Source organism: Cryobacterium tagatosivorans, assembly GCF_004402215.1.
In the GTDB taxonomy this organism is placed as follows: Bacteria; Actinomycetota; Actinomycetes; order Actinomycetales; family Microbacteriaceae; genus Cryobacterium; species Cryobacterium tagatosivorans.
This window is the reverse complement of sequence record NZ_SOEZ01000036.1, coordinates 1-96,850: the sequence shown is the minus strand read 5'-3', so window position 1 is coordinate 96,850 and position 96,850 is coordinate 1. Positions and strand designations below refer to the sequence as shown.

The following is a 96,850-nucleotide window of genomic DNA, read 5'->3' as shown; positions in this document are numbered from 1 at the left end:
CCGCCGCGGCGGGCGCGGCGGCCGGGGCCGGCGAGGACCCGCGCGTGGCGGACAGGGGTGCGGTCGCCCACGACTCCGCCGATCGCGCCGTGGAGGCGGCCCCTGCGTTTTTCGTCATATACCCATTAATACCGCAGGTGGGTCACATCGCCGGCGGCGACAGCCTGCAGCTCCCCATTCGCCTGGTCCTCGACGATCAGCCGCCCGTGCGGGTCGAGGCCGACCGCGGTGCCGATCAGGTCGGACCCGCCGGGCAGCTCCACCCGCACCGCGGAGCCGACGGTTCCGCACAGCTCGGTGACCTGTTCGAGCAGCCCGCTGGCCACGGCATCCCCGCCGGCCGCGGTGAACGCGTCGGCGAGGCCCCGCAGTTCGGTGAGGTAGCGGGCGAGCACGGCGTCCGGGCTCGGGCTGATGCCCGTGACGAGAAGCAGCGAGGTCGAGGTGAGGGTGGGCAGGTCATGTTCGTCGAGGCTCAGGTTCAGGCCGGTGCCAATGATCAGGCCGCGGGCATCCGGGAGGAGTTCGGAGAGGACGCCGGACACCTTGTAGCCGTCGATGAGCACGTCGTTGGGCCACTTGAGGGTGACCTCGTGGCGGGGCGCGTCCTCGTCCGGCGCCGCGTCCGGCCGGGGCCGGGCCGCTGCGGCCTCGACGACGTCCCGCACCACCCGGGTCATCGCCGCGCCGGCCAGCAGGGGGAACCAGCCGAGCTGGTCGGGCGGCAGGGGCGCGCCGCCCGGGGTCGTCGGGCGGAGGAGCACCGAGATGGCGAGCGACTTGCCGGTGGGGGCGAGCCAGACCCGGCCGAGCCGGCCGCGGCCGCGGGTCTGGTTGTCGGTGACGACGACCGACAGGTCGGGCCAGGCGGCGGCATCCGGCCCGGCCGCGTGCTCGGCTAAGACGTCGTTGGTCGAGCCGACCTCGGCCAGGTACTCCAGCCGTGAGGCGACCCTGCTGCTCTGCGGAAACTCCATGCGCACCTCTTCCCGTGGCTGACTCAGGCTATTCTGCCGAATCGGGGCCGAAACGCCGAGTTTCGGGCCTGATTTCCCGGATTCTCCTGAGTTGGCCGCACGAGAACGGGGAACCGACCAGCGAAATGGCCGTTCTTTGTGGAGATTCGTCAACGGGTGCCGCCGAGGGCTGGCCGGTAGAGTGAACCGGTGACTGAGAACTCGCCCGATTCGGGCCCCGACATGTACACGACCGCCGGCAAGCTCGCCGACCTCAAGGTGCGCTACCACGAGGCCGTGACCGCCAGCGGCGAGGCGGCCATCGAGAAGCAGCACGCCAAGGGCAAGATGACCGCCCGCGAGCGCGTCGACATGCTGCTCGACCCCGGCTCCTTCGTCGAGATCGACGAATTCGTGCGCCACCGCACCGTCGCCTTCGGCATGGAGAAAAAGAGGCCATACGGTGACGCCGTCGTCACCGGAACCGGCACCATCCACGGCCGCCAGGTCTGCGTCTACTCGCAGGACTTCACCATCTTCGGCGGCTCGCTCGGCGAGGTCGCCGGCGAGAAGATCATCAAGGTGATGGACCTGGCGCTGAAGACCGGCGTGCCGATCATCGGCATCCTCGACTCGGGCGGAGCGCGCATCCAGGAGGGCGTCGTCGCCCTGGGCAAGTACGGCGAGATCTTCCGCCGCAACACGGCGGCATCCGGCGTCATCCCGCAGATCTCGATCATCTGCGGCCCGGCGGCGGGCGGCGCGGTGTACTCCCCCGCCCTGACCGACTTCGTGATCATGGTCGACAAGACCAGCCAGATGTTCGTCACCGGCCCCGACGTGATCAAGACCGTCACCGGAGAGGATGTCGGCATGGAGGAGCTCGGCGGGGCGCTCACCCACAACACGGTGTCCGGCGTCTCGCACTACCTCGCCAGCGACGAACCCGACGCCCTCGACTACGCGCGCACCCTGCTCAGCTTCCTGCCGGACAACAACCTGGCCGAGCTGCCGGTGTTCGACACGGAGGCCGAGCTCGAGGTCACCGACGCCGACCACAAGCTCAACACGATCATCCCGGACTCGCCCAACCAGCCGTACGACGTGAAGACGGTGATCGAGAGCCTCGTCGACCACGGCGACTTCCTCGAGACCCAGCCGTTGTTCGCGCCGAACATCGTCGTCGGCTTCGCCCGCATCGACGGGCGCTCGGTCGGCATCGTCGCCAACCAGCCGCTCGCCATGGCCGGGACCCTCAACATCGAGGCCGGCGAGAAGTCGGCCAGGTTCGTGCGGTTCTGCGACGCCTTCTCGATCCCGATCCTCACCCTCGTCGACGTGCCCGGTTTCCTGCCCGGCACCGACCAGGAGTGGACCGGCGTCATCCGCCGCGGCGCGAAACTGCTCTACGCCTACGCGGAAGCGACCGTGCCGCTGGTCACCGTCATCCTGCGCAAGGCCTACGGCGGCGCGTACATCGTGATGGGTTCCAAGCAGCTCGGCGCGGACATCAACCTCGCCTGGCCGACCGCGGAGATCGCGGTGATGGGCGGCCAGGGCGCCGTCAACATCCTCTATCGCGCGGAGATCAAGAAGGCGGAGGCCGGGGGCGAGGATGTCGCCGCCGTGCGCACGCGCCTGGCCAACGAGTACACCTACAACGTGGCCAGCCCGTTCCTGGCGGCCGAGCGCGGCGAGCTGGACGGCGTCATCGAACCGGCCGCGACCCGGGTCGCGATCACGAAGGCCCTGCGCGCGCTGCGCACCAAGCGGGCCAGCCTGCCGCCGAAGAAGCACGGGAACATCCCGCTGTAGCGGCGCCATGACAGCCTCGACAGATCCAGCTGACTTCGACCCGTCCGAACTCGCCTTCGTGACCCGCGGGGTCACCACCGCGGAGGTCTCCGCGGTGACCGCGGTGCTCCGCGGCGTGCTGCAGGAGGAGTCCGACAGCCTCCGCCTGGCGCCCGTGCGCGGGCAGAGCGCCTGGCAGGTCAGCCAGCGCGGCGTGCGCCTGCCGCTGACGCCCGGCCACGGCCGGTGGCGCGGCTTCTCCGCCTGATCGCCCGGTAGACGCGGGGAATGTCCCCCAAAGAGCCGACTTTTCCGGGACATCCCGCTCCTGCAGGATGGGTATTGCCCGGTGCGCCTCTCGCAGGCACACCACCCCCGACTCGGCGACTAGGGTAAGTAGCCGGTTCGGCGGGGGCTCGTCAGGGTGGCATTCGGGTTGTCGCTCTGGCCCAGAATGCGAAAGGGGATCAACCTCACAGTTGGCCCCCTTTCGCATTCCCAAGGGTGTTCCGCAGGCTAGTGGACGGCCCGGGAGCGAGGGTCGCGCGGGATTTCGAGCCACAGGTCGACTTCCTCGCCGGGCGTGTCCTGGCCGAGCGCGCTGACGCTCGGATCCGCGCTGCTCAGGCCGACGACGGTGATCGCGGTGTCCGAGCCGTTCGCCGAGGTGCGCGCGATGATCTTGTCGGCAGTGGTTCCGCCGATCGCGGCCGCGAGCCGGCCCAGCACCTCGTCCAGTTCCCGGCCGCCGAGGTCGTCGATCGTGCCCTCGTCGAGGAGGGTGACGATCGCGCCGCGGCGCCTGGCCGCCATGACCTCCTGGCGCACGGCGTCATTGAGCAGCTTGCGGCCGCGGATCTCGTCGCGGACGGCCGCCTCGAGGTAACGGCACTCCAGGCGTTCCGCGTCGCTCAGGGCGCCGCCGCGCTCGACGATCCGGCGCAGCATCGGCGCCGCCAGCCGGATGGTGTGCGCGAGCCGGACCTGCCGTTCGTCCAGGTGCGCCTCCTGCGCCGCCTGCCATTCGGTCGCCTCGCGCTCCGCGAGGGCGTACTGCCGGGCGTCCCGGCCGGCCTTGGCGAGCGCCTGCGAGGTGAGGACGGCGACGACCACCCAGACCACGCTTCCGATGACGCCCATCGACGCGAGCGCGCCGGGACCGGCCCAGACGATGGTGTGCAGCATCAGGAAGATCACCCCGACGAGCGACACCCCCTGCTGCTTCCGGGTGGCGGTGATCGTCATCAGCGTGCCGACGGCGGCCACGTACCAGGTCGCGTACCCGTTCGTCGATGACGAGCCGTCCAGCTGGCTGCCCACGAGCAGCGGCACGGTGGCGCAGACGGCGACGTTGAAGAGCGCCAGCGAGAGCGGCATCCGCACCGGACCGTTCGGCCACAGGCTCAATGCGGTGGCGACCGAGTACAGCACGATCGCGACGATGGCCGGGGCGGGGTGGGTCGGCACGCCCAGCGAATAGATGCCGAGCACGACGTGGTAGGCCGAGAAGAGGGCGGCCAGGCCCAGGACGAGTCCGCGGGGGACGGTGATCACGAGGGTGCCCCCGCTTCGACCGGCGCGGGGTCCCCGCCGAGCCCGAGCACGGGCAGCTGCTCTGGCGTGAAGAGCCCGCCCAGGTGGTCGGCCTCGCCGGCTGGCCGTGGCCAGTCGATGACGATCCTGGTGCCCAGGCCGATGCCGGTGTGCACGGCCACCGAGCCCCCGGCGCTGGTGACGCGTTCCTGGATCGACACGCGCAGGCCCAGGCGCTCGCCGGGCACGAGCGCGGGGTCGAATCCGACACCCGTATCGGCGACCTCGATCGTGCATCCGCCCTGGAGGTTGGGGCTGATCGTGAGGGTCCGGGAGACGGCGGACCCCGCCGGCCCCGCGTGTTCGAGGCTGTTGACCATCGCCTGGACGCTCGCCGAGTAGAGGGCCTCGCTCGCATGCACGGGCAAAGCCAGCGCGCCGAGGTCCCGCTGGACGACGACGAACGAGCTCGCAATCGCGGCTGCCGCCTCCCGGATGCGCCGGCTCAGGCTGTCGAAGGGGATCACCGTCTCGTCGCTGACGGAGGCCGACCCGGCGTCCTCGAGGCGGTCGAGTGCCTTCCGCGCCATCACCGAGGCCAGGCGCGCCGCCGTAGCGCTGCGGGCCCCGGCCGCGGACAACAGGGTTGCGAGCACGGTGTCGTGCACGATCGAGTCGACCTCGACCCGCTCGGTTTCGGTGGCGTGCTGGCGCACGGCGAGCGCGTAGCGATCCAGCGCGTTCAGCTGGGCGGCGTCCACCGCCGCGGCGGCCTGGCGCAGCATGAAGATGATGATCAGCACGACCTGGCCGAGCAGCATCGCGTACACGGCGTCGAGGGAGGCGAGCAGGACATCGGCCCCGCCGCCGGAGGGCGTGACCCGCAGGACGCCGTAGACGGCCGGGACGAGCACCGTGTAGCCGGCCGCCCAGGCCAGCGGGAAGGCGATCGCCGCGCACGAGGTCGCGACGGTGCAGAGGAACCACAGCCACGGCACCCCGTCGAGGACCCGCTCCGGGTCGCGCATCAGGAACGGCCAGGCCACGAGCGCCAGCAGGTAGACCATCGCAACGGCGCCGGTGGCGGTCCTGATCCCGGCCTTGAAGATCGTGGCGAGCACGACGAAGGCCAGGGTCACGGCGAGGGTCACGGGTCCGATGACGCCCGCCGCCGGCAGCCGGAGCGGAAGCTGTTCGAACATGATGGGTGCCGCCTGCAGGGCGAAAACCACACCCACGCCGGCCACCGAGCGGGAGACGACCGTCTCGATCTGCGCGCGGCTGATCGGCTTGCGCGGCTGCCTGGCCTTCCCGAGGAGTTCCGCCTCGAGCGGGTCCGCGCCGAAGTCCCGTGACCGGGCCGGGCCGCTGCCGCGCCGGGGCGGCGCGGGCCTAGGCGCGCGCATCCCCGCCATCCGGGTCGAGCCCGGGGAGGATGCCGTCTTCCACGGCGCGGCGGAGCAGGTCCACCTTGGTGGGGGCCGGCCGGCCGACCTCGATGTACTTCACGCGGATGCGGTCGAGGTACTCGCGGGCGGTCGAATGCGCGATGCCGAGCTGCATGGCGACCATCTTGAGCGGGAGGCCGGAGGCGTACAGGTGCAGGACATCCCGTTCGCGGCGGCCGAGTTGCGCCTTGGCGAAGTCGCTGTCGGCGTCGATCGCCGTGGCCCATTCGAGGTTGTTGAGCACGTCGCCGCGCGCGACGGTGGCGATGGCGGCCATGACGGTCGCGGTCGCCGACGATTTCGGGATGACCCCGGCCGCGCCGGCCGCGAGGGCCTCACGCACGAGGGCGACCCGGTCGGCGATGCTGTGCACGAGCACCGACGAACCGGTGCCCTGGGCGAGCCGCACGTTCTCGGTCACCACCGAACCGTCGCCGAGGGAGAGGTCGAGCACGACCACGTCGCAGCTGCGATCCCCCAGGCCCTCGACGAATTCGCGGGCGGAGGCGGCCGTGTGGATGACCTCGTAGCCGACGTTCTCACAGGCCGCCTTGAGCCCCAACCGAACGGATTCGTGATCGTCGATGATCCCGACCCGGACCGCCGTGCTTCCCTGGGCCGGGGCCGTGGCTTCTGGAGTTATCTGGGTCACTGTGTGGTGTCCTTTGTTTCGGTGTCCGGGCTAAGGATATCTACCTGGACAGCACGGCGACGGCTTCAACATGGTGGGTGTTGGGAAACAGGTCGAATGCGCGCAGCCCGCGCAGCTCGTATCCGTGCCCGGCGAAGAGGGCGACATCCCGGGCCAGGGCCACCGGATCGCAGGCCACATAGACGACCTGGCGAGGCCCGAGCGCGCCGAGCCGGTCGACGACGGCCTTGCCCGCGCCGGCCCGGGGCGGGTCGAGAATGACGGTGGCCGCCTGCTGCCGGCCGCGTTCCAGCGCCCCGGCATCCCGGAGGATGCCCTGCAGGTACCGGTCGACCCGGTCGGTTTCCGCGCGGGCGCCGATCCAGTCGCTGAGGTTCTCGGCGGCGAAATCCGTGGCCTGCGCGTCGCTCTCGACGGAGGTGATACGCACCTCGAAGCCGAAACGGTCCCCGACGGCCGCCGCGAGCAGCCCGACGCCGCCGTACAGGTCGAGGTTCGACGCGCGCGGGTCGAAATCCGCCTCGTCGATGCTGTCCTGCACCGCCCGGTACAGGGTCTCGGCGGCGCTGGAGTGGACCTGCCAGAAGCCCGCGGCGTCGAGGCGGAATTCGCGGTCGCCGACGACCTCGCGAATGAGGTTGCGCGGGGTGGGCACGCGCTTGCCCCGCGCGTCCTTCTCGGCGACGAGCACCTGCACATCCCCGATGCTCGGGGCGAGCACGTCGACCGAGGCCGCACCGGGGAAGCGGGTGTCCAGCGGCGCGGCCGCTTCCACGAGACGTTCGGCCAGGGGAAGGTCGCCGACCGCGATCACCCGGTGCGACCTAGCCGCGTACGGGCCGATCGACCCGTCGTCGGCGACGTGCAGCCGGATGCGCGTGCGCCAGCCGGTACCGTCCATCGCGTCGCCCGGCGACGCGTTGCGGCCGACGGGGACGGCCTCGACGGCGACATCCGTCTCGACGCCCGCCATCCGCTGGAGCGCGTCGGCGAGCACCTGCCGCTTGAGTTCGCGCTGGAAGCCGAGCTCGATGTGACCGAATTCGGCGCCCCCGGCGCGGTCCTCGGGGGCGCGTTCGAGGGCGGCGGCCGACCACACGTGCGGCTGGCGCTCCGGGGCGGCGGTGAGCACCTCGACGGTCTCCGCGCGCCAGAAGCTCTTCTTGTTGGCGTCGGTCAGCCGGGCCCGAACCCGCTCGCCGGGCAGGGTGTCGCTCACGAAGACCACGCGGCCCTCATGCCGGGCGACGAAGATACCGCCGTGGGCTACGTTGGTGACGTCGAGTTCGAGCTCGGTGCCCGCCTCGGGTGCCTGACCGCTCGGATCCGCCTGATTGTTATTGCTCGAGACCATTCATTGAGCATCCCACACCGTCCCGATCCACGCACGAAGGGCCCCATGCGCCTCTACCTCGCCTCGACCTCGCCGGCGCGCCTGACCCTCCTGCGTTCGGCGGGGATCGAACCGGTGACGCTGGCCCCCGATGTCGACGAGAATGCCGTCGCGGCGGAGGCCGCCCGGGTGCAGGGCGCGCCGCTGACGCCGCACCACGTGGTGGAGCTGCTGGCCAGGGCCAAGGCGGAGGCCGTGTCGCGCTCGGGGAACGGGGCGGACCCCATCGACGGCCTGGTCCTCGGTGGCGACTCCGTCTTCGTGATCGACGGCGTCGTCTACGGCAAACCGCACACGCCGGCCAAGGCCCGCGAACGCTGGCACAACCAGCGCGGCCGGACCGGGCAGCTCTACTCGGGCCACTGGCTGATCGAGCAGGTGAACGGCGTCCCCGGGCGCGCGGTCGGCGCCGTCGCCGTCGCCGACGTCACCTTCGCCGATGACATCGACGACGAGGAGCTCGACGCGTACATCGCGACCGGCGAGCCGCTCTTCGTGGCCGGCGCGTTCACGATCGACAGCCTCGGGGCGCCGTTCATCACCCGGATCTCCGGCGACCCGTCCACCGTCGTCGGCCTGTCCCTGCCGACGCTGCGCCGGCTCGTGTCCGGGCTCGGATACTCGTGGCCGAGCCTCTGGAACCGGGGCGGCGCCCTCTGAGTCCTCGGAGGGTCGAGTCCTCGGCGGCTCGTTGTAGGGATCAGCACTCGCTTTCGGCCCCTTTTTGTATGTCGGAACCAAATCCCGGCGCGCGCCGCCCCATAAGCTAGGTCACTGTGTCGCTTATAACGAAGGTCCTCATCGCCAACCGGGGCGAGATCGCCGTCCGGGTGATCCGCGCCGCGAAAGACAGCGGCATCCTCTCCGTCGCCGTCTACGCCGACCAGGATCGCGACGCCATGCATGCGCGGCTGGCCGACGAGGCCTACGGCCTCGAGGGCACCAGCAGCGGCGAAACGTACCTCGTGATCGACAAGATCCTCTCCATCGCCCGCCGCTCCGGCGCCGACGCGGTGCACCCCGGCTACGGCTTCCTCGCCGAGAACGCCGACTTCGCCCGCGCCGTGATCGGCGCCGGGCTCATCTGGATCGGCCCGTCGCCGAGCGCGATCGAGAAGCTCGGCGACAAGGTTTCCGCCCGGCACGTGGCCGAGAAGGTGCACGCGCCGATGGCGCCCGGCACCCTCAATCCGGTCGAGGACGCCTCCGAGGTGCTCGATTTCGTCGACCTGCACGGCCTGCCCGTCGCGATCAAGGCCGCCTTCGGTGGCGGCGGTCGCGGCCTGAAGGTCGCCCGCACGCGCGAGGAGATCCCCGAGTTGTTCGACTCGGCCACCCGCGAAGCCGTGGCCGCGTTCGGCCGCGGCGAGTGCTTCGTCGAGAAGTACCTGGACAAGCCCCGCCACGTCGAGACGCAGTGCCTCGCCGACGTGCACGGCAACGTCGTCGTCGTCTCCACGCGTGACTGCTCCCTGCAGCGCCGGCACCAGAAGCTGGTCGAAGAAGCTCCGGCCCCGTTCCTCACCGAGGCGCAGACGACCGAGATGTACCGTGCGTCGAAGGCCATCCTGCGCGAGGTCGGCTACGTGGGCGCCGGCACCTGCGAGTTCCTGATCGGCCAGGACGGCACCGTCTCCTTCCTCGAGGTGAACACCCGCCTGCAGGTCGAGCACCCGGTCTCCGAGGAGGTCACCGGCATCGACCTCGTGCGGGAGCAGTTCCGGCTCGCCGAGGGCGGCGAGCTCACCTACGGTGACCCGGTCGCCGTCGGGCACTCCTTCGAGTTCCGGATCAACGGCGAAGACGCCGGCCGCGGCTTCATGCCGGCACCGGGACCGGTGCACGTCTTCAGGCCGGCCGGCGGACCCGGCGTGCGCGTCGACAGCGGCGTGCAGGCCGGCGACGAGATCTCCGGGTCGTTCGACTCCCTGCTCGCCAAGCTCATCGTCACCGGCGCGACCCGCGAGGAGGCCCTCGAACGGTCCCGGCGCGCCCTGGACGAGTTCGAGGTGGCCGGGCTTCCCACCGTGCTCCCCTTCCACCGCGCGATCGTGCGCGACCCCGCGTTCGCCCCGGCGGATGGCGCACCCTTCTCGATCTACACCCGCTGGATCGAAACGGAGTTTGAGAACACCATCGAGCCGTGGAGCGGCACCCACGAGGAGACCGCCGGGCCGCAGCAGCGGCACAGCGTCGTCGTCGAGGTCGAGGGCCGGCGCATCGAAGTCACGCTCCCGATCCGCCTGCTCCCCGGGGGCAAGTCGCAGGTCACCGGCGGCCCGGCTCCCCGGCGTCGCGTCAGCGGCCACGTGGCCGGCACGGCGATGGGCGATGCCGTCAAGTCGCCCATGCAGGCGACCATCGTGAAGATGCTCGTCGCCGTCGGCGACGTCGTCGTCAAGGGCGACCTGCTGCTCGTCCTCGAGGCGATGAAGATGGAGCAGCCGCTCACCGCGCACAAGGACGGCGTGATCGGCAGCGTCGGCGCCGAGGTCGGGACGACCGTGTCATCGGGCCACCTGCTCCTCACCGTCCTCGACGCTGCTTAACCTTCCGCGAAACCGCAGTCGTGCACGTTATGAACGGGTTTTAACGCGCACAACTGCGGTTTCGCGGGGTGTGGGCGGGTTTTAGAGGACGACGTGCATAGCGCGGGCGGCATCCGTGATGGAGCCGGTGAGTGACGGGTAGACCGGGAACGCCTGGGCGACGTCGTCGACGGTGAGCCGGTGCTCGACCGCGAGGGCCAGCGGGAAGATCAGTTCGCTCGCCTTGGGCGCCACGATCACGCCGCCGATCACGGTGCCGCTGCCGGTGCGGGCGAACAGCTTCACGAAGCCGTCCTTGATCCCCATCATCTTGGCGCGGGGGTTCGAGGCCAGCGGCAGCTTGTAGATGTCGCCCTGCATGAGCCCCTCCTCGATCTGCTTCTGCGACCAGCCGACGGTCGCGATCTCGGGCTGGGTGAAGATGTTCGCGGCCACGTTGCGGATCTCGATCGGGTTGACCGCGTCGCCCATCGCGTGGAAGACGGCCGTGCGGCCCATCATCGAGGCGACGGATGCCAGCGGCAGCTCGGTCGTGCAGTCGCCGGCCGCGTAGACGTTCGGCATCGACGTGCGGGCGACCCGGTTGACCCGGATGTGCCCGGACTCGTTCAGCTGCACGCCCGCCTCCGCGAGGCCGATCCCGGCGGTGTTCGGCACGGAGCCGACCGCGATGAGGCAGTGGCTGCCCTCGACGGTGCGGCCGTCGGACAGGGTGGCGACGACGCCGTCGCCGACGCGCTCGACCGAGGACGCGCGTGACTTGGACAGCACGACCATCCCGTTGCGCTTGAACACGTTCTCGATCACGTGCGCGGCGTCGGCGTCCTCGCCGGGCAGCACCTGGTCGCGGCTGGAGATGAGCGTGACCTTCGCGCCGAGGGCGCGGTAGGCGGAGGCGAACTCGGCGCCGGTCACGCCGGACCCGACCACGATCAGGTGTTCGGGCACCGCGCGCAGGTTGTACAGCTGCGTCCAGGTGAGGATGCGCTCGCCGTCCGGGAGCGCCGACGGCAGGATGCGCGGGCTCGCGCCGACCGACACGACGATCGTGTCCGCGTCGACCCGGTCGAAATCGGTGCCCGATTCGCCGTCGGCGGTGGAGACGATGACCCCGCTGGTCCCGTCGAGCCGGCCGTGGCCCTGCACCAGGCGCACGCCGGCGCGCATCAGGGTGGCCTTCATGTCCTCGGACTGCTGCCGGGCCATGGCGAGGAGGCGCTTGTTGACCGCGGTCAGGTTGATCGCCACCTCCGGGCGGGCCGGTTTGCCGGAGTCCGTGCGCATGAAGAACTGCACGCCGAGGTCGGTGGCTTCGCCGATGGAGTTGGAGGCCTCGGCCGTGGCGATGAGGGACTTGGACGGTACGACATCCGTCAGGACCGCCGATCCGCCGACGCCGACGCGTTCGACCAGGGTGACATCCGCGCCCTGTTGGGCGCCCGCGAGGGCCGCCTCGTAACCGCCGGGCCCTCCGCCGAGTACTGCAATGCGCTGCTTGCGTTCAAACTCGTAGGCCATTGCTCTATTCTCTCGCTCCAGCGCTCCCCCCGCCAAACTCTGCCCGCGCCGGGGCCTCGCGAATTCGACGGAGATTGTCGCCCCGCGCGTCCCCGGACCGCCCCAGCGGCTACATGTGAGCAGAATGCCCGTCGAATGGGGCAGGTCATTAGAGTGGTTGGATGCTCACGACCGAGACCAACCCGCTGGACCTGCCCGAGACCGATCCCTTCGAGATCGCCCGGGTCGCCGCCCAGGAAATCGCCCGTATCACCGGGGTCGACCGCCACGACGTCGCCCTCACCCTGGGCAGCGGCTGGGGCAGCGCCGCCGGCCTGATCGGCGAGACCACCCACACGATTCCCGCGCAGGAAATCGCCGGCTTCGGCGCCCCCGCCCTGGAAGGCCACGGCGGCATGCTGCGCTCGGTGCTGCTGCCCGGCGGCAAGCGCGCGCTCGTCATCGGCGCGCGCACCCATTACTACGAAGGCCACGGGGTGCGCCGGGTCGTGCACAGCGTGCGCACCGCCGCCGCGACCGGCGCGAAGACGATGATCCTGACCAACGGGGCCGGCGGCATCCGGGAGACCTGGACGCCCGGCACGCCCGTGCTGATCAGCGACCACATCAACCTCACCGCCGATTCGCCGCTCGAGGGCGCGACCTTCGTCGACCTCACCGACCTGTACTCGAGCCGGCTGCGCGCCCTGGCCCGCACCATCGACCCGACGCTCGACGAGGGCGTCTATTGCCAGTTCCGCGGTCCGCACTACGAGACGCCGGCGGAGGTGCAGATGGCGAAGGTCATCGGCGGCCACATCGTCGGGATGTCCACCGCGCTCGAGGCCATCGCCGCCCGGCAGTCCGGCATGGAGATCCTCGGCATGTCCCTGATCACCAACCTCGCCGCGGGCATCCAGCAGGAGCCGCTCAGCCACGGGGAGGTCCTCGAGGCCGGCCGCGCCGCCGAGCCCGTGATCAGCGCCCTCCTGGCCCGGATCGTGGCCGCACTGTGAGCCTGGCGAACGGCGCAGACCCCGGCACCCGCGGGCGGCACGCCGGCCCGGATGACCCCACCGAGCCGACCCGGAACGCCACCGCGCCGACCCCGGAGGCCGGCGACGACTCGGCCTTCCCGGCCACGGCCGTGCTGGACACGATCGCCGACGCGCCCGCCGCACCCGCCCCGCCCGCTCCGGATGCTGACGCGGCTGACCCGGTCATCGCCGCGGCCAGGGCCTGGCTCGGCCAGGACCCCGACCCGGAGACCCAGGCGGAACTGCGCCTGCTCGTCTCCGCCGCCGTCGACGGGGACGCCGCCGCCCTCGCCGACCTGCACTCCCGCTTCGACGAACGGCTCGCCTTCGGGACCGCGGGGCTGCGCGGCGCGATCGCGGCCGGCTCGAACCGGATGAACCGGGTGCTCGTCTCCCAGGCCGCGGCCGGCCTCGCCGCGTTCCTGGTCGCCCGCGCCCCGGCCGGCTCCGTCCCCTCGGTCGTCGTCGGCTTCGACGGCCGCAAGAACTCCTCCGTCTTCGCCACCGACACGGCGGCCCTGATGGCCGGCGCCGGCGTGCGCGCAATCCTGCTCCCCCGGCTGCTGCCCACCCCGGTGCTCGCGTTCGCCGTGCGGCACCTCGGCGCCAGCGCCGGCGTGATGGTGACCGCCTCGCACAACCCGCCCAACGACAACGGCTACAAGGTCTACCTCGGCGGGGAGAACGAGGGCTCGCAGATCGTGTCCCCCGACGACGCGGCCATCGCCGCCGAAATCCTGCGCGTCGCCGCCGAGCGGCTCGTCCCTGAGCTGCCGCGGGCCGCCTACGAGACCGCCCCCGAGTCGGTCGTGCAGGCCTACATCGAGGCGACCGCCGGCGTCGCGCTCCCGCCGCGGGTCCAGGTCAACACCGTCTACACGGCCCTGCACGGCGTCGGCTGGGACACCACCCGCCGCACGCTCGAGGCCGCCGGCTTCGACCTGCCCACGCTCGTCGACGCGCAGATCGCCCCGGATGCCGCCTTCCCCACCGTTGCCTTCCCGAACCCGGAGGAGCCGGGCGCGATGGACCTCTCCTACGCCACCGCCCGGGAGGCCGGGGCCGAGTTGATCATCGCCAACGACCCCGACGCGGACCGGCTCGCCGTCGCCATCCCCGACGCGGGCTCCCCCGACGGTTACCGTCGCCTGAGCGGCAACGAGGTGGGCGCGATCCTCGGCTGGCGCGCCGCCGAGATCGCCGCGAACTCGCCGGACGGCCCCACCGGGACCCTGGCCTGCTCGATCGTGTCGTCGCCGGCGATGGCCTCCGTCGCCTCGGCCTACGGGCTCGATTTCGTCGAGACCCTCACCGGCTTCAAGTGGGTCTCCCGCGCGCCCGGCTTGATCTTCGGCTACGAAGAGGCCCTCGGCTACCTCGTGAATCCCGCCGTGGTGCGCGACAAGGACGGCATTTCCGCCGCGCTCGCCTTCCTCTCCCTGGCCAGCGAGCTCAAGGCGGACGGTCTCACGATCGCCGAGCACCTCGACCGGTTCAGCGAGCGGTTCGGGCACTTCGCCTCCGGCCAGATCTCGGTGCGGGTCACCGACCTCGCGGAGATCGACCGCGTGATGGCCCGGCTGCGCGCGAATCCGCCCGAGCGCGTGGGCAGCATCCGGGTCGACTCCATCGACGACCTCAGCCAGGGCGTCGGGGGTCTGCCGCCGAGCGACGTGCTGCGGATCCGGCTGGCCGACGGGTCCCGGGTGATGGTGCGCCCGAGCGGCACCGAACCCAAGCTCAAGGTCTACCTCGACACCCGCGCCGCCATCGGCACGGTGCCCGAGCGCAAGGCCGCGGCCGCCGCCACGCTCGACGACCTCGACCGCGGAATGCGCGTCCTGATCGCCTGATTAACGGGCAACTGTGGCCCGTTCGGACGACTGTTCCCGGTACGCCGGCAACAGTTGTCCGACTGGGCCACAGTCGCTTTCTGTGGGAGCTAGCCCAGCGCCGCTTCCAGCTTGGCCGTGAGCTCGTCCAGGTCGAAGTAGTTGTCGATCACGATGACGTCCGCATTGGTCTTGCCGATCGCGTGCACGAGCTCCGAGGAGGTCAGGATGACCTGCGCGTCCGAGCCGGCCGCCTGCACGCCGGCCACGTCCGTGGCCGTCACCTCGGCGTCGATGTCGAGCCGCTCCAGCGCACGTTCGGTGTTGACCTTGAGGATGGCGGATGTCCCGATTCCGACACCGCACATGACGACGATTTTCATTCCGGTTCCTTCGCGGGGTCGGTCATTCCCATCAGCGAACGGATGGCCTCGGCATCCGTCGCCGCGGCGATCGCGGGAATCACCTCCGGGTCGTTGAACACGTTGGCGAGTTCGGCGACGAAGTGCAGGTGTTCGTCGCCGCTCCGGACGGCCAGGCCGACGATGACGCCGACCGGGTCGTTGTGCGGATGCCCGAACGCGACCGGTTCGGCCAGGGTGACGATGCTCAGGCCCTCGGTGAGCACGTCGGGCCCAGGCCGGGCGTGGGCCAGGGCCAGCCCGGGCGCGATCACGACGTAGGCGCCGAATTCGTCGATGACGCCGATCATCCGTTCGGTGTAGCCGGCCTCGGTCGAACCGGAGCGCTGCAGGGCGTCACCGGCGGCGGTCACCGCGGCACGCCAGGTTTCGGCATGGACGCCGATCTCGATCGCGTCGAGGGGAAGGGGCAGGAGCGTCATCGTGTCACGGTTCGCGCGGGTTCGACCGGAGGGGCCGGAGGGGCCGCCGGCTAGTCGTTCTCGAATCCGGCGACGATGGCATCCGCCAGTTCCTCGCGTTCCTCGAGCGGGAGGAACGCGGCCGCGGCCGCGTTGAGCTGGAACACCTCGAGGTCGTCGATGTCGTAGCCGAACGCGTCGCTGAGCAGGGCCAGTTCCCGGGTCAGGCTGGTGTTGCTCATCAGGCGGTTGTCGGTGTTGACGGTGACCCGGAAGCCGAGCTGGTAGAGCAGGTCGAACGGGTGGTCGAGCAGTTCCTTGCCCCAGGCGGCGATCGCGCCGGTCTGCAGGTTCGACGAGGGGCTGAGCTCGAGGGCGATCTCGCGGTCGCGCACCCACTGGGCGAGCGGGCCGAGCGTGACGAAGGTGTTGTCTCCGTCGGCGCGGCCGATCTTCACGTCTTCGGCCAGGCGCACGCCATGGCCGAGGCGCAGCGCGCGGCCGTCGAACAGGGCCCCGCGGATGCTCTCCAGCCCGTCGGCCTCGCCGGCATGCACGGTGACCGGCAGGAACTCGTGCGCGAGGTAGTCGAACGCGGCCAGGTGGTTGCGCGCCGGGAAGCCCAGCTCCGCACCGGCGATGTCGAAGCCGACGACGCCGTTCTTACGGTGGCGCACGGCCAGCTCGGCGATCTCGAGGCTGCGGTTCGCGTGGCGCATGGCCGTGACCAGCTGGCCGATGCGGATGCTGTGACCGGACTGCGCGACGTGGTCGACGCCGGCGTCGAGGCCGTCCTGCACTGCCTCGACCGTCTCGTCGAGGGTGAGGCCGCGGGCCAGGTGCTGTTCGGGGGCCCAGCGGACCTCCCCGTAGATGACGCCGTCGCGGGCCAGGTCTTCCACGAATTCGCGGGCGACGCGCACGAGTCCCTCGCGGGTCTGCATGACGGCGCAGGTCACGTCGAAGGTCTTGAGGTACTCCACGAGGGAGCCGGAGTTTGCCTGCTTGGCGAACCAGGAGCCCAGCCGCGCGGCATCCGTCGTCGGCAGGTCGTACCCGATCGCGTCGGCCAGCTCGATGATGGTCGCCGGTCGCAGGCCGCCGTCGAGGTGGTCGTGCAGGGAGATCTTGGGCAGCGAGTTGATGCTCGTTCCGCCGCCGGGCAGCAGGTATTCGTCTGGGCTCGTGTTCACCCCCCTAATCTACCGGCGCGGCGGCCCGTGAGCCTCCCTGTTTCCTGAACGCTCGCTGGGTGCCACGGTGAGTCGCGGACAAAGTACCTTCACGGTCACGACGAAGGTACTTTCTCCGCAACTCAGCCGGCCGCCCGCCCGGGGCGGGCCACTAGCGACGCGCGGATAGATTGGGCTGATGCCGACCAAAATCATCCTCGACTGCGATCCGGGCCACGACGACGCGATCGCGCTGCTGCTCGCGCACGGCAATCCCGACATCGACCTCGTCGCTGTCACCACGGTGATGGGCAACCAGACCATCGACAAGGTGACCCGCAACGCGCTGTCCGTCGCGCGCGTGGCCGGCATCACCGCCGTGCCGTTCGCGGCCGGGTGCGCCCGTCCGCTCGTGCGCCACATCGAAACGGCGCCGACGATCCACGGCGAGTCCGGCCTCGACGGCCCGGTGCTCCCCGAGCCCACCCTCCGGCTCGACCCACGGCACGCCGTCGACCTCATCATCGACACGATCATGGCGCACCCGCCCGGCGAGATCACCCTCGTGCCCACCGGCGCGCTGACCAACATCGCCCTCGCCGTGCGCAAGGAGCCGCGGATCGCCGAGCGGGTCAGGGAGGTCGTGCTGATGGGCGGCGGCTACCACGTGGGCAACTGGTCGGCGACGGCCGAGTTCAACATCGTCATCGACCCGGAGGCCGCGCACATCGTGTTCAACGAGAAGTGGCCGCTCACCATGATCGGCCTCGACCTCACCCACCAGGCGCTCGCGACGCCCGCCGTGGCGGCGCGGATCGCCGCGGTCGGCACCGGGCCGGCGCGGTTCGTCGGCGAGCTCCTCGAGTTCTTCGCCGAGTCGTACAAGGAGGCGCAGGGCTTCGAGCATCCGCCGGTGCACGACCCGTGCGCGGTGGCCTACGTGATCGATCCCAGCGTGATCGCGGTGCGCCGCACGCCCCTCGACGTGGAGCTCACCGGCACCCTCACCCTGGGCATGACCGTCGCGGACTTCCGCGCCCCCGCCCCGGCCGGCTGCACCACGCAGGTCGCCGTCGACCTGGATCACGAGAAGTTCTGGTCGTTGATCGTCGACGCGCTCGAGCGGATCGGCGACCCCGAGTAGAGGGCTGCCGGGGCCGGCAGGTCAGTCGGCGGCGCTGATGCGTTCGGCGATCAGCGGTCCGCCGGTCAGCACCGGCTCGCCGGGATCCCCGATCCGCCAGGCGCCCTCGACCGATTCGAGCGCACGCGGGAACCGGGCCGGCTCGTCGGCGCTCAGCGTGAACAGCGGCTGGCCCTTCGCGACGCGGTCCCCCGGCTTGGCGTGCAGGTCGACGCCGGCCGAGTGCTGCACCGGGTCGCCCTTGCGGGCGCGGCCGGCGCCGAGCCGCCAGGCCGCGATGCCGAACGGCAGGGCGTCCTGCTGCACGAGGATGCCGTCTTGTGCGGCGTACACGGTGTGGGTGTCCGTCGCGACCGGCAGCGCCGCATCCGGGTCGCCGCCCTGGGCGCGGATGGCCTGGCGCCACTTGTCCATCGCCCGGCCGTCCGTGAGCGCGGCCTCCACGTCGACGTCGGTCTTGCCGGCGAGGGCGAGCATCTCGCGGGCCAGCGTGATCGTGAGTTCCACGATGTCGGCGGGCCCGCCGCCGGCGAGCACCTCGACCGACTCGCGCACCTCGTTGGCGTTGCCGATGGCGAGGCCGAGCGGGACGTTCATGTTGGTGAGCAGCGCGGAGGTCGCGACCCCCGCGTCCTGGCCGAGCGCGACCATGGTGCGGGCGAGTTCCCGGGACTGCTCGATGTTCTTGAGGAAGGCGCCGGAGCCGAACTTGACGTCGAGCACGAGCGCCTTGGTGCCCTCGGCGATCTTCTTCGACATGATCGAGGACGCGATCAGCGGGATCGACTCGACGGTGCCGGTGATGTCCCGGAGGGCGTAGAGCTTGCCGTCGGCCGGAGCGAGGCCGCTGCCCGCGGCGCAGATCACGCCGCCGACGTCGCGAAGCTGGGCGATCATCTCCTCGTTGGTGAGGTTGGCGCGCCAGCCCGGGATGGATTCGAGCTTGTCGAGCGTGCCGCCGGTGTGCCCGAGGCCGCGGCCGGAGAGCTGGGGCACGGCCACGCCGAACACCGCGACGAGCGGCATCAGCGGCAGGGTGATCTTGTCGCCGACCCCGCCGGTGGAGTGCTTGTCGGTGGTCGGCTTGCCGAGGCCCTCGAAGCTCATCCGCTCGCCGCTGTCGATCATCGCCATCGTCAGGTCGCGGATCTCCCGGCGGGTCATGCCGTTGAGGAAGATGGCCATGGTCATCGCGGCCATCTGCTCGTCGCCGACGTAGCCGCGGGTGTACGCGTCGATCAGCCAGTCGATCTGCGGGGTGCTGAGTTCGCCGCGGTCGCGCTTGGCGTGGATGAGGTCGACGGCGTCGAAGGCCTCGATGCGGCCGGCCGACCCGGCGTTGGTGCTGGCGGTGGCGCTGGAGTTCATGGTCATTCTCCCTGGTAGTCGGCGAGCTGCCTCGGCCCGAAGGCATCCGGCAGCACCTCATCGATGGTGCGCACGCCCGAAACGGTTTCCAGCAGCATCCCGGGAGCGGAGTGTTCGTACAGCAGCTGGCGGCAGCGACCGCACGGCATCAGCGTCCGCCCGCGACCGTCGACGCAGGTGAACGCGACCAGCCGGCCGCCCCCGGTCAGGTGCAACGCCGAGACGAGACCGCATTCGGCGCAGAGAGTGAGCCCGTAGGACGCGTTCTCCACGTTGCAGCCGCTGATCACCCGGCCGTCGGTGACGAGGGCCGCCACCCCGACCGGGAACTTCGAGTAGGGCACGTAGGCCCTGGCCATCGCCGCCATCGCGGCCTCGCGCAGCACACCCCAGTCGATGTCGCCCACGGGGGTCACGTCGTCCGTTCCGCGGGCCATCACTTGATGTACGGCTTGCCGTCCGCGGCCGGCGGCCGGGACCGTCCGACCAGGCCGGCGACGGCGAAGATCGTCACGACGTACGGCAGCATGAGCATGAACTCGCTCGGCACCGGTGAACCGATGATGCTGAGCACGTTCTGCAGGTTGCTGGCGAAACCGAACAGCAACGCCGCGAGGGTCGCCTTCAGCGGGTCCCACTGGCCGAAGATGACGGCGGCGAGGGCGATGAAGCCGAGGCCGGCGGTCATTTCCTTGTTGAACGCGCCGACCGAGCCGAGGGTGAAGAACGCACCGCCGAAGCCGACGATGGCACCGGCCAGGGACACGTTCCAGAACCGGGTGCCGTTGACGTTGATGCCCACGGTGTCGGCGGCCTTGGGGTGCTCGCCGACGGAGCGCAGCCGCAGGCCCCACTTGGTGTGGAACAGCCCGAAGTAGACCACGGCGACGGCCACGTACATGAAGTAGACGATGAATGTCTGCCGGAAAAGCGCCGGGCCGAGGATCGGGATCTCGCTCAGCAGCGGGATGTTGATCCGGGGGAAGCGATCGGGCGTGTTCAGCAGCGCGGCGTTGGGCGAGAGCAGCTGGGAGAAGAAGAAGCTGGTCAGGCCGATCACCAGGACGTTGAGCACGACACCGACGATGACCTGGTCGACGAGGTACTTGATCGAGAACGCGGCGAGCACGAACGACACGAGCACGCCGGCGATCGCGGCGGCGACGAGCCCGAGGTAGGGGTTGCCGGTGATCGAGGCGACCACGGCCGAGCTGAAGGCCCCGGCGAGGAGCTGCCCCTCGATGGCCACGTTCACGACCCCGGCGCGTTCGGAGATCACGCCGCCGAGGGCGCCGAAGATCAGCGGGACGCTGAGGGTGACCGTGCCCACGAAGAGCCCCGGGACCGGGATCGTCGATCCGGCCGCCGCCCAGGTGAGGAATCCGACCATGAAGACGACCGCGAAGGCCACGATGAGCCACAGCGGAACCCTGGCCGAGCGCGCGGTGATCCAGACGGACCAGGCGGCCATGGCGACGAGCAGGATGGCGCAGACGAGCGTGGTGGCAAAGGTCGGCAGCACCAGGTCCGGGAGCTGGATGATGTCGCGGCTCTGGGAGAGCTGGAAGGTGCTGACCGCGCCCGGCGCGCCCTGGCGGAGCCCGATGAAAATGAACAGGGCGGCGACGGCGAAGATGCTGAGGGCGATCGCCGCTTTCCAGCTGCGAAGCACGACCGAGGGCAGGGCCGGGTGGCCCTGGCTCGGCTGGACGGCCTGGGTGATCGTACTCATCGAGCCGCCACCTCCTTCGTGACGTTCAGTCGGGATTTGGACTTGGTTCCCGGCGTCGGAAGCCGGAAGATCGCCCGCACCAGCGGCGGAGCCGCGATGAAGAGCACGATGAGGGACTGGACGACGAGGACGATGTCGATCGGAACGCCCTCGGCCGCCTGCATCGAGAAGCCCCCGGCCTTGAACGCGCCGAAGAGAACGCCGGCGAAGAAGATCCCCCACGGGCGGGACCGGCCGAGCAGCGCCACCGTGATCGCGTCGAAGCCGATGTTCGCGTCGATCCCGGCGCCGAAGCCCGTGGTCACGGTGCCGAGGACCTGGTTGATCCCGGCCAGCCCGACGAGCCCGCCGGAGATGAGCATCGCGCTCACGTAGACGCTCTTCACGTTGATCCCGGCAACCTGCGCGGCATTGGGGTTCTCGCCGACGGCCCGGAACTGGAAGCCGAGGTTCGAGCGGCTGAGCAGCCACCAGACGAAGATCGTTGCGGCGACGACCGTGAGGAACCCGGCGTGCAGGTTGTAGGTCGGCCCGAGGAGGTCCGGGAAGACGGCGGTGGGCTTCATCGGCGGTGTCTGCGGGTTGCTCGAACCGGGTTCCTGCAGCAGCCCGGGGGTGCGCAGCAGGTACGAGACGAGGTAGAGCGCGACGAAGTTCAGCATGATCGTCACGATGACCTCGTGGGCGCCGGTGCGCGCCTTGAGGAGGCCGACGATCCCGCCCCACAGCGCTCCGCCGACCAGGCCGGCGAGCACGGCGACGATGAGGTGGATGCCGGCGGGCAGGTCGAGCGCGAAGGCCACCCACCCGGCGGATGCGGCGGCGATGAGCATCTGTCCGCGGCCACCGATGTTGAACATCCCGACCCGGAAGGCCAGGCCGACGCCGAGGCCGGCCGCGATCAGCGGCGTGGCGAAGGTGAGGGTCTCGGTCAGCGGCCTGATCCCGGCGGCGAAGCCCGGTCGGCGGAAGTTGTAGATCGACCCCTGGAACAGCGCCGAGTAGGCGCCGGAGACCGAATCCCAGACGGCGGCGAACATGTCGGCCGGCCGTGCGAAGAGGTAGACGGAGGCCTTCTGAACGTTCTCATCGGTGAAGGCGATCAGGATGGCGCCGACGACGAGGGCGAGGAACACCGCGAGGACGGAGATGGCGGCGCTTCCGCCGACGATGTCGCGCAGCGTCTGGGACCAGCGGTCCGAGTCGCCCTCCGCCGGCTTCGGGGCGCCGGGGTTCGCCGCCGGCTCGGTGTGGGCGTCCGGAGTCGTCACGGCGTCAGCGGGCTCGGCCGGAGCCGCGGGCCGCTGGGTGTCCTCGCTCATGCCGCGACCTCCGCTCCGGGCGCGGGTTCGCCCGTCATCATGAGTCCAAGGACGCTGCGCGGGGTGGTTCCGGGCACGATACCTACGATTCCTCCGCGGTACATGACCGCGATTCGATCCGCGAGGCCGACGACCTCGTCGAGCTCGGTGGAGACGACGATGACGGGGATGCCCGCGTCCCGTGTGGCGATGATGCGTTTGTGGACGAATTCGATCGACCCGACGTCGAGGCCGCGGGTCGGCTGCGTCGCGACGAGCAGCTTGAGGTCCCGGCTGAGTTCGCGCGCGAGCACGACCTTCTGCTGGTTGCCGCCGGAGAGCTGGCCCGCGAGGGAGTCGATGCCCTGGGTGCGGATGTCGAACTCGGTCACCTTCTCCCGGGCGAAGTCCGCGAGGTAGCCGCGCTGCAGGGTGCCCGCCTTGACGAACGGCGCGCCTGTGCTGCGGTCGAGCATGAGGTTCTCGGCGACGGTGAACGCGGCGACCAGGCCGTCCTCGGTGCGGTCCTCTGGGACGAAACCGACGCCGGCGTCGAGGATCTTGCGCACGCTGAGGCCGTGCAGGGACACGCCGTTGAGTTCGATGGCGCCCGTGACCCGCGGTTGCAGGCCCATCAGGGCCTCGATCAGTTCGGTCTGGCCGTTGCCCTGCACTCCGGCGATGACAAGGACCTCCCCGGCCTTGACCTCGAAGCTGACGTGGTTGACGACGAGCTGGTGACGCGCGTCGATGACGGCGAGGTCCCGGACGACCAGCGCTTCCCCGCCGAGTTTCGGTTCGCCCTTGTGCACGGTGAGCTCGACGGCCCGGCCGACCATGAGCGAGGCCAGTTCGGTGTTGGTGGCCGTCGGCGACGCCTCGCCGACAACCTTGCCGCGCCGGATCACCGTGATCCGGTCCGCGACCTCGCGCACCTCACGGAGCTTGTGCGTGATGAAGACGATGGACGTGCCGGCTTCCTTGAGCTGGCGCATGATGGCCATCAGCTCGTCGGTCTCCTGCGGGGTCAGCACGGCGGTCGGCTCGTCGAAGACGAGCACGCGCGCCTCCCGTGACAACGCCTTGATGATCTCGACCCGCTGCTGCACGCCGACGGGGAGATCTTCGATGAGCGCATCCGGGTCGATGTCGAAGCCGAATCGGTCGGAGATCTCCCGGACCTTCTTGCGCGCCGCACCGAGGTTGAGCCGCCCGGCGAAGTTCGTCTCTTCGTGGCCGAGCATGACGTTCTCGGCGACGGTGAAGACGGGGATGAGCATGAAGTGCTGGTGCACCATGCCGATGCCGGCGTTCATCGCGTCGCCGGGACCGGCGAACTTCTGCACCACCCCGTCGAGCAGGATCTCGCCCCCGTCGGCCTGGTACAGGCCGTAGAGGACGTTCATCAGGGTCGACTTGCCGGCGCCGTTTTCACCGAGCAGGGCGTGGATCTCACCCGCCTCGACCGTGAGGTCGATGTGGTCGTTCGCGACCAGGGCACCGAAGGTCTTTGTGATGCCGCGCAGTTCGAGCTTCATGTTCCTGATCCTAGGGTGGTTACGTTGTTGTGGGGAGGCCGGCCGGAGCCAGCCTCCCCACCATTCATTTGTGGCAGTTACTTCGCGAGGTAGGACGTGACCTTCACGTCGCCGCTGATGATGTCTGCCTTCAGCTTGTCGAGTTCATCCTGCAGCTCGGCCGGGACCCGGTCGGCCCAGTCGTGGAACTCGGCCAGGCCGACGCCCTCGTTCTCGAGCGTTCCGACGAACGGGGTGACATCGAACTCGTCCTTGCCCGCTGCGAGAACGGCTTCCTCAACGCCGACGTCGATGCCCTTGCGGATCGAGGTGAGCAGCAGGTCGGCGACGGACGGGTCGGTGACGAACACGTCGGCGTCAACACCGAGCAGTGCGATCTCCTTGCCGGAGTCGCGGATGGCTGCCGCGGCGCTCTGGTAGATCGGGCCACCGACGGGCAGGAGCACGTCGACACCCTGGTCGATCAGGTTCTGCGCGTCGGTGAGGGGCTGGGTGCCGGCGTTGAACGTTCCGGAGAAGACACCCTTCTGCGTGGCGGTGTCCCAGCCGACAACGGCGACCTTCTTGCCCTTTTCGGTGTTGTAGTGGGCGACGCCCTGGGCGAAACCGTCCATGAAGATGGTGACGGTCGGGAACTGCATGCCGCCGTAGGTGCCGACCTTGCCGGTCTTGGAGACGCCCGCCGAGAGGTAGCCGGCGAGGAACGCCGCCTGGGCGGTGTCGAAGACGATGGGCTTGACGTTCGGAACGTCGGTCTTGCCGTCGAAGTCGAGGTCGATCGTGTCGTCGATGCTGACGTACTCGATATCCGGGTTGGCCTTGGCGGATTCCGCGGTGGCCTCGGCGAGCGCGAAGCCGACGGTGATGATCAGGTTGCAGCCCTGGTCGACCAGGCTGGTCAGGTTGGGCTTGAAGTCGGTGGCCGTGGCGGACTCGACGTGCTTTTCCTTGACGCCGAGTTCGTCGGCGGCCTTGACCAGGCCTTCGTAGCCCAGCTGGTTGAACGACTTGTCGTCGAATCCGCCGGCGTCGGAAACCATGCACGGCAGGAAGTCACTGACGACGGGAGCCTTCGTGTCCCCGCCTTCCTCCGGCGCCGGAGCACACCCGGCGAAGAGAGCGACGACACCCAGCGCGGCAAGGCCGCTCAGTGCGGACTTACGGGATGTGATTCTCAAAGCGACCTCCAAGATGCGGCCCTGCGGTGGGCAGGGGCTATGTGGGACCAACTTAGCGAACAATTGCCTGCTCAGATGAGCAAACAGGAGTCGTGACCGAACAGTTACATACCCCGGGAAATCTTGCTCAGATGAGCAGCGCGGCGACCCCGAACGGGGGTCAGCCGGGGGTGTTCGGGCTGGTCACTTCGAGGATTCCGGCGACGATCGCCGCGCGCAGTTCGTCGATGCCGGCGGCGAGCTCGGCCCCGACGAGCGCGGCCCGATCGTGGAACGGGGCGATCTCGACGCCGCCGTTCTTGAGGGTGCCCACGTAGGGCTCGTTGGAGAAGTCACCCTTGAGGTCCGCCCCGATGATCTCAACGACGGCATCCTGCGTGTTCTTCAGCACGCTGGTGAGCAGGATCGGGCGGAACTGGGCCGGCAGGGACTCGTAGCCGTCATTGTCGACCCAGATGAGGGAGGAGTCGCCATGCTCGAGGATGGCCGCCGCCGCGCCCTCGCCAACCTGCCCCGCCACGGGCATGATCACGTCGGCGCCCTGGTCGAGGAACCGTTCGGTGGTCGTCTTTCCCTTGACGGTGTCCTCGAAGTCGCCGGTGAACACGCCGTCCTGCGTGGCCTTGTCCCAGCCGAGCACCCGCACCGCGGTTCCGCGCAGTTCGTTGTACTTGGCAACCCCGTCGACGAAGCCGTCCATGAAGAGGGTCACCGGCGGCTGGTTGCCGCCGCCGAAGGTCGCGACGATCCCGGTGCGGCTGACCCCGGCGGCGAGGTACCCAGCCAGGAAGGCGGCCTGCGCCGTGTCGAAAACGATCGGTTTGATGTTCTCCCCGGCGACCTGCTCGTCGACGATCGAGAAGTGCAGCTCCGGGTTCGCCGTCGCCGCGGCCGCCGTCGCGTCGGCGAGCTCGTACCCGACGGTCAGGATGAAGTCGCAGTCGGTGGCCACGGCCTGCTCGACGTTGGGTGCCAGGTCGGTCTCCGATGTCGACACGATCGCGTCGACGCCGATGTCATAGTCGGCGGCGGCCTGCTGGAGTCCCTCCCAGCTCGACTGGTTGAAGGAACGGTCCTCGAGGCCGCCGGAGTTGGTCACCATGCGCGCGCAATAGTCGGGCGCGGCGGTGCCGCTGGGCCGCGCGTCCTGCTCCGGCGCCGGCGCGCAGCCGGCGAGCAGCAGGGCGGAAACCGCGACGGCCGGGAGGATGAAACCACGACGAGTCATCTGACGCTCCTTCACAGGGTGGACCGAGTCTAGAGAACGTCGCTCGAACCCGACAGCTTCAGCGCGTCGACGACGGCCTTGACCTTCTGGGCGTTGGCGCTGGTGGTGACGAGCAGGGCGTCCGGGGTGTCGACGACGACGATGTCCTCGACGCCGACGAGGGCGATCATCCGTTTGGTGTGGCTGACCACGATGCCGCTGCTGGAGTCGGCGAGCACCCGGGCGCCTTCACCGAGGATGGCGAGATCGTGCTTGCGTCCGCCGGAGTGGATCTTGGCGATCGAGGCGAAGTCGCCCACGTCGTCCCAGTCGAATTGGCCGGGGATCACGGCGAGCTTGCCGGTGGCGGCGACCGGTTCGGCGACCGAGTAGTCGATGGCGATCTTCTTCAGGCGCGGCCAGACCTGGTCGACCACGGCGCCTCTGCGCGGGGTGTCCCACGCCTCGGCGAGCTCCAGCAGGCCGGCGAGCAGCTCCGGTTCGGACCGTCCGATCTCCTCGAGCAGGCGGTCGGCCCTGGCGATGAACATCCCGGCGTTCCAGAGGTACTGGCCGTCGGCGAGGTATTCCTCCGCGGTCTGGAGGTCCGGCTTTTCGACGAACCGCTCAACCGCGAGGGCGCTCGGCGCCTCCGGGATGGCGAGCGGACCCGCGCACTTGATGTAGCCGAACCCGACGGCCGGCTCGGTCGGGCGGATGCCGATGGTCACGATGTAGCCGGCGTCCGCGGCCACCACGGCCTCGGTCACGGCGTCGCGGAACTGTGCGGAGCCCTTGATCACGTGGTCGGCGGCGAAGGAACCGATGATGACGCCCGGTTCCCGCTTCTCCAGGATCGCGGCGGCCAGTCCGATCGCGGCGGAGGATTCGCGCGGCTCGCTCTCCAGCACCACGTTGTGGTCGGCCAGCTCCGGGAGCTGCTCCTCGACCGCGGCACGGTGGGCCCGGCCGGTCACGACCATGACGCGCTGCTCGCCGCTGAGCGGGGCCAGGCGCTCCCAGGTGTCGCGGAGCAGTGTCTGGCCGGACCCGGTCAGGTCGTGCAGGAACTTGGGGGCGTCCGCGCGGGACAGCGGCCAGAGCCGCGAGCCGATCCCGCCGGCCGGGATGACACTGTAGAACCGCTCGATGGGCGCGCTGGGCTGAGGCATCTGGCCAGACTACCGCCGCCACCGGGCGATACACCCGCCATTCACCCGGCCGCCACGTCGGCTCCCTACGCTCGCCTCATGCGGGTCGCGGTCATCACAGAGAGCTTCCTCCCCACCATCAGCGGGGTCACCACGAGCGTCTGCCGGGTGCTCGACCACCTCGCGCGGCACGGGCACGACGCCATCGTGATCGCGCCGGCCGGGGCGCCGTCCGACTACGCGGGGTTCCCGGTGCACACCGTGCCGGCCGTGGCCTACCGGCAATTCCCCGTGGGCCTGCCGAGCCCCTTCGTCTCTCGGCTGCTGCACGACTTCCGCCCGGACGTACTGCACGCGGCCTCGCCCTTCCTCCTCGGCGCGCAGGGGATCGCGGCGGCCAACCGCCTGGACATCCCCTCCGTGGCGATCTACCAGACGGATGTCGCCGGCTACGCCGGCCGAAACAACCTCGGCCGGGCCACCGGTCTGGCCTGGCGCCTCGTCAAGTGGGTACACGAGGGCGCCGACCTCACCCTGGTCCCGTCGACGGCGTCGATGGCCGACCTGCGCCGCATCGGCCTGCGCCGACTCGAGCCGTGGGCCCGCGGCGTGGACCTCGTCGGCTTCCACCCCAATCAGCGGAGCGATCCGGCAGCGCGGCGGCTCCGGGCGAGGCTCTCCCCCGGCGGGGAGGTCGTCGTCGGCTACGTTGGCCGGATAGCCCCGGAGAAGCAGGTGGAACGGTTCCGGGCGCTGCGCGGGCTGGACGGCATCCGCCTGGCCCTGGTCGGCGACGGGCCGTCCTCCGACCTCGTTCGGCGCGAACTGGCCGGGATGCCCGTCACCTGGCTCGGCCGCCTGGCCGGCGCCGACCTCTCGGCCGCGTACGCGAGCTTCGACCTGTTCCTGCACGCCGGAACGGAGGAAACCTTCGGGCAGACCATCCAGGAGGCCCACGCGGCGGGCCTGCCGGTCGTGGCCCCGCGGGCCGGGGGCCCGATCGACCTCGTGGCGCACGGCGAGGACGGTTACCTGTTCGCGCCGAACGACGAGCGGGATCTGCGACGTTTTGTAACGCGGCTGGCCGAGGACGGGGCGCTGCGCCGACGGATGGGCGAGGCCGGGCGCCGCAGCGTGCTCGGCCGGTCGTGGGAGGGCGTCTGCGGGGCCCTCCTGGAGTACTACGAACGGGCCATCGACGAGCGCGCCGCGGTCTGGGCGAGCACCCTCGTGCCGCCCTCGATGCGACGCTAGGCGTGCCCGGCCGCAAAAAACCTGCGCGCCGACACCTAGACTGGGAACACGCGCTCTTGGGCGCGACTGCCTCGTCTCATCGCGGCCACATCTCAACCAGGGAGGGTTATTCATGCCACAGCAAACGGCAGGAACCCCGACATATCAGCAAAAGACGACCTCGCGTCGCCCCGCCGGCACCCTTTACCGGGGCCGGGAAGGCATGTGGTCGTGGGTCCTGCACCGCATCACGGGCGTGGCAATCTTCTTCTTCCTGCTGGTCCACATCCTCGACACCGCGCTCGTGCGCGTGAGCCCAGAGGCCTACAACGCGGTGATCGGGCAGTACCAGACGCCCATCATGGGTCTCGGTGAGACCGCCCTCGTCGCGGCGATCGTGTTCCACGCCTTCAACGGCCTGCGGATCATCCTGATCGACTTCTGGAACGCGAAGTACCAGAAGGTGATGTTCTACGTCGTCATCGGCCTCTGGGTTGTCACGATGCTCGCCTTCGTGCCCCGCCACCTGACCAACGTGTTCAACCACTAGGAGGGGACGACATGTCAACCACCATCGAAGCCCCCCGCAGTCCCTACGCCCGCGCGCCCCGTAAGCGCGGCGTCAACTGGGAGAAGTGGGGCTGGATCTACATGCGCGTCTCCGGCGTCGTGCTGGTCGTGCTCATCTTCGGCCACCTGTTCGTCAACCTGTGGCTGGGCGAGGGCGTCAGCGCCCTCAACTTCGCCTTCGTCGCCGGCAAACTGACCAACCCGTTCTGGATGGTCTGGGACGTGCTGATGCTCTGGCTCGCCCTGATCCACGGCGGCAACGGCATGCGCACGCTGGTCAACGACTACGCCACCCAGCCGCTCACCCGCGGCATCCTCAAGTGGGCCATCTTCGCCAGCGTCGCGGTCCTCATCATTCTCGGCACCCTGGTCGTCTTCACCTTCGACCCCTGCCCGGCCGGCGCGCCCGCCGACCTTCTCCCCTCGTTCTGCTCGGCCCTCTAGGAGCTGCACACACCCATCATGACAACGCCTGCCTCTTCCACAGCGCCCACGGAGTCCACCGTCGTTGACGGCGTGCACTACCACCAGTTCGACATCGTCATCGTGGGAGCGGGTGGAGCGGGCATGCGTGCCGCCATCGAAGCCGGCCCCGGCGCCAGCACGGCCGTCATCTCCAAGCTGTACCCGACCCGCTCGCACACCGGTGCGGCCCAGGGCGGCATGGCAGCGGCCCTCGCCAACGTCGAGGAAGACAACTGGGAGTGGCACACCTTCGACACCGTCAAGGGCGGCGACTACCTCGTCGACCAGGACGCGGCCGAGATCCTCGCCAAGGAAGCCATCGACGCGGTCATCGACCTCGAGAACATGGGCCTGCCGTTCAACCGCACGCCCGAGGGCAAGATCGACCAGCGCCGCTTCGGCGGCCACACCAGCGACCACGGCAAGGCCCCGGTGCGCCGCGCCTGCTACGCCGCCGACCGCACCGGCCACATGATCCTGCAGACGCTCTACCAGAACTGCGTCAAACGCGGCATCAACTTCTTCAACGAGTACTACGTGCTCGACCTGATCATGACCGAGGTCGACGGCGTCGAGCAGCCGTCCGGCGTCGTGGCCTACGACCTGTCCAGCGGCGAGCTGCACGTCTTCCAGGCCAAGGCCTTCATCTTCGCCACCGGCGGATTCGGCAAGATCTACAAGACCACCTCGAACGCGCACACCCTGACCGGCGACGGCGTCGGGATCATCTGGCGCAAGGGCCTCCCGCTCGAGGACATGGAGTTCTTCCAGTTCCACCCGACCGGCCTGGCCGGGCTCGGCATCCTCCTCACCGAGGGCGCCCGCGGCGAGGGCGCGATCCTGCGCAACGCCAGCGGCGAACGGTTCATGGAGAAGTACGCCCCGACCATCAAGGACCTCGCGCCGCGCGACATCATCGCCCGCTGCATGGTCAAGGAGGTCGCCGAGGGTCGCGGCGCCGGACCGAACAAGGACTACCTCTACCTCGACTGCACCCACCTGGGCGCCGAGGTCCTCGAGACCAAGCTCCCCGACATCACCGAGTTCGCCCGCACCTACCTCGGCGTCGACCCGGTCACCGAGCCGGTGCCGGTCATGCCGACGGCGCACTACGCGATGGGCGGCATCCCGACCAACGTGAACGCCGAGGTGCTGCGCAACAACACCACCGTCGTGCCCGGCCTCTACGCGGCCGGCGAATGCGCCTGCGTGTCCGTGCACGGCTCCAACCGCCTCGGCACCAACTCGCTGCTCGACATCAACGTCTTCGGCAAGCGCGCCGGCAACAACGCCGTCGCGTACGTCAAGACCGTCGACTTCGTCCCGCTACCCGAAGACCCGTCGAAGTTCGTCCGCGGACTGATCGAGGGCATCCGCAGCTCGACCGGCACCGAACGCATCGCCGTGCTCCGCAAGGAACTGCAGGAGACGATGGATGCCAAGGCCCAGGTGTTCCGCACCGACGAGTCCCTCAAGGACGTGACCGACACCATCCACTCGCTGCGCGAGCGCTACCGGAACATCGGTGTGCAGGACAAGGGACGCCGCTTCAACACCGACCTGCTCGAGGCCGTCGAACTCGGCTTCCTGCTCGACCTCGCCGAGGTCGTCGTCTTCTCCGCCCGCAACCGCAAGGAAAGCCGCGGCGGCCACATGCGCGACGACTTCCCCCTGCGCGACGACGAGAACTACCTGGTCCACACCATGGCCTACCTGACCGGGGACCCGCACTCCGCCGATGCGGCCGACCACATTGCGCTCGACTGGAAGCCGGTCACGATCACGCGCTACCAGCCGATGGAAAGGAAGTACTGACGGTGACTACCGCAACCATTACGCCCCCCGCCGTCCCAGAGGCGACCCCGTCGTTCACCGTCACGCTGATGATCCGCCGGTTCAACCCGGAGGTCGACGCCGAGCCGCACTGGCAGGACTTCGACGTCGAACTGTACGCGACCGACCGCGTGCTCGACGCCCTGCACAAGATCAAGTGGGAGCAGGACGGGACCCTGAGCTTCCGCCGCTCCTGCGCCCACGGCATCTGCGGTTCGGATGCGATGCGCATCAACGGCCGCAACCGCCTCGCCTGCAAGACGCTGATCAAGGACCTCGACATCACGAAGCCCGTCTACGTGGAGGCCATCAAGGGCCTGCCGCTGGAGAAGGACCTCATCGTCGACATGGAGCCCTTCTTCGAGTCGTTCAAGGCCGTGCAGCCCTTCCTCGTCGCGTCGACCGCGCCCAAGGACGGCAAGGAGCGCATCCAGACCGTCGCCCAGCGCGAGCGTTTCGACGACACCACCAAGTGCATCCTCTGCGCCGCGTGCACCTCGAGCTGCCCGGTGTTCTGGACCGACGGCCAGTACTTCGGTCCCGCCGCGATCGTCAACGCGCACCGGTTCATCTTCGACTCGCGCGACGACAACGCGGCTGTCCGCCTGGACATCCTCAACGACCAGGAGGGCGTGTGGCGCTGCCGCACCACCTTCAACTGCACCGAGGCGTGCCCCCGCGGCATCCAGGTCACCCAGGCCATCGCCGAGGTCAAGCAGGCCATCATGCGGGGCAAGCCGTAGCGTTCGTTTGACCGGTGTCGCCTGGGCCGAGCCGCCCTGGTGGTAGCGGGCTAGTCCAAATCGTCGTGGCGGTTCCGCCGGCTCAGCACCCAGCCGGCGCCGAGCACGGCCAGCCCGCCGGCCAGGGGCAGCAGCCAGACGAAGGCGCCGGCGCCGGCCGGAGTGGCCGTGGCCGGAGCGGGTTCGGCCGGAACAGGTTTGGCCGGAGCCGGTGGGGCCGCTTCGGGTTGCGGCGCCACCGGCCGGCCGACGCTTGTCGCGTCTGCCTCCACCACCGCCGGCTGCCGGGGCGGCCCGTCGACGGCGTACGCCGCCGGGGGGCCGACAATCAACAGGAACGCGGCGGCCACCGCGGCAACCAGGGCACCGCGCATCCATCGACTCGGCTGCCCGGAACCGGGTGTCCGATGGTGATGGAGCGTCGGAGTCATGATCACCCTCCACGTTCGGGGTATGGAGTGGCGGCTCGAGTGGTTCAGCATTGGCATGCTCGCAGGGGTGGGCAGGCACCGCAAGAGGTGAGGTGTCCTCACTTATCGTTTGCACCCCGAACTGGGGGTGCGACGCCGGGCTCCCCCGGGCGGGACGCGGCTCGCTAGGCTGGTGCGGTGAAGCTATCAGACATCGCCAGCCGGGTCATGGCCTGGCGACCGATGCGCGTCATCACGCATTATTCGAACAGCGGCGGCGGCATCCTGGCCGGCGGCATGTCGTACCAGTCGATCTTCGCCGTCTTCGCCGCGATCTGGGTCGGGTTCTCCATCGCCGGGCTGTGGCTGAACTCCAACCCCGCGCTGACCAGGGAGCTGTTCGACCTGATCAACCAGTCGATCCCGGGGCTGATCGGCAGCGACGGCATCATCGATCCGTCGGAACTCGCCACAGCGGGCGTGCTGAGCTGGACGGGAGCCATCGCCCTGGTCGGGCTGCTCGCGACCGCGCTCGGCTGGCTGTCGACGACCGCCACGGCCGTGCGAATCATCTTCGGGATGGAACGCGACACGACCTTCTTCGTGCTGGTCAAGGCGCGGGAACTCGGCCTCGGCCTGCTCTTCGGGCTCGCCCTTGTCGTGTCGGCCCTCGTCTCGCTTGCGAGCACCTGGGCGCTGGGCGCGATCTTCGGGCTGGCCGGGATGTCGCAGGATTCGTTCTGGTTCAACGCGTCGGCGCGCACGGTCGGCCTGCTCCTCGTGCTCGTCATCGACACGGCCACGCTCGCCGTGCTGTTCCGGGTGCTCTCCCGGGTGCGCATCCCGCTCCGCCGCCTCCTCTCGGGCTCGCTGCTGGGCGCCGCGGCACTCGGCGGGCTCAAGGTGCTCGGCGGGGCCCTCCTCGGCGGCGCCGGGCGGAACCCCCTGTTGGCCACCTTCGCGGTGATCATCGGGCTGCTGATCTGGTTCAACCTGATGAGCACCGTCACGCTGCTTGCGGCCGCCTGGATCGCCGTCGGCATGGAAGACGCGGGGATCGACCCGCGCCGGCTCGGCACCGCGGCCGCCGCCGACGCCGAGGTCGAACGCGCCCGACGCGAGGCGGAGGCCGTCCGGGTGGGCGTGCTCACCGAGCTGCGGGAAGCGAGCCGCGCCCACAAGGACGCCGCCTGGCACCAGAAGCTGGGGACCTCCCGCCGGCTCCGCGCCGCCGTCGACCGCGCGGCGCGGGAAGGCGCAGCCGGTCCGGACTCGACCGCCAAACGGTAACCGGCCACGCCCAAACTAGAATTGGCCCATGCCGTCTTCCACGCCCGTCACGCCCGCCCAGCCCCTCCGTATCGCCAGCATCAACGTGAACGGCGTGCGCGCCGCCTACCGCAAGGGAATGGGCGACTGGCTCGCCGGCCGCGACGTCGACATCCTCGCCATCCAGGAGGTGCGGGCATCCACCGACGACCTCGAAGGGCTGCTCGGCCCGGACTGGAGCATCGTGCACGACGCGGCGACCGCGAAGGGTCGCGCCGGCGTCGCCATCGCCAGCCGATCGACCGCCACGATCCACCGGGTGCAGCTCGGCGCCGACGAGTTCGACAGCGCCGGCCGCTGGCTCGAGGCCGACTACGAGGTCAACGGCACCATCGTCACCGTCGTGAGCACCTACGTGCACTCCGGCGAGGCCGACACCCCCAAGCAGGTCGAGAAGTACACCTTCCTCGACGCCATGCTCTCCCGCCTGCCCGAGCTGGCGGCGCACAGCGACCGGGTGGTCGTGCTCGGCGACCTCAACGTCGGCCATCGCAAGTTCGACATCAAGAACTGGAAGGGCAACGTGAAGCGGGCCGGCTTCCTGCCCGAGGAGCGCGCGTACTTCGACCGGATCGTCGGCGCCGAGGAGGACCCCGCGTACAACGCCGGGGCCGGCCTCGGCTGGGTGGATGTCGGCCGCAAGTGGGCGGGCGAGGTCGACGGGCCGTACACCTGGTGGTCCTGGCGCGGGCAGGCCTTCGACAACGACACCGGCTGGCGGATCGACTACCAGCTCGCGACCCCCGCGCTGGCGGCATCCGTCACCAACTACGCCGTCGACCGCGCCGCCGCGTATGACCAGCGCTGGTCGGACCACACCCCCGTCGTCGTCGACTACGCCATCTGACCTTCTTCCTGCCGCCCGGCGGCACACGCACACGAGAGACTGACCCCATGGACAAGCCCCGCCTCTATTCCGGCATGCAGCCGTCCGCCGAATCGCTGCAGATCGGCAACTACATCGGCGCCCTGCTGAATTGGAAGGCGCTGCAGCAGACCCACGACGCGTTCTTCTCGATCGTCGACCTGCACGCCATCACGGTCGCGCAGGACCCCGCCGCCCTGCGCGAGAACACCCGGCGCACCGCGGCGCAGTACATCGCCGCGGGCATCGACCCGTCGGCGTCGACGCTGTACGTGCAGTCGCATGTCGCAGCGCACGCGCAGCTGGCCTGGGTGCTGAACACGATCACCGGTTTCGGTGAGGCCAGCCGGATGACCCAGTTCAAGGACAAGTCGGCGCGGCACGGCCAGGATGCGACGACGGTCGGCCTGTTCGCTTACCCGACGCTGATGGCCGCGGACATCCTGCTGTACCAGACCGAGATCGTGCCGGTCGGCGAGGACCAGCGGCAGCATGTCGAGCTCACCCGGGACCTTGCCGCGCGCTTCAACTCGCGTTTCGGCTCGACCTTCACGGTGCCGGAGGTGGCCATCGTCAAGGAGACCGCGAAGATCTACGACCTGCAGAACCCGACCTCGAAGATGTCGAAGTCGGCGGAGTCGCACGCCGGTGTCATCTGGCTGCTCGACGAGCCGTCCGTCACGAAGAAAAAGATCATGCGTGCGGTCACCGACGCCGAGGGCGGCGTCGTCTTCGACCGGGAGAACAAGCCCGGCGTGGCCAACCTGCTGACGATCTATTCGGTGCTCGCGTCGCGGAGCATCCAGTCGCTCGAGGACGAGTACGCGGGCCGCGGCTACGGGGACCTGAAGAAGGGGCTCGTCGACGTCGTCGAGGGCACCTTCGGGCCGATCCGTTCGCGCGTGGTCGAGCTGCTCGACGACCCGGCCGAGCTGGACCGCCTGCTCGCGCACAACGCCGACCGGGCCGCGGCCGTGGCCGACGTGACGCTCGCCCGCGCGTACGAGGCCGTCGGCCTGTTGCCGAGGCGCTGACGGTGGAGCCCGTCACCCTGTCCTCGCCGCTCGTGCGGCTGGACCAGCTGCTCCCGGCCGATGCCGAGCGCGTCTACGAGTACTGCCAGGACCCGATTTTCGAGCGCTACCTGCACGTCCCGTGGCCGTACCGGCGCTCCGACGCCGACTCATTCATCTCCGGGTATATACCGGCCGCGTGGGCGTCGGACTCGGAGTACATCTGGGCGGTCCGCGACCCGGACACCGCCGAATTGCTGGGAGTCATCGGCCTGCGGCTGCCCAGCGCCTCGATCGGCTACTGGCTCGGTGCGCCGCATCGCGGTCACGGTTACATCCCCGAGGCGCAGCTGCTGGTGATCGAATGGGCGTTCGCGAACCGGCTGGTCGACACCATCAGCTGGCAATGCCTCGAGGGGAATATGGCGTCGGCGCGGACCGCGCGGAAGGCAGGGTTCAGCTTCACCGGAGTCGGGCCGGCGATCCAGGCACACCGCGACGGCAGCTATCCCCCGTCCTGGCACGCCGTGCTCCGCGCCACCGACACGCGGGAGCCGAAGGACGGCTGGCCGATCGAGGAACCGGTCGGATGATCCCCCGCCTGGCCCTCTTCGACCTGGACGACACGCTCTTCGCGCACAGCGACGCGGTCGCCTGGGGAATCGAACGGCACCTCGTGTCGGAGGGAGGCGCGTTCGCCGGCGCCGACGCGACGGCATCCGTCACCCTCTGGCGCTCCCTCGAGGAGGAGCACTACCACTCCTACCTCGCCGGGGTGCTGGACTACCGCGGGCAGCGTCGGGCACGGGCCCAGGGCTTCGCCGCCGCGCACGGCGTCACCCTCGACGACGGCGCGGCCCTGGCCTGGTTCGAGGGCTACCTCGTGCACTACCGGGCGGGCTGGCGACTGCACGAGGACGCGCTCCCCTGCCTGGACACCCTGGCCCTCCGATTCCCGGGCATCCGGTTCGGCCTGATCACCAACGGCGAGCTCGCATTCCAGGGCGAGAAGCTGCGCGAGACGGGCCTGGACGAGCGGATTGAGCACGTGATCGCGTCGGGTTCGCTGGGCATCACGAAGCCGGATCCGCGCATCTTCCTGCACGCCTGTTCCGTCTTCGGCGTCAGGCCCGCCGACGCCGTCTACGTCGGCGACCGCTTACGGACGGACGCGATCGGCGCCGCCGCCGCGGGCCTGACCGGCGTCTGGCTCGCCCGCCCCGGGACCGCCCCCGACCCTGCAGCTGCTGCTGCTGCTGCTGCTGCTGCCGAGGCTAGCCGACTCGGCGTCATCCGCATCCCCGGCCTGGCTGCCCTCCCCGACGCCCTCGCCGCCCACCTCTGAGCACCCCGGTTGCCTCGTGGTGCGTAACTCCTCCACTTCGATCGCGTGCGATTGTTCAGGCCCGTTTTTCCGGGGCCGCTTCGGCGTCGCGCTCCGAACTGAAGGAGTTATGCACGGATGCTGCCGGTTCGGCAGATTCGGACGAGTTCCTCGATCGCCCTGATCACCCCGTCCGGGTCGAAGAAGATGTCCTGGTAGAGCACCCGCAGCGACGGATAGCCGCGTTCGGCCAGCAGTCGATCCCGAGTGCGGTCCCGGACGTGTTGGGCCCAGGTCTTGTGGTGGGCGCCACTGTCGGCCTCCACGACGACGCAGCCCTCGACGACGAGGTCGACGCGTCCGACGCCGTCGATGGCCACCTGGATCTGACACCGAAGGCCGGCATCCCGAACGAGCTGCCGGAGCACGCTCTCCTGACCGGCGTCAGCCCGCGCGTCGATCAGCGTGCGCAATTCCCAGTGCTTGTCGGGAACGTGCCCGAATATGTCGGCCAGGTCGCTCGATCGGATGGCCTTTTCGTGCAGCGCTGTGTCGAGCGCGGCCAGCGCGAAGTTCCGAGGCTGGCAGCGGATGATCTGTGCCAGCGCGTCGCGCGCCCCGACGGCGTACTCCGTACCATCGCCCGGTCCGATGAACGGCCACCAGTGCAGCTCGACGCCGTTCCTCGGTATCGCCGACAGCGCAACGTGTCGAAAACGCGGGCTGCGCAGTCGGGACGCCCCTCGAGGCACGTGCAGGTGAGTGAAGTCCGAGTCGAAGGAGAAGATGCCGAGCTCCTCCGCCGCGGAAACGCACGCCAGCCGGCCGCCCACGCGCACGGCTTCGAGCGTGTGCCGGTCCGTTTCGGGAAGGGCGTAGTTGTCGCGGCGGACTCGGAGGAGCGAGCTCGAGCGCACGGCTTCGGTGATCTCGCGCCCCGTCATCCCCCCGGCCAGCAGGTCGTGACGTTGCAGGATGCGACGGGCGCCGAAGCCCTCGCTGATTGCATGCGGATTCGGGTCTAAGCCGTCGTATTGATTCATGCGCCGAGCGTGACCGACGCCGCCCTCCGCCCTCCACGGACGGCCGAATCTGGGGAGAATCTCCGCAAGCCAGGGCTGTGGAAACCTCGAGCTCACTACGACGATCCGACGCTGCCGTTCGCAACTCCTCCAGAACGTGCCGACCGCGCTGGCGCCGCCGTGTCATTCCGCGGGTCTGCTCGCCGGCCGCTGCGAATTGGAGGAGTTACGCACCGGGGGCGTGGGACAGGGCGAGGGCGGGCCGGGCGGCGGCAGCGAGGGCAGCCGGGCGGATGCCGAAACCCGGCGGTCGAGGGACGGCCGCCGGGTTTCGGGGGTGGGGTGGTGCGCTCGGCTGGCCTGCTAGCGGACGTCCTCGTCGACCCAGTCGAGGGTCTTGGTGACGGCCTTCTTCCAATTGCGGAGGAGGCGGTCGCTTTCGGCCTGGTCCATCGCCGGGGTCCAGCGCGAGTCTTCCTGCCAGTTCGCGCGCAGGTCGTCCAGGCTGCTCCAGAAGCCGACCGCGAGGCCGGCGGCGTAGGCGGCGCCGAGCGCCGTCGTCTCCGCGACCACGGGCCGGATCACCGGGACTCCGAGGATGTCGGCCTGGAACTGCATCAGCAGGTTGTTGGCGATCATCCCGCCGTCGACCTTGAGCTCGGTCAGCGGAACGCCGGAGTCGGCGTTGACGGCGTCGATGACCTCGCGGGTCTGGAACGCGGTTGCCTCGAGGGCTGCCCGGGCGATGTGGCCCTTATTCACGAACCGGGTCAGGCCCACCAGCGCGCCGCGGGCATCCGAGCGCCAGTACGGCGCGAACAGCCCGGAGAACGCCGGCACGAAGTACGCCCCGCCGTTGTCGTCGACCGTCTTCGCCAGCGCCTCGATCTCGTCGGCCGAGCCGATCAGGCCGAGGTTGTCGCGCAGCCACTGCACGAGCGACCCGGTCACGGCGATGGCGCCCTCGAGCGCATAGTGCGGCGGCTGGTCTCCGATCTTGTATCCGAGGGTGGTGAGCAGCCCGTTCTTGGAGTGCACGATCTCGGTGCCGGTGTTGAAGATGATGAAGTTGCCGGTGCCGTACGTGTTCTTCGCCTCGCCCTGGTCGAACGCGGCCTGGCCGAACGTGGCGGCCTGCTGGTCGCCGAGGATGCCCGCGATCGGCACCTCGCGGAGCAGGCTGGACGTGTGGGCGGTGCCGTAGACCTCGCTGGACGACTTGATGGCGGGCAGCATCGACTTCGGGACCCCGAAGATGCCGAGGATCTCGTCGTCCCACTGCAGGGTCTCGAGGTCCATGAACATCGTGCGGCTGGCGTTGGTGACGTCGGTCGCGTGCACGCCGCCGTCGATGCCGCCGGTCAGGTTCCAGAGCACCCAGGAGTCGGTCGTGCCGAAGAGGAGGTCGCCGGCCTCCGCCTTCTCCCGGGCGCCGTCGACGTTTTCCAGGATCCAGACGATCTTCGTGCCGGAGAAGTAGGTCGCCAGCGGGAGGCCGACCTTCTGCTTGAACCGCTCGACCCCGCCGTCGGCGGCGAGCCGGTCGACGATCGGCTGGGTGCGGGTGTCCTGCCAGACGATCGCGTTGTAGACCGGGACGCCGGTGGTCTTGTCCCAGACCACCGCGGTCTCGCGCTGGTTGGTGATCCCGACCGCCTCGATGTCGTGGCGGGTGATGTTCGCCTTGGAGAGCGCCTGCCCGATCACCTCGCGGGTGTTGTCCCAGATCTCCTTCGGGTCGTGCTCGACCCAGCCGGCCTGCGGCAGGATCTGCTCGTGCTCTTTCTGTCCGCTCGACACGATCGACCCGGATTTGTCGAAGATGATCGTGCGGGTGCTTGTCGTTCCCTGGTCGATGGCGAGGATGTACTTGGCCATTCTTAACTCCTTTGTTGAGACTGATGCGCGGGTGTGACGGTGTAACTGTGACGGATGAAGCTGGGGTGCGGCTCAGCCGAGGATGGGCAGCAGCACGATCGACGCCCAGCCGGCCAGGACCCCGCCGATGACCGGTCCGACGACCGGCACCCAGGAGTAGGCCCAGTCCGAGGAGCCCTTGCCCTTGATCGGCAGCAGGAAATGCGCGATCCTCGGGCCGAGGTCACGGGCCGGGTTGATCGCGTACCCGGTCGGGCCGCCGAGCGAGGTGCCGATCACGACCACCAGCAGGGCCACCGGCAGCGCGCCGAGGGCCGCGAGGCCGCCCGCCTCGCCCTGGCGCCCGAAGGCGATGACCACGAAGACGAGCACGAAGGTGCCGATGATCTCCGTGACCAGGTTCCAGCCGTAGGAACGGATCGCCGGCCCGGTCGAGAACACGGCAAGCTTGCTGCCCGCGTCCGGTTCGGCGTCGAAGTGCTGCTTGTAGGCCAGCCAGACGACCACGGCGCCGAGGATCGCGCCGAGCATCTCGCCGGCGATGTAGACGAGCACCGAGAGGACGGTGACCGGGACGCCGGAGCCGAACTCCGTGGCGCCGGAGGCCACGAGGCCCAGCGTCACCGCCGGGTTCAGGTGCGCGCCCGAGTTGTAGGCGACGATCACACCGCAGAAGACCGCGAGGCCCCAGCCGATGGTGACCATCAGGAAACCGCCGCCGAAACCCTTGTTCCTGGCGAGGGCGACGTTGGCGACCACGCCGCAGCCGAGGAGCACGAGGATGGCAGTTCCCACTACCTCCGAGAGGAATACAACACCGAGATTGTCCACATTGACCTTTCTGATGGGGTGAAGAGAGGATCCGATTCGCCAGGGGCGAATCAGCAATCCTGTGAAAACCTATCGGTCACCAGGTACCGCCCTGGGAGATTTGACCTGCACGTTCGTGCAGATCCGGATCCGCGGCACTACGCGGTCGCGTGGGCTTCCTGTCCGATCGGGGCCAGGTCGACTCCGTGGACCTCGCGCAGGATGCTCGCCGCGAGCCCGACTTCGGCGGCGCGGCGGGCGCCGTCCCAGCCGAGCACAGGGGCGACCACGTCGGCCAGTTCCTCGAGCAGGGCGGAGCTCGCCCCACCGACGAAGGCAATGCTCGTGCGCCGCAACAGCACGTCGATGAGCCGCACGACCGACTCCGTGGCGGCGAGGTACTCGATCTCGCGGCGGGTGTAGTCCGGGGCGTACTCCAGCGGGGCATCCGGGCCGGCCGTGAGGTGCTCGATGACCTGCACCGCCCGAGTGCCGTACCGGGCCAGGAGCCGCGCGGCGCGGGGCCGGCCCACCTCGTCGCCGTTCGCGGCCAGCCAGACCTGCAGCGCGTCATCCGTCACCGGGAAGTCCCGCCCGCCGCCGATCGGGAGCCCGACCGTCGAGACGCTTCTCGGCATTCCGAGCAGGGTCAGGATGTCGCCGCCCAGGTTCTCGGCGAGGGCGCGGAAGGTCGTCCACTTGCCGCCGACCAGGCTGAGCAGGGTGCCGGGCCGGGCGCCGAGCGGTCGGGATTCGATCCGGTAGTCGCGGGAGACGAAGCCGGGCTGCTCGTCGTCGTGGCGGGGCAGCGGCCGCACCCCGGCGAAGCGGAAGACGATGTCGGAACGGTCGACCGTGATGTCTGGGAAAACGTGCGAGACGAGGTCGAAGAAATAGTCGATCTCGGCCTCGGTGCAGCGGATCGGCTGGGTCATGTCGTGTTCGAGGTCGGTCGTGCCGATCAGCACGCGGTCCTTGAGCGGGTAGATCAGCACGATGCGTCCGTCGCTGTGCTCGAAGAAGATCTCGCGCCCGCCGGTGGCGGCGAGCAGTTCGGGATGGTCCACGACGATGTGCGAGCCCTTGGTGCCGCCCATGAACTCGCTGGCCTGGCCGAGCGCCGCATTGGTCAGGTCGGTCCAGGGCCCGGACGTGTTGACCACGACATCGGCCGCCACGCTGAATTCCTCGCCGGTGACGACGTCCCGCAGGCGCACCCCGTCGGCATCCATCCCGATGGCCTCGGTGTAGTTGGCGCTGCGGGCGTGCGGCCCGGCGTCCAGTCCGTCGCGCAGCACGTCGAGCGCGAGGCGCTCCGGGTCGTGCATCGCCGCGTCGTAGTAGGTGGCGGTGTACTTGAGTCCCGGGTTCAGCCGGGGAAGCTGGGCCAGCGACTCGCGGGCGCCGCGGAACTCGTGCCGGGGCACGCTGCCGCCGTCGCGGGAGAAGGAGTCGTAGAGCGAGAGGCCGACCTTGATCAGCAGGGCACCGCGCTCCTGGTGCTTGCCCTGCTTGTGGGTGAGGAACCGCAGCGGCGCGGCGAGCACGCCGGAGAAGGTCGAGAAGATCGGCACCGTCGTCTTCAGCGGCTTGACGTAGTGCGGTGCGATTTTGAGCAGCCCGTTGCGCTCCTCGACGGACTCCTTGACCAGCCGGAACTCGCCGTTTTCGAGGTAGCGGACCCCGCCGTGGATCATGTGCGAGGAGGCGGCCGAGGCGCCGGAGACGTAGTCACCCTTGTCGACGATGACCACGTCGACGCCCTGCAGGGCCAGGTCGCGGAAGGTCGCGATGCCGTTGATGCCGGCTCCGATGATGAGCACCTGCGCCGACGGGCGGGTGCGGATGGCTGACTGAGCTGGCTGAGACTGGGTGGACGTCACTGTTCGCTGGCCTCTCTCGGGTGGGGCTTGCACGATCGGCAAGTCATGTGAATGAATACAGCGTGACAGTTCGACACAAACATTCAGTCGGATTGCACATACGTGCAAGGAGTGAGAATGCTGCTCAACGACGACCCGGCGCAGTCGGACCGCACCCGCGACGCGCTCACCGCCTCGCAGCTCTACTACCTGCAGGACCTCACGATGGAGGCCATCGCCCAGGAACTGCACACCTCCAGATCCTCGGTTTCCCGGCTGCTCAGCCATGCCAGGGCGACCGGGCTCGTCGACATCCAGGTCCGGTCGCCGCTGGATGCCCCGAGCCGGCTCGAGCAGGAAATCCAGGCACGCTTCGAGGTCACGGCGCACGTCGTGCCGGTGCCCGATCGCGCCAATGACGTCGACCGGCTCGAGCGCGTGGCCCTCTCGGTTGCACGGATTCTCGGCCAGTATTTCGACTCGAACATGATCATGGGCATCGCCTGGGGCTCCACGATGAGCGCGATCAGCCGCCACATCACCCCGAAACCAACCCACAATTCCCAGATCGTGCAGCTCAACGGCGCCGGGAACCTGCGCACGACGGGACTCGGTTACGCCAGCGAGATCCTCGGCCGGTTCGGCAACGCGTTCGGGGCGCACGTGCAGCAGTTCCCGGTGCCCGCGTTCTTCGACGACCCCGCGACGAAGCAGGCGCTCTGGCGCGAACGCAGCATGGCCCGGCTGATCGAGATGCAGGCGATGATGGACGTCGCCCTGTTCGGCCTGGGGTCCCCCTTCTCCGAGGTCCCGAGCCACGTCTACGCAGGCGGGTATCTCGACCCGGACGACTTCGACTCGCTCAGCCGCGCCGGGGTGGTCGGCGACGTGGCGACGGTGTTCTTCCGCGCGGACGGCTCGACCGACGGCATCCCGCTGAACGCCCGCGGCACCGGGCCGGACTTCGCCGTGCTGCAGAAGACACCTCGCCGCATTTGCGTCGTCTCGGGCAGCTCCAAGCTGCCGAGCCTGCGCGGTGCGCTCCGCGCCAACCTGATCACCGACCTGTTCCTCGACGAGGGCACGGCGCGGGCCCTCGTCTCGGTGGCCTGACCGGGCTGCGCGCCGGGCTCGGCCGGGCGCCCGGGCGAGTGACGCTGCGAGCAGCGAGGCGCGGCATCCGCCCCGCCTGTTCATAACTCCGCCAGATCGCCCGGACGGTCGCGCGACCGCCCCGGAATCACGAGCCGGACCGCCGGACGCGGCGCGAATTGGAGGAGTTGTGCGCGGGGAGGGCAGGATGCCCGGCACTGACGCGGGGAGGGCAGGATGCCCGGCACTGACGCGCCCGCAATGCGACGGATGTCGGCGGGAATTATCCGGAGCCGCCTGCGTTGGGCTATAACTAGAAGTAAGAAACGTGCTCCGGGGTCGGTGAAAATCCGAGCCGGCGGTTAAAGTCCGCGACCCGTGACGCTCCCTGGAGCGAAGCGGTTGAGCTGGTGAAACTCCAGCACCGACGGTTAAAGTCCGGATGGGAGGCGCACGAGTCGGTTGATCTTTCGAGATCGACCGACGGGTTTCGCGTATCCGCGACGCCGACATCCCCGGAGTTCGTGTAGACCACGAACGAGGACGGGAATGACACAGGACGCGGCATACGAACGCTCCATGCGGCGCGCCCTCGACCTCGCCGGCAACGGCCCGGCGACCGGCGTCAACCCGCGCGTGGGATGCGTCATCCTGGGCGCCGACGGCGAGACCCTGGCCGAAGGCTGGCACCGCGGCGCCGGCACCTCGCACGCCGAGGTCGATGCCCTCGCCAAACTTCCGGCCGGCGCCGCCCGCGGCGCGACCGCCGTCGTCACCCTCGAACCCTGCAACCACACCGGCCGCACCGGCCCGTGCTCGGTCGCCCTCCTCGACGCGGGCATCGGCCGCGTCGTCTACGCGGTCGCCGATCCCGGGGAGCACTCCTCCGGCGGGGCCGAGCGGCTGCGCGCGGCCGGGGTCGCGGTCCAGGGCGGCGTCCTGGCCGAGGAGGCCACGGTCTTCCTCGCCGACTGGCTGTTCGCCGCCGGGCTCGGCCGCCCGTTCGTGACCGTGAAATGGGCTTCCAGCCTCGACGGCCGCGCGGCCGCGGCCGACGGCACAAGCCAGTGGATCACCGGCCCCGAAGCCAGGCAGGACGTTCACCGGCGGCGAGCGCAAGCCGACGCCATCCTCGTCGGGACCGGCACGGTCCTCGCCGACGACCCGGCGCTGACCGCCCGCGACGCCGACGGCGCCCTGCTGGCCGGCCAGCCGGTTCCCGTCATCCTCGGCACCCGGCCGATCCCGGCGGGCTCCGCCGTGCTCGCGCACCCGCAGGTTCCGCTCTTCTTCGACGGCGGCGACATCGGCTCCGTGCTCCGCGCCCTCCACGAGCGCGGCATCCGACGCGCCTTCGTCGAAGGCGGTCCCACCCTCGCCAGCGCATTCGTGGCCGCCGGCCTCGTCGACGAATACCTCATCTACCTGGCGCCCACGCTGATCGGCGGCGGCCGGCTGGCCCTCGGCGACATCGGCGTGTCCAGCGTCGCCGAGCAGCGACGCCTGGCCATCGACCACATCGACCGGCTCGGCGAGGACATCCTCGTCGTCGCTCGGCCCCGCGAAAGGAACGACCATGTTCACCGGAATCATTGAGGAGCTCGGCCGGATCGAGCGCATCGATCGAACGACGGATGCCGCCCGCTTCACCATCCGCGCTCCCCTGGTGGTCGCCGACGCGGGCCACGGCGACTCGATCTCGGTCAGCGGCGTCTGCCTCACCGTCGTCGACCGCACGCCGGACACCTTCACGGCCGACGTGATGGCGCAGACGCTCTCGATGTCGACCCTCGACGCCGCGGTGGCCGGCCAGCCGGTGAACCTCGAGCGCGCCGCGCTCGTCGGCGGCCGGCTCGGCGGCCACATCGTGCAGGGCCACATCGACGGCACGAGCACCGTGCTCGGCGTCATCCCCGGCGACGCCTGGAGCGTGCTCCGGTTCAGCCTGTCCCCCGACCTTGCCCCGCTCGTCACGAACAAGGGCTCGATCGCCATCGACGGGGTCTCCCTCACGGTCAGCAACATCAGCCCGGCCGGCGAACCAGACCAGTGGTTCGAGGTCTCACTGATCCCCGAAACCCTCACCGCCACCACGCTCGGCCAGGCCGCGGCCGGCGATCACGTCAACATCGAAACAGATATCCTCGCCCGTCATGTCGAGCGCATGCTCGCCCTGGCAGACGCGGCAACACAAAGGAGCGCATCATGAGCCTCGCCGACATCCCCACCGCCCTCGAGGCGCTGCGCCTCGGCAAACCGGTCATCGTCGCCGACGACGAGGGCCGGGAGAACGAGGGCGACGTGATCATCTCCGCCCAGATGGCCACGCAGGAGTGGATCGCCTGGACGGTGCGCTATTCGTCCGGCTTCATCTGCGCGCCGATGACCAACGACATCGCCGACCAGCTCGACCTGCCGATGATGGTGTTGAACAACGAGGATGTTCGCGGCACCGCCTACACCGTGTCGGTGGATGCGGCCGATCGCCTGAGCACCGGCATCAGCGCCGCCGACCGGGCCCACACCCTCCGGGTGCTGGCCGACCCGATCTCCACCCCGGCCAGCCTGCACCGGCCCGGCCACATCCTGCCCTTGCGCGCCGTGGACGGCGGGGTGCGCGAGCGCGACGGCCACACCGAGGCCGCGGTCGACCTGATGAAGCTGGCCGGCCTCGTGCCGGTCGCCGGGATCGCCGAGATCGTCGCCGAGGACGGCGAGATGATGCGCCTGCCCGGCCTGATCGAACTCGGCGAGCGCGAGGGCGTGCTCGTGATCACGATCAAGGAGCTGATCGAGTACCTGCAGGAGTTCCACTGCGACACCGACCTGCCCACGATCAGCCCCATCCCCGCGTCGCCGCGGGTGGACTTCGAGGTGGAGACGACCGTGCCGACCACGCACGGCGCGTTCCAGATGCGGGCCTACCGCGACCGGATGACCGGGGCCGACCACGTCGCGATCGTCTCGGGCACCCCGGCCGACGGCGCCCTGGTCCGGGTGCACTCCGAATGCCTGACCGGCGAGGCGTTCGGCTCGCTCAAGTGCGAGTGCGGGCCGCAGCTGGACGCGGCGCTGGAGACCATCCAGCGCGAGGGCGGCGTCGTGGTCTACCTGCGCGGCCAGGAGGGTCGCGGCATCGGGCTGATCAACAAGCTGCGCGCCTACAAGCTGCAGGAAGACGGACTCGACACCCTCGACGCGAACCTGGCGCTGGGCCTGCCGGGTGACTCCCGCGACTACGGGGCGGCCACCGGCATCCTGCACCAGATGGGGCTGACCTCGGTGCGCCTGCTGACCAACAACCCGGAGAAGGTGCGCCAGCTCGAGTTGCACGGCGTCGCCGTGGTCGAGCGCGTCCCGCTGGTCGTGGGCATCGGCAGCCACAACGAGGACTACCTGGCCGCCAAGCGCGACCGGATGGGCCACCACATCGAGGAGCACCACATGTTGAAAGGACTCGCACTGTGAGCGGAGCAGGATCTCCCGAGCTGACCGTCGACGGAACCGGCCTCACCGTCGTGATCGTGGCCGGGCGGTGGCACGACGTGATCACCGACGGGCTGATCGCCGGCGCGACCCGCGTGCTCGAGGCATCCGGCGCGACGTACTCCCTCGTGCGGGTGCCGGGCAGCTTCGAGCTGCCGGTCGCCTGCAAGGTCGCCCTCGACAACGGGGCGGATGCGGTGGTCGCGCTCGGCGTGATCATCCGCGGCGGCACCCCACACTTCGAGTACGTGTCGGCGGCGGCGACGGATGGCCTCACCCGGGTGGCGCTGGACGCCGGCAAGCCCGTCGGCTTCGGCGTGCTCACCCTCGACGACGAGCAGCAGGGGCTCGACCGGGCCGGGCTGCCCGGCTCGAAGGAAGACAAGGGCGAGGAGGCCGCCTCCGCGGCGATCGCGACGGCTCGGCTGCTGCGGGAGCTCGCCTCCCGGTGAGGTGCGCGCCGTCCCCTAGGCTGGCGGCATGGAACTCCTGATCGGCATACTCGTCATCCTGCACTTCATCGGCCTCGCCTCGCTGCTCGGCGGGTTCCTGGTGCAGGTGAAAGACACCATCGCCGGCAAGGGCAAGGTCATCGCCGCGATGTTCCACGGCGCGCTGACCCAGCTGGTGACCGGTCTCCTGCTCGTCGGCCTCGTGCAGATGGCGGAGCCGGGCGAGATCGACAACGCCAAGATCGCCGTCAAGCTGGTCGTGCTCATCGTGATCACGGTGCTCGTGATCCGGTACCGCAAGAAGCCCCTCGCCCCCTCGTGGGTCCTCTGGGCCATCGGCGGGCTCACCGTCGCGAACATCGCCGTCGCGGTGCTCTGGAAGTAGATGTTCACCCACGTCGCGATCCATCATCCGCGCCCGGAATACCGCGACGCGGTGCTGGCCTCGATGCACCGGGTCGAGGCCGCCTCTCGCGGGGCTGCCGGGCTCATCCGGATGGGGCCGTGGCGCGAAGTGGACGGCCTCCGCCTCGTCGGCATCGCCACCTGGGCGAGCCGAGAGGCCTTCGAGGCCGCCGGCGCGGCGATCTTCGCGGCCGTGGCCGACGACCCGTTCGACCTCTGGGAAACCCGCCCGGCGGAGACGCTGTACCTCGAGGACGCCTCGGGCGCGGATTCGCGCCCCGCCGCTTCCGGGCATTAGGGTGCCAAAGGCCGCAGACCGCGGCCTGCACGGCAAAATGTCTCGGAGCACCCTCCCTCATGTCAGCACCAACAACGGCAGTGTCGCCGCCAACCGCAGCGCCCGTCAACCCGCGCAGTCGCGTCATCCTCGCGAGCCTGATCGGCACGACCATCGAGTTCTACGACTTCTACGTCTACGCGACGGCGGCGGTCCTGGTCTTCCCGCACCTCTTCTTCCCCACCGGTAACGAGACAACGGCGCTGCTCGCCTCGTTCGCCGTCTTCGGCGCCGCGATGGTCGCCCGCCCGCTCGGCGCGCTGTTCTTCGGCCACTTCGGAGACAAGAAGGGCCGCAAGGCGACCCTCGTCGGCGCCCTGCTGACGATGGGCATCGCCACCTTCCTGATCGGCCTGCTCCCCACCTACGCCATGATCGGCTGGCTCGCCCCGGCCCTGCTCGTGGTGCTGCGCCTCGCCCAGGGCTTCGCCCTCGGCGGCGAGTGGAGCGGCGCGGCCCTGGTCGCGACCGAGAACGCCCCGGCCGGCAAACGCGCCTGGTACGGGACGTTCCCCCAGGTCGGCGCCCCGCTCGGCTTCATCATCGCCAACGGCCTGTTCCTGGCGATCGCCCTGGCCCTGCCGTCCACCGACCCGACCCGCCCCTCGGACGCGTTCCTCGAGTGGGCCTGGCGCATCCCCTTCCTCTTCTCCGCCGTGATGGTGATCGTCGGCCTCTGGGTGCGACTGCGCCTGGTCGAGAGCGAGGCGTTCACCAAGGTCGTCGCCGCCAAGCGCGTCGAGAAGCTGCCGCTGGCGGCCGTGTTCAAGTCCAACTGGCGCGAACTCATCCTCGGCACGTTCATCATGCTGGCCACCTACGTGCTGTTCTACCTGATGACCACGTTCACGCTCGGCTACGGCCGCGGCGCGACGGATGCCCCGGTGCCGGGCCTCGGCTACAGCTACAACAACTTCATCCTGATGATGATCATCGGCGTGGTGTTCTTCGGCGTCTTCACGCTCGCCTCCGGGCCGTGGGCCGACAAACACGGGCGTCGCAAGACGCTCATCGTCGTGACCCTGGGCATCATCGTGTTCGGCCTGCTCTTCGTGCCGCTGCTCGGCGGCGGGTTCTTCGGCGTGATGTTCTTCCTCATCCTCGGCTTCTCGCTGATGGGCATGACGTTCGGACCGATGGGCGCGCTGCTGCCCGAGCTGTTCCCGACGAGCGTGCGCTACACCGGCTCGGCGTTCGCCTACAACATGAGCTCGATCCTCGGCGCCGCGGTGGCGCCGTTCATCGCCATCTGGCTGTGGACCCTCGGCGAGGGCAGCCCCGTCCTGGTCGGCGTCTACCTGTCGGTGATGGCCGTGGTCACCCTGGTCGCGCTCCTGCTCACCCGGGAGACGAAGGACATCGACATCGAGGCCTGACCTCCCCGCGGCATGCCGCGAAACCGCAGTTGTGCGCGCTAAAACGACGTTTTAGGACGCACAACTGCGGTTTCGCGGGGCAGCTTAGTCGAGGAAGAGGACGCGCAGCCGGCGGGTCGTGAAGACCAGGCCGACGAGGATCATCACGACGTAGTAGAGCACGTGCCAGAGCATCCCCGGCCCGACCAGCCCCGTGGTCAGCCCGCGCACGAGCTCCACCCCGTGCCAGAGCGGCAGCGCCTGGATGACGTACTGGATGCCCTGCGGGTACACGCTGAGCGGGTAGAACGTGGCCGAGAACAGGAACATCGGCAGCAGGAACAGGTTGATCCAGTCCATCTGCTGGAACGTCTTCATGTAGCTCGTGATCGCCATGCCCACGCTGGCGAAGCCGAACGCGATCAGCAGCACGGCCGGAAGCGCGAGCAGCGCCCACCAGGACAGGTTCAGCCCGAGCGCCTGCATGACGAGCATGAAGCCGGTCGCGTAGATGGCGCCGCGCAGCAGCGCCAGGGAGATCTCGCCGAGCGCGACATCCAGCGGCCCGAGCGAGGTCGAGAGCATCCCCTCGTACAGTTTCGCGAACTGCATCTTGAAGAACACGTTCCAGGTCGAGTCGTAGATCGCGCCGTTCATCGCCGAGACGGCGAGCAGGGCCGGCGCGATGAACGCCGCGTACGGCACCTCCTCGCCCGTTTCGGTGGTTATCGTTCCGATCAGCGCGCCGAGGCCGAGCCCCATCGAGAGCAGGTAGAAGATCGGCTCGAAGAAGCCGCTCACCACGATCATCCAGTTGGAGCTTCGTGTCGCCCGCCAGCCGCGCTGCATGACGCTGCGGGCGTTGCCGGCGTAGAGCGCGCGCATCGGCCGGGCGGCGGTGACGGATGCTGCCACCGAGGTGTCGGAATCCGTCACTTGTTCAGCCTCCGCACGGTGACGCGCCGGGCCCAGGTCCAGCCGGTGAAGAGCAGCGCGGACAGGTAGAGCACGTGCACGACGGTCAGCCAGATCGGTTCGCTCGCCCCGTAGGCGAAGACGCGGGCGAGTTCGGTGCCGTGCCAGAGCGGGGAGATCCAGCCGATCCACTGGAGGTAGATCGGCAACACGCTGAGCGGGAAGAACGTGCCAGAGAACAGGGTCATCGGCAGGATGATGAACCGCATGACCATGACGAGCTGGCCGTTGTCGTCGATGATCGTGGCCGTGTAGCCCATCAGCAGGGCGCCGAGGCCGAGCCCGGTGAGCAGCGCGGCGAAGGCGGCGAGGAAGCCGATCGGCGACGGGACCGCGCCGAAGAGGAGCATGAAGCCGAAGTAGATGCCCAGGGTGACGAACATCCGCACGGTCACCGAGATGACGATCCCGTTGATGATCTGCCCCGGCTGGATCGGCGAGGCATTCATGCCGTAGAAGACCGGGTTCCACTTGAAGCCGAGCATGACCGGGTAGCTGAACTCCTCGGAGGCGACCGAGATGGCCGCGCTGGCCAGCAGCGCCGGGGCCACGAAGGCGAGGTAGCTGACGCCGTCGACGGCCTCCGGGCCGAGGTTGCCGTCGACGAGGGTGGCCAGGCCGACGCCCATCGCGTACAGGTAGATCAGCGGGTTGCCGATGGCCGTGACCACGACCGTCTGCGCGTAGGAGCGCATGACCCGGAACCGGTGCTCGGCGACGTACCACGACCCCCAGCGGCGCGGCCGGACCGCCCCGGCGATGGCCTGCTCGGCCACGGTGCCCGTGCCGCCCGCACTGTGCACGGTGCTCATTCGATCAGGGTCCGTCCGGTCAGCCGGAGGAAGACGTCCTCCAGGCTCGAGCGGCGCACGAGGCTGGTGATCGGATGCAGCCCGGCCTGGGTCATCCGTTCCATTTCACGCTCGCCGTTGCTGCTGTAGACGAGGATGCGGTCGGGCAGCACCTCGATCCGGTCGCCGAAGCCGGCGATCTGCTCGGCGACCTGGGCGTTGCGGTCGGAACCGAACCGCACCTCGAGCACCTCCCGCGAGGAGTGCTTGCTGATCAGCTCGGCCGGGGAGCCCTCGGCCATGATCGCGCCCTTGTCGACGACGACGAGCCGGTCGCAGAGCTGTTCGGCCTCGTCCATGTAGTGGGTGGTCAGCAGCAGGGTCGTGCCCTGCTCCTTGAGCCGGAAGAGCCGGTCCCAGAGGATGTGCCTGGCCTGCGGGTCGAGGCCGGTGGTCGGTTCGTCCAGGAGCAGGATCTTCGGGTCGTTGATCAGCGCCCGCGCGATCGTGAGCCGGCGCTTCATCCCGCCGGACAGGGCATCCACCTTCGACTTCGCCTTGTCCTCGAGCTGGGCGAAGGCGAGCAGTTCGTCGGCGCGTTCGGCCACCTGCTTGCGCGGAAGGCCGAAGTAACGGCCGTAGACGAGCAGGTTCTCCCGCACGCGCAGCTCGGTGTCGAGGTTGTCCGACTGCGGCACGACGCCCAGGCGCGAGCGGATCTCCGGCCCGTACGCGTTCGGGTCGAGGCCGAGGATGCTCAGGTCGCCGCTGGTGCGGGTGGAGACCGCGCCGACCATCCGCATGGTGGTCGACTTGCCGGCCCCGTTCGGTCCGAGCAGGCCAAACGACTCCCCCGGCGCCACCTCGAAGGAAATGCCGTCCACGGCGGCGAATTCCTTGTACTTCTTGACGAGGTTCTTGGCGATGATCACGGGTTCCGGCACAGTTCCCCACTGTAGACCGATCGGAGGCCTCCGCCCGGGAAGTAAACTCGGTTGGTGAGCACGACACGCAGCGCCGATTCCGCACCCGCCTCCTCCCTTCCCTCCTCGGAACGTCCCCCGGCCAAATCCCGGTTCGGACGCCGCGGCGGCACGCCCGAGGGCCCCCGGGCGACGTTCAGCCAGCTCCTCCCCTACCTGTTCGAACACAAGAAGGTGCTCGGCTTCGTCATCGTGCTGAGCATTCTCGGCGCCGCGGCCAGCCTCGCGCAGCCGCTGCTGGTCAGCCGCGTGATCGACATCGTGCAGAAGGGCGACCCGCTCGGCGCGCTCGTCTGGGCCCTCATCGCCCTCGTCGTCATCTCCGGCCTGATCAGCGGCTACCAGCACTACCTGCTCCAGCGCACCGGCGAAGGCGTCGTGCTCTCCAGCCGCCGCAAGCTGATCGGCCGGATGCTCCGGCTCCCGATCAGCGAGTTCGACACCCGGCGCACCGGCGACCTCGTCTCCCGGGTCGGCTCCGACACGACCCTGCTCCGCGCGGTGCTCACCCAGGGGCTCGTCGAGGCCGTCGGCGGGTCGCTCACCTTCGTCGGCGCGCTCATCGCCATGCTCGTCATCGACCCGGTGCTCCTCGGGCTGACCGTGCTCGTGATCACCGCGTCTGTCGTCACGGTTGTGCTGCTGTCGCAGCGCATCCGCACCGCCAGCGCCGCCGCGCAGGCCAAGGTCGGCGACCTCGCAGCCAGCGTCGAACGGGCCATCAGCGCCGTGCGCACCGTGCGCGCCTCGAACGCGACCGAACGCGAGATCGCCGTCGTCGAGGAGGACGCCCGCGGCGCCTGGCGGATGGGCATCAAGGTCGCGAAGATCTCCGCCCTGGTCGTGCCGATCGCGGGCATCGCCATGCAGGTGTCGTTCCTCGTCGTGCTCGGCGTGGGCGGCTTCCGGGTCGCCAGCGGCGCAATCACGGTCGCCAACCTGGTCGCCTTCATCCTCTTCCTGTTCATGATGATCATGCCGCTCGGCCAGGCCTTCGGCGCGATCACCTCGGTCAACGCGGCGCTCGGCGCCCTCGGCCGGATCGAGGAGATCATCAACCTGCCCGCCGAGGACCAGTTCGACCGCGACATCGCGCCGCTGGCCATCACGGTCGGCGCCGCCAACGCGACGATGCTGCCGGATGCCCCGGCCATCGCCTTCGAGGACGTGCACTTCGGCTACACGGTCGCCCCCGCGCCGGCCGGCTCGGCCGAACCCGGGGTGGAGCCCGAGCCCGGGGCCGAGGCCGCGCCGCTGGCCGCCGCCGAAGCCTCGATCGCCGCCGCGGAAGTGCCCCCGGTGCTCGAAACCCTGATCATCGCCCCCGCCGTGCTCGACGAGGTCTTCGCCGAACCCGACCTGATCGACGCCAACCTGGCCGCCGCCGACGGCGCCGACACGTCGGGCCCGGCACCGGCCGGCCCGCGCGCGGTGCTCCGCGGCGTCTCGTTCAGCGCCCCGCGCGGGCTGCGCACCGCCCTCGTCGGGCCGTCCGGCGCCGGCAAGAGCACGATCCTCGCCCTGATCGAGCGGTTCTACGACCCCACCGCCGGGGTCGTGCGACTGGGCGGCCTCGACATCCGCACCCTCGACCGCACCGCGCTCCGCTCGCAGATCGGCTACGTCGAGCAGGACGCCCCGGTGCTGGCCGGGTCGCTGCGCGACAACCTCACCCTCGCGACGCCGGACGCCACCGACGAGGAGTGCATCGCCGTGCTGCACGCCGTCAACCTCGGCGAGGTGCTCGAGCGTGACCCGGCCGGGCTCGGCGCGGCGGTCGGCGAGTCGGGCGTCATGCTCTCCGGCGGCGAACGCCAGCGGCTGGCGATCGCGCGGGCGCTGCTGGCCGCGCCGCCCATCCTGCTGCTCGACGAATCCACCTCGAGCCTCGACGGCGTCAACGAGCAGAAGATGCGCGCGGCGATCGACGCGGTCGCGGTCAACCGCACCCTGATCGTGATCGCGCACCGGCTCTCCACGGTGGTCGATTCCGACCAGATCGTGGTCCTCGACCACGGCCGGGTCGTCGGCACGGGCACCCACTCGGAGCTCGTCGCGTCCACCCCGCTCTACCGCGAGCTCGCCAAGCACCAGCTGCTCGTCTGACCCCTCTCACCCAACCGCGCGCCCGCCCCTAACCTCGCGCGCGCCTGCATCGCCGAACCGTGAGTTTGGCACCTTCCCGGGCCCCGGGAAGGTGCCAAACTCACAGTTCGGCGGAGTGTGGTGGCATGAAAGAGGACGGATGACGCGACGGATGACGAGAGAAGGCCCCGTGATCATCGATCACGGGGCCTTCGCGGCTTGCGCCGCGTGGGACGCGCCGGGTGGCTACTTCGCGCGCAGGTTGTAGCGCACGCTGGCGAGCTCGGCGAGCAGTGCCGGGGGAACGCGGCTGCCGAACTTCTTGAAGTACTCCTCCGTCATGTCGCACTCCTCCATCCAGGACTCGTTGTCGATGCGGAACAGCTGCTCGACATCGCTCTCGGACAGGTCGAGACCGTCCAGGTTGAGCGCGTCCTCGGACGGGAGCAGTCCGATCGGGGTGTCGACGGCATCCGCCTTGCCCTCGATGCGGCGCACGATCCACTCGATCACCCGCGAGTTCTCGCCGAAACCAGGCCAGAGGAAGCTGCCGTCCTCGCCTTTGCGGAACCAGTTGACCTGGAAGATCGCCGGGGCGTTGACGCCGAGTCCCTTGCCGACCTTGAGCCAGTGAGCCCAGTAGTCGGCCATGTTGTAGCCGCAGAACGGGAGCATCGCGAACGGGTCGCGGCGCAGCTCGCCTACGGTGCCTTCGGCGGCCGCGGTCTTCTCGGACGAGATCGTGGCGCCCATGAACACGCCGTGCTTCCAGCTGCGCGCCTGGGCGACGAGCGGGACGTTGGTGGCGCGACGGCCGCCGAACAGGATGGCGTCGATCGGCACGCCGCCGAACGCCTCCCAGTCCTCGGAGATGGACGGGCACTGCGCGGCTGCGACGGTGAACCGAGAGTTGGGGTGCGCGGCCGGACGTCCGGAATCGGGCGTCCAGTCCTTGCCCTGCCAGTCGATGAGGTGGCTCGGGGCCGTCTCGGTCAGGCCCTCCCACCAGACGTCGCCGTCGTCGCGCAGCGCCACGTTTGTGAAGATCGTGTTGCCCCAGACCGTGTTCACGGCCGTCGGGTTGGTGATCTCGCCGGTGCCCGGTGCGACGCCGAAGAAGCCGGCTTCCGGGTTGATCGCGTACAGCTTGCCGTCGGGGCCGGGGCGCAGCCAGGCGATGTCGTCGCCGATGGTCTCGACCTTCCATCCGGGGATGGTCGGGCGCAGCATGGAGAGGTTCGTCTTGCCGCAGGCGGAGGGGAACGCCGCGGCCACGTGGGACACGCCGCCCTCGGGCGAGGTGACCTTGATCAGCAGCATGTGCTCGGCGAGCCAGCCCTCGTCGCGGGCCATGACGGATGCGATGCGCAGCGCGAACGACTTCTTCGACAGCAGCGCGTTGCCGCCGTAACCCGAACCGTACGACCAGACCTCACGGGTGTCCGGGAACTGGACGATGTACTTGAGGTCGCTGCAGGGCCACTGCACGTCGTCGCGCTTGTGGCCGTCTTCTTCGATCAGCGGGAAGCCGACGCTGTGCACGGTCTGCACCCAGCGAGCACCGCCCTCGATCAGGCGGAGGACCTTCTCGCCCATGCGGGTCATGATGCCCATGTTGAGCACGACGTAGGGTGAGTCGGTGATCTCCACGCCGAGCTGCGAGATCGGGCCGCCGAGCGGGCCCATCGAGAACGGCACGACGTACATCGTGCGGCCGCGCATGCTGCCGGCGAAGACGACGTTGAGTTCGTCGCGCATGAGCGCCGGGTCGGCCCAGTTGTTCGTGGGGCCGGCGTCGTCGGGGTCGGCGGAGCAGATGAAGGTGCGGTCCTCGACGCGGGCGACGTCGGAGGGGGCGGTGCGGGCGAGGAAGCTGTTGGGGCGCCATTCCGGGTTCAGCCGGATGAGCTTGCCCTCGGTGACGAGCTGCTTGGCCAGTGCGTCGGCTTCGCGCAGCGAGCCGTCGCACCAGACGATGGCGTCGGGCCGGGTCAGCCGGGCTACCTCGTCCACCCACGACTGGAGGTTGGGGTCTGTCGTGCCCGAGCCCGTGCTGGATCGTTCTCCGCCGGTCTGAACTGGGAAATTAGCGATGGTCATCTCCTGGCCTTTCATCGTTGATTTCGTGTCGAATCTCGCTCGGGTGCGAAGTGGTGGGGCGTGAAACTTTGCCCTCTGCATCCAGTGTGCGCCAGAAATTCGGATAGAAAACGAGAACGCACCGTTAAGAAACGTGATTCTTTCGGTATTGTTAAGGAATGTCGCCGCAAGCCTCCGATCTCATCACCCTCGGCCACCGCATCCGTCATTTCCGTGGCGAGCGCGGGCTCACCCTCGACCAGCTCGGCGACCGGGTCGGGCTGGCCGGCAGCCAGCTCTCCCTGATCGAGAACGGTCGGCGCGAGCCCAAGCTGTCGACGCTCCAGGATGTCGCCGCAGCCCTCGGCGTCGACCTCGCAGACCTGCTCAGCCGGGACGCCCCGAACACCCGGGCTGCGCTGGAGATTGAGCTGGCCAGGGCGCAAAAGAACCCGCTCTACGGCGCCCTCGGCCTGCCCCAGGTCAAGGTGACCAAGGGCACCCCGCTGGCCGCCGTCGAGTCGCTGGTCGGGCTGCACCGCGAGCTCGCCCGCCGGGCCAGCGAGGCCATCGCCACGCCGGAGGAGGCGCGGCGCGCCAACACCGAGCTGCGCGAGCTGATGCGCGACCGCGACAACTACATGCCCGACATCGAGCAGCTCGCCGAGGACCAGGTGCGGGCGTCCGGGCACGTGTCGGGCGCGCTGACCCACCGGGAGGTGAGCGTGATGGCGGAGCGGCTCGGCTTCAGCCTCATCTACGTCAACGACCTGCCCAACTCGACCCGTTCGGTGACCGACCTCGTCAACCACCGGATCTACCTGCCGCCGGCCTCGATCCCCGGCGGCCACGGCCTGCGCTCGATGGCGCTGCAGGCGATGGGGCACCGGCTGCTCGGCCACGAGCGGCCCGGCAGCTACGCGGAGTTCCTCTGGCAGCGGCTGCAGATCAACTACTTCGCGGCGGCCGCCCTGATGCCGCGCGAGGCATCCCTCAGCTTCCTCTCCACCGCCAAGCGCGAGCGCGAGCTGGCCGTCGAGGACTTCCGCGACGCCTTCGGCGTGACGCACGAGGCGGCGGCCCTCCGGCTGACCAACCTGGCGACATCCCACCTCGACATGACGCTGCACTTCCTGCGGGTCACCGGCGACGGCGCCCTGCAGAAGGGCTACGAGAACGACGGCCTCCCGCTGCCGGTCGACGTGACCGGCTCGATCGAGGGCCAGTACGTCTGCAAGCAGTGGAGCGCCCGGAGCGCCTTCACCCACACCAACCGCACCACCGAGTTCTACCAGTACACCGACACCCCGGCCGGCACGTTCTGGTGCGCCACCCAGACCGGGGCGACGGATGCCGGCGAGTTCTCGATCAGCGTCGGTGTGCCCTTCGCGCAGGCGAAGTGGTTCCGCGGACGGGAGACCACCCAGCGGGCCGTGTCACGCTGCCCGGACGAGACCTGCTGCCGCCGCCCGGCATCCGAGGTGTCCTCGCGCTGGGTCGGCAAGGCCTGGCCGAGCGCGCGCCTGCACGCCCACGTGCTCTCGCCGCTGCCGTCCGGGACCTTCCCCGGGGTCGACGACACCGAGGTGTACGAGTTCCTCGAGGCGCACGCCGCCGAGTAGCCCTGGCAGCCGGAGATGCGGTGAGCTCGCTCCCCGCCTTCCTGGCGGGTCCGCCCCCGTTAGTGTTGTGAGGTGAAGAGGCCCGGGGTTGCGGTTTGGTCGCTGGTCGCAGTTGCCGCGATGTGGGGCAGCGCATTCGTCCTCATGAAGCCCGCCATTGAGCAGCAGCCTTTTTTTGACTTCCTGGCCATCCGATTCACGATCGCCGCCCTCATCATGCTGGCGATCAAACCGAAGATGGTGTCGGCGCTCACCGGCCGCATGCTGGCGGTTGGCGCTTCGCTCGGTGTCTTGCTGGGCCTGGGTTACGTCACCCAGACCATCGCCCTGGAGATCACGACCGCGGCGATTACCGGCTTCCTCACTGGCACCTACGTGGTGCTCACGCCCGTCATCGGCTGGCTCTTCTTCCGTCACCGGATCGGGGGAAAGGTGACCATCGGCGCCGCTCTCGCCCTGATCGGTTTGGGCCTTATTTCCATCACCGGTGTGAGCATCGAGGTGGGTCAGATCTGGGGCATCGCTTGTGCCGTATTCTTCGCCCTCCACATTGTTGGCCTGGGTCGCTTCAGCTCGGGTTTCGATTCCTATGCGCTCACCTTCGTGCAGTTGTGTGCCGTCGCGGTGGTCTGCTGGATTGGCGCACTGCCCGATGGATATCAAGGTCCTCCCACCTGGGATGTCTGGATGGCGGTTCTCGTTACGGCCGTGTTTGCCACCGTCATCGGCTTCTTCGTGCAGACCTGGGCGCAGGCACGGCTGGAGCCGTCCCGCGTGGCCATCATCCTCACCCTCGAGGTCGTTTTCACCGCAGTCATCTCGGTGGGAGTTGGGCAAGAGGTCCTGGCGCTCACAACTGCCATCGGTGGCGCACTCATGATTGCGGCCATGGTCATTGTGGAGTTCCCGAGCCGCCGGCGCAGAGCACGCATCGCGGGGACTCCGGGCGCGGATGGCGACGGTTACGACCTCGTCCCGCTAGAGCCTTTTCCCCACTAGGCCCAGTGTCACGAGGCTGCTGCTCCTCCACAGGCGCACCTCGTCGGAGTTATCCACAGAAAATGCGGCTGACCTGCCCTTTGTCGGCAGGAATGTCGGTGGTTCCGCGGAGACTTGACGCATGAACACCCCCACCGAAACGCTTCAGGCCTCCGCCGGACCGGTCCCCGCCGACGCCAAGGCTGCGCTCGCGTCGTTTGCGGCGATCAGCGCCCGGATCGGCGACACCCTCCGGTGCTCGGCCGTCCGGGGCCTCGGCGACGACGGGCTGCTGATGGTGACCGCGGCGATCGAAGAAGCCGGCCGCCGGGTCGACGCCCTCCGGGTCGCCGCGGCCGCCGAGATCGCCGACCGCTCCCGCCCGGAACTTGGCAGCGACCGGCTCTCGGCGAAGAAGGGTTGCCGCACCCCGTCCGAACTCGTGCAACGGCTGACCCTGGTCTCCGGGCCGACCGCGAACCGCCGCATGCGGATCGGCGCGCAGCTCCGCACCGACTACTCCATCGCCGGCCAGGCCCTGCCACCCAGGTTCCCGGCAACCGCGGCCGGACTGGCCACCGGCACGCTCGGCCTCGACACCGCCGAAGCGATCCTCGGCTCCCTCTCCCCCACGCTGCGCCGCGCGGACCTGCAGAACGTCCAGCTGGCCGAAACCGAACTCGTCGCCGCGGCGACCGGCCAGAGCATCGACACCGCCGTGCCGGCCCCCGCTGATGAAATCCGGCTGCAGGCCTCCGTCTGGAAGCCGGTGCTCGATCCCGACGGCGCCCGTCCCGACGACGAGCGCGCCTTCCAGGAACGCGGACTCCGCCTCGGCCGTGAACACGGCGGAACGATCCCGGTCTCCGGACGGCTGCTGCCCGAGATCGGCGGCCAGCTGCAACGCCTCTTCGACGCCTACCTCTCCCCGAAGACCGCCCCGGTCGCCTTCCTCACCCCCGAGCAGCTCGAACAGTCGGTGCTGGAGCGCGACGACCGCACCTACGACCAGCAGCGGCACGACGTGCTCGCCGTCATCCTCGACGTCGCGGCGCGCAGCGCCGAGGCCCCCAGCATCGGCGGCGCCGCCCCCACCGTCCTCGTCACCGTCCGCCAGCAAGACCTGCAGAAGGAACAGGGTGTGGGCTGGATCGACGGGGTCGAGGCGCCGCTGCCGATGCGGGCAGTGCGGCAGAAGGTCTGCACCGGCGGCATCAAGCCCGTGGTCTTCGGCGACGAAAACGCGATCTGTTCGCTCGGAGTGGCCGACCGCTGCTTCAACCGGGAGCAGCGCCGGGCGATCTCCGCCCGGGACGGCGGCTGCATCATCCCGGGCTGCCAGATCCCGGCCAGCTGGAGCGAAATCCACCACGTCATCCCCGACGCCTGGGGCGGCGACACCCACACCGACAACGGGGTCCTGCTCTGCTGGTTCCACCACCGCACGATCGAGACCTCGGGCTGGAAGATCCGCATGCTCCGCGGCGTCCCACAGATCAAGGCACCACCCTGGCTCGACCCCGGCGGCGGCAAATGGCGCTACACCACCAAATCCCGAACCCGCATCGCCGACGCCCTCGACCTACGACTGGAACAAGCGGACTAAGGCGTTGCGACGCAGGCGTTCGACTCAGAGTCGTCGGATCGCCCGAGCGATGCCTGCGGGCCAGGGTTCGCCGGGGCGCGCCCAGCCCCCAGAGCGCCTGACGAGCGGTAGTGTCCAACCATGAGGGCAGCGGTTCACACACGGTACGGCCCGCCGGACGTCGTCCGGATCCGAGAGGTGAGCAAACAGACACCCGGGGACAACGAGGTGCTCGTCCAGGTCCACGCGACGACGGTCAACCGGACGGACTGCGCCTGCCGGGCAGCCAGGCCCTTCTTCATGAGACTCTTCACCGGCCTTCTCGGGCCACGGGCGACCGTCCTCGGGAGTGAGTTTGCGGGAGTGGTCGAGGCGGTCGGGAGCGGCGTCACGTTCTTCTCGGCCGGCGACAGGGTGTTCGGGTACAACGAGGGCCCGTTCGGCGCGCATGCCGAATACCTGTCGATTCGCGAGGACGGCTCGCTCGCGACCATGCCGGCGAACCTGACCTTTCACGAGGCGGCGCCGAGCACCGAGGGCTCGCACTACGCCCTCGCCCAGATCCGGGGGGCGAAGATCCGGAGCGGGCAGGATGTCCTCGTCAACGGCGCATCCGGAGCCATAGGCTCCGCGGCCGTCCAGCTGCTGAAGGGTGTCGGTGCGACCGTCACGGCCGTTTGCGGGACGGAAACAGTGGAACTGGTCAGGGGCCTCGGCGCCGACCGGGTCATCGACTACACGGCCGTGGATTTCACGCGGGACGAACAGCGCTACGACGTGGTGCTCGATGCGGTCGGCAAGAGTTCCTTCGGCCAGTGCAAGCGACTCCTGAAGCCGGGCGGGATCTACATCTCCACGGAGCTGGGCCCCCGGGCGCAGAATCCGTTCCTGGCCATGATCGCTCCGCTGCATCGCGGCAGGAAGGTCTTGTTCCCCATCCCGAAACATGACCGGGAGATGGTGGAGCACCTGAAGGCACTGATCGAGTCCGGGCAATTCAAGCCGCTCATCGGCCGAACGTATCCCCTGGACCGGATCGTCGAGGCCTACACGCATGTCGAGACCGGACAGAAGATCGGCAGTGTCGTGATCACCATCGACGGCCCGCGCTGAGCGCGCTCCGGCGGCTCGGACTCAGGGGGTGGTGGCCAGCGTATCCAGGGTCCGCTGGATGGCGATGGCGGCGGCGGCGCGTGCCCAGGAGATGAAACCGTCCTCGTCGATGAGCAGGGTGATCTCGGCGGCCTCCGGGTCCCGGTCGGCGCGGATGGCTGCCCGCATGTCGTCCCCGGCGATGGAGAGCACCCCCAGGCCCTCGCCGCCCAGCACCACATGCTCGACCATTGCCAGGTTGGCGACCGCGGCGATCAGGTGGCCGAGCGCCGCGCCTGCAGCGTGGACGACCTGGCGGGCAACCGGATTGTCTTCTCGAGCCATCCGCAGGATCTCCGCGTAGGTGGCCGGCGCGCCGAGTGCCACCTCAACCTGCGCCCGGATACTGGGGATCGTCAACATTGCGGTGGAACACCCGCGGTGGCCGACGGGACACAACGGCCCGGCGGCATCAAGGGGGAAGTGAAAACCGCGGCCGCGCCCGGTGTCCGCGGTGCTGACAACGTGGTCGTACATGACGAGGCCGTACCCGACGCCGGCGCCGATGGTGATCACGGCGAAGTTCGAGAGCCCGCGGCCCAGCCCGAACCAGTGCTCCGCAGCCGTCAGGGCAACGACGTCGTTCTCGACGATGACGGGAATTCCCAGTTTCTCCTCGACGTGATCCGCGAGACGCACGGAGCTCCAACCCAGGAACGAGGCGCGCTCGACCACTCGCTGGTTGGAGACGACACCTCCGACGCTGATGCCGATCGCCAGGACGTCCTGGTGATTGGCCAGTTCGCGGACCAGGTCGGCAATGACGTCGACGACGTCGGCGACGTCGTGACTCGGCAGCGGCCGCTCGGCGCGTCGTCCTTCGGCGGCCTTCAGGTCCGTGGTCACGGCGAACGCGGCGTCCCCGGTGAGCTTGATTCCGATGAACTGTCCCGCGTCCGCACGCACGTCGAGGGGTTTCGCCGGCCGGCCCATCCCGCCGTCGAGCTCCTCGGGCAGCTCCATCAGGAGTCCCCGATCGAGCAGCGGCCTGGTCAGCCGGGTGAGAGTCGCCAGGGAGAGTCCGAGACGACTGGCGAGGTCGCTGCGAAGGATGGGCCCGTGGATGAGCACTTCCCTCGCCAGTTCGCTCGAGGGCGCGCGAAACCGTGGTTCGACTGCCTCGAGGAGAACCATGCGTTTTGCTCCGATCTACAGGCGTTCGAGTTCGATCAGGATAGCGTTCTCCGGCAGCAGGATCGGCGGCCGCAGCCCGATCTGCGCCAGGCCAAGGCCGCTCGCCTCGATTCCCGCCGTCCAGGCCGGGGCCCGCTGCTGCAGCGTGTGGGCCGCACCGGCCGACTCCACGATGCGCACGCGGTAGAGGGCGTCCGGGTCGAGCCCCGGCAGCAGGAACCGTGACGGGCTGCTCCCGCCGGCGGCCGATAGCTGCACGTAGGCGAACACCGCCTCCGATCGATCGTGGGCGATCACACCGTGCACGAACGATGACTCGTCCGGCTGCGCGACGCGAACAACCCGCCCGGAGTGCAGCAGAGCCCGCTTCCTCTTGTAATACGCGGCCCACGATGCGAGCTCCAGCCGCTCCACTGTGGTTGTCTCTGTGACGTCCCATTCGATCCCGGCGTGCCCGAAGAGCGCGGTAATCGCCCGGAAGGCCAGGCTGTGCACCCGGCCCGTCGTGTGCGAACGGGTGGGTCCAATGTGAGTTCCAAGGAGCTCGGGCGGGATCGCGAATTGCGTGTAGCGCTGGATGTGCTGGCGTTCCAGGGCGTCGTTGCAGTCGGAGGTCCAAAACCGGTCGGCGTGGGCCGCCATTCCCAGGTCGACGCGCCCGCCGCCCGAGGAGCACGATTCGATTTCCAGGCCCGGGTGACGCCGCTTCAACTCGTCGAAGAGGCGATAGATGGCAGCCGTCTGCCGCCGAACGCCGGCGCCACCGAAGTGAGCCGCCTCGGTGAGCACCCGATTGTGGTCCCACTTGATGTAGGCGATGTCGTACTCGGAGAGCACCGCGTCGACCTGGCCGAGCACGTGGGTGTAGGCGCCTTCGTGCCCGAGGTCGAGGACCTGCTGGCGCCTGGCCTCCGGGGGGACGCGACCTCCGGCCTGGAAGATCCACTCCGGATGCGCCCGGTAGAGGTCGGAATCGACGTTGACCATCTCGCCCTCGAACCAGAGTCCGAACTGCATGCCCGCCGCCTTCACCCGATCGATCAGCGGGTTCAGGCCGTGAGGCCAGACGGCCGGGTCGACGACCCAGTCGCCCAGGCCGGCGGAGTCGTTGCGGCGGCCGAGGAACCAGCCGTCGTCGAGCACGAATCGTTCGACGCCGATCTCGCCGGCCGCGTCGACGAGCTCACCGAGCCTGGTGAGGCCGTGATCGAAGTAGACGGCCTCCCAGACGTTGAGCGTGAGGGGGCGGGCGGTTGAGGGGTGCTCCGGGCGGGACCGCAGCCACCGGTAGAGCCGGTCGGTCATGCCGTCGATGCCGGTCGCGGAGAAGGTTGCCGCGACGGTGGGCGCCGCATAGGTTTCGCCCGCGCTGAGGATGGATTCGCCCGGAAGCAGGAGTTCTCCGGCGCCGATCGAGGTGTGTCCGGATGGCAGCCGTTCGACCAGGTGCCGGGTGTTGCCGCTCCACAGCAGACCGGTACTCCAGACGGAACCGTCTTGATATCCGGCGCCCTCGGTCAGCGCGAGCTGCACAACCGTGTAATCGTGGCTGGAGCGCCCCTCGCGTTCCTCGCGGGCCCAGGTTCCCGTCTGGATCGGGCGGCGTTGGGGCTGGCGTTCCTTCAACCACCGGCCGGTGAAGTCCATCGTCTCGACGGCGTGGTCGGGCAGCGGCAGCCAGGTGGTCAGTTCGCCGAGGTCGAATGGATCGAGACCGACATTGGTCACGGTCTGGGAGATCAGGACGACGCCGGCCGGCTGCATCTGGAAGCACACGGACACGCCAAGGCCCGCCGTCGCATCCACGGATTCGACGAGGAGTGTCGTTCCGGACGATTCAAGCTTCGTGATGGTGAAGAGCTGCGACCAGTCCCCGCCGTCCCGGTGCCCCAGAATCGCCGGTCGTCCGAGGAATCCGCGGGCGTTCTCCCGCCAGACCCCGGGGACCTGCGGTTCGTCGATATTGGACTGTGGGACGCCATCGCCCGTCAGGGCAGCGAGGTCGGTGTTCCGATTGGACGGCCCGAGGTCGGGGCCCCAGTAGACGACGGCCGGTGTGCCCGATGACACATCCACCTGGAAGGAGACCCCGTCGGAGACGAGTTCGATCAGGGTGTCCTGGGGGATGAGAGTGTCTTGCTGGGTCACGGTCTTTGTTTTCCTCGAGATAGGGGGGTGATGCCGACCGGGTGGACGCGGGACGCTTTCTTGCGGCCCGCGCCCAACCGGTCGGCTGGTTCTGACGTTGTGTTACTTGAAGAGGGCGTTGACCTGCTTGTTCACGGCGGTGAGCGAACTGGCCGTGGCCTTGCCGGACATGATGGATTCCATGACCGGAGTCACGAGAGCGGCGACATCCGAGCGGTGGTCGGTGATGGAGTAGAGGAACGTCGTCTTGTCCTCGACCTGCGTGGTGAAGGCGCTCACGTCGATGTCCTTGGCCTTGAACGCCGCAATGGCGGCGTCCGTGGCTGCGGGGATGGCGGGGAAGACGACGGCGGCCTCTGCCACGACCGACTGGCAGTCGATCGAACCCAGGTACTTGACCCACTGCCACGCCTCGTCCGGGTGCTTGGTGCCGGCCGCGATGTTGTCGGCGAGACCGTTGAACATCGACGCACGCTTGCCGCTCGGCCCGGTCGGGGTCGGGGCGATGGCGGGCGTGAACGTGTCGCTCTTGGCGCCGAACACGGCACCGGTCATCCACGAGCCGTTGCTGGCCATGGCCACCTTGCCGGCAGTGAGCTGGTCGGACCAGCCGATGCCGGTCTGGGCCTCGAACGAGGGCATGTAGCCCTTCTCCACCAGCGAGTACCACCAGTCGATAGTGGACTGGAACCTGGGGTCGTCGAAGTTGTACTCGTCGCCCCAGGCGCCGTTGGTTTCTTCCCATCCGGTGGTGTGGGCGAGGAAGCTCCACTGGGTCTGGCCGTCGCTGCCGCCCGAGTTCTCCATCCAGAGGCCGTAGGTGGCGACGTTCTTCTTGTCGAAGCCTGCTTCGTCGCCGCGGACGCCGTTCTTGTCGACCGTGAGGTGCGCGATGGCCGCCTCGTAGGTGCCGCCGTCGTCCGGGTTCCAGTCGAGGGTGGACAGCTGGTCGGCGGTGAGGCCGGCGGCGTCAGTGAGCTGCTTGTTGTAGAACATCGCGATCGTGTCGAAGTCCTTGGGCAGACCGTACTGCTTGTCGTCGGTGCCCTTCCACAGGTCGGCGAGGCCCGGCTGGTACGCCTTCAGGTCGACGCCATCGGCTTTGATGTAGTCGTCGAGCGGAAGGATCTGCTTGTTCAGCATGAACTCGGGGAAGTTGGCCAGGTGGCTCGTGAAAACGTCATAGTTTTCGCCCGAGACGAAGCCGGTGTTGATCTTGTTCCAGTAGTCGTCCCAGCCGAGCTGCTCTACCTTGACGGTGATGTCGGGGTTCGCCTTGTGGAAATCGGTGGCGCACTGCTTGTAGGCGGGAGCCTGGTTCGCGTCCCAGAGGCCGTAGGTCAGGGTGGTTCCTGAGGCCGACTCCGCGGAGGACGCGGAGCAGCCGGTCAGCACGAGAGGAATCGCGGCGAGGGTTAGGATCGCCACTCGGTTCATCTTCATGGTCGTTTCTCTTTCTCTTGGTGTTGGGTGTTTGCAGGCACCGAGGCGGCGCCGCAGTTCGCTCCACTGTGAGCGAAGATCGTGGGGATATTCACGGGGTTATTTCACGCCGGACGACTGGATCGAGCCGACGATCTTGCGACCGAACACGAGCATCAGGATGAAGATCGGCACGGCGGCGATGAGGGCGCCGGCCATCAGTCCGGCCCAGTCGGGGTTTCCCTGCGGGGTCTGGGACTTGAAGATTCCGAGGCCGACGGTGAGGAGCTTGGACTGCTCGCTCTGCCCGACCAGGAACGGCCAGAGGTAGTCGTTCCAGTACTGGATGAACTGCAGGATGGCCAGCGTGATGATCTGTGGCCAGGCGAGGGGCACCACGATCGTGCGGAAGATCCGCCACTGGTTCGCCCCGTCGATGACGGCCGCCTCGATGATGCTGCGATTGATCCCGAGGAAGAACTGCCGGAGGAAGAAGATCGCGAACGGCGTCATGAACATGGTCGGCAGCGCGATCCCGAGGATCGAGTTCAGCAGCCCGAGGTCCTTCACGAGGATGAAGTTGGGCAGCAGGGTGAAGATGCCGGGGACCATGAGCGCGATGAGGAAGATGCTGAAGACCTTGTCGCGTCCCTTCCAGTTGAGCAGCGCGAAGGCGTAGGCGGCCATCGAGCTGAACGTGACCTGGAACACCGTGATCAGGGTGCAGGCGGCGATCGAATTGAGCATGTACTGCGCGAAGTTGATGGATGCGCCCGACCCGCCCTCCGCGAGGGCCTCCTCGGTTGTGGCGAGGCCGAGAACCCGCTTGAGCGGACCCCAGGTGAAGTCGACCGGCAGGAGGCTGAGCGGCTCCGCGAACATGGCGCGGTTGTTGCTGAAGGCCGTGCGGAACATCCAGTAGATCGGGAACAACGTGATCAGGATCACGATGACCAGGGCGAGGCGACCGAAGAACTTCGCTACCTTCGATTTGGCGAGGGACGGGTCGTCCTCCCTCGATGCCTGCCGGGCGGCGCGGCCGGCCTTGAAGGCGATGATGGTCATGGTGCTACCTCTCCAGGTCGGATTCGTTGGCTCGCAGGAGCTTGTTCTGCAACAAGGCGATCGCGGCGAGGATGATCATGAGGATCACGGCCAGCGCGGATGCGTAACCGAAGTCCAGCCGCTCGAAGGCGCGCTGGTAGATGTAGTAGTTGATCGCCCGGGTGGCATCCACCGGACCGCCGCCGGTGGTCACGGCGATCGTGTCGAAGATCTGGAACGAACCGACCACGGTGACCACGAGCACGAAGGCGAGCACGGGGCGAAGCAGCGGAAGGGTGACGCTGCGGAAGACCCGCCATTCGCCGGCGCCGTCTACCTCGGCGGCTTCGTAGACGTCCTTCGGGATGGCCTGGAGGCCGGCGAAGAGCAGGAGCGCGGTGTAGCCCAGGTGGCGCCACACGTTCACCATCGCGATCGTGCCCATGGCCACGTTCTCGTTACCGAAGAAGCCCACCTTGTCGATGCCGAAGAAGTCGAGCGCGGCGTTGATGATGCCGAGGTTGTAGTCGCACAGCCAGAACCAGACCAGGGCGACGATGACGTTGGCGATGAGGTACGGGAGCATGATGACCCCGCGCACGACCATCGAGCGGGTGAAGCGCTGCATGAGAACGGCGAGGCCGAGGGCCGCTGCGGTCTGCACCCCGACGTTCATCACGACGTATTCGAGGGTGACCTTGAGGGAATTCCAGAACACCGGGTCAGTGGAGATGGCCACATAATTGTCGAAGCCGATGAACGTCGACGGCCGGAGCAGGTTGTAGTCCGTGAAGCTGAGGTACAGTCCGCGGATGGCCGGCCAAGCGAAAAAAACGACGAAGCCGATCGAGGCGGGAATCAGGAAGAGTATTGCTGCCTTGAGTTGGGAGTCCCGGCGGGCTTTCTTTTTCGCCGGTGGCTTCCTGGGAACGTCCTCCTGCGAGGTTGCTTCCCGGTCTGCGGTAATCGTCATCGATCTACCTCCTCCAACTTCCTTGTCGAGAGAGATACTTTCATGTTGCAAGTATGTAAGTCAATAGCTGAGCAATCATTCCGTGACAACCGCGCGGGGACTCGACAATTGACCCGGTCGGCGCTGTATTATTTTCAATGATGAAGCAAGTACTCAGCAGCGATCGGGGGCCGATCGGCTCAAAGGCTCCAGGAGCTTCGAGGATGTGGGCGTTGTGATTGCGATAGACGGCTTCTGGATCTGGGATTCCTGGTACATCGAGCACGCCGGCTCCTGGCACGCCTTCTACCTGAAGGCGCCCACCGCGCTCGGCGACCCGGACCTCCGCCACGCGAATGCGCGGATCGGACACTCCGTCTCATCGGACCTGGCCGAGTGGACGGCGCTGCCGGACGCGCTGGGCCCCGGTGCGGACGGTGACTTCGATGACCTGGCCGTCTGGACCGGAAGCATCGTTCGGCACGCCGGCGTGTGGCACCTCTTCTACACCGGGGTGGAAAAGCGCAGCCGAACGAAAATTCAGCGGGTCGGCCACGCCACATCCGTGGACCTCCTCTCGTGGGACCGGGTCTCGAACGCGCCGGTCACAACGGCCGACGACCGCTGGTATTCGACCGCCGCCCGACCGCCATCGTTCGACGAGCCGTGGCGCGATCCGTGGGTTTTCCGGGAAGACGGGCTCTGGCACATGCTCGTCACCGCTCGCGAACCGGCAACCGACGGCTCGGCGCACGGGTCGGTGGGCCACTGCATATCGCCCGACCTCCTGGCCTGGGAGGTCGCCCGCCCGCTGAGCAGCAGCTCCGGGTTCGGCCAGATCGAAGTCATGCAGGTCCTGCAGGCCCGGGGCCGTCATCTGCTGGTCTTCTGCGCCGCCGCTTCCGACGTCATCGCCGAGGGCGTTCCGGCAGTCACGGGCACGTACACGGCGCCCGCCGATGGGCCGCTCGGTCCCTTCCACTTCGACCGCGCCGAACCCATCCACGCACCCGGGATCTACGCCGGCCGGGTCGTTCGGAAGTCGCGGGGCGACCTCGTCCTCCTGGGGTTCGTCGATTCGGACGCCGGTGGCGCCTTCGCCGGCGTGATCTGCGATCCCATCCCGCTCCGCCTCACCGCGCGCGGCACCCTGCAGCCGGAAGGCGAAGCCTGACCTGACTCCGAACGCCTTCAGTTCGCCTCAGCCGGCGGGGATGCTTCGGAATCGCGGATTTGCCGTCTGAGATTCCATCGTCGACCCCTTGCTATCTCAAACATCTATGTATAGGTTACGGATATCAAAGTCAAACATAAGTGTTTGATTTCTGACGTCGGCGGCGTCAACCTGACCGCCGCCCCGCTTCCAGTAAGGAGACCGACCATGCTCGACCACCCTCGCACCCCCGCCCGAGCGGCTGCGGCCCCGGACCAGCCCGCTCCAGGCAAGAGCCGCCGGCGCTGGACCCGGCGGCTTCGGATCACCGGAATCGTCGCGCTGTCCGCACTGGGGCTCGCGCTTGCGTCCACAACGGTCAACCTGACCCTCGAATCCGCCGAACGGGCGAGCATCGCCCCCTACGGCGAACGGGTCAAGGTCAGCGGCGGCTCGCTCAACGTCTACCAAACGGGCACAGTCGGCCCGCCGATCGTGCTGCTCAGCGGGCTCGGCACGGCGGCGCCCGCTCTCGATTTTGCCCCGCTGATCCGGGCACTCGGCGACCGCAAGACCATCGTCGTCGAGGGCTTCGGCTACGGCTACAGCGACATGACCGCCCCCGCCCGGACCGTGGAGAACATCACGGCCGAAATCCACGAGGCGCTCGCCAGGATTGGCGTTGCCGAGCCCTACGTCCTGGCGGGGCACTCCATCTCGGGTTTCTACACGCTCTACTACGCCAATGCCTACCCGGAGGAAGTGTCCGCGGTCATCGGGATCGACCCGACCATGCCCTCCGGCAAGGCCGATCAGCGGGCGGCCGGCGAATCGAAGGGCTCGAAGGGAGGCATCCCCTGGTCGCGGATCCCCTCGGTCACCGGCCTCGTCCGCCTGGCCGACTCGATCGCCCCCAGCCTCGCCGAACCGGCCGGCGACGCCTACACGGCCAGCGAGCGCGAACGGCTGCGCCTGATGTCGAGCTGGAACTTCGCCAACCCGGCCCTCACCGACGAAGGGCTCGAGATGGGCAACAACGCTTGGAAACTCCAGGGGCTCAGCTACCCCGATGGCATCCCGGTGCTCGACTTCCTCGCCCAGGAGTCGATCGACACGATACCCGGCTGGGTTGGGGACCACGAACGCCAGCTCGAGAACGTTCGGCAGCACAAGATCGTCCTGCTCAAGGGCGACCACTACCTGCACTGGACCCAGTCCGCGGTCATGGCCGAGGAAATCACCGACTTCCTGAAGGCAACATCATGATCATGCTCATCGCCCTGGGAATCCTGGCGCTCGCGGGGATAATGGGAACCGTCCACCGGCTCGTTCGCGACACCCCCGGGCGGGTCGCCACCAGGGGCGCCACCCGGGTCGCCAGCGCCCTCACGCGCTCCCGCGATCACGAGCTGCTCGCCTTCGCGCCCCGGTGATTTTGAGCTACGCGTGCGATACGCCGCTGCGCGCGTGGCGCATCGCCCGCGTAGCGGCGTACAGCCCGCGCATCCTGCCCGCACCACCGAATTCGGAGACACGCCCCAGGCCGCAGCCCGCCCCCTATGGGGCGGGCTGCGGCTCGGGTACCGGCGCGGGGGCCTGGTCGGCCGCCGTGTCGGACCTGGTAGCAAGCTCCGCGATGAAGGTGAAGACGATCGCCGCGGCGATCAAGGCCAGCAGGACCACGGCGTCGCTCAGGTCGAACCAGGCAAACTTGTTCCACGCCGACAGCGGGACAGTAGCCGACCAGATGGCGAAGGCGACGCCGCTCAGGAGGGCTCTCGTCAGGAGAATCCTGGTCGTGTTCCTGGCCCGGTAGCAGGTGAAGGCCTGGAGCAGGACCGCGAGCGCGGCGGCGACCACCCACAGCCGGGCGGAGATGACGGGGTTTGCGCCCGAACTCACTGCGGGCTGGGCGAAAGCGACCGCAGCGGCGTAGAGGACGGCGGCCTCTGCGGGGATCCAGTCGGACAGCGCGGACAGGTACTTGACGAACAGTTCTTCCAGCGTCGGTTTCGGTGCAGCGGGGGCGACCGGCTGCTCGCCGAGATCCGTTTCCGTGGCGTCCTTGCGGAGCACGCCGCGGGTGCGGAGATCGTTCTGGACCTGATGCCGAACGACCGCGGCTTTGTAGTCGCGGACCTCGGCTTCGTAGGCATCACGTCGGGCTGCGGAGAGGTAGCGGACGGGGTCATCTGTGCGACGAGCAAGGCTGAATGCGGACATGATTCGGTCCCTTCACTGCGTTGCGGTGCGGTTTGATGCGCACAACGTACACCCGGCTCGCTCACAGGCATGAGCCCCGAACGGGGGCGATCTTGGGCCCACCCGCTAGCGTGGGGCCATGACAACGCAGTCCGAGCTCTCGCCGTTTTCCACCCTCGATGACTACATCGCGCTCCCCCGGGTGGAAGGCCTCGCGCTCTCGCCGGACGGCCGACGGGTCGTTCTCACCGTCGCCACGCTCTCCCGGGACCGCACCAGCTATGACCGCGCACTCTGGTCCGCAGCCGCCGACGGCTCGGGCGTGCCCACCCGGCTGACGCGTTCGGCCAAGGGAGAATCCGGCGTCGCGTTCACCGGGTCCGGAGACATCCTCTTCGTCTCGGGGCGGCCCGACGCCGACGCCGAGAAGGACACCGAGGCCGCCCAGCTCTGGCTGCTCCCCGCCGGCGGCGGCGAGGCCCGCGCGGTCACCCGGCTGGCCGGCGGCGTGTCCGGCATCGCCGCCACGGCCGCCCGGTCGGACACGATCGTGATCGCCGCGAACCTGCTCGTCAGTGCGGCCGACCTCGAGGCCGACGCCACGGCGCGCGGCCTGCGCAAGGACAAGAAGGTCGCCGCCATCCTGCACGAGAGCTACCCGGTGCGGTACTGGGACGAGGACCTCGGCCCGGCCGAGCCGCACCTCTTCTCACTCGACCTGTCGGCGCTCGAGGACGTCCTGGCCGCCACGGCCCCCGACGCGGCCGGCTCGGACAAGAGAGCGGATGCTCCCGCTCCCTACCCGGCCGACCTCCCCCGCCCCCGGGACCTCACTCCCGGCCCCGGCCGCTCGGGCGACACCGCCGGGCAGGCCCTCACGCCCGACGGCCGCACCCTGATCGCCGCGCTGCGAGCGCAGGAACAGCGCTCCGGCCGTGCCGTCCTCGTGTCGATCGACCTGGAAACCGGCGTGCAGACCGTGCTCTTCGACGAAGAGCACGTGGACTTCGCGGCCCCGGCGGTCAGCCACGACGGCAGCCGCCTGGCGTTCGTCCGCGCCGAGGACAGCACCCCCGACGGACCCGCCGACCAGGAGCTCTGGGTCGCCGACATCGACGGCGGCCGGCCCCGCCGCGTCGCCGTGGGCTGGGACCGCTGGGCCTCGAGCCTGGTCTTCGACGCGGACGACCGGTCGCTCATCGTCACCGCCGATCACGACGGCCGCGGCCCCGTGTTCCGCGTCCCGCTCGACGGGTCGGCCGTGCAGCAGGTCACGACCGACCAGTTCAGCTACACCGATGTGGCCGTCGACGCGGCAACCGGCGACCTCGTGGCGCTGCGGTCCTCGTGGCTGGCGCCGTCGCATCCGGTGCGGATCGGCCGGTCGGGCGAGGTCACCGTGCTCGCGACGCCGACGACACCGCCGCCCGCCCCCGGCAGGGTCACCGAGATCGAGACACGGGCCGAGGACGGCGCGCGGGTGCGCGCCTGGCTGCTGCTGCCCGACGGGGCCTCGGCCGAGCATCCGGCGCCGCTGCTGCTCTGGATCCACGGCGGGCCGCTGAACAGCTGGAACGCCTGGAGCTGGCGCTGGAGCCCGCTGCTGGCCGTGGCCCGCGGCTACGCGGTGCTGCTGCCCGACCCGGCCCTGTCGACCGGCTACGGTCTCGAGTTCATCGCCCGCGGCTGGGATGCCTGGGGCGCCAAGCCGTACACCGACCTCCTGGCGATCACGGATGCCGCGGAGGCTCGCGCCGACATCGACGGCACGAAGACGGCCGCGATGGGGGGCTCGTTCGGCGGGTACATGGCGAACTGGATCGCGGGGCACACCGACCGGTTCCGCGCGATCGTCAGCCACGCGAGCGTGTGGGCACTCGACCAGTTCAACGGCACGACCGACAGCTCGCACTACTGGCAGCAGATCTCCTCCGCGCAGGGGATGATCGACAACTCGCCGCACCACAGCGTGCGCGACATCGTGACGCCGATGCTCGTGATCCACGGCGACAACGACTACCGGGTGCCGATCGGCGAGAGCCTGCGGCTGTGGTCAGAGCTCGCCGAGCACCACGCTGAGCCCGACGGGAGCACCCGGCACAAGTTCCTCTATTTCCCCGACGAGAACCACTGGGTGCTGAAGCCGCAGCACGCCGTGGTCTGGTACGAGACGGTGTTCGCCTTCCTCGACCAGCACGTTCACGGGGCGGCGTGGAAGCGGCCCGAGCTGCTCGGTTGACCCGCGAGCTGATCGGCGCGTTCGTCCAGCGCGCGACCAGGGGCGCACGGGCGTATCCCGAGGAGACGATCACCGCCAGCGAAGGGTGACGTCCCGCCCGGCGCGGCAGCCCACGGAGGAAAGGCGGTCCACGTGTCGACACCCGTCAACGCACCCGGCCCTGGACCCACCTCACGCGGCACCGGCGTGTGGCTGCGCACGCGTCCACGCACGCCGATTGGCTGGTGGGCCATCGTGCTGTCGGTCATCGGCCTGGCGTCGTGGCTGATCCTGCCCCTGATCACGACGATTTTCGGCGAAACCTATCCGGTCACCGACTCGTGGGTGATGCCGGCGATCGGAACCGTCCTGATTGACGCGGCGGCCGTGCTGAACGTGTTGTGCGTCTGGCCGTTGCGTGAGCGCTCGGTGCTGAACATCATCGCGCTCTGCGTGACGGTGCCCTTTGCCCTGTTCTTCACCCTGTTCGTCGTCGGCGAGGGCCTGGGCGGCGCATAGCCGCAGCGCGACCGGATCACCGCGGCCACTGCGCCGAGCACGACGACGTCGCTAACAACCGGGTCAGGGCGCCGAAACGGGCTCGCGCGGGTAGGCGATGGCCGGCCCGATCGCCGTGACGCCGACCCGGCTGCCGACCACGGCGTTGCTCGTGCCGCGCTGGCGCACGCGGATGACGCCGTCCGCGGCCGTCGCGTCGCCCGCGCCCTCGAGGCGGATGGTGAGCAGCACCTCTGAGCCGTAGAACTCGACCGCCTCGACCCGTCCGGCGCATCCGTCTGCCTCGGCCGGGCCGACCGCGAGCTGCTCCGGGCGGAACATGATCGACGCGTCGCCGCGAATCGGCGTGGGAACGATGGGCACAGCGCCGAGGGCGCAGCGGGCGAGTTCGCCCTCGACCGTGGCGTCGAGCACGACGGCATCGCCGAGGAACCGCGCGGTGAACAGGTCGACCGGCCTGGCATAGAGCTCGCGCGGCGAGCCAACCTGCGTGAGGCGACCCTCCCGGAGCACGGCGAGCTGGTCGGCGAAGGACAGCGCCTCCGCCTGGTCGTGCGTGACGAGCACGGTCGTGACGCCCTCGCGCGCGAGCGTGTCGGCGACGACCTCGCGGGTGGCCGCGCGCAGGCCGGCGTCGAGCGCCGAGAACGGCTCGTCGAGGAGCATGACCTTCGGGCGCCGGGCGAGCGCCCGGGCGAGCGCGACGCGCTGCTGCTGCCCGCCGGAGAGCTCGTCGGGCCGGCGCGGGGCGAAGTCCGCGTCGAGGGACACCATGTTGAGGAGCTTCCGCACGGCGCTCGCGCGTCCCCCGCTCTTGCGGATGCCCAGGCCGAACGCGATGTTCTCGCCGACGGTGAGGTGCGGGAACAACGCACCGTCCTGGGCGACGACTCCGATTCCCCGCTGGTGGGCTGGAACCGCCGCGCCCACGCCGGCGACCCGGCGGCCGCTGACCGTGATGGTGCCGGCATCCGGGAAATCAAAGCCGCTGATCAGCCGGAGCAGTGTGGTCTTGCCGGAGCCCGACGAGCCGACGACGACCGTTCGGCTGCCCTCCGGCACCGACAGCTCGATCTCGCGCAGCACGGCGATCTGCAGGAAGCTCTTGCTGACGCCGTCCAGTTCGATCGCGCTCACGGGGCGCTCACCAGCCGGGACTTCGCGAAGAGCAGGTACGTCACCGGGAGGGAGAGGGCGATCATGAGCAGTGCGTAGGGTGCCGCGCCGGCATAATTGATGTCATTCACCTGTGACCAGAATTGGATGGCGAGCGTGCGGGTGCCGTTGGGCGCGAGCAGGAGCGTGGCCGTGAGTTCGTTGACGATTCCGAGGAAGACGAGGGCGGCGCCGGCCAGGGCAGACGGCGCGATGAACCGGGCGGTCACGCCCAGGAACGCGGCGGCCGGCGGGCGGCCGAGCGAGCGAGCGGCCTCCTCGAGGCCGGGGGGAACCTGCGCGAGCCCCGCGCGAAGGTTCACCAGGGCTCGCGGGAGGAACATGAGCAGGTAGGCCACGATTACGAGCACCGCCGTTTGGTAGAGGGGTTGGACGAGACGGATGCTGACGGTCACGAGCGCGAGCGCCGTCACGATCCCGGGCAGGGAACTGGTGACGTAGTTGATCGACTCGAGGGCGCGGGCCATCCGGCTCGGAAAACGGATCGCGAGGAACGCGATCGGAAACGCCAGCCCGCAGGTGACGGCCGCGCCGATCGCGCCGTACAGCACGGTCTGAGCGAGCGCCGACACCACGACGCCGTCGGCCCAGGCCGCCGCCCCGCCGGCGACGATCCAGCGCAGCACGCTCCAGAACGGCACCCCGATGGACAGCACGAACACCCCGGCGAGGAAGGCCCAGCCGAGGGGCGTGAGCGCGCCGAGCGGGCGCCGGCGGGCGGCCCGCGCCACGCCGGAGCCGATCCGCGCGTAGCGGGCGCGCCCGCGGCCGGCCGACTCGCCGACGAGCAGGAACAGGCAGCACAGCACGAGAACCCCGGCGAGGGCGGTCGCCGCCGGCCCATTGAAGGTCGAGCGGTACTGGTCGACGATGGCCGTCGTGAAGGTGTCGAACCGGATCATCGCGAATGCGCCGTACTCGGCGAGCAGGTGCAGCCCGACAAGCAGGGAGCCGCCGAGCAGCGGCAGCCGCAGCTGCGGCAGGACGACGCGGAAGAAGACCCGCCAGGGACCGGTGCCGAGCGACGCGGCCGCCTCTTCCACGGTGAAGTCGAGGCGCCGGAGCGCGGCGGCGCAGGGCAGGTAGACCAGCGGGAAGTAGGAGAGGCTGGCGATGAGCACGCCCGACCAGAGCCCGTTGAGCGAGGGGATGGCGCTGACCCAGCCATAGCTGTTGACGAACGCGGGCACGGCGAGCGGGGCGGCCAGGAGCACCGCGAAGACCCGGGCGCCGGGGATGGTCGTGCGCTCGACCAGCCACGCGGCGAGCACCCCGACGACGGCGCAGATCGGGACCGTGACGACGACGAGGCCGATCGTGTTCACGAGCAGCTCGCCGACGCGCGGTCGGAACACGAGGCCGGAGAGTTCCGTCCAGCCGGTGAGGGCAGCGGTGACGACCACGTAGCCCAGCGGCAGGAGGCCGAGCAGCGAGACGGCGACGGCGATCAGGACGATCGCCAGCGGGGGACGGCGTTTCGGAACGCGTCCGCGCCTGCCGGGCCCGGCCGCACCGCGGCCGCGCGCCGAACCTCCCGCAGGCTGCTGCGGGAGGTTCGGCGCCGGCTTCACGGTCGCGTGCTCTGGTGGCACCGGGCGCACCCTAGAGGAGGCCAACCTCGGTCATTAGGTCGGTGACCCTGGTGCTGTTGAGTTTGGACGGGTCGACCTCGGGCGCCTCGAGCTCGTCGAGCGGAACGAGCTGCGGGTTGGCATCCGTCTCGCTCGCCACCGGGTACTCGAACGAGGTGCCCGTCTGCAGGATCTCCTGGCCGGCCTTGCCGGTGATGAAGGCGAGGAACGCCTGCGCGGCCGTGGGGTTCTTGCTCGTGCCGAGCACGCCGCCGCCGGACAGGCTCACGAAGGCGCCGGGATCCTGGTTCTTGAAGTAGTGCATCTTCGTGTTCGAGCTGTTCTCGCCGGTTCCGGCCTGGTCGCCGAACCAGTAGTAGTGGTAGATCACGCCGGCCGGGATCTCGCCGGCGTTGATGGCCTTCATGACGGTGCTGTTGCCCTTGTAGGCGACGGCGTTCTCCTTCATCGCGGCGAGCCAGGATTTCGCCTGGGCCTCGCCCTTGAGTTCGAGGAGCGCGCTGACGATGGCCTGGAAGTCGGCGCCGGACGGCGAAGCGGCCCAGCGGCCCTTCCAGCTCGGGTCGGCGAGGTCGAGGAGCGAAGCCGGCAGGTCCTCCTCACTGAGGAGCTTGGGGTTGTACGCGAAGACGGTCGAGCGGGCCGCGATGCCGGTCCAGTTGCCCGTGCTCGGCCGGTACTGCTCCGGCACGTTCTCGAGGGTGGCTGCGGCGACCGGAGCGAGCAGCTTGGCGTTGTCGACGAGGGTCATCGCGGGCGAGTTCTCGGTGAGGAAGACGTCGGCGGGCGATGCCGTCCCTTCCTGCACGATCTGGTTTCCGAGCTCCGCGTCGTCGCCGTTGCGGAGGGTGACCGTGACGCCGGTCTCCTTGGTGAACTCATCGGCCCAGGCCTGGGTGAGCTCCTCATGTTGGGCGTTGTACACGGTGATCGACCCGGACGGTTTCCCGCTGGAGGCCGGAGGGCTGGTCGGGGCGCCGGCGCTGCAGGCGCTCGTGCCGAGCACCGTCGCGATTCCGATCGAGGCGATCATGGTCCATCTGCGTGTCAAAGTCATAACGTGCGGTGCTTCCTTCGGTGGCATGTGGGGCGGCTGGGAAATCTTAGGTAAGCCTACCCTAAGCAGAATTCCGCCGCCGCCACCCGGTGTCACTCCGCGTCACAGTCGCCGCGGCCGGTAGCGGCAGCGGCAGCGGCAGCAGCCCGGTGGCGGACTACCTGGGCTGCATCCGGATGGCGCCGTCGAGACGGATGGTTTCGCCGTTGAGCATCGGGTTCTCCACGATGTGCCGCACGAGTGCCGCGTATTCGCTCGGGTCGCCGAGCCGGGACGGGTGCGGCACCTGCGCGCCGAGGGAGTCCCGAACCTCCTGCCTCATGCCCTGCATCATCGGGGTGTCGAAGATGCCAGGCGCGATGGTCATCACCCGGATGAACGACTGGGCGAACTCGCGGGCGAGCGGCAGGGTCATCGCGGCGACCCCGCCCTTCGACGCCGCGTAGGCGGCCTGCCCGATCTGCCCGTCGAAGGCCGCGACCGACGCGGTGTTCACGATCACGCCGCGCTCGGATGCGCCCTGGCCGGGGCCGCCGAGCGGTTCGGTCTGCGCCATGGCCGCGGCGGCCAGCCGGATCACGTTGAACGTGCCGACGAGGTTGATCCGGATGGCGCGTTCGAAGTCCTCCAGCGGCAGCGGGCCGCCCCGGCCGACGGTCCTCGCGCCGGGGGCGATGCCGGCGCAGTTGACGACGATGCGCAGCGGGGCCAGCGCGGTCGCGGCATCCACCGCGGCCTGCACATCGGAGGGGCTGGTCACGTCGCCCGGAGCGAAGTGGGCGCGGGCGCCCCAGGAGGCGGCGATCCGGTCGCCGGGCGATCCGGGGAGGTCGAGCAGCACCACGGTGGCGCCGGCCGCGTGCAGGGCCGTGGCGGTGGCCAGACCGAGGCCGGAGGCGCCTCCGGTGACGAGGGCGGAGCATCCGTCGATCTGCATGGGTTAGAGCCTTTCGATTATGGTGGCGTTGGCCATGCCGCCGCCTTCGCACATGGTCTGGAGGCCGAAGCGGCCGCCGGTGGCTTCGAGGTGGTTCAGGAGGGTGCCGAGCAGGCGCGTGCCGGAGGAGCCGAGCGCGTGGCCGAGGGCGATGGCGCCGCCGCGCGGGTTGAGCCGCTCGGGGTCGGCGTGCAGTTCCTCCAGCCAGGCCAGGGGAACGGAGGCGAAGGCCTCGTTGACCTCGTAGGCGTCGAGGTCGTCGATGCCGAGGCCGGCGCGGTCGAGGATGCGCCGGGTCACCGGGATCACGCCGGTGAGCATCAGCATGGGGTCGCTGCCGGTGACCGCGAAGCTGTGGAAGCGGGCGCGGGGGGTGAGGCCGAGCTGCTCGGCGCGGGCGGCGCTCATGATCAGCGCGGCGGAGGCGCCGTCGGTCAGCGGCGAGGAGTTGCCGGCGGTGGTGTGCCAGTCGAGGTCGGGGAAGCGGGCGGCGAGGGCGTCGGTGCGGAACGCCGGTCCGAGGCCGGCCAGCGAGTCGACGGTGGTGCCGGGCCGGACGGTTTCGTCCCGGCCGACAACGCGGCCGTCGGGGGTGGTCACGGGCACGATCTCGCGCGCGAAGTCGCCGCGCCCGGCGGCCTCCGCGGCGAGCCGGTGCGAGCGGGCGGCGAAGGCGTCGAGCGCGTCCCGGCCGAGGTCCCACCTCTCGTTGATGAGTTCGGCCGAGACGCCCTGGCCGACGAGGCCCTTCGGGTAGCGCTCGCGCAGGAGCTCGCCGGACGGGTCCTGTCCGCCGAGCGAGGAGCCGAGCGGCACCCGGCTCATCGACTCCACGCCGCAGGCGATGACGATGTCGTAGCTGCCGGCGATGACGCCCTGGGCGGCGAAGGTGGCCGCCTGCTGGCTGGAGCCGCACTGCCGGTCGATCGTGACGGCCGGCACGGAGTCGGGGAAGCCCGCGCCGAGCAGCGCTGTGCGGGTGATGTTGAAGCCCTGCTGGCCGGCCTGGCTGACGCATCCGCCGATCACGTCGTCGACGAGGGCCGGGTCGAGGCCGTTGCGGCTGACCAGTTCGCCGAGCACGCCGGCCAGCAGGTCGGCCGGATGCACGCCGGAGAGGGCGCCGCCGGGCTTGCCGCGCCCGGACGGGGTGCGCACGACATCCACGATCACGGCTTCGTTGCTCATCCCCCCAGCCTAGGACACCCCCGCGAAACCGCAGTTGTGCGCGCTAAACGGGCGTTTTAGCGCGCACAACTGCGGTTTCGCGGGGGTTCCGGGCTCAGGTGGAGAGGGCCCACATGGCGACGGCGCTGGCCGCGGCCACGTTGAGCGAGTCGATGCCGTGCTTCATCGGGATCTGCACCACGGTGTCGGCCGCCGCGAGCGCCTCGACGGTGAGCCCGTGCCCCTCCGCGCCGAGCACGAGGGCGAGCCGGTCGTGCGCGCGGCCGTCGAAGTCGCGCAGGCTTACGGCATCCGGAGTCAGCGCCAGGGCGGCAACGTGGAAGCCGTGCCGGGTCAGCAGCTCGCGGGTGGCCGGCCAGTCGCCCACGCGGGTCCAGGGCACCTGGAGCACCGTGCCCATCGAGACCCGGATCGCGCGCCGGTAGAACGGGTCGGAGCAGCGCGGAGTGACAAGGATCGCGTCGGCGCCGATCGCGCCGGCCGAGCGGAAGATCGCGCCGACGTTGGTGGGGTCGGCGACGTTCTCGAGGATGACGATGCGGCGGGCGCCGGCGAGCAGTTCGTCCGGATCGGGCAGGGCCGGTCGGTGCATCGAGGCGATCAGCCCGCGGTGCAGGATGTACCCGGTCAGCTCCTCGAGGAGCTCTCCCGGGCCGACGAAAACCGGCACGTCCTCCGCCCGATCGCCGAGGGCGGCCAGGGCCTCCCCGGCCGACCCGCCGAGGGCCAGCACCGAGCGCGGCTGGTGCCCGGCCCGCAGCGCCCGCTCGAAGACGAGCAGCGACTCGGCGAGGTACAGCCCGTGCTCGGAGCCGCGAGCCTTCTTCAGCGCGACATCGGTCAGGTGGGCGTAGTCGGCCAGCCGCGGGTCGCTCAGCTCGGTGATCTCGATGACGGGCATCCGCAAAGTCTAGGCGCGCCGCCCCCGGCGCGTGCCCGGCGCGTGCCCGGCGCCGGCTCAGGTCGCCACACCCGAAACGGCGCCCGTGCGCACAACTCCTCCAATTTGCCCGGGCCCCGGATGCGCTGCCACGGAAACACGCGGCAGCGACGGGAGAGCGCAACAGACTGGAGGAGTTATGCACGGGGAGCAGGGGCGTGCGGCCGGAACCGGCGACCCCCGTGCCCAGCGAGCCGGACGGAGAACGGGTTAGACGGAGAAGGGGTCCGGCGTGAGCGTGTACTTCGTCGAGAGGTACTCGTGGATGCCCTCGAAGCCGCCCTCGCGGCCGAGGCCCGACTGCTTGACCCCGCCGAACGGCGCGGCCGCGTTGGAAATGACGCCGAGGTTGAGCCCCATCATGCCGGTCTGCAGGCGTTCGATCATCCGCTGCCCGCGAGCCAGGTCCTTCGTGAACACGTAGCTGATCAGCCCGAACTCGGTGTCGTTGGCGATGCGCACCGCGTCGTCCTCGTCCTCAAACGGGATGATCGACAGCACCGGCCCGAAGATCTCTTCGCGCAGGATGTCGCTGCCGGCCTTCACGCCGCTGATCACCGTCGGCTGGTAGAACGTGCCCACGCCCTCGATCGCCGATCCGCCGGTCAGCACGGATGCGCCGCGCCGCACGGCGTCCTGCACCAGCGTGTGCGCCTTCTGGACGGCGTCGTCGTTGATCAGCGGGCCGATGGTGACGCCGTCTTCGGTGCCGCGCCCGACGGTGAAGTCGTTCACGCGCTCGGTGACGCGGCGCGCGAACTCCTCGGCGATGGAGGCGTGCACCACGAACCGGTTCGCGGCCGTGCAGGCCTGGCCGATGTTGCGGAACTTCGCGGCGATCGCGCCGTCCACGGCCCGGTCGAGGTCGGCGTCCTCGAACACGATGAACGGGGCGTTGCCGCCGAGCTCCATCGAGGTGCGCAGCACGCCCTGGGCGGACTGCTGGATGAGCTTCTGTCCGACCGCGGTCGAGCCGGTGAACGAGAGCTTGCGCAGGCGCGGGTCGGCGATGATCGGCCCCGCGACGGCGGAGGAGGTCGAGGTCGTGATCACGTTGACGACGCCGGCGGGGAGGCCGACCTCTTCGAACAACTTGACCAGGTAGAGCGTGGTCAGCGGGGTCAGCTCGGCCGGCTTGATGACGACCGTGCAGCCGGCGGCGAGCGCCGGGGCGATCTTGCGCGTCGCCATGGCCAGCGGGAAGTTCCACGGCGTGATCAGGAAGCTCGGGCCCACCGGGTGCTGGGAGACGATCATCCGGCCGGTGCCCTCGGGGTTGGTGCCGTACCGGCCGCTGATCCGCACGGCCTCCTCGCTGAACCAGCGCAGGAACTCGCCGCCGTAGGCGACCTCGCCGTAGGCCTCGGCGAGCGGCTTGCCCATCTCGAGCGTCATCAGCATGGCGAACTCGTGCTTGCGCTCCTGCAGCAGGTCGAAGGCGCGCCGGAGGATCTCGCCGCGCACCCGCGGCGGGGTGGCGGCCCAGCGGTCCTGCGCATCGACGGCGGCGTCGAGTGCGGCAGCGCCGTCTTCGACCCTGGCGTCGGCGATCGTCTTGATCACCTTGCCCGTCGCGGGGTCGAATACCTGAAGCGTGCCGCCATCAGCGGCCGGCACCCACCGGCCGTTGATGTACAGCTCGTTGGGTACCTGCGCGAGCAGTTCGGATTCTGAAATGTGCAACACAATGCCTCCTCGGAAAGTCTGCTTCAAATCTAGCCGGTCGGAACGAATCCGGCACGGGCCAGCAGCGGGAATCCGTCGTCCGGGCCGGCAAGTACGACGGATTCCGCTGCGGGTTTGGTCAGGATCCAGCCAAATCCGCACCCCGGGCACGCGCCGAGAGTCCCTGTTCCTGCTGAGAGTCGCCGTTGCACCGGGGATTCTCGGCATCTACGGCGATTCTCGGCGCGGGACCTCGGCGGCGGGCGGCCCGATCGCGAAGCTACAGATAATATACGATCTGTGATACGTTGACCGGACCGCACCGGAGATACAAGGGAGTATTCCATGGCATTGACGACCGACCACGTAGACAGCGGTCGCGCTAAACGACTCGAGGAACGCCGCGTCCTCGCCGGCACCATGGTGGGCACCACCATCGAGTGGTACGACTTCTTCATCTACGCGCAGGCCGCCGGCCTCGTGCTCGCCGGGCTCTACTTCGCCCCGCTGGGCAGCGACAACCCGGCCCTCGCGCAGCTCGTCGCCTGGGCCTCCATCGGCATCAGCTTCCTCTTCCGCCCGCTCGGCGCCATCGTCGCCGGCCACCTGGGCGACCGTCTCGGCCGCAAGGCCATGCTGGTGCTCACCCTCGTCATGATGGGCGCGGCCACCGCACTGATCGGCGTGCTCCCGACCTACTCGCAGATCGGCGTCGCCGCGCCGCTGCTGCTGATCCTGCTGCGCATCCTGCAGGGCTTCTCCGCCGGCGGCGAATGGGGCGGAGCAGCGCTCATGTCCGTCGAGCACGCCCCGGCGAACCGCCGCGGCTTCTTCGGCGCCTACCCGCAGATCGGCGTTCCGTCCGGCCTGATCCTGGCCACCGGCGTGATGCTCATCGTCACCTCCTCGATGAGCGAGGAAGCGCTCCTCGCCTGGGGCTGGCGCATCCCGTTCCTCGTCTCCGTGCTCCTGATCATCATCGGCTACGTCATCCGCCAGGCGGTCACCGAGAGCCCGGTCTTCCTGGAGATCCAGGAGCGCAAGAAGGAATCCGCCGCGCCGCTGCGCGACCTGTTCAAGAACAACGCCCGCCAGGTCATCCTCACCGCGCTGATCTTCATCGCCAACAACGCGGCCGGCTACCTCCTGATCGCCTTCTTCGCCTCCTACGCCACGAAGCCGGCCGAACTCGGCGGCCTCGGCATGGAACGCTCCCCCGTGCTCGTCGCCAGCACCGTTGCCGCCGTCTTCTGGCTGGCCGCGACGATGTTCGGCGGGATCCTCTCCGACAAGATCGGGCGCATCCGCACCTTCCAGATCGGCTACGTCTGGATCTTCCTCTGGGCGATCCCGATGTTCCTGCTCATCGACACGAAGAACGTCATCTGGTTCGCCGTCGCGCTGCTCGTGCTCGCGATCGGCCTCGGCCTCTCCTACGGGCCGCAGGCCGCGCTCTACGCCGAGATGTTCCCGGCCAACGTGCGCTACTCGGGCGTCTCGATCGGCTACGCCCTCGGCGCGATCCTCGGCGGCGCCTTCGCCCCGCTGATCGCCCAGCTGCTGCTCGACGAGACCGGCTGGTCGCCGTCGATCGGGATCTACATCATGGTGCTCGCCGCGATTTCCTTCGGCGCCGTGTCCATGGTCAAGGAGACCAGGGGCATCCCGCTCGGCGTCAGCCACCACGACTAAGGTTCCGTCATGTTGATTCCACTCGTCCCCGGTGCCGGCGAAAGCGGCACCGGGGGTGCGCCGGGCAAGATCATTGCCGTGCATCTCAATTACCCCAGCCGCGCCGCCCAGCGCGGCCGCACGCCCGATCAGCCCGGCTACTTCCTCAAGCCCGCCAGCTCCCTCGCGGTGAGCGGGGCGCCGGTCGAACGCCCGGCCGGATGCGAGCTGCTCGCGTTCGAGGGAGAAATCGCGCTCGTCATCGGGCGCGTCACCCGCCGCGTCTCGCCCGAGGAGGGCTGGTCGGCCGTCTCGCACGTCACCGCGGCCAACGACCTCGGCGTCTATGACCTGCGCCACGCCGACAAGGGCTCGAACCTGCGCTCCAAGGGCGGCGACGGCTTCACCCCGCTCGGCCCGGTCTTCCTTCCCGTCGAGGGCCTCGACCCCGCCGGCCTGCGCCTGCGCACCTGGGTCAACGGCGAGCTCGTGCAGGATGACACGACCGCCGATCTGCTCTTCCCGTTCGGCCGGCTCGTGGCCGACCTGTCCCAGCTGATCACGCTCGAGCCCGGGGACGTCATCCTCACCGGAACCCCCGCCGGGTCATCCGTCGTGTCGCCCGGCGACGTGGTCGAGGTCGAAGTGGATGCCCCCGACGCTCCCGGCGCCCCGGCGACGGGCCGCCTGGTCACCCCCATCGCCCGGGGAACCGTGCCGCTGGCGCCGTGGGGCGCCGGTCCCAGGGTCGACGACCTGCAGCGCACCGAGGCGTGGGGCTCGGCCGAGGCCGCCGGCCTCGTGCCAGCGGATGCACCCGCCCCGGCGGATGCCCCCGCCGCGTTCGCCCTCACCCCAGAACTCATCGCCCGGATCAACAGCGTCGGCACGGCCACCCTCAGCTCGCAGCTGCGCAAGCGCGGGCTGAACAACGTGTCCATCGACGGGCTCCGGTCCACCCGGCCGGAGGCCCGCCTCGTCGGACGCGCCCGCACCCTGCGCTACATCCCGAACCGGGAAGACCTGTTCGAGTCCCACGGCGGCGGCTACAACGCCCAGAAACGCGCCTTCGACGGGCTCGGCCCGGGAGACGTGCTGGTCATGGAGGCCCGCGGCGAGCACGGCACGGGCACGGTCGGCGACATCCTCGCCCTGCGCGCCCAGGTGCGCGGAGCCGCCGGCCTCGTCACCGACGGCGGCGTGCGCGACCTCGTGGCGGTCTCCGCCCTGGACATCCCGACCTACCACGCCGGCGGGCACCCGGCCGTGCTCGGCCGCCGTCACGTGCCGTGGGATGTGGACGTGACCGTCGCCTGCGGGGGCGCGTCCGTGCAGCCCGGCGACGTCATCGTCGGCGACGCGGACGGCCTGCTCGTCATCCCGCCGCACCTGGTCGAGGACGTCGTCACCGCCGGGATCGAACAGGAGCGCGAGGAAGCGTTCATCGCCGCCATGGTCGCCGCCGGCGAGGGCGTCGACGGCCTGTACCCGATGAACGCGGCCTGGCGGGCGCGTTACCTCGCGGAACCCGGCGCATGAGCCCGACGGATGCCGACGGCGTGAGCAAGTCCCAGCTCGCCTACGGCTGGATTCGGGAGCGCATCGCCGACGGGCGGTTCAGCCCGGGCTACCGGCTCGTGCTCGGCCAGATCGCCGGCGACCTCGGAGTCAGCGCGGTTCCGGTGCGCGAGGCCATCCGCAAACTCGAGGCCGAGGGCCTGATCACCTTCGAACGCAATGTGGGCGCCCAGGTGGCGATGCTCAACGCCGCCGAGTACGAGGTCACCATGCAGACGCTCGGCCTGGTCGAGGGGTACGCCACGGCGCTGGCCGCCCCGACGATCAGCGTCGTCACCCTGCGCAAGGCCAGGGCCGTGAACCAGGCGATGAGGGAGAACCTCGCCCACTTCGAACCGGCGAGCTTCACCCGGCTGAACGCCGAGTTCCACACGCTCCTGTTCGAGACCTGCCCCAATTCGCACATCCTCGACCTGGTGCACCGCGGCTGGACGCGCCTGAACGCGCTGCGCAGCTCGACCTTCAGCTTCGTGCCCGGCCGGGCGCCGGACTCCGTCGCCGAGCACGACGCACTGCTCGACCTGATCGAGGGTGGGGCCGACCCGCTCGACATCGAGCTCTGCGCCCGCAATCACCGGCTGTCCACCCTCGACGCCTTCCTCGCCCACCACTCGTAACACCGATCCGGCAGCACGCAGGTGCCGGGTCAGAGAGCAGAGACCATGAAGTTCCGCAGCAATCCAGCCCAGATCAAGGGATCCATCGCGCCCCTGATGTCGCCGTTCACCGCGGACGGAGCCGTCGACCATGCGGGCCTGGTCAACCTGGTGAACTGGCAGCTGGCATCCGGCACGCACGGAATCTCGATCGGCGGCTCGACCGGCGAGCCCAGCTCGCAGACCATCGCCGAACGCGCCGACGCCATCCGCACCGTCGCCGCCGCGATCGACGACCGGGTTCCGTTCATGCCGGGCACCGGATCGGCGAAGCTCGACGAGACCCTCGAGCTCACCGCCGCGGCCCAGGATGCCGGCATCGACGCCGCCCTGATCATCACGCCGTACTACGCCCGCCCCACCCAGGAGGCGCTCTACGTCTGGTACAAAACGGTCGCCGAGGAGTTCCCCGACCTGCCGATCGTGGCCTACAACGTGCCCAGCCGGACGGCCGTCGACATCGCCCCGGAGACCGTCGCGCGCCTCTACCGCGATTTCGACAACTTCGTCGGCGTCAAGGAGACCACCAGGGACTTCGAGCACTTCTCCCGGGTCCTGCAGCTCTGCGGGCCTGACCTGCTGGTCTGGAGCGGCATCGAGCTGCTCTGCCTGCCACTGCTCGCTCTTGGCGGGGTCGGCTACATCAGCGCGACATCGAACATCGCCCCGGTCGCGCACGTCGACATGTACAACGCGTGGATCGAAGGCGACATCGAACGCGCCAGGGAGATCCACTACGGCCTGCACCCGCTCGTCGACCTGCTCTTCGTCGAGACCAACCCGGCGCCGGGCAAATGGGTGCTCGAGCAGCGCGGGCTGATCGAAAGCGGCTTCGTGCGCCCGCCGCTGATCACGCCGACGCCCGAAGGCATCGAAAAAATGACGAAGCTGCTGGCCGCGGGCGAGAAATACCTCTCCCCGGTCGACGGCTTCACCGTGAAGGGAGCCTGACCATGCCCGACCCCGCCTCCGCCGCCGCCCGCGCGGCCCAGATGCACGCCGCGCCCACCCACCACGCGGCCGCCGCGCACTACATCCCGGAAAACCTGCCGACCCGCATCCAGCACTTCATCGACGGCGAGTTCGTCGACTCCGTCTCGGGGAAGACCTTCGACGTGCTCGACCCGGTGTCGAACCTGAGCTACGCCACCGCCGCCGCGGGGCAGGGCGAGGACATCGACCTGGCCGTCGCCGCCGCCACGCGGGCGTTCACCGACGGACCCTGGCCGCGGATGCTCCCCCGCGCCCGCGCGCAGGTCCTGAACCGCATCGCCGACGCGATCGAGGCGCAGGATGCCCGGCTGGCCGAACTCGAAACTTTCGACACCGGGCTGCCGATCACGCAGGCCCTCGGCCAGGCGCACCGCGCGGCCGAGAACTTCCGCTTCTTCGCCGACCTGATCGTGGCGCAGGCCGACGACACGTACAGCGTGCCCGGGCGGCAGATCAACTACGTCAACCGCAAGCCGGTCGGCGTCGCGGGCCTGATCACCCCGTGGAACACCCCCTTCATGCTGGAGAGCTGGAAGCTGGCCCCCGCGCTGGCCTCCGGCTGCACCGTCGTGCTCAAGCCGGCCGAGTTCACCCCGCTGTCGGCGAGCCTGTGGGCGGGGATCTTCGCCGCGGCGGGGCTGCCCGACGGGGTGTTCAACCTGGTCAACGGGATCGGCGAGGAGGCGGGCGACGCGCTGGTGAAGCACCCGGGCGTCCCCCTGATCTCCTTCACCGGCGAGACCACGACCGGCCAGCTGATCTACCGCAACTGCGCCGCGAACCTCAAGGGCATGTCGATGGAGCTCGGCGGCAAGTCCCCCGCCGTGGTCTTCGCCGACGCCGACCTCGACGCGGCGATCGACTCCACCCTGTTCGGCGTCTTCTCGCTCAACGGCGAGCGCTGCACGGCCGGCAGCCGCATCCTCGTCGAGCGCAGCGCCTACGAGGACTTCTGCGCCCGCTTCGCGGCGCGCGCGCAGCAGATCGTGGTCGGCGACCCGCACGACCCGAAGACCGAGGTGGGCGCGCTCGTGCACCCCGAGCACTACGCCAAGGTGATGAGCTACGTGGAGCTGGGCAAGAGCGAGGGTCGCCTGCTCGCCGGCGGCGGACGCCCGGCGGGCCTGCCGGAGGGCAACTACGTCGCGCCGACCGTGTTCGCGGATGTCGCCCCGACGGCGCGGATCTTCCAGGAGGAGATCTTCGGCCCGGTCGTCACGATCACCCCGTTCGACACCGACGCGGAGGCGCTCGAACTGGCCAACGGCGTGAAGTACGGGCTGGCGGCGTACCTCTGGACGTCCAACCTCACCCGTGCGCACACGTTCGCGCACGCGGTCGAGGCCGGCATGGTCTGGCTGAACTCGCACAACGTGCGCGACCTCCGCACCCCGTTCGGCGGCGTGAAGGCCTCCGGCCTCGGGCACGAGGGCGGCTACCGGTCGATCGACTTCTACACCGACCAGCAGGCGGTGCACATCTCGCTCGGCGTCGTGCACACGCCGCGCTTCGGCATCCGCTGACCCGATCGGGCGTGAGGGGTCGCATATCGACCTTCATTGCCGCCCGGAAGGTCGATATGCGACCCCTCACGGGCGGGGCACCGTCCCCGCACCGCCACGAAGCCACTCAACGAGGAGACCTCCCATGAACCCCCAGCCCACCTCCACCCCGCCGGACATCATCCGCGCCGCCTATGCGGAGCTGATCGTGACCGACCTCGCCGCGTCCCGCGCGTTCTACGTGGGGGTGCTCGGGCTCGTCGTCACCCACGAGGACGACGAGGCCATCTACCTGCGCGCCTTCGAGGAGTACCTGCACCACTCCCTCGTGCTGCGCCTCGGCCCGGTCGCCGCCCTCGCCGCCCTCGCCTACCGGGTGCGGTCGCAGGACGAGGTCGCCGTCGCCGCCGACTACTACCGCGAGCTCGGCGTGCGCGTCGAGCCGCGCGCGGTCGGCGCGACCCGCGGCATCGGCGAAGCGGTGCGGGTCGAGGACCCGCTGGGCTTCCCGGTCGAGTTCTTCTACGACGCCGAGCACGTCGAGCGCTTCACCCGCCGCTACGACGTGCACGGTGCCGGGGCGATCTCGCGCCTCGACCACTTCAACGTGATGACCCCCGACGTCGAGGCCGCCCGCGCGTACCACGAGGCACTCGGCTTCACCGTGTCCGAGGACATCCAGGACTCCGCGGGAACCACCTACGCCGCGTGGATGTACCGCAAGCCAACCGTGCACGACGTCGCCCTTACCGGCGGCGACGGGCCGCGGATGCACCACATCGCGTTCGCCACGCACGAGCAGCACCAGATCCTGCACATCTGCGACCACCTCGGTGCCCTGCGCCAGTCGGACAAGATCGAGCGCGGACCCGGCCGCCACGGGGTGTCGAACGCGTTCTACCTGTACCTGCGCGACCCGGACGGGCACCGGATCGAGATCTACACGCAGGATTACTACACCGGCGACCCGGACAACCCCACCCTCACCTGGGACGTGCACGACAACCAGCGCCGCGACTGGTGGGGCAACCCGGTCGTGCCCAGCTGGTACAGCGAGGCATCCGCCGTGCTCGACCTGGACGGCGTCGTCCGCCCGCTGGTGGCGCGCACGGAGCCGGCCGAGGCGGCCGTCACGATCGGCGCCGACGGCTTCTCCTACACCCGCGAGGGCGAGCCGAGCCCCGAGTACAAGCTCGGCCACCAGCTCTAACCCCTCCCTCTCCCCCGCGAAACCGCAGTCGTGCGCGTCATCAGCGACGTTTAGCGTGCACAACTGCGGTTTCGCGGGGGAGGATAGGCGGCGGGCGCTCACAGCGTGCGGAGTTCGCCGCGCACGATCGAGTCGCCGGAGTGGGCCGGGTTGCCGTCGTCGGGCTCCGCGGAGACGTCAACCAGCGGATACTCGCTGAGGTTCACCCCGTCCGGAATGGTGAAGGTTCCCGTGTCGCCGTCCAGGAAGCCGATGCTGATCAGACCCGAGGCATCCGCTTTGATGAGCCAGACCTCGCGGAGAGGCACATCGTCGCCGGCGTCGGCCAGGTCGACCACCACGTCGCGATGTCCGTCGGCCGCCTCCTCGACATAGGCGACGCCAGAGGCTTCCCAGCCAGGGAAGGGGTCCAGCTGCGCCTCAGCAATGACGGGCGCCGGGGCCTCCGGCCGGATGGACTCCCACCAGATGCCGCCGCCGAGCCCGCCGATGAGCCCGACGATCCCCGCGGCCACCGCCACCGGAATCCAGTTGCGGCGTCCGCGCCGCCCGGATCCGGACCCAACGTGCGCGATGGGTGCAGGTTCGACCCGCTCGGCCTCCGCGTCCGCTTCGGCTTCGGTCTCCGGCTCGGATTCCGCTTCGGCTCCTGGCTCATGTTCGACGAGCCGCGGCGTGGGGGCGACCGCCTCTGACAGGCCGAGGGCAGCGTGGATGCCGGCCCAGACCTTGTCTCCGGGCGCCGCGAGTTTGACGCCCTGGGCCGACCGGCCGACCGCCACGGTGTGCTGCAGCGAGCTCAGTTCCAGTGAGCACTCCGCGCATTCGGCCAGGTGCTGTCGTTCGGGATCGGTGAGGTCGAACTCGGCCAGGGCAATGAGCGCGAGGCTGTCGCGGTCAATGTGTGTCATCGTTCGCCTCCAATCTGGTGCGCAGCCTCGTGAGACTTCGACGGATGTGACTCTTGACGGTGCCGAGCGGCATTCCGAGGTTATCGGCGATCTGGGTGTGCGTGAGATCGTCGTAGAAGGCCAGCTGCATTATCTGCCGCGGCACCGGATCGAGGCGCCGGAGCTCGTCGCTCATCATGACCCGATCGGCCACGTCCATGGATCCGTCGGCCTGGCTGAGGGGGAGTTCGCCGAGAACGGCCTCTTCGACCCGGCGCCGGCGCGAGCGCGCCTCGTGCGCGTCCGCGACCGTGTGCCGGGTGATGCCGACCAGCCAGCCCGGCAGCAGGGAGCGGGACGGCTGGAAGTTCGCCCGCCCATTCCAGGCCTTGATGAAGACCTTCTGCGTGACGTCCTCGGCCTCGCCCGGATCCCCGAGCGAGCGAACCGCAATCGTGTAGACCAGCGATGACCATCGCGCGTAGGCCTCGGCGAGCGCACGCTCGTCTCCCGCGCGGAACGCCTCGCCCAACGGGGCGTGGTCGTCCTCATCGGTGAGTGCCGTCACGTCGAATCGCTGTCCCCCGGTTGGTGAGCGGGTCTGGAGGTCGTACATGTCAGACAGCACCGGAGAGCGCGTCTCGACCGCTGTCGGCCCCAGCATAGCCACGCCTGTGAATCATGGGATCGGCCGCGCCGTGGCGATCACGTTGGAGAGATACCGTCGAGCGTCGTAGTCGAATTCACCGCCGCACGTCACCAGGGTGAGCCGGGCGGGACCGGACCGGTCGAAAATGGAGGCCCAGGGGACATCCGCCTTGTTCACCGTTTGGATCGACTCCAACGCGTAGCGACGGTCCAGGCCATCCTCGGTGGTGACGACGATCTCCGTGCCGGCACCAGCCTTGGCCAGCCGGGCGAAGGGGCCAAGGTCGTAGACGAGCGAGTCCACATGGGCGGCGACGACGGTCGCCCCGGTCGGACTGGTCGGTGAGGGACCGTAGCGGTACCAGGCGGCAACGGCGGGATTGGCCGGAAGCCGCATGGCACCGTCAGGAGCCAGTCCGACGGATTCGATCGGCATGTCGATGCCGAGGGACACGACCCGAATCCGCTCCGGGGTGAGCGGAACCGGAACCTGGTTCAGGTCGAGCGCCGAACTTACCCGGGGCACATCGACGTCGGCGGTGGGAAGTGGTGCCGGGATCTCGCTCGGGGTGGGCGGCGCCTTCCCCACCGAAGCTCCGGTCGGGGAGGCGGCGCATCCGGTGAACAGGGCGAGAGCCACAGCAAACGCTGCGATTGCGCTCGCTGTGGCTCTCATTGGTGTGTCCCCTTCCTGCCCGCTAGCGGCGAGCACCGGCGAGGCGACGCAGTCCCAGGGCCGCTGCTGCGACGAGGCCCATCAGGACGGCTGCGCCGCCGACGAAGAGTCCGGTCGAGTCGCTCGGCTGGTTCGTGGCGACGAGGCCCGCCTCACCGGCCGGGACGCCCTCGGGGCTGGAGTGCAGCCCACCGATCGTCTGGACGGCCAGGGCGAGGTTCTTGTCGGCCAGGCTGCCCCACGCGTAGACGAGCGTGTTCGTTCCCTCAGCCACGTTCACGTCTGCCGGACCGATCACCGGGTCAGTCGTTCCGGTGGCTGCGACAGCCGCCGAGATGGTGCCGGCCGGCAGGGTCAGGACCGATTCCTTCGGATTCACCAGGTTGGTGATCGCCGCAGCGCCGTCGGCAAGGACATCGACAGCGGGGGCCGCTGCCACGTGGCGGACCGTGAGTCGGCCCTCACCGGCGGCGAGCTGCGAGATGTCATTGGTGAACAACGTCGCCGTTGGCTTGCCGGCCTCATCGAGATGCGCGGCTGCGGTGTAGTTCTTGCCGGCTTCAAGGGGGAGGTCCACCGGCCCAATGGCGGGTTTGCTCGCATCTGCGGCGTCCGAGGCCGTGATGGCGACGGTGTAGGTACCCGGGGCGAGTTCGAGCGGACCTGCGAGGTCACCCGGCTTGAAGTCGTCGAGGGTGAGCTTGTCATTCACATAGACATCGACCGTGAGGTCGGGAACTCCGTGCAGCACGGACAGCATGGCGACGTCGTCCGCGGCCTGAGCCGGCGCGATACCACCGAGCGTGACGACGGCACCGACAGCGGCGGCCGCCATGCCGATCTTGAGGGATTTGAGCATCGTTTCCTCCTGGTTATGGGTGGGTGTGGGTCACTCTGAAGAGGGGATTTTTTCCTCTTACAGGTACTTGCCCCACCGCATCGAGAACGGATGCACGTGCTCGGGAATTTCTGGAGAATTTTTCTCGGCGCTACGGGCTGCTCAGGGCGCCGAGGCGAGGAAGGCGAGCGCGGCCTGCTTGAACTCGCGGGAGGTCAGCGCGTTGATGTGGCCGCGGCCGGGGAGCTCCAGGAACTCCGAGCCGCGCGCACGCGCAACCTCGGCGACCCCGGCCGGGATCGTGTCGGCTCCGCCGGCGACGTAGAGCACCGGGATGCCCGGCGGCACGTCGAGCGTGGCGCCGGCGACTCCCTGCACGCAGGCCATGAGCGCTTCCCGGTCGGCGCCGGCCTGGATTGCCGCGCCGAGCACAGCCGCGATCGTCGGGTCGGCCGGCAGCTCGCCGTGGGTGACGAAGCGGCGCACGGCGTCCAGGTCCCAGGTCTCGAAGAGTTCGAGCGGCCCGGCTCCGCCGAGCACGACCCGCCGCACCCGCTCGGGCGCCAGCTGGGTAAGGGCCGCGGCGACGCGCGAGCCCATCGAGTAGGCGATGACGTCGACCTGGTCCAGCTCGAGCGCGTCGAGCACGGCGACGAGGTCGGCCGCGAGCTGGCGCGGCGCGTAGTCGGTCGCGCGCCGCGGGGCATCGCTGCGGCCATGGCCGCGCAGGTCGGGCGTGATGACGCCGCGTCCGGCATCCGTGATCGCCCGCACCCAGCCGGGCGTCGACCAGGTGACCGCCGCCGTCGACGCGAAACCGTGCACGAGGAGGATGGGGCGCTCCCCCGGCACGTAGTCGTAGGCGATCCGCACGCCGTCGAGGCGCCGGGCGAACTCGGCCACCGTTACCGGACGCTCACTCAGCGACACCTACTCGACCACGTCAGACGTGGTGAGCACGGCGCCCAGGTGGGCCAGTTCGGCCAGGGCCGCTTCGCTCGTCTCCGCCGACACCCCGGCGACGAGGTCGGTGAGCACGCGCACGTGCTGGCCGTGCTCGAGGGCGTCGACCACCGAGGCGCGCACACAGTAGTCCGTGGCGAGGCCGACGACGTCGACATCCGTCACCCCGTTGGTGATCAGCAGCTCACCGGTCTTGTCGCCGCCCTCGGAGACGCCGTCGAAGATCGAGTAGCCCGGCGACCCCTGGCCCTTGCGGATGTGGATCGTCTCCTCTGGCAGCAGCAGGGCCAAGTGGTACTCGGCGCCGGGCGTGTCGGCGACGCAGTGCACGGGCCAGGTGGCAATGAAGTCGGGCTCGCCCTCCGTGGCGAAGTGGCCGGCATTGTCGCTGTCGGCGTCGTGCCAGTCCCGGGACGCGAAGATGACGTCATAGGCGTCCGGATGCGCCGCCAGCAGTTCGGTCACCGCTTTGGCCACGGCGCCGCCGCCCTGCACGGCGAGGGTGCCGCCCTCGGTGAAGTCGTTCTGCACGTCGATGATGAACAGTGCCCTGGTCACGGATTGCTCCTTCGCTATCAGTTGTTCGAGAGGTTGTCGCCGCAGCGGAAGAACCCCGTCGTAATGGTATCGATGGCCTGCTTCGCATTATCGCTCACATCACCCAGCGCGTATACGGCGAAGGTCAGCGGGGTCCCGTCGGCGGAATGGATGATCCCCGAGAGCGTGTACCCGGTGTCGATCCAGCCTGTCTTCGCGAAGACCGCGCCGTCGGCCGCCGCGTTGTCGCCGGCGAACCGGTCGCTGTAGGAGAGCGACCCGCTCCGCCCGGCGACGGGGAGGCCGTCGGCGATGACGCCCAGGCTGCCCTCGCGCTTGTGGATCTTCACGAACAGGCGGGTGAGGTAGGCCGGCGCGACCGCGTTGTCGACGCTCAGGCCGGACCCGTCTTTGATCACGATCCCGGTCGTGTCTATGCCGTAGGGTTCGAGGCCGCCGAGGATGCCCTGCTGCAGTGCAGCGAAGGTGTTCCCGGCTCCCGACTTCACCGCGACGAGCCGGGCGAGCATCTCGGCGATGGCGTTGTCGGAGACGATGAGCGACTGCTTGACCAGCGTGGACACGGGCTGCGAGGAGACGGCGGCGAGCCTCGCGGCGCCGGCGGGGGCGGCGCCCCGGCTGATCGCCAGTCCGCCGCCGAGCGCGTCGGCGAAGGCCTGCCCGGCACGATTGATCGGGTCCTCGCTGCGCGGCGAGGTGCCTCGGTAGGGGTTCTCCCGGTCGCCGTCGACCTGGAGCGCGGTGATCTCGGGCATGTAGCCGGCGGCCAGCTCCGTGCGCGCCCAGCCGGGCTGCCAGCCGGGCCCGCCGAAGAGCGAGGAGTCGAGCACGAGTGAGGTGATCGGGGTGCCCGGGTGCGCCGCGGTCCACGCGGCCAGGGTCTGCCGGGCCAGCTCGTCGAGATGGGCGGCGCCGGCGTAGACGGATGCCTCCCCCGCCGAAGTGCGGGACAGGGTCAGGTCCCCTCCGCCGACGAGCACCACCTGGCCGGGTTCGCTGCCGGCCACGACGGTCGTCGACGCCCGGTAGTCCGGCCCGAGCACGCTCAGCGCGGCGGCGCTGGTGAGCACCTTGAGCACGCTGGCCGTGCGGGAGGCCGTGCGGCCGCCGCGGTCGAAGAGCACCGCGCCGGTGTCCGCGTTGACCACCTGCGCCTGGAAGTCGGCGAGCCGGGGGTCGGCGGCCAGCCCCGCGACCGAGCAGGTGCGCAGGCGGCCGGGGACGGTGGCCGCGGCGGGGACGGGCCGCGGTGCCGGCGTGGCGGCTGCCGAGGGCACGGCC

The 96,850-nt window shown here is 69.5% G+C and carries 87 protein-coding genes and 1 riboswitch; of the genes, 41 read left to right on the top strand and 46 right to left on the bottom strand.

The window, feature by feature from the left end; genetic code table 11:
- Positions 1–125: 125 nt before the first annotated feature.
- Positions 126–977 carry a biotin--[acetyl-CoA-carboxylase] ligase gene (locus E3O23_RS06910; protein ID WP_134489451.1) on the bottom strand — a complete coding sequence of 284 codons (852 nt, stop codon included), beginning with the start codon at positions 975–977 and terminating at the stop codon, positions 126–128.
- Positions 978–1,199: 222 nt separating this feature from the next.
- Between E3O23_RS06910 and E3O23_RS06905 the strand changes: the two genes are divergently transcribed.
- Together E3O23_RS06905 and E3O23_RS06900 are read left to right on the top strand one after the other, a co-directional pair.
- On the top strand, positions 1,200–2,771 hold the full coding sequence (locus tag E3O23_RS06905) for an acyl-CoA carboxylase subunit beta (RefSeq protein WP_134489473.1): 1,572 nt from the start codon (positions 1,200–1,202) through the stop codon (positions 2,769–2,771).
- Positions 2,772–2,778: 7 nt separating this feature from the next.
- The gene (locus E3O23_RS06900) at positions 2,779–3,018 is read left to right on the top strand and encodes an acyl-CoA carboxylase epsilon subunit (RefSeq protein WP_134489449.1); all 240 of its coding nucleotides are present in this window, start codon (positions 2,779–2,781) and stop codon (positions 3,016–3,018) included.
- A gap of 248 nt (positions 3,019–3,266) precedes the next feature.
- Here the strand turns inward: E3O23_RS06900 and E3O23_RS06895 are convergent, their stop codons facing one another.
- From E3O23_RS06895 to E3O23_RS06880, 4 genes are read right to left on the bottom strand one after another with little or no spacing between them, the layout of a single operon-like run.
- On the bottom strand, positions 3,267–4,304 hold the full coding sequence (locus E3O23_RS06895; RefSeq protein ID WP_134489447.1) for a hypothetical protein: 1,038 nt from the start codon (positions 4,302–4,304) through the stop codon (positions 3,267–3,269).
- Complete coding sequence (locus tag E3O23_RS06890) at positions 4,301–5,689, bottom strand: sensor histidine kinase (RefSeq protein WP_134489445.1); 1,389 nt, start codon at positions 5,687–5,689, stop codon at positions 4,301–4,303. The genes E3O23_RS06895 and E3O23_RS06890 overlap by 4 nt, the downstream gene beginning before the upstream one ends.
- Positions 5,676–6,374: a response regulator transcription factor gene (locus tag E3O23_RS06885; protein WP_420897644.1), complete on the bottom strand. Its 699-nt coding sequence runs from the start codon at positions 6,372–6,374 to the stop codon at positions 5,676–5,678. Before E3O23_RS06885 ends, E3O23_RS06890 begins: the two co-directional genes overlap by 14 nt.
- A 49-nt stretch (positions 6,375–6,423) precedes the next feature.
- The gene (locus tag E3O23_RS06880) at positions 6,424–7,737 is read right to left on the bottom strand and encodes a class I SAM-dependent RNA methyltransferase (protein WP_134489442.1); all 1,314 of its coding nucleotides are present in this window, start codon (positions 7,735–7,737) and stop codon (positions 6,424–6,426) included.
- 45 nt (positions 7,738–7,782) lie between these two features.
- On the opposite strand from E3O23_RS06880, the gene E3O23_RS06875 reads away from it, so the two are divergent.
- A complete protein-coding gene (locus E3O23_RS06875) occupies positions 7,783–8,436 on the top strand; it encodes a Maf family protein (protein WP_134489440.1) in 654 nt (217 codons plus the stop codon).
- A gap of 116 nt (positions 8,437–8,552) precedes the next feature.
- Positions 8,553–10,325, top strand: coding sequence for an acetyl/propionyl/methylcrotonyl-CoA carboxylase subunit alpha (locus E3O23_RS06870; RefSeq protein ID WP_134489438.1), 1,773 nt, complete (start codon positions 8,553–8,555; stop codon positions 10,323–10,325).
- An 81-nt stretch (positions 10,326–10,406) separates the two neighbouring features.
- On the opposite strand, the gene E3O23_RS06865 is transcribed toward E3O23_RS06870, so the two are convergent.
- Positions 10,407–11,843: an NAD(P)H-quinone dehydrogenase gene (locus E3O23_RS06865; RefSeq protein ID WP_134489436.1), complete on the bottom strand. Its 1,437-nt coding sequence runs from the start codon at positions 11,841–11,843 to the stop codon at positions 10,407–10,409.
- 161 nt (positions 11,844–12,004) lie between these two features.
- Here E3O23_RS06865 and E3O23_RS06860 point away from each other — a divergent pair, with 161 nt between their 5' ends.
- Positions 12,005–12,838, top strand: a complete 834-nt coding sequence (locus E3O23_RS06860) for a purine-nucleoside phosphorylase (protein WP_134489434.1) — start codon at positions 12,005–12,007, stop codon at positions 12,836–12,838.
- A gap of 206 nt (positions 12,839–13,044) precedes the next feature.
- Complete coding sequence (locus E3O23_RS06855) at positions 13,045–14,712, top strand: phospho-sugar mutase (protein WP_420897643.1); 1,668 nt, start codon at positions 13,045–13,047, stop codon at positions 14,710–14,712.
- Positions 14,713–14,801: 89 nt separating this feature from the next.
- Here the strand turns inward: E3O23_RS06855 and E3O23_RS06850 are convergent, their stop codons facing one another.
- The 3 genes from E3O23_RS06850 to E3O23_RS06840 are packed head-to-tail and all read right to left on the bottom strand — an operon-like array spanning position 14,802 to position 16,707.
- Positions 14,802–15,074: a PTS sugar transporter subunit IIB gene (locus tag E3O23_RS06850; RefSeq protein WP_134489432.1), complete on the bottom strand. Its 273-nt coding sequence runs from the start codon at positions 15,072–15,074 to the stop codon at positions 14,802–14,804.
- Positions 15,071–15,535, bottom strand: a complete 465-nt coding sequence (locus E3O23_RS06845; protein WP_134489430.1) for a PTS sugar transporter subunit IIA — start codon at positions 15,533–15,535, stop codon at positions 15,071–15,073. The genes E3O23_RS06850 and E3O23_RS06845 overlap by 4 nt, the downstream gene beginning before the upstream one ends.
- A gap of 50 nt (positions 15,536–15,585) precedes the next feature.
- A complete protein-coding gene (locus E3O23_RS06840) occupies positions 15,586–16,707 on the bottom strand; it encodes an adenosine deaminase (RefSeq protein ID WP_134489428.1) in 1,122 nt (373 codons plus the stop codon).
- 178 nt (positions 16,708–16,885) lie between these two features.
- On the opposite strand from E3O23_RS06840, the gene uriH reads away from it, so the two are divergent.
- The gene (gene uriH / locus E3O23_RS06835) at positions 16,886–17,830 is read left to right on the top strand and encodes a uridine-preferring nucleoside hydrolase UriH (RefSeq protein WP_134489426.1); all 945 of its coding nucleotides are present in this window, start codon (positions 16,886–16,888) and stop codon (positions 17,828–17,830) included.
- 21 nt (positions 17,831–17,851) lie between these two features.
- Here the strand turns inward: uriH and E3O23_RS06830 are convergent, their stop codons facing one another.
- The 8 genes from E3O23_RS06830 to E3O23_RS06795 all read right to left on the bottom strand — a co-directional run bounded on the left by E3O23_RS06830 (position 17,852) and on the right by E3O23_RS06795 (position 27,326).
- The gene (locus E3O23_RS06830; RefSeq protein ID WP_134489424.1) at positions 17,852–19,198 is read right to left on the bottom strand and encodes a thymidine phosphorylase; all 1,347 of its coding nucleotides are present in this window, start codon (positions 19,196–19,198) and stop codon (positions 17,852–17,854) included.
- A gap of 2 nt (positions 19,199–19,200) precedes the next feature.
- Complete coding sequence (locus tag E3O23_RS06825) at positions 19,201–19,635, bottom strand: cytidine deaminase (RefSeq protein ID WP_134489422.1); 435 nt, start codon at positions 19,633–19,635, stop codon at positions 19,201–19,203.
- Positions 19,635–20,930 (bottom strand): ABC transporter permease, encoded by a 1,296-nt coding sequence (locus tag E3O23_RS06820; RefSeq protein WP_134489420.1) that lies wholly within the window; start codon positions 20,928–20,930, stop codon positions 19,635–19,637. Before E3O23_RS06820 ends, E3O23_RS06825 begins: the two co-directional genes overlap by 1 nt.
- Entirely contained in the window at positions 20,927–22,252 is a 1,326-nt protein-coding gene (locus tag E3O23_RS06815; protein ID WP_134489418.1) for an ABC transporter permease, read from the bottom strand. Before E3O23_RS06815 ends, E3O23_RS06820 begins: the two co-directional genes overlap by 4 nt.
- Positions 22,249–23,769 carry an ABC transporter ATP-binding protein gene (locus E3O23_RS06810; protein WP_134489416.1) on the bottom strand — a complete coding sequence of 507 codons (1,521 nt, stop codon included), beginning with the start codon at positions 23,767–23,769 and terminating at the stop codon, positions 22,249–22,251. Before E3O23_RS06810 ends, E3O23_RS06815 begins: the two co-directional genes overlap by 4 nt.
- A gap of 77 nt (positions 23,770–23,846) precedes the next feature.
- A complete protein-coding gene (locus E3O23_RS06805; RefSeq protein ID WP_134489414.1) occupies positions 23,847–24,947 on the bottom strand; it encodes a BMP family lipoprotein in 1,101 nt (366 codons plus the stop codon).
- A 160-nt stretch (positions 24,948–25,107) separates the two neighbouring features.
- Entirely contained in the window at positions 25,108–26,175 is a 1,068-nt protein-coding gene (locus E3O23_RS06800) for a BMP family lipoprotein (protein ID WP_134489412.1), read from the bottom strand.
- Positions 26,176–26,204: 29 nt separating this feature from the next.
- Positions 26,205–27,326 (bottom strand): mannose-1-phosphate guanylyltransferase, encoded by a 1,122-nt coding sequence (locus E3O23_RS06795; protein WP_134489410.1) that lies wholly within the window; start codon positions 27,324–27,326, stop codon positions 26,205–26,207.
- Positions 27,327–27,404: 78 nt separating this feature from the next.
- Here E3O23_RS06795 and E3O23_RS06790 point away from each other — a divergent pair, with 78 nt between their 5' ends.
- The 5 genes from E3O23_RS06790 (at position 27,405) to E3O23_RS06770 (ending at position 32,149) form a co-directional block, all read left to right on the top strand.
- Entirely contained in the window at positions 27,405–28,559 is a 1,155-nt protein-coding gene (locus tag E3O23_RS06790; protein WP_134489408.1) for a glycosyltransferase family 4 protein, read from the top strand.
- A gap of 112 nt (positions 28,560–28,671) precedes the next feature.
- Positions 28,672–29,088 carry a succinate dehydrogenase, cytochrome b556 subunit gene (gene sdhC / locus E3O23_RS06785; protein ID WP_134489406.1) on the top strand — a complete coding sequence of 139 codons (417 nt, stop codon included), beginning with the start codon at positions 28,672–28,674 and terminating at the stop codon, positions 29,086–29,088.
- Between the two features lie 11 nt (positions 29,089–29,099).
- Positions 29,100–29,552: a succinate dehydrogenase hydrophobic membrane anchor subunit gene (locus E3O23_RS06780; RefSeq protein WP_134489404.1), complete on the top strand. Its 453-nt coding sequence runs from the start codon at positions 29,100–29,102 to the stop codon at positions 29,550–29,552.
- An 18-nt stretch (positions 29,553–29,570) separates the two neighbouring features.
- Entirely contained in the window at positions 29,571–31,388 is a 1,818-nt protein-coding gene (sdhA, locus tag E3O23_RS06775; protein WP_134489402.1) for a succinate dehydrogenase flavoprotein subunit, read from the top strand.
- 2 nt (positions 31,389–31,390) lie between these two features.
- The gene (locus tag E3O23_RS06770; protein WP_166790435.1) at positions 31,391–32,149 is read left to right on the top strand and encodes a succinate dehydrogenase iron-sulfur subunit; all 759 of its coding nucleotides are present in this window, start codon (positions 31,391–31,393) and stop codon (positions 32,147–32,149) included.
- A gap of 50 nt (positions 32,150–32,199) precedes the next feature.
- Here the strand turns inward: E3O23_RS06770 and E3O23_RS06765 are convergent, their stop codons facing one another.
- Entirely contained in the window at positions 32,200–32,523 is a 324-nt protein-coding gene (locus E3O23_RS06765) for a hypothetical protein (protein WP_134489400.1), read from the bottom strand.
- Positions 32,524–32,757: 234 nt separating this feature from the next.
- Between E3O23_RS06765 and E3O23_RS06760 the strand changes: the two genes are divergently transcribed.
- Genes E3O23_RS06760 through E3O23_RS06740 form a run of 5 tightly spaced genes read left to right on the top strand, consistent with a single transcriptional unit; the run spans position 32,758 to position 37,111 of the window.
- The gene (locus E3O23_RS06760) at positions 32,758–33,849 is read left to right on the top strand and encodes a YihY/virulence factor BrkB family protein (protein ID WP_134489398.1); all 1,092 of its coding nucleotides are present in this window, start codon (positions 32,758–32,760) and stop codon (positions 33,847–33,849) included.
- Positions 33,850–33,877: 28 nt separating this feature from the next.
- A complete protein-coding gene (locus E3O23_RS06755) occupies positions 33,878–34,735 on the top strand; it encodes an exodeoxyribonuclease III (RefSeq protein ID WP_134489396.1) in 858 nt (285 codons plus the stop codon).
- Positions 34,736–34,782: 47 nt separating this feature from the next.
- A complete protein-coding gene (gene trpS / locus E3O23_RS06750; protein WP_134489394.1) occupies positions 34,783–35,787 on the top strand; it encodes a tryptophan--tRNA ligase in 1,005 nt (334 codons plus the stop codon).
- A gap of 2 nt (positions 35,788–35,789) precedes the next feature.
- Entirely contained in the window at positions 35,790–36,359 is a 570-nt protein-coding gene (locus E3O23_RS06745) for a GNAT family N-acetyltransferase (RefSeq protein ID WP_166790434.1), read from the top strand.
- Positions 36,356–37,111, top strand: a complete 756-nt coding sequence (locus tag E3O23_RS06740; RefSeq protein ID WP_134489390.1) for an HAD family hydrolase — start codon at positions 36,356–36,358, stop codon at positions 37,109–37,111. The genes E3O23_RS06745 and E3O23_RS06740 overlap by 4 nt, the downstream gene beginning before the upstream one ends.
- Positions 37,112–37,218: 107 nt before the next feature.
- Here the strand turns inward: E3O23_RS06740 and E3O23_RS06735 are convergent, their stop codons facing one another.
- The 4 genes from E3O23_RS06735 to E3O23_RS06720 all read right to left on the bottom strand — a co-directional run bounded on the left by E3O23_RS06735 (position 37,219) and on the right by E3O23_RS06720 (position 42,683).
- Positions 37,219–38,133 (bottom strand): endonuclease domain-containing protein, encoded by a 915-nt coding sequence (locus E3O23_RS06735; protein ID WP_134489388.1) that lies wholly within the window; start codon positions 38,131–38,133, stop codon positions 37,219–37,221.
- A gap of 342 nt (positions 38,134–38,475) precedes the next feature.
- Positions 38,476–39,990 carry a glycerol kinase GlpK gene (glpK, locus tag E3O23_RS06730; RefSeq protein WP_134489386.1) on the bottom strand — a complete coding sequence of 505 codons (1,515 nt, stop codon included), beginning with the start codon at positions 39,988–39,990 and terminating at the stop codon, positions 38,476–38,478.
- A gap of 72 nt (positions 39,991–40,062) precedes the next feature.
- A complete protein-coding gene (locus tag E3O23_RS06725) occupies positions 40,063–40,773 on the bottom strand; it encodes an MIP/aquaporin family protein (protein ID WP_241983363.1) in 711 nt (236 codons plus the stop codon).
- Positions 40,774–40,958: 185 nt separating this feature from the next.
- The gene (locus E3O23_RS06720; protein ID WP_166790429.1) at positions 40,959–42,683 is read right to left on the bottom strand and encodes a glycerol-3-phosphate dehydrogenase/oxidase; all 1,725 of its coding nucleotides are present in this window, start codon (positions 42,681–42,683) and stop codon (positions 40,959–40,961) included.
- A gap of 117 nt (positions 42,684–42,800) precedes the next feature.
- Here E3O23_RS06720 and E3O23_RS06715 point away from each other — a divergent pair, with 117 nt between their 5' ends.
- The 8 genes from E3O23_RS06715 to E3O23_RS06680 all read left to right on the top strand — a co-directional run bounded on the left by E3O23_RS06715 (position 42,801) and on the right by E3O23_RS06680 (position 49,810).
- Entirely contained in the window at positions 42,801–43,775 is a 975-nt protein-coding gene (locus E3O23_RS06715; protein ID WP_134489380.1) for a sugar-binding transcriptional regulator, read from the top strand.
- Positions 43,776–44,079: 304 nt separating this feature from the next.
- Positions 44,080–44,212: riboswitch (FMN riboswitch) on the top strand.
- A 91-nt stretch (positions 44,213–44,303) separates the two neighbouring features.
- A complete protein-coding gene (gene ribD, locus E3O23_RS06710) occupies positions 44,304–45,350 on the top strand; it encodes a bifunctional diaminohydroxyphosphoribosylaminopyrimidine deaminase/5-amino-6-(5-phosphoribosylamino)uracil reductase RibD (RefSeq protein ID WP_134489379.1) in 1,047 nt (348 codons plus the stop codon).
- Positions 45,331–45,963, top strand: coding sequence for a riboflavin synthase (locus E3O23_RS06705; protein ID WP_134489377.1), 633 nt, complete (start codon positions 45,331–45,333; stop codon positions 45,961–45,963). The genes ribD and E3O23_RS06705 overlap by 20 nt, the downstream gene beginning before the upstream one ends.
- Positions 45,960–47,222, top strand: a complete 1,263-nt coding sequence (gene ribA, locus E3O23_RS06700; protein ID WP_134489375.1) for a GTP cyclohydrolase II — start codon at positions 45,960–45,962, stop codon at positions 47,220–47,222. Before E3O23_RS06705 ends, ribA begins: the two co-directional genes overlap by 4 nt.
- Positions 47,219–47,692, top strand: a complete 474-nt coding sequence (gene ribH / locus E3O23_RS06695; RefSeq protein WP_134489373.1) for a 6,7-dimethyl-8-ribityllumazine synthase — start codon at positions 47,219–47,221, stop codon at positions 47,690–47,692. The genes ribA and ribH overlap by 4 nt, the downstream gene beginning before the upstream one ends.
- Positions 47,693–47,720: 28 nt before the next feature.
- Positions 47,721–48,077, top strand: coding sequence for a hypothetical protein (locus E3O23_RS06690; RefSeq protein WP_134489371.1), 357 nt, complete (start codon positions 47,721–47,723; stop codon positions 48,075–48,077).
- Positions 48,078–48,395, top strand: coding sequence for an antibiotic biosynthesis monooxygenase (locus tag E3O23_RS06685; protein WP_134489369.1), 318 nt, complete (start codon positions 48,078–48,080; stop codon positions 48,393–48,395). It begins immediately after the preceding gene.
- A gap of 59 nt (positions 48,396–48,454) precedes the next feature.
- Positions 48,455–49,810: an MFS transporter gene (locus E3O23_RS06680; protein ID WP_134489367.1), complete on the top strand. Its 1,356-nt coding sequence runs from the start codon at positions 48,455–48,457 to the stop codon at positions 49,808–49,810.
- Between the two features lie 84 nt (positions 49,811–49,894).
- Here E3O23_RS06680 and E3O23_RS06675 read toward each other — a convergent pair whose 3' ends face one another.
- Genes E3O23_RS06675 through E3O23_RS06665 form a run of 3 tightly spaced genes read right to left on the bottom strand, consistent with a single transcriptional unit; the run spans position 49,895 to position 52,499 of the window.
- Complete coding sequence (locus E3O23_RS06675; RefSeq protein ID WP_134489467.1) at positions 49,895–50,674, bottom strand: ABC transporter permease; 780 nt, start codon at positions 50,672–50,674, stop codon at positions 49,895–49,897.
- A 47-nt stretch (positions 50,675–50,721) separates the two neighbouring features.
- Positions 50,722–51,576: an ABC transporter permease gene (locus tag E3O23_RS06670; protein ID WP_134489365.1), complete on the bottom strand. Its 855-nt coding sequence runs from the start codon at positions 51,574–51,576 to the stop codon at positions 50,722–50,724.
- Complete coding sequence (locus tag E3O23_RS06665) at positions 51,573–52,499, bottom strand: ABC transporter ATP-binding protein (RefSeq protein ID WP_134489363.1); 927 nt, start codon at positions 52,497–52,499, stop codon at positions 51,573–51,575. The genes E3O23_RS06670 and E3O23_RS06665 overlap by 4 nt, the downstream gene beginning before the upstream one ends.
- 54 nt (positions 52,500–52,553) lie before the next feature.
- On the opposite strand from E3O23_RS06665, the gene E3O23_RS06660 reads away from it, so the two are divergent.
- On the top strand, positions 52,554–54,644 hold the full coding sequence (locus E3O23_RS06660) for an ABC transporter ATP-binding protein (RefSeq protein ID WP_134489361.1): 2,091 nt from the start codon (positions 52,554–52,556) through the stop codon (positions 54,642–54,644).
- A 225-nt stretch (positions 54,645–54,869) separates the two neighbouring features.
- Here the strand turns inward: E3O23_RS06660 and E3O23_RS06655 are convergent, their stop codons facing one another.
- Positions 54,870–56,723: a phosphoenolpyruvate carboxykinase (GTP) gene (locus E3O23_RS06655; protein ID WP_134489359.1), complete on the bottom strand. Its 1,854-nt coding sequence runs from the start codon at positions 56,721–56,723 to the stop codon at positions 54,870–54,872.
- 158 nt (positions 56,724–56,881) lie between these two features.
- Between E3O23_RS06655 and E3O23_RS06650 the strand changes: the two genes are divergently transcribed.
- The 4 genes from E3O23_RS06650 (at position 56,882) to E3O23_RS06635 (ending at position 62,000) form a co-directional block, all read left to right on the top strand.
- Positions 56,882–58,324 carry a helix-turn-helix transcriptional regulator gene (locus tag E3O23_RS06650; RefSeq protein WP_134489357.1) on the top strand — a complete coding sequence of 481 codons (1,443 nt, stop codon included), beginning with the start codon at positions 56,882–56,884 and terminating at the stop codon, positions 58,322–58,324.
- A gap of 72 nt (positions 58,325–58,396) precedes the next feature.
- Entirely contained in the window at positions 58,397–59,323 is a 927-nt protein-coding gene (locus E3O23_RS06645) for a DMT family transporter (protein ID WP_134489355.1), read from the top strand.
- Between the two features lie 121 nt (positions 59,324–59,444).
- Positions 59,445–60,908, top strand: a complete 1,464-nt coding sequence (locus tag E3O23_RS06640) for an HNH endonuclease signature motif containing protein (protein ID WP_134489353.1) — start codon at positions 59,445–59,447, stop codon at positions 60,906–60,908.
- Between the two features lie 177 nt (positions 60,909–61,085).
- Positions 61,086–62,000 carry an NAD(P)-dependent alcohol dehydrogenase gene (locus E3O23_RS06635; RefSeq protein WP_198415145.1) on the top strand — a complete coding sequence of 305 codons (915 nt, stop codon included), beginning with the start codon at positions 61,086–61,088 and terminating at the stop codon, positions 61,998–62,000.
- A gap of 21 nt (positions 62,001–62,021) precedes the next feature.
- Here E3O23_RS06635 and E3O23_RS06630 read toward each other — a convergent pair whose 3' ends face one another.
- The 5 genes from E3O23_RS06630 to E3O23_RS06610 form a co-directional block, all read right to left on the bottom strand.
- Complete coding sequence (locus E3O23_RS06630; RefSeq protein WP_134489350.1) at positions 62,022–63,173, bottom strand: ROK family transcriptional regulator; 1,152 nt, start codon at positions 63,171–63,173, stop codon at positions 62,022–62,024.
- A gap of 15 nt (positions 63,174–63,188) precedes the next feature.
- Positions 63,189–65,321, bottom strand: coding sequence for an alpha-galactosidase (locus E3O23_RS06625; RefSeq protein WP_241983362.1), 2,133 nt, complete (start codon positions 65,319–65,321; stop codon positions 63,189–63,191).
- A gap of 102 nt (positions 65,322–65,423) precedes the next feature.
- Positions 65,424–66,764, bottom strand: coding sequence for an ABC transporter substrate-binding protein (locus E3O23_RS06620; RefSeq protein WP_241983361.1), 1,341 nt, complete (start codon positions 66,762–66,764; stop codon positions 65,424–65,426).
- Positions 66,765–66,863: 99 nt separating this feature from the next.
- On the bottom strand, positions 66,864–67,808 hold the full coding sequence (locus E3O23_RS06615) for a carbohydrate ABC transporter permease (RefSeq protein ID WP_134489348.1): 945 nt from the start codon (positions 67,806–67,808) through the stop codon (positions 66,864–66,866).
- 4 nt (positions 67,809–67,812) lie between these two features.
- Positions 67,813–68,760, bottom strand: a complete 948-nt coding sequence (locus E3O23_RS06610) for a carbohydrate ABC transporter permease (RefSeq protein WP_134489346.1) — start codon at positions 68,758–68,760, stop codon at positions 67,813–67,815.
- A 214-nt stretch (positions 68,761–68,974) separates the two neighbouring features.
- Between E3O23_RS06610 and E3O23_RS06605 the strand changes: the two genes are divergently transcribed.
- From E3O23_RS06605 to E3O23_RS18075, 3 genes are all read left to right on the top strand, one after another.
- Positions 68,975–69,913, top strand: a complete 939-nt coding sequence (locus E3O23_RS06605; RefSeq protein WP_166790432.1) for a glycoside hydrolase family protein — start codon at positions 68,975–68,977, stop codon at positions 69,911–69,913.
- A gap of 144 nt (positions 69,914–70,057) precedes the next feature.
- Complete coding sequence (locus tag E3O23_RS06600) at positions 70,058–71,158, top strand: alpha/beta hydrolase (protein ID WP_241983360.1); 1,101 nt, start codon at positions 70,058–70,060, stop codon at positions 71,156–71,158.
- Positions 71,155–71,325 (top strand): hypothetical protein, encoded by a 171-nt coding sequence (locus E3O23_RS18075; RefSeq protein WP_166790431.1) that lies wholly within the window; start codon positions 71,155–71,157, stop codon positions 71,323–71,325. The genes E3O23_RS06600 and E3O23_RS18075 overlap by 4 nt, the downstream gene beginning before the upstream one ends.
- 124 nt (positions 71,326–71,449) lie before the next feature.
- On the opposite strand, the gene E3O23_RS06595 is transcribed toward E3O23_RS18075, so the two are convergent.
- Positions 71,450–72,115 carry a hypothetical protein gene (locus tag E3O23_RS06595; protein WP_134489341.1) on the bottom strand — a complete coding sequence of 222 codons (666 nt, stop codon included), beginning with the start codon at positions 72,113–72,115 and terminating at the stop codon, positions 71,450–71,452.
- Between the two features lie 118 nt (positions 72,116–72,233).
- Here E3O23_RS06595 and E3O23_RS06590 point away from each other — a divergent pair, with 118 nt between their 5' ends.
- Positions 72,234–74,333: a S9 family peptidase gene (locus tag E3O23_RS06590; protein ID WP_134489339.1), complete on the top strand. Its 2,100-nt coding sequence runs from the start codon at positions 72,234–72,236 to the stop codon at positions 74,331–74,333.
- 132 nt (positions 74,334–74,465) lie between these two features.
- Positions 74,466–74,831: a hypothetical protein gene (locus E3O23_RS06585; protein WP_134489337.1), complete on the top strand. Its 366-nt coding sequence runs from the start codon at positions 74,466–74,468 to the stop codon at positions 74,829–74,831.
- A 63-nt stretch (positions 74,832–74,894) separates the two neighbouring features.
- Here E3O23_RS06585 and E3O23_RS06580 read toward each other — a convergent pair whose 3' ends face one another.
- The 7 genes from E3O23_RS06580 to E3O23_RS06550 all read right to left on the bottom strand — a co-directional run bounded on the left by E3O23_RS06580 (position 74,895) and on the right by E3O23_RS06550 (position 83,398).
- A complete protein-coding gene (locus tag E3O23_RS06580; protein WP_134489335.1) occupies positions 74,895–75,968 on the bottom strand; it encodes an ABC transporter ATP-binding protein in 1,074 nt (357 codons plus the stop codon).
- Positions 75,965–77,599, bottom strand: coding sequence for an ABC transporter permease (locus tag E3O23_RS06575; protein ID WP_420897641.1), 1,635 nt, complete (start codon positions 77,597–77,599; stop codon positions 75,965–75,967). Before E3O23_RS06575 ends, E3O23_RS06580 begins: the two co-directional genes overlap by 4 nt.
- Positions 77,600–77,609: 10 nt before the next feature.
- Positions 77,610–78,656 (bottom strand): iron ABC transporter substrate-binding protein, encoded by a 1,047-nt coding sequence (locus tag E3O23_RS06570; protein ID WP_134489333.1) that lies wholly within the window; start codon positions 78,654–78,656, stop codon positions 77,610–77,612.
- Positions 78,657–78,813: 157 nt separating this feature from the next.
- On the bottom strand, positions 78,814–79,593 hold the full coding sequence (locus tag E3O23_RS06565; RefSeq protein WP_134489331.1) for an SDR family NAD(P)-dependent oxidoreductase: 780 nt from the start codon (positions 79,591–79,593) through the stop codon (positions 78,814–78,816).
- Positions 79,594–79,596: 3 nt separating this feature from the next.
- Positions 79,597–80,781 (bottom strand): thiolase family protein, encoded by a 1,185-nt coding sequence (locus E3O23_RS06560; RefSeq protein ID WP_134489329.1) that lies wholly within the window; start codon positions 80,779–80,781, stop codon positions 79,597–79,599.
- Positions 80,782–80,875: 94 nt separating this feature from the next.
- Positions 80,876–81,682: a TrmH family RNA methyltransferase gene (locus E3O23_RS06555; RefSeq protein ID WP_134489327.1), complete on the bottom strand. Its 807-nt coding sequence runs from the start codon at positions 81,680–81,682 to the stop codon at positions 80,876–80,878.
- A 249-nt stretch (positions 81,683–81,931) separates the two neighbouring features.
- Entirely contained in the window at positions 81,932–83,398 is a 1,467-nt protein-coding gene (locus E3O23_RS06550; protein WP_420897642.1) for an NAD-dependent succinate-semialdehyde dehydrogenase, read from the bottom strand.
- 333 nt (positions 83,399–83,731) lie between these two features.
- Here E3O23_RS06550 and E3O23_RS06545 point away from each other — a divergent pair, with 333 nt between their 5' ends.
- From E3O23_RS06545 to hpaD, 6 genes are all read left to right on the top strand, one after another.
- Positions 83,732–85,078: an MFS transporter gene (locus E3O23_RS06545; RefSeq protein ID WP_134489325.1), complete on the top strand. Its 1,347-nt coding sequence runs from the start codon at positions 83,732–83,734 to the stop codon at positions 85,076–85,078.
- Positions 85,079–85,087: 9 nt separating this feature from the next.
- Complete coding sequence (locus E3O23_RS06540; protein ID WP_134489323.1) at positions 85,088–86,596, top strand: fumarylacetoacetate hydrolase family protein; 1,509 nt, start codon at positions 85,088–85,090, stop codon at positions 86,594–86,596.
- Positions 86,593–87,252, top strand: coding sequence for a GntR family transcriptional regulator (locus E3O23_RS06535; protein WP_134489321.1), 660 nt, complete (start codon positions 86,593–86,595; stop codon positions 87,250–87,252). Before E3O23_RS06540 ends, E3O23_RS06535 begins: the two co-directional genes overlap by 4 nt.
- Positions 87,253–87,297: 45 nt before the next feature.
- Positions 87,298–88,242 (top strand): 4-hydroxy-tetrahydrodipicolinate synthase, encoded by a 945-nt coding sequence (dapA, locus tag E3O23_RS06530; protein WP_134489319.1) that lies wholly within the window; start codon positions 87,298–87,300, stop codon positions 88,240–88,242.
- 41 nt (positions 88,243–88,283) lie between these two features.
- Positions 88,284–89,807 carry a 5-carboxymethyl-2-hydroxymuconate semialdehyde dehydrogenase gene (gene hpaE, locus E3O23_RS06525; RefSeq protein ID WP_134489457.1) on the top strand — a complete coding sequence of 508 codons (1,524 nt, stop codon included), beginning with the start codon at positions 88,284–88,286 and terminating at the stop codon, positions 89,805–89,807.
- Positions 89,808–89,931: 124 nt separating this feature from the next.
- Complete coding sequence (gene hpaD / locus E3O23_RS06520) at positions 89,932–90,996, top strand: 3,4-dihydroxyphenylacetate 2,3-dioxygenase (protein WP_134489317.1); 1,065 nt, start codon at positions 89,932–89,934, stop codon at positions 90,994–90,996.
- A gap of 98 nt (positions 90,997–91,094) precedes the next feature.
- Here the strand turns inward: hpaD and E3O23_RS06515 are convergent, their stop codons facing one another.
- From E3O23_RS06515 to dacB, 7 genes are all read right to left on the bottom strand, one after another.
- Entirely contained in the window at positions 91,095–91,907 is an 813-nt protein-coding gene (locus E3O23_RS06515) for an anti-sigma factor domain-containing protein (RefSeq protein WP_134489315.1), read from the bottom strand.
- Positions 91,894–92,550 (bottom strand): RNA polymerase sigma factor, encoded by a 657-nt coding sequence (locus E3O23_RS06510; RefSeq protein WP_241983359.1) that lies wholly within the window; start codon positions 92,548–92,550, stop codon positions 91,894–91,896. The genes E3O23_RS06515 and E3O23_RS06510 overlap by 14 nt, the downstream gene beginning before the upstream one ends.
- A gap of 15 nt (positions 92,551–92,565) precedes the next feature.
- A complete protein-coding gene (locus E3O23_RS06505) occupies positions 92,566–93,210 on the bottom strand; it encodes a class F sortase (protein WP_134489313.1) in 645 nt (214 codons plus the stop codon).
- Positions 93,211–93,232: 22 nt separating this feature from the next.
- Positions 93,233–94,069: a DUF4397 domain-containing protein gene (locus E3O23_RS06500; protein ID WP_134489311.1), complete on the bottom strand. Its 837-nt coding sequence runs from the start codon at positions 94,067–94,069 to the stop codon at positions 93,233–93,235.
- Between the two features lie 141 nt (positions 94,070–94,210).
- On the bottom strand, positions 94,211–94,978 hold the full coding sequence (locus E3O23_RS06495; RefSeq protein WP_198415144.1) for an alpha/beta fold hydrolase: 768 nt from the start codon (positions 94,976–94,978) through the stop codon (positions 94,211–94,213).
- Positions 94,979–95,569, bottom strand: coding sequence for an isochorismatase family protein (locus E3O23_RS06490; RefSeq protein WP_134489309.1), 591 nt, complete (start codon positions 95,567–95,569; stop codon positions 94,979–94,981).
- Between the two features lie 17 nt (positions 95,570–95,586).
- The coding region (dacB, locus tag E3O23_RS06485; protein WP_134489307.1) for a D-alanyl-D-alanine carboxypeptidase/D-alanyl-D-alanine endopeptidase at positions 95,587–96,850 on the bottom strand (1,264 nt) is incomplete at its 5' end.

What these genes read in the sequence shown, in the direction of transcription:
- E3O23_RS06500 (WP_134489311.1), bottom strand. Translation starts at nt 94,069, where the DNA reads ATGCTCAAATCCCTCAAGATCGGCATGGCGGCCGCCGCTGTCGGTGCC.
- E3O23_RS06795 (WP_134489410.1), bottom strand. Translation starts at nt 27,326, where the DNA reads ATGCCTCAGCCCAGCGCGCCCATCGAGCGGTTCTACAGTGTCATCCCG.
- uriH (WP_134489426.1), top strand. Translation starts at nt 16,886, where the DNA reads ATGCCGACCAAAATCATCCTCGACTGCGATCCGGGCCACGACGACGCG.
- E3O23_RS06830 (WP_134489424.1), bottom strand. Translation starts at nt 19,198, where the DNA reads ATGAACTCCAGCGCCACCGCCAGCACCAACGCCGGGTCGGCCGGCCGC.
- E3O23_RS06655 (WP_134489359.1), bottom strand. Translation starts at nt 56,723, where the DNA reads ATGACCATCGCTAATTTCCCAGTTCAGACCGGCGGAGAACGATCCAGC.
- E3O23_RS06860 (WP_134489434.1), top strand. Translation starts at nt 12,005, where the DNA reads ATGCTCACGACCGAGACCAACCCGCTGGACCTGCCCGAGACCGATCCC.
- E3O23_RS06820 (WP_134489420.1), bottom strand. Translation starts at nt 20,930, where the DNA reads ATGAGTACGATCACCCAGGCCGTCCAGCCGAGCCAGGGCCACCCGGCC.
- sdhC (WP_134489406.1), top strand. Translation starts at nt 28,672, where the DNA reads ATGCCACAGCAAACGGCAGGAACCCCGACATATCAGCAAAAGACGACC.
- E3O23_RS06880 (WP_134489442.1), bottom strand. Translation starts at nt 7,737, where the DNA reads ATGGTCTCGAGCAATAACAATCAGGCGGATCCGAGCGGTCAGGCACCC.
- E3O23_RS06845 (WP_134489430.1), bottom strand. Translation starts at nt 15,535, where the DNA reads ATGACGCTCCTGCCCCTTCCCCTCGACGCGATCGAGATCGGCGTCCAT.
- E3O23_RS06905 (WP_134489473.1), top strand. Translation starts at nt 1,200, where the DNA reads ATGTACACGACCGCCGGCAAGCTCGCCGACCTCAAGGTGCGCTACCAC.
- E3O23_RS06705 (WP_134489377.1), top strand. Translation starts at nt 45,331, where the DNA reads ATGTTCACCGGAATCATTGAGGAGCTCGGCCGGATCGAGCGCATCGAT.
- E3O23_RS06540 (WP_134489323.1), top strand. Translation starts at nt 85,088, where the DNA reads ATGTTGATTCCACTCGTCCCCGGTGCCGGCGAAAGCGGCACCGGGGGT.
- E3O23_RS06810 (WP_134489416.1), bottom strand. Translation starts at nt 23,769, where the DNA reads ATGAAGCTCGAACTGCGCGGCATCACAAAGACCTTCGGTGCCCTGGTC.
- E3O23_RS06850 (WP_134489432.1), bottom strand. Translation starts at nt 15,074, where the DNA reads ATGAAAATCGTCGTCATGTGCGGTGTCGGAATCGGGACATCCGCCATC.
- E3O23_RS06545 (WP_134489325.1), top strand. Translation starts at nt 83,732, where the DNA reads ATGGCATTGACGACCGACCACGTAGACAGCGGTCGCGCTAAACGACTC.
- E3O23_RS06640 (WP_134489353.1), top strand. Translation starts at nt 59,445, where the DNA reads ATGAACACCCCCACCGAAACGCTTCAGGCCTCCGCCGGACCGGTCCCC.
- E3O23_RS06790 (WP_134489408.1), top strand. Translation starts at nt 27,405, where the DNA reads ATGCGGGTCGCGGTCATCACAGAGAGCTTCCTCCCCACCATCAGCGGG.
- sdhA (WP_134489402.1), top strand. Translation starts at nt 29,571, where the DNA reads ATGACAACGCCTGCCTCTTCCACAGCGCCCACGGAGTCCACCGTCGTT.
- trpS (WP_134489394.1), top strand. Translation starts at nt 34,783, where the DNA reads ATGGACAAGCCCCGCCTCTATTCCGGCATGCAGCCGTCCGCCGAATCG.
- E3O23_RS06535 (WP_134489321.1), top strand. Translation starts at nt 86,593, where the DNA reads ATGAGCCCGACGGATGCCGACGGCGTGAGCAAGTCCCAGCTCGCCTAC.
- E3O23_RS06560 (WP_134489329.1), bottom strand. Translation starts at nt 80,781, where the DNA reads ATGAGCAACGAAGCCGTGATCGTGGATGTCGTGCGCACCCCGTCCGGG.
- E3O23_RS06555 (WP_134489327.1), bottom strand. Translation starts at nt 81,682, where the DNA reads ATGCCCGTCATCGAGATCACCGAGCTGAGCGACCCGCGGCTGGCCGAC.
- E3O23_RS06765 (WP_134489400.1), bottom strand. Translation starts at nt 32,523, where the DNA reads ATGCGCGGTGCCCTGGTTGCCGCGGTGGCCGCCGCGTTCCTGTTGATT.
- E3O23_RS06590 (WP_134489339.1), top strand. Translation starts at nt 72,234, where the DNA reads ATGACAACGCAGTCCGAGCTCTCGCCGTTTTCCACCCTCGATGACTAC.
- E3O23_RS06685 (WP_134489369.1), top strand. Translation starts at nt 48,078, where the DNA reads ATGTTCACCCACGTCGCGATCCATCATCCGCGCCCGGAATACCGCGAC.
- E3O23_RS06610 (WP_134489346.1), bottom strand. Translation starts at nt 68,760, where the DNA reads ATGACGATTACCGCAGACCGGGAAGCAACCTCGCAGGAGGACGTTCCC.
- E3O23_RS06900 (WP_134489449.1), top strand. Translation starts at nt 2,779, where the DNA reads ATGACAGCCTCGACAGATCCAGCTGACTTCGACCCGTCCGAACTCGCC.
- E3O23_RS06510 (WP_241983359.1), bottom strand. Translation starts at nt 92,550, where the DNA reads ATGCTGGGGCCGACAGCGGTCGAGACGCGCTCTCCGGTGCTGTCTGAC.
- E3O23_RS06875 (WP_134489440.1), top strand. Translation starts at nt 7,783, where the DNA reads ATGCGCCTCTACCTCGCCTCGACCTCGCCGGCGCGCCTGACCCTCCTG.
- E3O23_RS06570 (WP_134489333.1), bottom strand. Translation starts at nt 78,656, where the DNA reads ATGACTTTGACACGCAGATGGACCATGATCGCCTCGATCGGAATCGCG.
- E3O23_RS06620 (WP_241983361.1), bottom strand. Translation starts at nt 66,764, where the DNA reads ATGAAGATGAACCGAGTGGCGATCCTAACCCTCGCCGCGATTCCTCTC.
- hpaD (WP_134489317.1), top strand. Translation starts at nt 89,932, where the DNA reads ATGAACCCCCAGCCCACCTCCACCCCGCCGGACATCATCCGCGCCGCC.
- E3O23_RS06675 (WP_134489467.1), bottom strand. Translation starts at nt 50,674, where the DNA reads ATGCGCGCGCTCTACGCCGGCAACGCCCGCAGCGTCATGCAGCGCGGC.
- E3O23_RS06505 (WP_134489313.1), bottom strand. Translation starts at nt 93,210, where the DNA reads ATGAGAGCCACAGCGAGCGCAATCGCAGCGTTTGCTGTGGCTCTCGCC.
- E3O23_RS06650 (WP_134489357.1), top strand. Translation starts at nt 56,882, where the DNA reads ATGTCGCCGCAAGCCTCCGATCTCATCACCCTCGGCCACCGCATCCGT.
- hpaE (WP_134489457.1), top strand. Translation starts at nt 88,284, where the DNA reads ATGCACGCCGCGCCCACCCACCACGCGGCCGCCGCGCACTACATCCCG.
- E3O23_RS06690 (WP_134489371.1), top strand. Translation starts at nt 47,721, where the DNA reads ATGGAACTCCTGATCGGCATACTCGTCATCCTGCACTTCATCGGCCTC.
- dapA (WP_134489319.1), top strand. Translation starts at nt 87,298, where the DNA reads ATGAAGTTCCGCAGCAATCCAGCCCAGATCAAGGGATCCATCGCGCCC.
- glpK (WP_134489386.1), bottom strand. Translation starts at nt 39,990, where the DNA reads ATGGCCAAGTACATCCTCGCCATCGACCAGGGAACGACAAGCACCCGC.
- E3O23_RS18075 (WP_166790431.1), top strand. Translation starts at nt 71,155, where the DNA reads ATGATCATGCTCATCGCCCTGGGAATCCTGGCGCTCGCGGGGATAATG.
- E3O23_RS06565 (WP_134489331.1), bottom strand. Translation starts at nt 79,593, where the DNA reads ATGCAGATCGACGGATGCTCCGCCCTCGTCACCGGAGGCGCCTCCGGC.
- E3O23_RS06615 (WP_134489348.1), bottom strand. Translation starts at nt 67,808, where the DNA reads ATGACCATCATCGCCTTCAAGGCCGGCCGCGCCGCCCGGCAGGCATCG.
- E3O23_RS06910 (WP_134489451.1), bottom strand. Translation starts at nt 977, where the DNA reads ATGGAGTTTCCGCAGAGCAGCAGGGTCGCCTCACGGCTGGAGTACCTG.
- E3O23_RS06825 (WP_134489422.1), bottom strand. Translation starts at nt 19,635, where the DNA reads ATGGCCCGCGGAACGGACGACGTGACCCCCGTGGGCGACATCGACTGG.
- E3O23_RS06670 (WP_134489365.1), bottom strand. Translation starts at nt 51,576, where the DNA reads ATGAGCACCGTGCACAGTGCGGGCGGCACGGGCACCGTGGCCGAGCAG.
- E3O23_RS06815 (WP_134489418.1), bottom strand. Translation starts at nt 22,252, where the DNA reads ATGAGCGAGGACACCCAGCGGCCCGCGGCTCCGGCCGAGCCCGCTGAC.
- E3O23_RS06740 (WP_134489390.1), top strand. Translation starts at nt 36,356, where the DNA reads ATGATCCCCCGCCTGGCCCTCTTCGACCTGGACGACACGCTCTTCGCG.
- E3O23_RS06800 (WP_134489412.1), bottom strand. Translation starts at nt 26,175, where the DNA reads ATGACTCGTCGTGGTTTCATCCTCCCGGCCGTCGCGGTTTCCGCCCTG.
- E3O23_RS06680 (WP_134489367.1), top strand. Translation starts at nt 48,455, where the DNA reads ATGTCAGCACCAACAACGGCAGTGTCGCCGCCAACCGCAGCGCCCGTC.
- E3O23_RS06735 (WP_134489388.1), bottom strand. Translation starts at nt 38,133, where the DNA reads ATGAATCAATACGACGGCTTAGACCCGAATCCGCATGCAATCAGCGAG.
- ribA (WP_134489375.1), top strand. Translation starts at nt 45,960, where the DNA reads ATGAGCCTCGCCGACATCCCCACCGCCCTCGAGGCGCTGCGCCTCGGC.
- E3O23_RS06865 (WP_134489436.1), bottom strand. Translation starts at nt 11,843, where the DNA reads ATGGCCTACGAGTTTGAACGCAAGCAGCGCATTGCAGTACTCGGCGGA.
- E3O23_RS06755 (WP_134489396.1), top strand. Translation starts at nt 33,878, where the DNA reads ATGCCGTCTTCCACGCCCGTCACGCCCGCCCAGCCCCTCCGTATCGCC.
- ribD (WP_134489379.1), top strand. Translation starts at nt 44,304, where the DNA reads ATGACACAGGACGCGGCATACGAACGCTCCATGCGGCGCGCCCTCGAC.
- E3O23_RS06715 (WP_134489380.1), top strand. Translation starts at nt 42,801, where the DNA reads ATGCTGCTCAACGACGACCCGGCGCAGTCGGACCGCACCCGCGACGCG.
- E3O23_RS06515 (WP_134489315.1), bottom strand. Translation starts at nt 91,907, where the DNA reads ATGACACACATTGACCGCGACAGCCTCGCGCTCATTGCCCTGGCCGAG.
- E3O23_RS06780 (WP_134489404.1), top strand. Translation starts at nt 29,100, where the DNA reads ATGTCAACCACCATCGAAGCCCCCCGCAGTCCCTACGCCCGCGCGCCC.
- E3O23_RS06630 (WP_134489350.1), bottom strand. Translation starts at nt 63,173, where the DNA reads ATGGTTCTCCTCGAGGCAGTCGAACCACGGTTTCGCGCGCCCTCGAGC.
- E3O23_RS06595 (WP_134489341.1), bottom strand. Translation starts at nt 72,115, where the DNA reads ATGTCCGCATTCAGCCTTGCTCGTCGCACAGATGACCCCGTCCGCTAC.
- E3O23_RS06890 (WP_134489445.1), bottom strand. Translation starts at nt 5,689, where the DNA reads ATGCGCGCGCCTAGGCCCGCGCCGCCCCGGCGCGGCAGCGGCCCGGCC.